This window comes from Burkholderia pyrrocinia (genome assembly GCF_018417535.1).
GTDB lineage: Bacteria > Pseudomonadota > Gammaproteobacteria > Burkholderiales > Burkholderiaceae > Burkholderia > Burkholderia pyrrocinia_E.
Window position 1 is genome coordinate 2,635,780 of record NZ_CP070977.1, and the last position, 115,343, is coordinate 2,751,122.

104 protein-coding genes and 1 tRNA gene (2 of these 105 only partly in view) are annotated in these 115,343 nt (G+C 62.5%); 24 read left to right on the forward strand and 81 right to left on the reverse strand.

Features of this window, described 5'->3' with window-relative positions; translation table 11 throughout:
* The 12 genes from JYG32_RS12230 to JYG32_RS12285 all read right to left on the reverse strand — a co-directional run.
* Positions 1-542: the 5' portion of a DUF3304 domain-containing protein gene (locus JYG32_RS12230; RefSeq protein ID WP_433960853.1), read on the reverse strand. The gene continues 241 nt to the left of window position 1, outside the view; only the first 542 of its 783 coding nucleotides appear in the window; its start codon is at positions 540-542; its stop codon lies off the left edge, out of view.
* Between the two features lie 28 nt (positions 543-570).
* Positions 571-1,620 carry a DUF4123 domain-containing protein gene (locus tag JYG32_RS12235; RefSeq protein WP_213263681.1) on the reverse strand — a complete coding sequence of 350 codons (1,050 nt, stop codon included), beginning with the start codon at positions 1,618-1,620 and terminating at the stop codon, positions 571-573.
* Positions 1,620-4,178, reverse strand: coding sequence for a type VI secretion system Vgr family protein (locus JYG32_RS12240; RefSeq protein ID WP_213263682.1), 2,559 nt, complete (start codon positions 4,176-4,178; stop codon positions 1,620-1,622). Before JYG32_RS12240 ends, JYG32_RS12235 begins: the two co-directional genes overlap by 1 nt.
* A 115-nt stretch (positions 4,179-4,293) precedes the next feature.
* Entirely contained in the window at positions 4,294-5,415 is a 1,122-nt protein-coding gene (tssA, locus tag JYG32_RS12245) for a type VI secretion system protein TssA (RefSeq protein ID WP_213263683.1), read from the reverse strand.
* 67 nt (positions 5,416-5,482) lie between these two features.
* The gene (gene tssH / locus JYG32_RS12250; protein ID WP_213263684.1) at positions 5,483-8,152 is read right to left on the reverse strand and encodes a type VI secretion system ATPase TssH; all 2,670 of its coding nucleotides are present in this window, start codon (positions 8,150-8,152) and stop codon (positions 5,483-5,485) included.
* 43 nt (positions 8,153-8,195) lie between these two features.
* Entirely contained in the window at positions 8,196-9,296 is a 1,101-nt protein-coding gene (tssG, locus tag JYG32_RS12255) for a type VI secretion system baseplate subunit TssG (protein WP_213263685.1), read from the reverse strand.
* On the reverse strand, positions 9,260-11,095 hold the full coding sequence (gene tssF / locus JYG32_RS12260; protein WP_174379403.1) for a type VI secretion system baseplate subunit TssF: 1,836 nt from the start codon (positions 11,093-11,095) through the stop codon (positions 9,260-9,262). The genes tssG and tssF overlap by 37 nt, the downstream gene beginning before the upstream one ends.
* 76 nt (positions 11,096-11,171) lie before the next feature.
* Positions 11,172-11,657, reverse strand: a complete 486-nt coding sequence (tssE, locus tag JYG32_RS12265) for a type VI secretion system baseplate subunit TssE (RefSeq protein WP_006477092.1) — start codon at positions 11,655-11,657, stop codon at positions 11,172-11,174.
* 62 nt (positions 11,658-11,719) lie between these two features.
* Positions 11,720-12,223 (reverse strand): Hcp family type VI secretion system effector, encoded by a 504-nt coding sequence (locus tag JYG32_RS12270; RefSeq protein ID WP_006477093.1) that lies wholly within the window; start codon positions 12,221-12,223, stop codon positions 11,720-11,722.
* A 70-nt stretch (positions 12,224-12,293) separates the two neighbouring features.
* Positions 12,294-13,784: a type VI secretion system contractile sheath large subunit gene (gene tssC / locus JYG32_RS12275; protein ID WP_059236457.1), complete on the reverse strand. Its 1,491-nt coding sequence runs from the start codon at positions 13,782-13,784 to the stop codon at positions 12,294-12,296.
* Between the two features lie 15 nt (positions 13,785-13,799).
* Positions 13,800-14,315, reverse strand: coding sequence for a type VI secretion system contractile sheath small subunit (gene tssB, locus JYG32_RS12280; RefSeq protein WP_069619456.1), 516 nt, complete (start codon positions 14,313-14,315; stop codon positions 13,800-13,802).
* Between the two features lie 32 nt (positions 14,316-14,347).
* On the reverse strand, positions 14,348-14,983 hold the full coding sequence (locus tag JYG32_RS12285; RefSeq protein WP_213263686.1) for a tetratricopeptide repeat protein: 636 nt from the start codon (positions 14,981-14,983) through the stop codon (positions 14,348-14,350).
* A gap of 374 nt (positions 14,984-15,357) precedes the next feature.
* Between JYG32_RS12285 and tssJ the strand changes: the two genes are divergently transcribed.
* From tssJ to icmH, 3 genes are all read left to right on the forward strand, one after another.
* Positions 15,358-15,969: a type VI secretion system lipoprotein TssJ gene (tssJ, locus tag JYG32_RS12290; protein ID WP_213263687.1), complete on the forward strand. Its 612-nt coding sequence runs from the start codon at positions 15,358-15,360 to the stop codon at positions 15,967-15,969.
* A gap of 102 nt (positions 15,970-16,071) precedes the next feature.
* The gene (gene tssK, locus JYG32_RS12295; RefSeq protein WP_174379399.1) at positions 16,072-17,418 is read left to right on the forward strand and encodes a type VI secretion system baseplate subunit TssK; all 1,347 of its coding nucleotides are present in this window, start codon (positions 16,072-16,074) and stop codon (positions 17,416-17,418) included.
* Positions 17,415-18,197 (forward strand): type IVB secretion system protein IcmH/DotU, encoded by a 783-nt coding sequence (icmH, locus tag JYG32_RS12300; RefSeq protein WP_174379398.1) that lies wholly within the window; start codon positions 17,415-17,417, stop codon positions 18,195-18,197. The genes tssK and icmH overlap by 4 nt, the downstream gene beginning before the upstream one ends.
* A gap of 75 nt (positions 18,198-18,272) precedes the next feature.
* Here the strand turns inward: icmH and JYG32_RS12305 are convergent, their stop codons facing one another.
* From JYG32_RS12305 to tssI, 5 genes are all read right to left on the reverse strand, one after another.
* Positions 18,273-18,587 carry a DUF7716 domain-containing protein gene (locus tag JYG32_RS12305; protein ID WP_174379444.1) on the reverse strand — a complete coding sequence of 105 codons (315 nt, stop codon included), beginning with the start codon at positions 18,585-18,587 and terminating at the stop codon, positions 18,273-18,275.
* Positions 18,588-18,753: 166 nt separating this feature from the next.
* A complete protein-coding gene (locus tag JYG32_RS12310) occupies positions 18,754-19,092 on the reverse strand; it encodes a hypothetical protein (protein WP_213263688.1) in 339 nt (112 codons plus the stop codon).
* 71 nt (positions 19,093-19,163) lie between these two features.
* Entirely contained in the window at positions 19,164-19,547 is a 384-nt protein-coding gene (locus JYG32_RS12315) for a DUF2750 domain-containing protein (protein WP_213263689.1), read from the reverse strand.
* Entirely contained in the window at positions 19,547-24,109 is a 4,563-nt protein-coding gene (locus JYG32_RS12320) for an RHS repeat-associated core domain-containing protein (RefSeq protein WP_213263690.1), read from the reverse strand. The genes JYG32_RS12315 and JYG32_RS12320 overlap by 1 nt, the downstream gene beginning before the upstream one ends.
* A gap of 57 nt (positions 24,110-24,166) precedes the next feature.
* Positions 24,167-27,346 carry a type VI secretion system Vgr family protein gene (tssI, locus tag JYG32_RS12325; RefSeq protein WP_213263691.1) on the reverse strand — a complete coding sequence of 1,060 codons (3,180 nt, stop codon included), beginning with the start codon at positions 27,344-27,346 and terminating at the stop codon, positions 24,167-24,169.
* 372 nt (positions 27,347-27,718) lie between these two features.
* On the opposite strand from tssI, the gene JYG32_RS12330 reads away from it, so the two are divergent.
* Positions 27,719-28,519, forward strand: a complete 801-nt coding sequence (locus JYG32_RS12330; protein ID WP_174379394.1) for a transporter substrate-binding domain-containing protein — start codon at positions 27,719-27,721, stop codon at positions 28,517-28,519.
* Between the two features lie 59 nt (positions 28,520-28,578).
* Here the strand turns inward: JYG32_RS12330 and JYG32_RS12335 are convergent, their stop codons facing one another.
* Positions 28,579-28,782, reverse strand: a complete 204-nt coding sequence (locus JYG32_RS12335; protein ID WP_174379393.1) for a hypothetical protein — start codon at positions 28,780-28,782, stop codon at positions 28,579-28,581.
* Between the two features lie 419 nt (positions 28,783-29,201).
* The gene (locus JYG32_RS12340; protein ID WP_213263692.1) at positions 29,202-29,744 is read right to left on the reverse strand and encodes a hypothetical protein; all 543 of its coding nucleotides are present in this window, start codon (positions 29,742-29,744) and stop codon (positions 29,202-29,204) included.
* 472 nt (positions 29,745-30,216) lie between these two features.
* On the opposite strand from JYG32_RS12340, the gene JYG32_RS12345 reads away from it, so the two are divergent.
* From JYG32_RS12345 to JYG32_RS12355, 3 genes are all read left to right on the forward strand, one after another.
* Positions 30,217-31,239 (forward strand): sensor histidine kinase, encoded by a 1,023-nt coding sequence (locus JYG32_RS12345; RefSeq protein ID WP_433960854.1) that lies wholly within the window; start codon positions 30,217-30,219, stop codon positions 31,237-31,239.
* A 1-nt stretch (position 31,240) separates the two neighbouring features.
* Positions 31,241-31,975, forward strand: a complete 735-nt coding sequence (locus JYG32_RS12350) for a LytR/AlgR family response regulator transcription factor (protein WP_213263693.1) — start codon at positions 31,241-31,243, stop codon at positions 31,973-31,975.
* Between the two features lie 302 nt (positions 31,976-32,277).
* Positions 32,278-32,748: a hypothetical protein gene (locus tag JYG32_RS12355; RefSeq protein WP_213263694.1), complete on the forward strand. Its 471-nt coding sequence runs from the start codon at positions 32,278-32,280 to the stop codon at positions 32,746-32,748.
* Between the two features lie 120 nt (positions 32,749-32,868).
* Here the strand turns inward: JYG32_RS12355 and JYG32_RS12360 are convergent, their stop codons facing one another.
* The 5 genes from JYG32_RS12360 to JYG32_RS12380 all read right to left on the reverse strand — a co-directional run bounded on the left by JYG32_RS12360 (position 32,869) and on the right by JYG32_RS12380 (position 40,297).
* On the reverse strand, positions 32,869-33,126 hold the full coding sequence (locus JYG32_RS12360; protein ID WP_083214384.1) for a PAAR domain-containing protein: 258 nt from the start codon (positions 33,124-33,126) through the stop codon (positions 32,869-32,871).
* Positions 33,127-33,140: 14 nt separating this feature from the next.
* Positions 33,141-34,622, reverse strand: coding sequence for a virulence factor (locus tag JYG32_RS12365; protein WP_213263695.1), 1,482 nt, complete (start codon positions 34,620-34,622; stop codon positions 33,141-33,143).
* Positions 34,619-36,802, reverse strand: coding sequence for a T6SS effector phospholipase Tle3 domain-containing protein (locus JYG32_RS12370; RefSeq protein WP_213265423.1), 2,184 nt, complete (start codon positions 36,800-36,802; stop codon positions 34,619-34,621). The genes JYG32_RS12365 and JYG32_RS12370 overlap by 4 nt, the downstream gene beginning before the upstream one ends.
* Positions 36,803-36,947: 145 nt before the next feature.
* Positions 36,948-39,698: a type VI secretion system Vgr family protein gene (locus JYG32_RS12375; protein ID WP_213263696.1), complete on the reverse strand. Its 2,751-nt coding sequence runs from the start codon at positions 39,696-39,698 to the stop codon at positions 36,948-36,950.
* 305 nt (positions 39,699-40,003) lie between these two features.
* Entirely contained in the window at positions 40,004-40,297 is a 294-nt protein-coding gene (locus JYG32_RS12380) for a pyridoxal-phosphate dependent enzyme (protein WP_213265424.1), read from the reverse strand.
* A 632-nt stretch (positions 40,298-40,929) separates the two neighbouring features.
* Between JYG32_RS12380 and JYG32_RS12385 the strand changes: the two genes are divergently transcribed.
* The gene (locus tag JYG32_RS12385; RefSeq protein ID WP_213263697.1) at positions 40,930-42,675 is read left to right on the forward strand and encodes a TIGR04141 family sporadically distributed protein; all 1,746 of its coding nucleotides are present in this window, start codon (positions 40,930-40,932) and stop codon (positions 42,673-42,675) included.
* A gap of 154 nt (positions 42,676-42,829) precedes the next feature.
* Here the strand turns inward: JYG32_RS12385 and JYG32_RS12390 are convergent, their stop codons facing one another.
* Complete coding sequence (locus JYG32_RS12390; protein WP_213263698.1) at positions 42,830-44,293, reverse strand: RES family NAD+ phosphorylase; 1,464 nt, start codon at positions 44,291-44,293, stop codon at positions 42,830-42,832.
* 420 nt (positions 44,294-44,713) lie between these two features.
* Here JYG32_RS12390 and JYG32_RS12395 point away from each other — a divergent pair, with 420 nt between their 5' ends.
* From JYG32_RS12395 to JYG32_RS12405, 3 genes are read left to right on the forward strand one after another with little or no spacing between them, the layout of a single operon-like run.
* Positions 44,714-45,232 (forward strand): PAAR domain-containing protein, encoded by a 519-nt coding sequence (locus tag JYG32_RS12395; protein ID WP_213265425.1) that lies wholly within the window; start codon positions 44,714-44,716, stop codon positions 45,230-45,232.
* Positions 45,229-45,984 (forward strand): VRR-NUC domain-containing protein, encoded by a 756-nt coding sequence (locus JYG32_RS12400; protein ID WP_213263699.1) that lies wholly within the window; start codon positions 45,229-45,231, stop codon positions 45,982-45,984. The genes JYG32_RS12395 and JYG32_RS12400 overlap by 4 nt, the downstream gene beginning before the upstream one ends.
* Before the next feature lie 22 nt (positions 45,985-46,006).
* Positions 46,007-47,221 carry a DUF3396 domain-containing protein gene (locus tag JYG32_RS12405; RefSeq protein WP_213263700.1) on the forward strand — a complete coding sequence of 405 codons (1,215 nt, stop codon included), beginning with the start codon at positions 46,007-46,009 and terminating at the stop codon, positions 47,219-47,221.
* On the opposite strand, the gene JYG32_RS12410 is transcribed toward JYG32_RS12405, so the two are convergent.
* The 9 genes from JYG32_RS12410 to JYG32_RS12450 all read right to left on the reverse strand — a co-directional run bounded on the left by JYG32_RS12410 (position 47,218) and on the right by JYG32_RS12450 (position 59,828).
* Complete coding sequence (locus JYG32_RS12410; protein ID WP_213263701.1) at positions 47,218-48,105, reverse strand: TIR domain-containing protein; 888 nt, start codon at positions 48,103-48,105, stop codon at positions 47,218-47,220. The two genes, JYG32_RS12405 and JYG32_RS12410, sit on opposite strands and share 4 nt — an antisense overlap.
* A complete protein-coding gene (locus JYG32_RS12415) occupies positions 48,090-48,704 on the reverse strand; it encodes a hypothetical protein (RefSeq protein WP_213263702.1) in 615 nt (204 codons plus the stop codon). The genes JYG32_RS12410 and JYG32_RS12415 overlap by 16 nt, the downstream gene beginning before the upstream one ends.
* 12 nt (positions 48,705-48,716) lie before the next feature.
* Positions 48,717-51,404: a S8 family peptidase gene (locus JYG32_RS12420; RefSeq protein WP_213263703.1), complete on the reverse strand. Its 2,688-nt coding sequence runs from the start codon at positions 51,402-51,404 to the stop codon at positions 48,717-48,719.
* An 11-nt stretch (positions 51,405-51,415) separates the two neighbouring features.
* Positions 51,416-52,411, reverse strand: a complete 996-nt coding sequence (locus tag JYG32_RS12425) for an AAA family ATPase (RefSeq protein ID WP_213263704.1) — start codon at positions 52,409-52,411, stop codon at positions 51,416-51,418.
* A gap of 128 nt (positions 52,412-52,539) precedes the next feature.
* Positions 52,540-52,875: a transcriptional regulator gene (locus JYG32_RS12430; protein WP_213263705.1), complete on the reverse strand. Its 336-nt coding sequence runs from the start codon at positions 52,873-52,875 to the stop codon at positions 52,540-52,542.
* Positions 52,876-53,100: 225 nt separating this feature from the next.
* Positions 53,101-56,247, reverse strand: coding sequence for a type I restriction endonuclease subunit R (locus JYG32_RS12435; RefSeq protein ID WP_213263706.1), 3,147 nt, complete (start codon positions 56,245-56,247; stop codon positions 53,101-53,103).
* Positions 56,247-56,987 carry an abortive infection family protein gene (locus JYG32_RS12440; RefSeq protein ID WP_249744629.1) on the reverse strand — a complete coding sequence of 247 codons (741 nt, stop codon included), beginning with the start codon at positions 56,985-56,987 and terminating at the stop codon, positions 56,247-56,249. Before JYG32_RS12440 ends, JYG32_RS12435 begins: the two co-directional genes overlap by 1 nt.
* A 2-nt stretch (positions 56,988-56,989) precedes the next feature.
* On the reverse strand, positions 56,990-58,282 hold the full coding sequence (locus JYG32_RS12445) for a restriction endonuclease subunit S (protein WP_249744536.1): 1,293 nt from the start codon (positions 58,280-58,282) through the stop codon (positions 56,990-56,992).
* Entirely contained in the window at positions 58,272-59,828 is a 1,557-nt protein-coding gene (locus JYG32_RS12450; RefSeq protein ID WP_213263708.1) for a type I restriction-modification system subunit M, read from the reverse strand. The genes JYG32_RS12445 and JYG32_RS12450 overlap by 11 nt, the downstream gene beginning before the upstream one ends.
* A gap of 416 nt (positions 59,829-60,244) precedes the next feature.
* Between JYG32_RS12450 and JYG32_RS12455 the strand changes: the two genes are divergently transcribed.
* From JYG32_RS12455 to JYG32_RS12495, 9 genes are all read left to right on the forward strand, one after another.
* Complete coding sequence (locus JYG32_RS12455) at positions 60,245-60,769, forward strand: glycine zipper family protein (protein WP_249744537.1); 525 nt, start codon at positions 60,245-60,247, stop codon at positions 60,767-60,769.
* Between the two features lie 88 nt (positions 60,770-60,857).
* Positions 60,858-61,826, forward strand: a complete 969-nt coding sequence (locus JYG32_RS12460) for a DUF932 domain-containing protein (RefSeq protein ID WP_213263709.1) — start codon at positions 60,858-60,860, stop codon at positions 61,824-61,826.
* A gap of 68 nt (positions 61,827-61,894) precedes the next feature.
* Positions 61,895-62,890: a YqaJ viral recombinase family protein gene (locus JYG32_RS12465; protein WP_213263710.1), complete on the forward strand. Its 996-nt coding sequence runs from the start codon at positions 61,895-61,897 to the stop codon at positions 62,888-62,890.
* 50 nt (positions 62,891-62,940) lie between these two features.
* Positions 62,941-63,867, forward strand: a complete 927-nt coding sequence (locus JYG32_RS12470; protein WP_213263711.1) for a phage capsid protein — start codon at positions 62,941-62,943, stop codon at positions 63,865-63,867.
* Entirely contained in the window at positions 63,864-64,262 is a 399-nt protein-coding gene (locus JYG32_RS12475; protein ID WP_213263712.1) for a hypothetical protein, read from the forward strand. Before JYG32_RS12470 ends, JYG32_RS12475 begins: the two co-directional genes overlap by 4 nt.
* 85 nt (positions 64,263-64,347) lie before the next feature.
* A complete protein-coding gene (locus JYG32_RS12480; protein WP_249744538.1) occupies positions 64,348-65,496 on the forward strand; it encodes a hypothetical protein in 1,149 nt (382 codons plus the stop codon).
* A gap of 51 nt (positions 65,497-65,547) precedes the next feature.
* Positions 65,548-66,357: a DUF4942 domain-containing protein gene (locus tag JYG32_RS12485; protein ID WP_213263713.1), complete on the forward strand. Its 810-nt coding sequence runs from the start codon at positions 65,548-65,550 to the stop codon at positions 66,355-66,357.
* A 113-nt stretch (positions 66,358-66,470) separates the two neighbouring features.
* Positions 66,471-66,770: a hypothetical protein gene (locus JYG32_RS12490; protein WP_213263714.1), complete on the forward strand. Its 300-nt coding sequence runs from the start codon at positions 66,471-66,473 to the stop codon at positions 66,768-66,770.
* 1 nt (position 66,771) lies between these two features.
* Positions 66,772-67,410: a hypothetical protein gene (locus JYG32_RS12495; protein ID WP_213263715.1), complete on the forward strand. Its 639-nt coding sequence runs from the start codon at positions 66,772-66,774 to the stop codon at positions 67,408-67,410.
* Here JYG32_RS12495 and JYG32_RS12500 read toward each other — a convergent pair.
* Positions 67,388-67,717 (reverse strand): helix-turn-helix domain-containing protein, encoded by a 330-nt coding sequence (locus JYG32_RS12500; protein WP_213263716.1) that lies wholly within the window; start codon positions 67,715-67,717, stop codon positions 67,388-67,390. The two genes, JYG32_RS12495 and JYG32_RS12500, sit on opposite strands and share 23 nt — an antisense overlap.
* Positions 67,718-67,904: 187 nt before the next feature.
* Between JYG32_RS12500 and JYG32_RS12505 the strand changes: the two genes are divergently transcribed.
* Together JYG32_RS12505 and JYG32_RS12510 are read left to right on the forward strand one after the other, a co-directional pair.
* Complete coding sequence (locus JYG32_RS12505; protein WP_213263717.1) at positions 67,905-69,680, forward strand: hypothetical protein; 1,776 nt, start codon at positions 67,905-67,907, stop codon at positions 69,678-69,680.
* A 70-nt stretch (positions 69,681-69,750) separates the two neighbouring features.
* The gene (locus JYG32_RS12510) at positions 69,751-70,404 is read left to right on the forward strand and encodes a hypothetical protein (RefSeq protein ID WP_213263718.1); all 654 of its coding nucleotides are present in this window, start codon (positions 69,751-69,753) and stop codon (positions 70,402-70,404) included.
* A 454-nt stretch (positions 70,405-70,858) separates the two neighbouring features.
* Here JYG32_RS12510 and JYG32_RS12515 read toward each other — a convergent pair whose 3' ends face one another.
* From JYG32_RS12515 to JYG32_RS12535, 5 genes are all read right to left on the reverse strand, one after another.
* On the reverse strand, positions 70,859-72,013 hold the full coding sequence (locus JYG32_RS12515; RefSeq protein ID WP_213263719.1) for a phospholipase D-like domain-containing protein: 1,155 nt from the start codon (positions 72,011-72,013) through the stop codon (positions 70,859-70,861).
* A gap of 249 nt (positions 72,014-72,262) precedes the next feature.
* A complete protein-coding gene (locus JYG32_RS12520) occupies positions 72,263-73,657 on the reverse strand; it encodes a UvrD-helicase domain-containing protein (RefSeq protein ID WP_213263720.1) in 1,395 nt (464 codons plus the stop codon).
* Complete coding sequence (locus JYG32_RS12525) at positions 73,650-75,377, reverse strand: ATP-dependent nuclease (protein ID WP_213263721.1); 1,728 nt, start codon at positions 75,375-75,377, stop codon at positions 73,650-73,652. The genes JYG32_RS12520 and JYG32_RS12525 overlap by 8 nt, the downstream gene beginning before the upstream one ends.
* A gap of 97 nt (positions 75,378-75,474) precedes the next feature.
* Positions 75,475-76,212, reverse strand: a complete 738-nt coding sequence (locus tag JYG32_RS12530) for a helix-turn-helix domain-containing protein (RefSeq protein ID WP_213263722.1) — start codon at positions 76,210-76,212, stop codon at positions 75,475-75,477.
* A complete protein-coding gene (locus JYG32_RS12535; RefSeq protein WP_213263723.1) occupies positions 76,209-76,361 on the reverse strand; it encodes a hypothetical protein in 153 nt (50 codons plus the stop codon). Before JYG32_RS12535 ends, JYG32_RS12530 begins: the two co-directional genes overlap by 4 nt.
* Positions 76,362-77,077: 716 nt before the next feature.
* On the opposite strand from JYG32_RS12535, the gene JYG32_RS12540 reads away from it, so the two are divergent.
* A complete protein-coding gene (locus JYG32_RS12540; protein WP_213263724.1) occupies positions 77,078-77,683 on the forward strand; it encodes a hypothetical protein in 606 nt (201 codons plus the stop codon).
* A 551-nt stretch (positions 77,684-78,234) separates the two neighbouring features.
* Here JYG32_RS12540 and JYG32_RS12545 read toward each other — a convergent pair.
* From JYG32_RS12545 to JYG32_RS12615, 15 genes are all read right to left on the reverse strand, one after another.
* Positions 78,235-80,286 (reverse strand): ATP-binding protein, encoded by a 2,052-nt coding sequence (locus tag JYG32_RS12545; RefSeq protein WP_213263725.1) that lies wholly within the window; start codon positions 80,284-80,286, stop codon positions 78,235-78,237.
* Positions 80,287-80,483: 197 nt separating this feature from the next.
* Complete coding sequence (locus tag JYG32_RS12550; protein ID WP_213263726.1) at positions 80,484-81,728, reverse strand: inovirus-type Gp2 protein; 1,245 nt, start codon at positions 81,726-81,728, stop codon at positions 80,484-80,486.
* 1,006 nt (positions 81,729-82,734) lie between these two features.
* The gene (locus tag JYG32_RS12555) at positions 82,735-83,856 is read right to left on the reverse strand and encodes an inovirus-type Gp2 protein (RefSeq protein WP_213263727.1); all 1,122 of its coding nucleotides are present in this window, start codon (positions 83,854-83,856) and stop codon (positions 82,735-82,737) included.
* A gap of 125 nt (positions 83,857-83,981) precedes the next feature.
* Positions 83,982-85,043, reverse strand: a complete 1,062-nt coding sequence (locus JYG32_RS12560; RefSeq protein WP_213263728.1) for a hypothetical protein — start codon at positions 85,041-85,043, stop codon at positions 83,982-83,984.
* A gap of 157 nt (positions 85,044-85,200) precedes the next feature.
* A complete protein-coding gene (locus JYG32_RS12565; RefSeq protein WP_213263729.1) occupies positions 85,201-86,976 on the reverse strand; it encodes a DUF3987 domain-containing protein in 1,776 nt (591 codons plus the stop codon).
* Positions 86,977-86,987: 11 nt separating this feature from the next.
* Positions 86,988-87,434, reverse strand: a complete 447-nt coding sequence (locus tag JYG32_RS38895) for a helix-turn-helix transcriptional regulator (protein ID WP_226219287.1) — start codon at positions 87,432-87,434, stop codon at positions 86,988-86,990.
* 14 nt (positions 87,435-87,448) lie between these two features.
* A complete protein-coding gene (locus JYG32_RS12575; RefSeq protein ID WP_213263730.1) occupies positions 87,449-88,492 on the reverse strand; it encodes a hypothetical protein in 1,044 nt (347 codons plus the stop codon).
* Between the two features lie 95 nt (positions 88,493-88,587).
* A complete protein-coding gene (locus JYG32_RS12580; RefSeq protein WP_213263731.1) occupies positions 88,588-89,799 on the reverse strand; it encodes a tyrosine-type recombinase/integrase in 1,212 nt (403 codons plus the stop codon).
* Positions 89,800-89,990: 191 nt separating this feature from the next.
* Positions 89,991-90,066: transfer RNA gene (locus JYG32_RS12585), tRNA-Thr, on the reverse strand.
* 19 nt (positions 90,067-90,085) lie between these two features.
* On the reverse strand, positions 90,086-90,607 hold the full coding sequence (locus tag JYG32_RS12590; protein ID WP_174379374.1) for a ClpXP protease specificity-enhancing factor: 522 nt from the start codon (positions 90,605-90,607) through the stop codon (positions 90,086-90,088).
* Between the two features lie 71 nt (positions 90,608-90,678).
* On the reverse strand, positions 90,679-91,290 hold the full coding sequence (locus JYG32_RS12595; RefSeq protein ID WP_006400565.1) for a glutathione S-transferase N-terminal domain-containing protein: 612 nt from the start codon (positions 91,288-91,290) through the stop codon (positions 90,679-90,681).
* A gap of 94 nt (positions 91,291-91,384) precedes the next feature.
* The gene (locus JYG32_RS12600) at positions 91,385-92,143 is read right to left on the reverse strand and encodes a cytochrome c1 (protein WP_174379373.1); all 759 of its coding nucleotides are present in this window, start codon (positions 92,141-92,143) and stop codon (positions 91,385-91,387) included.
* A 21-nt stretch (positions 92,144-92,164) separates the two neighbouring features.
* Complete coding sequence (locus JYG32_RS12605) at positions 92,165-93,547, reverse strand: cytochrome b (RefSeq protein ID WP_213263732.1); 1,383 nt, start codon at positions 93,545-93,547, stop codon at positions 92,165-92,167.
* Positions 93,547-94,167 (reverse strand): ubiquinol-cytochrome c reductase iron-sulfur subunit, encoded by a 621-nt coding sequence (gene petA, locus JYG32_RS12610; RefSeq protein ID WP_213263733.1) that lies wholly within the window; start codon positions 94,165-94,167, stop codon positions 93,547-93,549. Before petA ends, JYG32_RS12605 begins: the two co-directional genes overlap by 1 nt.
* Before the next feature lie 218 nt (positions 94,168-94,385).
* Positions 94,386-95,132, reverse strand: coding sequence for a Nif3-like dinuclear metal center hexameric protein (locus tag JYG32_RS12615; protein WP_174379371.1), 747 nt, complete (start codon positions 95,130-95,132; stop codon positions 94,386-94,388).
* Positions 95,133-95,153: 21 nt separating this feature from the next.
* Between JYG32_RS12615 and JYG32_RS12620 the strand changes: the two genes are divergently transcribed.
* On the forward strand, positions 95,154-96,359 hold the full coding sequence (locus JYG32_RS12620) for a Do family serine endopeptidase (protein ID WP_174379370.1): 1,206 nt from the start codon (positions 95,154-95,156) through the stop codon (positions 96,357-96,359).
* A gap of 205 nt (positions 96,360-96,564) precedes the next feature.
* Here JYG32_RS12620 and tatC read toward each other — a convergent pair whose 3' ends face one another.
* From tatC to thiE, 26 genes are all read right to left on the reverse strand, one after another.
* Complete coding sequence (gene tatC / locus JYG32_RS12625; protein ID WP_213263734.1) at positions 96,565-97,353, reverse strand: twin-arginine translocase subunit TatC; 789 nt, start codon at positions 97,351-97,353, stop codon at positions 96,565-96,567.
* A 41-nt stretch (positions 97,354-97,394) separates the two neighbouring features.
* On the reverse strand, positions 97,395-97,925 hold the full coding sequence (tatB, locus tag JYG32_RS12630; protein ID WP_213263735.1) for a Sec-independent protein translocase protein TatB: 531 nt from the start codon (positions 97,923-97,925) through the stop codon (positions 97,395-97,397).
* A gap of 26 nt (positions 97,926-97,951) precedes the next feature.
* Entirely contained in the window at positions 97,952-98,182 is a 231-nt protein-coding gene (gene tatA, locus JYG32_RS12635; protein WP_124828656.1) for a Sec-independent protein translocase subunit TatA, read from the reverse strand.
* A 93-nt stretch (positions 98,183-98,275) separates the two neighbouring features.
* Positions 98,276-98,641: a histidine triad nucleotide-binding protein gene (locus JYG32_RS12640; protein WP_213263736.1), complete on the reverse strand. Its 366-nt coding sequence runs from the start codon at positions 98,639-98,641 to the stop codon at positions 98,276-98,278.
* 31 nt (positions 98,642-98,672) lie between these two features.
* On the reverse strand, positions 98,673-99,065 hold the full coding sequence (locus JYG32_RS12645) for a DUF4870 family protein (protein ID WP_072443897.1): 393 nt from the start codon (positions 99,063-99,065) through the stop codon (positions 98,673-98,675).
* Between the two features lie 68 nt (positions 99,066-99,133).
* Entirely contained in the window at positions 99,134-99,499 is a 366-nt protein-coding gene (locus tag JYG32_RS12650; RefSeq protein ID WP_006485344.1) for a phosphoribosyl-ATP diphosphatase, read from the reverse strand.
* On the reverse strand, positions 99,496-99,912 hold the full coding sequence (gene hisI / locus JYG32_RS12655) for a phosphoribosyl-AMP cyclohydrolase (protein WP_213263737.1): 417 nt from the start codon (positions 99,910-99,912) through the stop codon (positions 99,496-99,498). The genes JYG32_RS12650 and hisI overlap by 4 nt, the downstream gene beginning before the upstream one ends.
* Positions 99,912-100,685: an imidazole glycerol phosphate synthase subunit HisF gene (gene hisF / locus JYG32_RS12660; RefSeq protein ID WP_047899625.1), complete on the reverse strand. Its 774-nt coding sequence runs from the start codon at positions 100,683-100,685 to the stop codon at positions 99,912-99,914. Before hisF ends, hisI begins: the two co-directional genes overlap by 1 nt.
* A 107-nt stretch (positions 100,686-100,792) precedes the next feature.
* A complete protein-coding gene (gene hisA, locus JYG32_RS12665) occupies positions 100,793-101,548 on the reverse strand; it encodes a 1-(5-phosphoribosyl)-5-[(5-phosphoribosylamino)methylideneamino]imidazole-4-carboxamide isomerase (RefSeq protein WP_043191766.1) in 756 nt (251 codons plus the stop codon).
* Positions 101,549-101,711: 163 nt separating this feature from the next.
* Complete coding sequence (gene hisH, locus JYG32_RS12670) at positions 101,712-102,353, reverse strand: imidazole glycerol phosphate synthase subunit HisH (protein WP_174379366.1); 642 nt, start codon at positions 102,351-102,353, stop codon at positions 101,712-101,714.
* Positions 102,350-102,970: a MarC family protein gene (locus JYG32_RS12675; protein WP_072443888.1), complete on the reverse strand. Its 621-nt coding sequence runs from the start codon at positions 102,968-102,970 to the stop codon at positions 102,350-102,352. The genes hisH and JYG32_RS12675 overlap by 4 nt, the downstream gene beginning before the upstream one ends.
* Before the next feature lie 62 nt (positions 102,971-103,032).
* Positions 103,033-103,620: an imidazoleglycerol-phosphate dehydratase HisB gene (gene hisB / locus JYG32_RS12680; protein WP_011546606.1), complete on the reverse strand. Its 588-nt coding sequence runs from the start codon at positions 103,618-103,620 to the stop codon at positions 103,033-103,035.
* 65 nt (positions 103,621-103,685) lie between these two features.
* Positions 103,686-104,759 (reverse strand): histidinol-phosphate transaminase, encoded by a 1,074-nt coding sequence (gene hisC / locus JYG32_RS12685; RefSeq protein ID WP_213263738.1) that lies wholly within the window; start codon positions 104,757-104,759, stop codon positions 103,686-103,688.
* Between the two features lie 138 nt (positions 104,760-104,897).
* Entirely contained in the window at positions 104,898-106,214 is a 1,317-nt protein-coding gene (hisD, locus tag JYG32_RS12690) for a histidinol dehydrogenase (protein WP_174379364.1), read from the reverse strand.
* A 24-nt stretch (positions 106,215-106,238) separates the two neighbouring features.
* The gene (gene hisG / locus JYG32_RS12695) at positions 106,239-106,892 is read right to left on the reverse strand and encodes an ATP phosphoribosyltransferase (protein WP_174379363.1); all 654 of its coding nucleotides are present in this window, start codon (positions 106,890-106,892) and stop codon (positions 106,239-106,241) included.
* Positions 106,889-108,238: a UDP-N-acetylglucosamine 1-carboxyvinyltransferase gene (murA, locus tag JYG32_RS12700; protein WP_174379362.1), complete on the reverse strand. Its 1,350-nt coding sequence runs from the start codon at positions 108,236-108,238 to the stop codon at positions 106,889-106,891. Before murA ends, hisG begins: the two co-directional genes overlap by 4 nt.
* Positions 108,239-108,252: 14 nt before the next feature.
* Positions 108,253-108,492 (reverse strand): BolA family protein, encoded by a 240-nt coding sequence (locus JYG32_RS12705; protein WP_006477131.1) that lies wholly within the window; start codon positions 108,490-108,492, stop codon positions 108,253-108,255.
* A 55-nt stretch (positions 108,493-108,547) separates the two neighbouring features.
* The gene (locus tag JYG32_RS12710; protein ID WP_249744539.1) at positions 108,548-109,387 is read right to left on the reverse strand and encodes an ABC transporter permease; all 840 of its coding nucleotides are present in this window, start codon (positions 109,385-109,387) and stop codon (positions 108,548-108,550) included.
* Positions 109,384-110,310 (reverse strand): ABC transporter ATP-binding protein, encoded by a 927-nt coding sequence (locus tag JYG32_RS12715; RefSeq protein WP_034189820.1) that lies wholly within the window; start codon positions 110,308-110,310, stop codon positions 109,384-109,386. The genes JYG32_RS12710 and JYG32_RS12715 overlap by 4 nt, the downstream gene beginning before the upstream one ends.
* A 192-nt stretch (positions 110,311-110,502) precedes the next feature.
* Positions 110,503-110,778 carry an STAS domain-containing protein gene (locus JYG32_RS12720; RefSeq protein WP_047899619.1) on the reverse strand — a complete coding sequence of 92 codons (276 nt, stop codon included), beginning with the start codon at positions 110,776-110,778 and terminating at the stop codon, positions 110,503-110,505.
* A complete protein-coding gene (locus JYG32_RS12725; protein ID WP_174379359.1) occupies positions 110,775-111,404 on the reverse strand; it encodes an MlaC/ttg2D family ABC transporter substrate-binding protein in 630 nt (209 codons plus the stop codon). Before JYG32_RS12725 ends, JYG32_RS12720 begins: the two co-directional genes overlap by 4 nt.
* A gap of 111 nt (positions 111,405-111,515) precedes the next feature.
* Positions 111,516-112,436: an MlaA family lipoprotein gene (locus JYG32_RS12730; protein ID WP_213265430.1), complete on the reverse strand. Its 921-nt coding sequence runs from the start codon at positions 112,434-112,436 to the stop codon at positions 111,516-111,518.
* Between the two features lie 31 nt (positions 112,437-112,467).
* Positions 112,468-113,028, reverse strand: a complete 561-nt coding sequence (gene mlaD / locus JYG32_RS12735; protein WP_174379358.1) for an outer membrane lipid asymmetry maintenance protein MlaD — start codon at positions 113,026-113,028, stop codon at positions 112,468-112,470.
* A gap of 24 nt (positions 113,029-113,052) precedes the next feature.
* Positions 113,053-113,820, reverse strand: a complete 768-nt coding sequence (mlaE, locus tag JYG32_RS12740) for a lipid asymmetry maintenance ABC transporter permease subunit MlaE (RefSeq protein WP_213263740.1) — start codon at positions 113,818-113,820, stop codon at positions 113,053-113,055.
* Entirely contained in the window at positions 113,817-114,638 is an 822-nt protein-coding gene (locus JYG32_RS12745; protein ID WP_006477138.1) for an ABC transporter ATP-binding protein, read from the reverse strand. The genes mlaE and JYG32_RS12745 overlap by 4 nt, the downstream gene beginning before the upstream one ends.
* A gap of 84 nt (positions 114,639-114,722) precedes the next feature.
* Positions 114,723-115,343, reverse strand: partial view of a thiamine phosphate synthase gene (gene thiE, locus JYG32_RS12750; RefSeq protein WP_213263741.1) — the 3' portion only. It continues 504 nt past the right edge of the window; 621 of the gene's 1,125 nt are visible here — the last part of the coding sequence; its start codon lies beyond the right edge, outside the window — the gene reads right to left on this strand; its stop codon occupies positions 114,723-114,725.

The window sequence follows — 115,343 nt, forward strand, 5'->3', positions numbered from 1 at the left end:
TCATCGAGATCGGTCAATCGGTATTTCAGCCATGCTGAAGCAATAATGCGAGTGATGCGACGAAACTGCTGGTCCTCCCGTTCGTCGTATCGCTCGCTTAACCACTCCTGATAGTGACTGGACATCCAGCGCGACACATCGATCATCGGAATACGCGACTCATCAAACAGCGCGCCAGGAAACTGGAGCTCGATGTGACGATCCGGATAGAAGTGAACTTCGAGAATTCGATCGCCGACCTTCTCCGGAACCTGCGACGGAGACATCGTAGCCTTTGCCTCGACGTGAAACATTTCCTCATTACCTTTGTGCCACTGGTCAACGTCGACATAGTTCCATTTGACCGTGAACTCGGTACCTTGGAGCTTGTAGCAACAAGTCACTCCCCCTCCGCCACCCGGCAAGCTATTCCCTCCACCCGCCTTGTTTCCGTAAGCATCGCTAATCGTAAATCCATCCAGGTTGTACGGCAGATAGTTGTGAGCGATCACCGAAATCCCGCTATACACCGGCTCCGATTTCCCGCACGCGCTCAAGGCCATCGCAACCAGGCCCACCGCCAGCACCGACCTACGCCACGCCACCGCGCGCCTCCAGCAATTCCCGCTCATGCGCATCGCGAATCGCATCCCACGTCGCATCGTCGATCGCCATCAGCGCCGTATCGACGCCGGTTTCCCCGCGTGACGCCGCTTCGAGGCTCGCCTTGACCGCCGGATGCTCGTCGAACTTCGGCGCGACCTGCATGCCCATCACCACGTAGCACAGCAGCTCCGCTTCGCCGGTGATCCCGTGCCCTGCCGCGCGATCGAGTTGCTCGACAACCTGCTCGTACAGCCCGCCATCGGACAGGTGATCGACCGCCGCCGCCATCGTCTCGCGAAACTTCAGCACGAGCTTGTCCGGATAGCCGAGTTCGATCAACTGCGCATGCTGCTTCTCGCTCAAGCCCTGCACATCGCCTGCCTGCGCGGCCCCGGCAGACGCCGGCGCATCGTTGCGCCACACGACCTCCTCGAGCCGCCGATTGCGATAGCGGATCTCGCCGAACGGCGCAACGAACTGCTGCGCCTGCGTATCGCTCCACACCAGACGGAGCCGTCCGAATACGTGATTGTCGAAGAAGAACAGGTAATACGCGCGACCGTTCGGCAGCGCGTACTTCACATATCTGCGCAGATGCGCGTCGAGCGCATCGAACGACCACGTCGACCACAGCCACGTCACCGCATGCAGATCGACCGCGTCCAGCCACAGCTGGCGCAGCAGCCGATGTTGCTCGCCCTCCTCGTCGTCGAGTGCCTGGCGGTCGAAGGCAATCAGGTACGGTGCGATATCCGTATAAGCGTCGAGACCGGTATCCGTCCAGAGCGACGCGTAGCGCAGGCCGTGCACCGTCACGAGCTGCGTATCCAGCTCCTGATAACCGCGCGTATCGACGATCGCGTACAGTCGCATCGGCCGGCCCGCGGCGGTCTCGCCCCTCAGCGACGCCTTCAGCGCCTCCAGAAATACCGGCCATTCCGGCTCGCGCGGTTTCGGCGCGGCGTCGACGGCCTCGCTCACGTCGACTGCATCGCTCCCGTCGCCCACGTTGCCGATGTTGCTCACGTCACCCATCAATCGGCCTCGACCATCGATTCGCGCCCGCTATGCGCATTCAGCACGCATTGCTTGCACGTGCCGCCCGGCATGGCGGGCAGCGGATACGGCATGCTCGTCGGGCCGCTGAATGCGTGCTGGGCACCCTTGATATCGATCTTCCCTGGCGCGTGAATCTCGATGTTGCCACCCTTGATCCGTACGTACGCGCCGCCCGAGGTCAGCAGGATCTCCTGTTTGGCGGCCACGTCGACGTTCTCGGTCGACGACACGATCTTGACGACCTTCTGCGCGGTCAACTCGATACTGTCCGAATGCGCCTGAATCTCGACCTTGCCCTTGCCCGCGAACAGCTTCATCCCGGCGTTCTGGGCAAACAGGCTGATGCGATCCCGGATACCGGCGACCAACGACTTCCCGCTGGTAATGAACGTACTTTGACCGCTGACGATGTTGGCCTGCTGATCGCCCGATACGTGCACCGACTGCTGCGACGCCAACCCGATCCCCGCCGGACTCGCGAACAACATCACTGGTTCCTTGAACGCATTCGCGCTGCCCGTCCCGCCACCAGCGGTCCTGCCGCCCGACGACGCACCCGCCACGCCGTTCTTCGTGGCGTCGGTGAATTGCTTCAGCGCATCGTGTCCGGTACCGAGGCTTTCGGCCTGATGCATTTCACTGACCTGCGACATCGACTCGAGCAGCCCGTCGGCATTGGCGAGTTGCTGCTGCGCTTCGCTCACATCGAGCGGCTGGCTGTTTGCCTGCTTCGGATGCGTCGTCACGTACAGCCCCTGCCTGGCGCGCACGGCGCCATACGCATCCGTGCGCAGATCGAAACCCGAGCCGAGATACGCGCCGCGCGTGTTGCCGCTCTGTTCGATCAGATAGCCGAGATGCAGCAGCGAATTCGCGCTGCTGCTGAACAGGCGCGCGCGGTTCTGCCCCGTCGCGTCGTCGAGCACCATCTCGTTGTGACCCGATCCCGAATACTCCTTCGAACGAAAGCCCGACAGGATTCCGTCGCTATGCCACTGCGGCTTGGCGGCCCCGTTGTAGACGCGATGCATCACGATCGGCCGGTCGCAATCCCCGCCGATATAGCCGATCATCACCTCCTCGCCGATCCGCGGAATGTGGACGCCGCCGTATCCACCGCCGGTATCCGACTGCACGACGCGCACCCAGCACGACGCGTTTTCGCGACCTTCGCTCTGCCGGTCCCAGACGAACATGACCTTGATCCGGTTCAGTTCGTCCGTATAAACCTCCTCGCCCTTCGGCCCGACGACGACGGCCGTTTCGAGCTGCATCGCGGGTTTCCGGTGCTCGAACGGGCTGCGATACGGCACGGCCGCGCGCTGCGCTTCGACTTCGACGAAATAGAACCCGGCCGAACCGTCGTCATGCCCGACTTCGAATGCGGCCGCCTCACCGTGGCCGGCTTTCGCCTGTGCCAGCCGATCCTGCAGGCTGTGCGGAAAATTCGCTTCGTGGTCCGAGATCGGCAGGTTGTTCTCGATGTACCGCGACACCTTCAATGCCGCGAATTCCCGGTCTTGCGCCGCATCGCGGTCGTGCTCGGGGTGATCCGCCAGCGTGAAGCGCCGCCCGGCGTCGATCCCGCGCACGCCGCCCACGCCGAAGAAGCGCTTCGCGCGCGATTCCCATTCCTCCAGGCGAATCTTCGACAGATGTTCGCCGCGATCCTGGCCCGCGTACGTATACGCGCCGGTGTACTCGTAGATTTCCGTCTGGTTCGGCAGATCGCCCTGGCCGGCTTTCGTCGGCAACGCCGTGCCGTTCGGATTGGCCGCCGAGGACGGCGACTTGTAATCGAACGTGCGTGTGGTGTGCAGCGAACTCTGCAAGGTCCGCGATGCGGCCCATTGCGTCAAGCCGGCGGTTTCGCTCCCCGTTCCCGAGCGGTCGAACCTGACAAGATTCGGCGATAGTTCGTCGACCGCGTGCAGGTCGTCGGTAATGACGAGCGTGTGCGCGCTGCCGTCCTCGCTATGTCGCCAGAAACCGAACAGCCCTTCGTCTTCCATCAGGCGATGCACGAAATTCCAGTCGGTTTCGCTCTGGCGACAGTAGGACCGCGACGGCAGCGGCTTCGACAATGCGAACTGATACCGCCCCTTGGCCTGCGGATGCGCGTCGAACACATCGGCGAGGATCGTATCGACACTCTGGTCCTGCCAGTACCGCATGTCGCTGCGGAACTTGAGGAAGTGCATCCATGACGCGAAAGTCAGCTGATAGCTCGACAGGCTGCCGTCCGCGCCGAGCCTGCGTGCCGTATGGATATAGCCGTTGATCGGCAGATACGACTGATTCGCCTGCTGGATCCACAGCGTCATCGGCTTCGCGATCAGCGTCTTGAGCTCGATGTCGCTCGCGGTGGAAACGAGATCGAGCGTGACGCTGAAATCGCGCCCCAGTTCGGAATGGGTCACGGCCCGACACGGCACGAGTGCATTGTTCGGCAACGACGGAATGTCCGTCTTCAGCAGACGATCCTGCTGAATCAGGCCACCGCGAATCGCCTGTGCGAGTTCGGTCACGTTCATGCGTCATCCGTCTTCTTGTTTACCGCGATCCCGCCTGGGGCCCGCGCTCTCAGGAAACAGCCTTTCTCTCACGGCACCTCGGACACCTCCGAGTAACCTCGGCCCGACACGGTCATTACGACTGCTCGTCCGGCCGCACCCCCAGCAGCTCGCGAATATGCGACAGCGAGCCGTCGTCCTTGACGACGCTCTCGAGCCACTTGTGCAGCGGCATGTCGGCCCATTCGGCGGCCTTGTCGGCGAGGTACGCGACCGGGCTGTGCGGCTCGGTCTGGCGGAAATAACGCGCGACCGCACGCAACTGGTCGACGGCCTGCGCGCGGTTCTGGATGCCGGCGATCATCTGCGTCACCGGAGGACGCGGAGCGGTCTGCGACTGCACGTGAGTCTCCTCGGTCTGAATCGGATTGCCGAACACCGGCTCGATGCGCTCGGGCTGCGCCTGCGGCGCCGACTGCGTGTGCGGCGCGCTGCCCGTATAGCCTTGCTCGCGCGCAAAGCGCTCGGCGAGCCGGTACACGGTCTCGAACGCGTCGCGTGCCTGCCGGAAGCTCGGCGCCGAATCGCCCGCGCGCTCGACGAGCCGCTCCTCGAACGCGTCGAGCGCGAATTCGAATGCCTTCAGGTTCGCCAGCAGCGCCGTGTAGAACGCGATCGACGTCACGCGCCGCGACGCATCGATCTGGTCGATCGACGGCTTGCCGCGCGCGATGTCGTCCGCGTGTTCGGGGTCGCGCTTGATGGACTGCGCGACGTGCTGCGCCACTTCCCAGTCGAGCGTGCTGAACGCGTTCGACGCGCCGTCCGTCATCGGCACCGCGCGCAGCAGCTCGGCCGTGCGGCCGGACAGCCATGCGACGTTGCCGAGCCGGTGCTCGGTGTCGTCGTCCTCGGGCAGCGGGTGCACGGTGTCCCAGAAGTCGCGGCACAGGCCCTCGAGCAGCGCATAGCCTTCGGTGAGGCCGGTGATGCCGTCTTCGAGCGCGAGCGCCTCGGTCAGCCACACGGCGAGCCGCAGGTCTTTCGTGCGCGTGCGCAGCAGCTCGCCCGTATGGTCGACGACGAAGCCCCAGTCGGCCTCCTTGATCTCGGTCACCCATTCGCCCTGGTCGAGCGTCGGATCGTCGTAGCGCCGCGCGTCCTGAATCGCGTCGAATTCGTTCGAAAACAGCAGGTCGTCGCCGCTGGGCGACGCATCGCTGATCGGCGTCAGCAGCTCGGGGAGATTGATCGGCATGGTTCAGTGAATCCGTTGATGCATCAGATGTCGCGCGCGGGGCTCGTTCGACCGCTCGTTCGACCGCTCATTCGACCGTGTAGGCGAATTCGCCGGCCTCGTCCGCGCGCACCGCGATGCGCGCGATGGCCGCGCCGTCGGCGATCCGGCCGAGCACGTGGCCCGCGATCTCCGGCAGCAGCGTGCCGTTCAGGATATGGTCGACGTTGCGGGCACCCGAGTCGACCTCGGTGCAGCGCGCGAGCACCGCATCGACGAGCGATTCGTCCCATTCAAACGCCGCCTTGTGGTTCGCCTCGATCCGGCGACGGATCCGCTCGAGCTTCAGCTCGATGATCTCGGCCAGCACGTCGTCGGAAATCGGGTAGTACGGCACGACCTTCATCCGCCCGAGGAACGCGGGCTTGAAGGTCTTGTACAGCTGCGGGCGCAGCGTCTCGGCGAGCGCGTCCGGATCGGGCAGTTCCTCAGCCGGCTTGTTCAGGCACGCCTGCATCACCGCGGTCGAACCGACGTTCGACGTCAGGATGATCAGCGTGTTGCGGAAATCGATCTCGCGCCCTTCCGCGTCGTCCATCGTGCCCTTGTCGAACACCTGGAAGAACATCTCGAGCACGTCGGGGTGCGCCTTCTCGACCTCGTCGAGCAGCACGACGGAATACGGGTTGCGGCGCACGGCCTCGGTCAGCACGCCGCCCTCGCCGTAGCCGACATAGCCGGGCGGCGAGCCCTTCAGGCCCGACACGCTGTGCGCCTCCTGGTACTCGCTCATGTTGATCGTGACCATCTTGCGCTCGCCGCCGTACAGGATGTCGGCCAGCGCGAGCGCCGTCTCGGTCTTGCCGACGCCCGACGGCCCGACGAACATGAACACGCCGCGCGGCTTGTTCGGATCCTCGAGGTTCGCGGTCGCGGTGCGCACGCGCTGCGCGATCGCGTCGAGCGCGTGGTCCTGACCGATCACGCGCGCGGTGAGCAGCGGCTGCAGGTTCAGCACGGTGTCGATCTCGTCCTTCACCATCCGGCCGAGCGGAATGCCCGTCCACGCGGCGACGATCTCGGCGACGACGTGGCCGTCGACCTGCAGCGGCACCATCAGCTCGCCGCCCTGCAGCGCGTGCAGCGCCGCGACGCGTTCGGCGAGTTTGTCGCGCGTCGCCTGCACGTCGACCGGCGGGCCGTCCTCGGACGGGCCGCGCGCCTTGTCGAGCGTTTCGCGCAATTCGGTGATCTCGGCGACGATCGCGCGCTCGGCTTCATAGCGCGCTTCATCCTTCGCGAGTTGCTCCAGCGCCGTGTCGCGCGCGCCGCACAGCTCGCCGAGCCGCTCGTCGTGCGACGCGCCGCCCGCTGCCTCGCGTTCCAGCGATGCGATTTCCGCGTCGATCCGCTCGATGCGCTTCTTCGTGTCGTCGATCGCGGCCGGCGTCGCGCTGTGTGCGAGCGCGACCTTCGCGCACGCGGTGTCGAGCACGCTGATCGCCTTGTCGGGAAGCTGGCGACCGCTGATGTAGCGGTGCGACAGGCGCACGGCCTCGATGATCGCATCGTCGAGGATCCGCACGTTGAAGTGCTTCTCCATCAGGCCCGACATGCCGCGCAGCATCGCGGCCGCGAGCGGCTCGCTCGGCTCCTCGACCTTCACGACCTGGAAGCGCCGCGCGAGCGCCGCGTCCTTCTCGAAGTACTTCTTGTATTCGCTCCACGTCGTCGCGGCGATCGTGCGCAGCTCGCCGCGCGCGAGCGCCGGCTTCAGCAGGTTCGCCGCATCGTTCTGGCCGGCCTGGCCGCCCGCGCCGATGATCGTGTGCGCCTCGTCGATGAACAGGATGATCGGATGCGCGCTCTTCTTCACCTCGTCGATCACGCTCTTCAGCCGGTTCTCGAACTCGCCCTTCACGCTCGCGCCGGCCTGCAGCAGCCCCATGTCGAGCACGTGCAGCGCGACGCCGGAGAGCGGCGGCGGCACGTCGTCGACCGCGATTCGCAGTGCAAGCCCCTCGACGACCGCGGTTTTACCGACGCCGGCCTCGCCGGTCATGATCGGGTTGTTCTGGCGGCGGCGCATCAAGATATCGATCGCCTGGCGGATCTCGGCTTCGCGGCCGATCACCGGATCGATCTTGCCGTCGCGCGCGCGCTGCGTGAGGTTGGTCGTGTACGTGTCGAGCGCGGGCGTCTTCGACGGGCCGGCCGCGGGCACCGCACCGTCGGCGCCCGGCGCCACGCCGCCGTCGTCGGTATCGGCCTGGCGCGGCTCGGCTTCGCTCGACCCGGCCACGATCTCGTCGAACTTGTGCTTCAGGTCCGTCACGTTCACTTCCGCGAACTGCGACGACATCCGCTGCGCGAACTGCGCGAGATCCGGCGCGGTCAGCAGCGCAAGCAGCAGGTGCCCCGAACGGATGCGGCCGAGCTGCGAATCGAGCGATGCGATCAGCCACGCCTGTTCGAACAGCGCGATCAGGTGCACCGAAAACACCGGCGTGCGCGTATTGCCGGTCTTCAGGCGCGTCAACTCGCGCTCCAGATCGGCGCGCAGCGCATGCGGATCGACGCGGCTCGCGCGCAGCGCGAGCGGCAGGTCGCCCGCCGGCTCCTCGAGCAACGCGAGGAACAGGTGCTCCAGATCGACCTCGTAGTGGCCGCGCGCCAGGCACGCGCTCGCCGCGCGCTCGGCCGCGTGCCGGCACAGCGGGTTCAGTTTCGTGATCAGGGTCTTCAGAGGCGTGCTCATGGCGTCGATCTCAGGTTCGATTGCGTGTTGTTGTCGTTCGGAATCAGTGAATCACGTGCAGTTCGTAGCAGGCGTCCGAGCGATCCTCGATCGCGTCGCGCGTGCAGAGGAATGCGTCCCAGCCGAGCCGCGAGCCCGCGCCGAGCACGCTCGCGCCGACCTCCGTGCGCTTGAGCACCAGCTTCACCTCGTACTCGAGCGTGACGCCGGCGAGCAGCGTCAGCATCCGTTCGAGCGCGACGGCCTGCGCACCGCCGGGCAGGAACGCCTCGTAGTCGCGCTTGGACAGCGGGCCGACGACGATCCGCGCGCGCATGTCGCGCTGCCATACGCGTTCGCCGACGAGCGCCGTCGCGCCAAGCACCGCGTTGACCTCCCCGAGTACGCTCAACTGGTCGGGCGGCACGTCGTACCACTTGCCGACGAACTGGTCGATCTTCACCGGCACGCGGAAATAGTCGGACAGCGTGCGCTGCAGGTAGGCGGCCGACATCGGCCGGTGCCGCGCGGCCAGCGCGTAGCCGGCAACGGCTTCGTCGAGCACGCCGCCCGCACCGGCCGCGAGGCTGTCGCGCACCTCGTCGCTCGGCACGCCCGCGATCGCGAGCAGCAGCGGCAAATAGCGCTCGTCGCGGTCGAGCTCGTAATGGAACGGCAGCCGGTATTTCTTCCACGCCGCATAGAACAGCGCGGTCGCGCGATTCGAGAACACGTCGAAGAACGCGCGCGCCGCGTGGTCGCGCTTCAGGTGCTCGCGCGCGACGATCTGCTCGGTGTAGTGCAGCGGCAGCGCGCCCTGCCCGCCGAGCAGCCCGAAGAATGCGGGCGTCAGCTGGACGTGGCCGAGCTCGCCGGCCGCGAGTGCGGCGCCGCGCTGCTCGCGCGAGTCGAGCGGCGTGCCGCCGTCGTCGAACGAGCGCGCGCCTTCGATCTCGCTCGGCGGAAAGCCGAGCGACAGCGTGTTGCGGAATTCGATGCGTTGCGCGACGACGTCGCCCTGCCGCCATGCGCCGGGCGCATCCGACGCCTGCCGCGCGAACAGCCCTTCGAGCACGCGCACGGCCTGGAAGAACTCGAAGCGGTGCGGCTCGTCGAGCAGTGCGTCGACTACGCCAGGATCGATTCGCCGGTCCGGGGCTTGCATCGGATGATCTCCTCGCCGGTGCGCTTCGACACGACGACTAGTTGAACGAAACTGTTGAGGTGGACATAGAGCCCGAAGAAGCTGTCGAGCACACGCACGAACGACGCGAGGCTCGCCCCGACGAAGTGCTCCTCGTCGATCGTCACGCGCACCTCGATGCCGCGTACGAAGGTCGCGAACGGCTTGCCGGGCAGCCACTGCACGGCGCCGCGCTGCTCGATGCCGGCCAGGCCGTCGATCTGGCGCATCGACACCGCGGTGCGCCGCAGGTCGTACAGCGTCAGCATTTCCTTCAGCGGCGCGAGGCCGTGCGCGACCAGCGACACGTGATTGAGCGCGAGGTGCGACACGAGCCGCCAGTGCGCGGCACGGCCGCGCTCGAAGCGCACGCTCTGCGTCGGGCGGCGCAGCAATGAGATGCCGCTGGTCTGCGCACCGCCTTCCTGGAACAGGTCGCCGCCCTCGAGGCCGAACGCGAGCATCGCCGGCAGGTCGCGGTTCGTGCAGGTGAGGTCGAGGCTCAGCGTGTCGGTCTGCGGCGACGTCGGCTCGAAATCGATGTCGACGATCGAGATCTCGGTTTCGTAACCGGGGCTCTTCTGCGCGACCCAGTCGTTGCGGCGCGCGAACCAGTAGTGACCGATCCGCGCCGATTCGCCGTGATGCAGCGAATAGAACGGCCGGAACTCGATCACCGATTCTTCATGCGCCTGCTGCCTGACGAGCTTCACCGAGTCGATCGAGTACACCTCGTACGCGAACGCGCGCCGCGCCTCGGCGATCACCGGGTAGGACACGGCGCGGTGCGTGATGCGGATCGGCTCGCCGTGTTGGCGGAACAGGTTGACGATCGGCGTGCAGAACAGCCGGAAGTGGCTCGCCGTCAGCAGCTCGAGCAGCCTCGCGACGTGCGAATCGCTGCGCACGTCCTGCAGCACGAGATGCAGCGTCGCGCGCTGGCAGCGGCCCGACGCGCGCGCGATCGCCGCAAGATCGAAATCGACGAAATCGAACTTGTCGGGGAACGCGAAGTATTCGGTGAGCAGGCGATACGCGGGATGCGATTTCGCCGGGTAATCGATCAGCGCGTCGTCTTCGTCGAAGCCGGCCTGCGCGATCGGCAGCTTGCGCAGCGGGGTCCAGCGGCCGTTGCGTTCGGGCTCGACATACGCACCGAGCACGTTGACGAACAGGCAGTCGGTCAGCGCGGCGACGAACGACTGCTCGCCGTGCAGGTGCGCGCGCAGCGTCGGCACCTTCAGCGCGCCGAGATCGAGCTGCGCGGCGAGCGATTCGAACGTGATCGAGATCACGCCCGTCGCGTTCGACGGCAGCACCGTCGCGCTCGGCGCGAGCGCGACCGGCGTGTAACGGGCTTCCGAGATGCGGATCGGCGCGAGCGTCACGTCGTAGGCGGTGCGGAACCGGCACTGCACGCCGCGGATCGGGCGGCTCTTCAGCTCGGTGCCGCGGTCGATCACGACCGGTTCGGTCTGCTGGCCGGGCGACGCCGGCGTGAACTGCGCGATCGAGCACGACGGGAACGGCCGCAGGTAGTGCGGATACAGCACTTCCAGCAGCGCTTCGGTGAATTCGGGGTAGTCGTCGTCGAGCTTCTTGTTGATGCGCGCGCCGAGCAGCGCGAACGACTCGATCATCCGCTCGACGTGCGGATCCTCGCAATGCTCGCCGGACAACGCGAGCCGCGCCGCGATCTTCGGATAGCGTTCGGCGAAATCTCGCGAATAGCGCCGCAAAAACGATAATTCGCGCTCGTAATACGGCAGCAATTCTTCCATCGACGACCCCGAACCTCAATATTTCCTGCCGGACCTGATCAACCACCGGGCGGTCCGGCCCGCTCGGCGGCTTGATTTACTGCATTCTCGCGGCGCGTGCGCGCGTGACCGAATACTGCAGCGTCGACGGCTGCAGCATCGCGTCGAAGCTCACCGGCTCCTCGGCCGGGTGCACGACGAGCAGCGCCTGGATCGCGAAGTAGAGCGCGTTGGTCGCCTGCTCGTTCAGCTCGAACGTCACTTGTACTTGCTGCAGGCGCGGCTCATGGCGCGCGATGGCCTGCTGGATCGACTTGCAGATGAACGCGCGGTCGTAGTGACTCGCGAGGCTCAGCCCCGCGAAATCGTTCAGCCCGTAGGTCAGCACCGATTTCTGGCATTCCGGCAGCGCGGCCAGCTCGTTCTCGGTGTGCGCGATACGGGTGTTGAGGATCGCCTCGACGTCGCGGGCGACCGTGTTCTTGAGCTCGTCCAGCGACAATTGCCGCATCGCTGCCGAGGCCGGCAGGTGCGGTTCGTCGTCGAACAGCTTGTCGAGAAAACTGGGTTCGAATCGTTTCATTGGCCGGCATGCACAGCACAAACGGCAACGGGACGCCGTGCGCCCCGTTGCCGCAACCGACCTTAGACCGCGTAGGTCTTGTCGTTCTTCGTCAGACTCCAGGCGCCCTGCGTGTTGCCGCCCTGGTTGCCGCCGATCTTCTGCTGGGTTTGCTTCCACTGCACGGCCGCGTACTTCAGCGAGAACGTCTCGAGCGGCAGACCTTCCTCGCGGACGCTCGGGGCGATGCTCGAGATGATCACGTACTTGAGCTTGACTTCCAGATACTGCACGCGCTTGCCTTCACCGTCTGCGCGCGAGAAATGGACCGTCACCTCGTCGAACGTGGTGCCGCCCGAAGCGTGCTGGTACAGCAGCGGGCTCGACGAATCGATTTCCTTCGTGAAAATCATGTCGCCGTGCTCGCAACGCGTCATCGTGTGACCGCCAGCGGTCGATGCGGTTGCCGAACGCGGCTGAACGATCGAGTGATCCCACGATTTCAGTTCGATCCAGCCCTGATGGTCTTTGTCCGCGGATTCGCCCTTCACCGCCGGACTACCAAACTGCAAGTGCATATGTAACATGGCCCTTCGACTCCCCAAAGAGGTGGTTTTAACGTCCTACCCAGGCGGCCCGCCCGGGCGATTTACTCGCTTATGAATTTGCCGGTTTGGGCAGATCAGCGACAAGTCGCAGAGAAATCGAGAGTTCGTCGAGCTGAAAGTGCGGACGCAGGAATGCGACCGAACGATACGAGCCCGGCTTGCCCGGAATCTCCGACACTTGTATGGATGCCTCGCGCAGCGGGAATTGCGCTTTCTGTTCCTGCGAGGCGTTATCGTCGAGCAGGACGTACTGCGAAATCCACCGGTTGAGGAAAGTCTCCACGTTCTGCGCCGATGCGAAGCTGCCGATCTTGTCGCGCATCATCGCCTTCAGGTAGTGCGCGACGCGCGATACCGAGAAGATGTACTGAAGCTGGGCGGACAGGACGGCGTTCGCATTCGCGCTGTCGGTGCTGTATTTCTTCGGTTTCTGCACCGACTGCGCAGCGAAGAACGCGGCGTAATCTGAGTTCTTGCAATGGACGAGCGGGATGAAGCCGAGGTCGCTCAGCTCCTTCTCGCGACGATCGGTGATCGCGATTTCGGTCGGGCACTTCAGCGCGACTTCGCCGTCGTCGGTCTTGAACGTGTGGGTCGGCAGATCCTCGACGAGGCCGCCGCCTTCGACGCCGCGGATCGCCGCGCACCAGCCGAAGTCGTCGAACGCGGCCGTCAGGCGTGCAGCGAATGCCCACGACGCGTTGCACCACAGGTACTTGTCGTGATCGGTGCCGTCGACGTCCTCGACGAAGTTGAAGTTTTCCGCGGTCTGGCCGTCCTTTGGATTGAACGGCAGGCGGCCGAGGAAGCGCGGCAGCGTCAGGCCGACGTAGCGCGAATCTTCGGCGTCGCGGAACGACTTCCACTTCGCGTATTCGACGGTATCGAACACCTTGCCGAGATCGCGCGGCTTGCCGAGGTCCGAGAACGACTCGAGGCCGAGCAGCTCGGGCGACGCCGACGCGATGAACGGCGCGTGCGCGGCCGCCGCGACGTGCGACATCTGCTCGATGAAGTACATGTCTTCCGGCTGGCGCGAGATCTCGTAATCGCCGATCAGCGCACCGAACGGCGAGCCGCCGAACGTGCCGAATTCTTCTTCGTAGACCTTCTTGAACAGCGCGCTCTGGTCGAACTCGCTCGCGCCCTTGAAATCGCGCACGAGGTCGCGCTTCGGTGCGTGCAGCGCCTTGATCTTGATCGTCTGGCCCGTATTGCTTTCCTTGACCAGGTAATCCATCCCGCGCCACGTGCTTTCGAGGCGCTGGAATTCCGGCGCGTGCATCACCGCGGAAAGCTGCGTCGAGATCAGGCGGTCGAGTTCCGCGACGCGCGCATCGATCGTGGCCGACAGGTTGTCCGACACGATCACCGTGCCGTCGAGCACCTGGTGCACGAGTTCGCCGATCAGGTCCTTCGCGCGCGCATGCTCGGAATCGGATTTCGCGACCTTGCTCTTCTCGACGATGTCGTCGAGCAGCGAGGTCCCGGCGGCGTATTCCGCGCCGCTGGCTTGGGCCGCAGCCGTTTGCTGGTTCATCTCAACACTCCGTCGTCATTCGCCGTCTTTGTCGCCGCCGGTGCCCTTGGCGAGCTCCTGCAGCTGCTGCGTGTTCTTCAGCACCTCGGACAGCAGGTCCTCGAGCTTGTCGTTGCCGGCGAGCTTGTTGCGCAGGTCGGCGAGCTTCGAGCGCGCCTCGAGCAGGCGGCGCAGCGGCTCGACCTGTTCGACGACGTCGTCCGGGCTGAAATCCGACAGCGAGCGGAACTTCAGGTCGACCGCGAACTTGCCGCCTTCCGGGCTCAGGCGGTTTTCCACCTGGAACGCGGCACGCGGCTCGATCGCCTTCATCACGTCGTCAAAGTTGTCGCGGTCGATATTGACGAACTTGCGGTCGCGCAGCTTCGGCTGCTCGATTTCGGATTGGCCCGCCAGATCGCCGACAACCCCGACGACGAACGGCAGTTCCTTCACCTCGATCGCGTCGCCCTTCTCGACCTCATAGGTCAGCTGGACGCGCGGCGGCCGTATTTTCTGCAAGCTTTTCTGAATGCTTTCTTTCTTGGCCATCGACGGCTCCCAGGTTAGTTGTGGTTTTCGCGTCAGTTGCGCAGCGCGCTGAACGGATCGGCGCCGCCCTTTTGCGGCGTGGCGGGCGGCGTCGGCGCGGTGGTCGCGGCCGCAGCTGCCTCGGTTGCCGGTGCAGCGCCGCCCTTCGGACGATGGACGATCCGGCGCGGCGGGCGCGGCTTCACGGTCTTCGTTTCAGGCGGGAACAGCGCCGATTCGCCCAGCGTGTCGCGCAACTGCTTCGCGAGCGCCTGCGCATCGGACTTCGCGTCGCCCGCGAGCGACGAATCCTGGCGCAACTCGCCGAGCGACTGCGTCGCGATCCGCAGGCCGGCGACGGCCAGCACGCTCTTCGCCTGCCGATCGGTCGCGTCGCGCTGCAGCGCTTCCTGGGCGGCGACGATCGCCTGGCCGTAGTGGTTCTGTGCGAACTGGATTTGCGCGATGCGCGACCACGGCTCCTCGCGCGTCGGGTCCGACTTCGCGAGCTGCTGGTACAGGCCGAGGGCCTTGTCCTGGTCACCCGCCTTCGCAACCGCGTCCGCATCGGCCAGCGACTTGTTGAACACCTCGGCAGTCGGCGGCACGGGAGGCTGGCTCGCACAGCCGGCGATCACGCCGCAAGCCACCACTACCCCAGACATTTTTGCGAAGAGACGGTCTTTCATCGTTATATCCACCGGCGCGTGAGTTTTAAAATCGTTGAGAATCTGGTTCTTTTGCTTTGCAAGAAGCGCGCGGGTATAGTACCGATCAATTTTTCATAATTCAATCGTCGTGTGAAGAGTAATTCCTTTTAAAACCGGGCGCTACCCCCTCCAATGGCCTCTCGCTGCGGGCTCGCAGCGGTTTTTCCTTCGGCTGGAATGCGCAAGTTTTACTGGTCGCGCGACGCGCCGCCCGGGCGGCGGAAAAAATTTCCGGGCGCTTGCCGCGACGCAGGCGTGCTTAATAGTTGAACGGTGCAATGTCGGGCATACGCGGCAAACGCGAAAATACCCGGCAGTTTTGACAGGGATAAAGGCGGCACGCCGGAAACACGATGAGATCGTCCATGATTCGCTACGCGCTGCCGCTGGTTGCCTGCGCCCTTCTGGCCGGATGCGCGGCCGCCCCGCTGCTCGGCTCGGCCGCGAGCGCCGTGTTGCAGGCCGCCGGCGTCGGCAAGCCCGACCTGCCGGACGCGCAGAAGCCGCCGCGCAACCTCGGGATCACGCTCGCTGCCGCGCCGAACCTGAATGCCGCGACCGACAACAAGCCGCTCGCGCTCGTCGTGCGGCTCTACACGCTGAAAGATCCGACGTCGTTCCAGCAGGCGCCGTTCGACGCGTTCACCGATCCGACCAAGGAGAAGGCCGCGCTCGGCGCCGACCTGCTGAATGTGCGCGAAATCACGCTGATTCCGGGCCAGCGCTATACGGCGACCGAGAGAGTCTCGCGCGAAGCTCAGGCATTCGGCATCGTCGCGCTGTTCCGCGATCCCGCACTACAACGATGGAAACTGACGTTCGATCCGGTGAAGTCGGAGAAATCCGGCATAATCATCGGCCTGCATAATTGCGCGATGACGGTCACCGATGGCACCGTCATTGCACCGCAACAGGGTGCGCCTTCACAACCGCTGAATATGCTGTCTTCGGTCTCCTGCGGTTAAGCATGACGCACGAATGTCAATTAACAAGAGTTAACAATTGGCGATTTAATTCGGGCACGAACAAATCGATTACATCGCAACGCCACATTAACCGGATTTGACATGAGTTATTCGGCCAAGGTGCTGTGGGGGGAAGGGCTGTTCCTCCGGCCTCAACACTTTCAGCGACAGGACGCCTACCACGAGGCGCGCCTGTTCGAGTCCATCCAGGCGATCCAGCCGTACAACTGGGGCGTGCGCTCCGTGCGCATCGACCGCGACGCACTCGGCAGCAACGTGCTGCGGGTTGCAGAACTCGCGCTCGTGTTCCCGGACGGCGCGCTGTACGCCGCGCCGCAGGCCGACGAGCTGCCGCCGCCGATCGCGCTGGACACGCTGCCCGACGGCATCAACGAATTCGTGTTCTATCTCGCGCTGCACCCGCTGCGCGAGAACGGCACCAACTACAGCGACGATCCGGCCGCCGGCTTCATGACGCGCTTCGTCAGCGAGCAGACGAGCGTCGCCGACAACTTCACCGACGCCGCCGAAGCCGACATCACGTTCCTGAAGACGCAGGTCAAGCTGATCGCGCACAGCGAGCCGCGCGACCAGTTGCTGTCGGTGCCGCTCGTGCGCGTGCGCCGCACCGCGACGTCCGGTTTCGAGATCGACGACAGCTTCGTGCCGCCGTGCCTCGCGATCGACGCGTCGCCGATCCTGCACCAGCGGCTGCGCCAGCTGGTCGACGCGCTGCAGGCGAAGGTGAACGCGCTGTACGGCTTCCACCGCGAGCCGTCGAAGAACATCATCGAGTTCCGCTCGGGCGACATCGCGTCGTTCTGGCTGCTGCACACCGCGAACGCCGCTTTCGCGACGCTCGCGCACCTGCACCAGCACGCGGCGCTGCATCCGGAGCGGCTGTTCCAGGAACTGCTGCGCCTCGCGGGCCAGCTGATGACGTTCTCGAAGGGCTATACGCTCGCCGATCTCCCCGTGTACCGCCACGACGATCCGGGCCCGAGTTTTGCGCGTCTCGACCTGATGCTGCGCGAACTGCTCGATACCGTGATCTCGACGCGCTACTTCGCGATCACGCTCGACGAGGTGCGTCCGTCGTTCCACCTCGGCCGCCTCGATTCGGGCAAGATCGACGACAAGACCGAGTTCTACCTGGCGGTGTCCGCGGACATGCCGAGCGTCGAGCTCGTCGATGCGGTGCCGGCCCGCTTCAAGGTCGGCGCGCCCGACGACGTCGACAAGCTCGTGCTGTCGGCAATGCCCGGCGTGCGGCTGTCGTACACGCCGCAGGTGCCGCCCGCGATTCCGGTGCGGCCCGGCGCGTGCTACTTCTCGCTCGATTCGCGCGGCGCGCTGTACGAGCGCATGCTGCAGGCCCAGTCCGCGATGATCTACGCACCGACTGGCATCAATGACCTGAAATTCGAACTGATCGCGGTCACATCATGAGCTACGCGCCTTCACTGTTCGGCGACAACGCGCCGGCACCCATGCATACCCCGGCGTCGACGGACGCCGCGTTCCAGGCCCGTTCGCTGCTCGACCTGCTGTACGACGGCTTCTTCATGCTGTTCCTGCTCAAGAACGGCCGCGAGCCGGACAGCGCGAGCGAATTCAGCACGCGGATCCAGGAATTCCTGTCGGATTTCGAGCGCGGCGCGAAGAAGCTGAATATCGCCGCCGAGGATGTGTACGGCGCAAAGTTCGCGTTCTGCGCGGCCATCGACGAGATGGTGCTGTCGTCGCAGTTCAAGATTCGCGCGGACTGGGAGCGCCGGCCGCTGCAGCTCGTGCTGTTCGGCGAGCAGCTCGCGGGCGAAAAGTTCTTCCAGTATCTCGAGGAGTGCCGCGCGCAGGGTGCGGCGCGGCTGCAGTCGCTTGAGGTATTTCATATGTGCCTGCTGCTCGGGTTCCAGGGCAAGTATCTGCTCGAGGGGCCGGAGAAGCTGGCTTACCTGACGGCGCGGCTGGGCGACGAGATCGCGCATATGAAGGGCAAGCGCGCGCCGTTCGCGCCGCATTGGCCGTTGCCGGATCAGATTGCGCACCGGTTGAAGCGCGAGGTGCCGGTTTGGGCGATCGGGACCGTGTTCGCGCTGGTGGCGCTGCTCGGGTTCCTCGGGCTCAACACCTACCTGAAGGACAAGACGCTGCAGGCGCTCGCGCCTTATTCGCAGGTGATCAAGGTGGGCCCGGAGTCGGCTAATTTGACGATTTCGTTGCCGTAAGCAGCGCAGGTTGCTGCATGAAAACAGGACCGCCGGGCGGTCCTTTTTTTGTTTCGGCGCGCTCGTTGCGTGTTGTCAGAAAAGAATGAATGCGTCGTTTTCGACGTAGAACACGAACGCATCGAACAACTGCGCAAGCGTAGGTTCGTCGATCTGGTCATGCGCGTTGATCACGATGTCCTCGATCGTCGCGCTGTCCAAGGTGACCTGCCATCCGGGTTGGATTGCGATCGCGGGTATCGCGTCGTCCGCGCCCTTGGTATCGTCGGAGAATGCGCCCTCGGTATCGGGCGTCCACGGCGTCGGTGGAAGATAAAGCCACCCCGAGAAATCGCCAGGATGTTCGAGGATGTGTTTCAGCGCCACTGCGGTCACGAGGGTTGTCGACATGGGTATTGCGGTTGTAACTGGGGTGAATACGTCGGGGTAGTGGTGAGATCGCGGCGGATAGCCCCCTTCTCCACCGCTGACGGCGTAACAGTCGTCCACGTGCGGTTTGCTGAAGTGCTCGTGTCGACTAGCCGTGATTATGCCAACTCTGTGTCCGCGAGATTGATCAGTCGCTGTTGTCGATGATCTTCGCGGTTGACCTCCTTCGCGATCCAGCGGCCAAATGCGTCATAGAAGTACCGTGACAGACTCTGCCGCAATGTCTCGGCAACAAGTCGTCGTCTCGAACCTCCTTCAAGGCCTGCTCCAAAAAGGGACGTGCCTCCATCGACCGTGACGTTTCAAATAGAAGATCGCCCAAGCACACTAATCCTTGAACGAACGCCAACTGGTCGGGCTCGTGCACGGCATCCACAATCACTTGGCGCAAAGTGGCTTCACCGCGGTCAATAGCCCCTCTATCCAGAAGCATCAGCGCTTTCTGAAATTGTTGACGAGCTGTCACGTTGACATCCTTAATTTAGCAACCTGAACCGTACCGCCCAGCGAAATTCCGTGACGATCTCCTCGACAGCATTACTCGTATTGCTCGAGTTCCCGTCTGATCAACTTATCGAGGTCCATCGGCGGCAGGAGTGTCCCGCGATCACTCGGTGTCGCAAAGACAGCACAAATCCTGTGATCGTTCGCCATCCCTGGTAGCCATCGCCCTAGAAACTCGTCTAGTGCGATTTCCTTTGGATAAAATCCTTGCCATTCATCGGTTGCGCATAGCTTTGCGAACGCCTCTTCGGGCCAGAAAGGCACTACTGTCGCAGTGCCAGCGGAGGCTGTGGCCCATCCCTTGTCGAATAGGCTCCAGACAACTTCGAAGTCGGCGACCTTGCGGACGAAATATTCGCATCGGGACTGCGCATCGAGTCGCAACACGTTCTCTATCTTCTTTGGATGTGCTGTCATCAATAGCCTCCGATTTGGTGCTGAGTCTTATGCAGGTCGGCGTCTTGCAACTCAGAGTGCCTGTAGCAATAACCATCCTTTGCTTCGGTCTCCCGGCCATGAGCGAGTTCCTTACCGGGCGTCCGAGAGTTTCGTGAGTTACCTGGTAGCCGAACTGACGTGCGATTGCCGGTAGCTATGTGCCTCAATTCATTCCGGACCCAACCTCTAACCCAACTCGGTTGCAACGGATCGTCAGCTAGGGCCTTCAATCTTTCCTGCTTGTTTGATCGCCCGTGTGATCCATCACAGCAAAGCGGGCACAAGAGCTTCGACGCAAGGCCAAGCGGGTCCGTCCACGTGACAGGATTTTCCGCATATTGGAAAGCGTTGGTGCCCCCGGCCAGTCCGATCGGATCCTTACTAACAAAGCGGCCCGACGTCGGATCGTAGTACCTGTGCCGGTTGTAGTGCAGCCCCGTCTCCTCATCGACTTGCTGCCCCTGGAATCGCAACGGATTCCTCGGCACGATCCCGGCGGCCTTCGACGACCGCATGATCACTTCCCGCGCTTCACCCCAGGCCTTGTACGAAGCCTCCCACACTACGTCCCCGTCGTCATCCGTCAGCAACTGCGGCGTACCAATCTGGTCACAGTGGTAATAGAACAGCTTGGCCTCTACCCGCCGCTCCGGCACCTTTTGCAGCGGATCGTCCTCCGGCACGTACCGGTCGGTGCTCTTCCATTCCGGCGTCGCAATTCCCCCCACCGGTTCAGCCACGTACTGCGCCAGTGGCACGAACGTCCCCGGTTCATAGATATAGTGCGTGCCACGTTCCCCATCGCTTTCAAATGCGAGCGTGTCTCCATCCCACCCGAATACAGTTCGTTCGCCGTTCACCTCTTTTGCGATTCGACGGCCGAACGCATCATAGAAATAGCGCGATTGGCTCTGCCGCGACGTCTCCGCAACGCGCGCCGCCAACAAACGATTGAACTCGTCCCATTCATATTCGTGCTCCCCCGCCGGAGTATGCTTGCTGGTCAAATTCCCCCGCACGTCGTACTCGAAATGCATCCCGGCATACGCCTTCAGCAGGTTGCCAAGTACCTTCGGTACCTCGACCGGTAGCGTATTTACCGGCCTCACCGGGCTCGATCGCGCGTGCTGTACCGTCTCCTGCCGTGCAGGATCGATAAGGTTGCTCGCCGGATCAAACGCAAACCGCTCCTTTCCTGCCGGGCTGATCGCCTCGATCAATCGTCCGACCGGGTCGTAGCGATAGTCCGCCCCGCCCTTACGGCTATCCTCGATGCGCAACAATTGCCCCGTCGTATCATAGCGATACCGCCGCTCGGACAACGGCGCCGGCGATGTCGTCCGCTGAAGGGTCTGCTGCAACACGCGGCCCGCGAGGTCATACATCGTGTGCTGCCCGACCTTGCTCGACAGCATCCGCACCGTCTCGCGATGAAGGTCATCGCGCTCGAAGTGCACGCGCTCCTCGCCATCCAGCAGCATCCCGTGCACGTGCCCGGAGCCATACATCAGCCAGTCGATCACATGACCATCCGGGCGTACGGTCCGTCGCCGATTGCCAAGTTCATCGTATTCGTGATGCCACACATAGCTGCATCGCTCGCCGAACAGATCGTACGCATGATGTTCGCGCACAAGATTGCCGACCGGATCGAAGAAGAACTGCACACGGCTGTATCGATTCACCGCGTCAATCAGCCGGCCGTTCGGGTCGTAGGCAAATCGCTCCTCGCTCTCCCCCGCGACACGCTTCAGCAGCCGGCCGTTCGCATCGACGTCGATCGACGTCACGCAACCCGCCTCATCAACCGAAACAAGGCTGCCGCTGTCCGGATCGTATTGATAGCGCGTCGACTTGCCGTCGAACCCGACTTCCTCGATCAGCCGCCCAGCCGGATCATAGTGGAACTGGTACGTCGCAAAGTTGGCATCGGTCAGCGCAGTCAGCCTGCCGAGGCGATCGTAGCGATACGCGATCGTCTGGCCCAGCGCGTCTGCGCGGCTCGCGATACGGCCAACGGCGTCGTAGCCGTATCGCGTCGAGCGATTGAGTTGATCGGTATGCCGCAACAGACGGCCTTCGGCATCGTATTGCACCTGCTCGACACCGGCAGGCGAGCGAACTTCGGTGAGCTGCCCGTTCGGGCCGTAGCGATACGCAACCACGCCGCCCGCCGCATCTTTTGTCTCGATCACGCGGCCCGTATCGTCGTAGCGCCACTCCGTCTTTTTCCCGGAGCAGTCCGTGTAGCTTGTGATCTGCCCGGCGTCGTTGTATTCAAGCGTCTTCGAGCCGCCCTTCGCATCGGTAATCTGCGTCGGCAACCCGTTGTCGTTGTATTCGTACTTCGTCGAATGCTCGAGCGGATCGATTTCCTCGACGAGGTTGCCCGCGTCGTCGTACTTGCGCTGCCACACATGCCCGTTCGGATCGACGAGCCGCACCATCTGATCCTTGTCGTCGTACGCCATCTCGACAATGCTGCCGTCCGCCCGTTCATGCCGAACGAGGTTACCGCGCGCATCGTATTCACGGCGTTCAATGCTGCCGTCCTGACGGATATGCAGCACCAGATTGTGATGCGCATCGCGCCGGAACCACTCCTGATTGCCGTCCGGATACACGATCCGGTACACATAGCCGTGAATGTTGAAGTAGTACCGCGTCATCTGACCCAGCGCGTCGGTCACGTAAGTCAGGCGGATGTTGGGATTCCATGCGAGCCGGATGTCGAGGCTGCCGTCATCCGCATATTCGCGGACGCACTTCGCGTCCGCATTGTCGTCGGCGTCCGCGCCTTCCCATTCAAGCATCATTCCGCGACCGGTGCGATCGGTATAGCGCGTCACAAGGTGACGGTGATACTGATAGGTTCGCACATTGCCGTGGCGATCGACCGCGCGCACGAGATCGCCGTTCGCGTCGTATTCGTAGCTCGCCAGCAGGTGGCGCTCGCCGCCCTTCAACACGTGCTCGATCTGTACGATCCGCCCATGCCGGTCGTGCTCGAACGCAAGCACATTGCCGTTCGCATCGATCAGGCGCACAAGGCGATCAAGTGCATCGTAGTCCAGCGTGATCGTGTTTCCGGCGCGATCTTTCTGCATCGCGAGCCGGAACGCGTCGCCGCGACGCTCGTACACATGCAGCACGGCATGGCCGTATGCGATCGTCACCCACGTATCGTCGAGTCGCGACAGCGTCAGGTTCTCCGACAGATCGTCGTGCACAGCCCCCGCCGCGAGCGCGGGATAGTCGATGCTGCGCCCCTCCGCATCGCGATAGATCCACTGACCATTCCTGATGTCGATACGCGTCGTATAGGGCGTGATCCATCGCGCACCGAATTCGCCGTCGTCATACGCAGACAGTCGGGAACGATAGGTACGCTCCCAAACGAGCGGCAGCGCACCCGGCAGGTCGAAATCCACATGCGAGAACGTCTCGTTACCGAACGCGAAATCGATCGATGCCGGCGACGACCCAAGCCCGCATGCCTTGCACGCGCTCTTCCCCGGCCCTTCGGCCGGCGCCTGCCCGTTGGTTTTCTCCAGCCCTTCCTGCTCGCGCGTCTTCTTCGCCTGACTCTTTCCGCTGGCCTTCACATCGGCGCTCTGCTCATGAAGCTTCGCGCGTGCCTTGACGCGCCCGACCGCCTCGATCAGCTGCAACACCAGCCACATCATCTTGCCTTCTTCGCTGCCGGCGAGCGAACGGATCGACGTCGCGATCTTCGGTGCCTCGGTCCGAAGGAATGTCACCGTGCCGCGAAACGGCTCGAGCCAGGCATCGGGCGCGAGCTTCGCCATCGTGCCCGCAGTCTTGTTGGCGACCTTCTTGCCGAGCGCCTTGGTGCCCTCGTACGCGAACTGGATGCCGTCACCGACCCGACTCGGGCTGTACCACGGCCGGTTGTCCGACATCTTATTCGCGAGCTGTTGCTGGCGTTTCAGATTGGCGTTGGCATCGAAGAGCTGCCCGTGCAGCGCCTTGTCCATGCCGGTCGCCAGCGCAATCATAAGCTCCTCGGATTTCGACGCGCATCCGTTGAGCAGCTCGACGAGGCCGGCCTTCAGCTTGTTGAGAAAATCCTCGATCTCGGTCGCGCAGGTCGCGTTGACATGCGTGACCAGCACGGAGATGATCGCCGCGCCGAGATTGTTGCGCGTCATCAGCAATTCGTGACGAACGAGCGCGAGCAGCGGGCGCGCCGACATCCGGAACGGCGCGAGCGTCGGCGGAATCGGAATGATGCCGAGCAGGTTGATCGCGAGGCTCATGTAATCGAGCACTTGACCGCCGCGCTTCTCAACAATTTCGGCAATATCGCCAAGCGCGTCGACCATCGCCATGATGTTGCCGACGATCGGCACGGCACCGGCAAACGTCTTCACGTCCTCGAACGTGATGTGGTTGCCGCTGATCCGGCGCAACCATGCGTCGAAGCGGTTGCCGACTGCGGCGACGTCCTTGGGCGAAACATCACTGAGCCAGGTAACGGCCTGTTCCTTCTCGGCGCCCGGTGGTAGTTGTTGTGCCATGTCGTTTTTCGTTCAAATCGCGATTTAGTTGTTCTTGACGGCTGACGCGCCGCCCTCTCAGGATTTCAGCGGTCCGCCGAACCCGCTCGTCGGCAGCTTCATGCCCGTCACGCCCGCAGCCGACGCCACTGTCGCCGCGCCCTTGCCCGCGATCCCGGAGACACCGGGCAATGCACCCTGCAGCGCTCCGGATGCCGCATTCGCAGCCGGCGCGGCCAGCGCCGCGAGCCCGCCTTGCCGTGCTGCCTGCACCATTCCGGCCACCTGCTTCGCGGCGCTGCCCAGGCTCGAGCCCGCCTGCAACGCTGAGGCCACGCCCGCACCGCCGAGCGCACTCGCCGCAGCCGGCAACGCGGAACTCGCCAGCCCGCCCAGCGCAGCGCCCGCCCCGCCGCCGCTCGCGAGTCCCATGGCAGCCGTCGCCGCGGCAGGCGCCATCCCCTGCAACTGGCTAGCAAGCTGCCCCGTTGCCGCGGACTGCGCAGCCTCGGGCGAAGGCGTGAGGGGCTCGGCCGGCCACTTCGCCTGCTTGAAGTAGTTCGCCGGCTGATCCGACTCGCGCGGGTCCTTCCCGAACTCGACGCGCACCGCGCCGGGCGGCAAGCCGCTCACGACCGTATGGCCGCTATTGTCGAGCGCGCCCTTCTTCAGTACCGCTCCGTTCACGTCTTTCACCGTGAACAACCCGCCCTTGACCGCCTCGCCGTTCACGTACTTGTGCAACAACTCCAACTGCCCCGGCTGATCCGGCCGCGGACTCGGCAGCGGATACCCCATGCTCGCCGGCCCCGCGAACGTATGCGACGCCCCCTTCACATCCACCGCACCCGGCGTATGAATCTCGATGTTCCCGCCCTGGATCCGGATATACCCACCGCCGCTCGTCAGCAGAATTCCCTGATCGGCCGCGATCTCGATCCGGTCAGTCGCCGACACGATCTTCACCGCCTTCTGCGCAGTCACCTCGACGTTGTCCGACTGCGCCTGGATCTCGACCTTGCCCTTGCCCGCGAACAGCTTCATCCCCGCGTTCTGCGCGAACAGGCTCAGCTTCTGCCCGATGCTCGCCAGCAGCGACTTGCCTGCCGCAACATGCACGCTCTGCCCGCTCGCGACGTTCACATGATCGTTCGCGACCACGTGCACCGACTGCTGCGTCGACATCCCGATTCCCGACGGGCTGCCGAACAGCATCACCGGTTCCTTGAACGCGTTCGCGTTGCCGGTGCCGCCGCCGGCCGTGCGCCCGCCGGACGCGCTACCCGATGCGCTGTCCTGCGTCGCGTCGGTGAACGCACGCATCGTGTCCTGCGCGTCCTTCAGGCTTTCCGCCTGATGCTGCTCGCTCACGCCCGACAGGGCCTCGATAAGGCTCTCGCCCGTCACGAGCTGCTGCTGCGCTTCCTTCACGTCGAGCGGCTGGCTGTTCGCCGACTTCGGATGCGTGGTCACGTACAGGCCCTGGCTCGCCCGCACCGCGCCATACGCATCCGAGCGCAAGTCGAACCCGCTGCCGAGATACGAGCCGCGCGAATTGCCGCTCTGGTCGATGATGTAGCCGAGATGCAGCAGGCTGTTCGCGCTGCTGCTCATTAATTGGACGCGGTTCTGCCCGGTCGCGTCGTCCATCACGAGCTGGTTGTAGCCGCCGCCCGAATACTCTTTCGACCGATATCCGGACAGGATCCCGTCGGTATGCCACTGCGGCTGGTTCGCGCCGTTGTACACGCGCCCGACCGCAAGCGGCCGGTCGCAGTCGCCGCCGACGTAGTCGATCAGCACTTCCTCGCCGATGCGCGGCACGTGCACGCCGCCGTAGCCGCCCCCCGTATCCGACTGCACGACGCGCACCCAGCACGACGCGTTCTCGTTGCCCGGATTCAGGCGGTCCCACACGAACTGCACGCGAATCCGGTTCAACGCGTCGGTATAGACTTCCTCGCCCTGCGGCCCGACAACGATCGCCGTCTCGAGGTGCATCTCCGGCTTGCGATGCTCGAACGGGCTGCGATACGGCACGCTCGCGCGTTGCGCTTCGACTTCGACGAGATAAAAGCCGGCCGACCCATCATCGTGCGGCACGCGAAACGCGGGATCGGCGCCGTAACCTTCCTGTGCCTGCGTCAATGCCTCGCGCAGGCTGTATGGAAAGTCCGCGCTGTCGATCGCGACGGGCAGGTTGTTCTCGATCCACCACACCACCGCTATCGCGGCGAATTCGCGCTGATCGGCGGGATCGAGATCGTGCTCGGGATGGTCGGCCAGCGTGAAGCGTCGGCCCGCATCGATCGCGCGCACGCCGCCCGCGCCATGGAAGCGCTTTGCCTGCGACTCCCATTCCTCCATCCTGACCTTCGTCAGATGGTCGCCGCGCGTCTGGTCCAGATACGTATAAGCGCCCGTGTACTCGTAGACTTCGAGCTGGTCGGGCAACTCGCCCTGGCCGCCCATCGTCGGCAACGACGTGCCTTTCGGGTTCGCCGGCTGCGAAGGATTCTTGTAGTCGAACGTGCGCGTCGATCGCGTGACGCTCTGCAGCGTACGCGTGCCCGACCATTGCGTGAACGCGTCGGCCTCGCTGGCCGCGCCGCCGTGATAGAAGCGCACGGCCTCCGGCGACAACGGCGCGAACGCCTGAAGGTTGTCGGTGATCACGAGCGTATGCGACTTCCCGTCGTCGGCCTGCTGCCATGCACAGTAGAGCCCTTCGTTCTCCATGAGCCGATGCACGAAATGCCAGTCGGTGTCGTGTTGGCGCGTGTACGAACGGTTCGGCAGCGGCTTCGACAGCGCGAAGCGAAAATGGCCCTGCGCCTGCGGATGCTTGTTCAGCACGTCGGAGATGATCTGGTCGACGGTCGTGTCGCTCCAGAGCCGCTGATCGCGGCGGAACTTCAGGAAATGCGTGAAATCGGCGAACACAAGCTGATAGGTCGTAAGCCCGCCGTCGGCACCCAGCCGGCGCGCGGTATGCACGTACCCGTTGATCGGTCGGTAGCTGCGATCGCCCTGCTGGATCCACAACGTGACGGGCTGCGCGATCAGCCTTTTTAGTTCCAGATCGCTGTCCGTCGACAACACGTCGAGCGTGAACTCGTACGCGCGCCCGATGCGCGAACGGCCGACCGCCCGCTGCACGGTCAGGACATTGGCCCCCAACGGCGTATCGAGCTTCAGCAGCCGGTCCTGCTGAAGCAACCCGCCGCGCAGTGCGGCAATTGTGTTCTGCATGTTCATGGCAACGGCCTTTTCTTCTTTTGACGCGCCCTCGGATGGCGCGAGCACTGGACTTCGCTCGCGCGATTTTACAGACGAATTACGGCACGAACCCGAAATATGACCTGATTTAAAAGAGCATTTCAGGTGCAATCGGAAAATGTCCGAGCGGGACCGCTCACCGAATTGCTCGCCCTCAGCCGGATCGATCCCTGTCCACGCCACCGGAACTCTGCCGCCTTCCCCCGCATGAAATCGATCGCAATCAGGGCCAATTCGACTTTCGGCGCGGCGCGGTTGCGAGTAGTGTCTACGTGCCCGTGTTGCGGCCCACCGGGCCCGGCCGGCGCCCGGCGCTCGCCACAACACCATACTGAACACTGGAGATCTGAGATGAAACGTTCGAAGTTCCTGCTGTCAGGCCTGCTGCTCGCGTCGGCCCTCGGCTTCACGGCCGTCGCCGCGCACGCGGACGACCTGCTCGATTCCGTGAAGAAAGCCGGCGTGCTGCGCGTCGGCCTCGAAGGCACGTATCCGCCGTTCAACTCGCGCGGCACGTCGGGCCAGCTCGAGGGTTTCGACGTCGACATCGCGAACGCGGTCGCCGGCAAGCTCGGAGTGAAGACGCAATTCATCCCGACCGAATGGAGCGGCATCATCGCGGGCCTGCAGGCCGGCAAGTTCGACGTGATCGTCAACCAGGTCACGATCACGCCGCAGCGCAAGGAAGCGCTCGACTTCAGCCAGCCGTACACGTACTCGGCCGCGCAATTGATCCAGCGCAAGGACGACACCCGCAACTTCAAGTCGCTCGACGATTTCAAGGGCAAGAAGCTCGGCGTGACGCTCGGCACCAACTACGACCAGATGGCGCGCACCGTGCCGGGCATCGAGGTGCAGACGTATCCGGGCGCGCCTGAGAAGCTGCGCGACCTCGCCGCGGGCCGGATCGAGGCGACGCTCGACGATCGCCTGATGCTGCCGTACATGATCAAGACGTCGAACCTGCCGCTGCGCGCGGGCGCGGTGCTGAACGGCGGCAAGCAGGAAATGGCGATCCCGTTCCGCAAGGGCAACCCGAAGTTCGAGAAGGCGATCAACGACGCGCTGGCTTCGCTGCAAAAGGACGGCACGCTGAAGAAGATCTCGATGCACTGGTTCGGCAGCGACGTGACGGTGCCGGTCGCGCAGTAAGCGGCTCGGCGTTTCAACGCGTCACGCCCTTTGCCTCGATGAAGGCGTGACGCTTCCTCTCAGGCCGCTTCGTCGAAGCGCGCCAGCAGCATCTGGCCGATCGGCGTCAGCGCCGGGCGCGCCGCCACCGTGCTCATGCGCACCTGCGTATCGACGACCAGCCGCTTTTCGACCAGCACGGCGAAGGCCGGATTCGATTGATCGACGCTGTCCGGCGTACGTGCAATGCGCAGCAGCATCGAGAATTCATGCGGACTCAGCATGGTCCTGTCTCCTGATCGTCCGCGATCCGGTTCGAATCGGCGTCGATCCTGTTTTCGAATGAAATGGTGGGATGCATGAACGGTGCGCCACCGGGAGCGAGATCCCGGTGGCCCGCCTGCGACGCGGGCACGTCGTCGGAAGCAGGTTGCGCACGCCCCGGTTCCGGCGATGGCGCCGCGACGGGAACGTGCAACCTTATGGGCGCATCGTGACGCGACCGTGACAGCAAAACGGGGGCACAACATCGCGCGTCACACGCGCGTTCGGCTCGATGCCGATCCGGTTGCCGATGATGAACTGCCTCGCGTTCGTGGCCGCCAGCCGCCCGCTTTCCCGCTTTCCCGCTTTCCCGCTTTCCCGCTTTCCCGCTTTCCCGCTTTCCCGCTTTCCCGCTTTCCCGCTCTCCGTTTCGCGCCCGTCAGCGCGGATCGATCGAATACGGGATGCCGCTACGCGCCGATTCACCCGCATGGCGCATGCAGCGCACGACCACGTTCACCGCACGACCGAGCGGCATCCCGACGAGTACGCCCCACACCGCGAACGACAGCATCACGAAGCCGCTCGCCGCCGCCCACGGCTCGCGTGCGGCGACCGCATAATGCATGCAGGTTTCGGCGACGAAGGTCAGCATCAGCGTGACGAGCAGGCTCGCATCGCCGGGCAGGCGCACGCGCATGCCCGACGGCGTCGCACGGTACGCGAGCCGCCAGCGGCTCGCATGCAGCCAGCCCAGCGCCGCGCCGGTCAGGACAGCAGCCAGCGCGATCGCATTCACGTCGATGCCGGCGTTCGGAAAGCGTCCGTTCAGGCTGACGATGCCGAGCATCCCGAACGCGACGGGCGAGATCAGCGGTCGTGCCGCCGGCACCTCGCGCGGAAAACAGCGTTTGATGCCGATGTAGAGCAGCACGCAGAACATCACGTACACGTAAGGCTTCAGGTGAAAGAGCGCGGACATGGTCGGAGTCGCCTGATCGGAGTGGACACGGTTACACCGTACTGCCCGGTCCGTTCCGGCGGCGCGGCTTGCGACGGGAAGCAGGAATTCGCGGACGAATCGCGCATCGTGGCGACGGTCGTTCGGCAAGCCGGGAAGATTCGCGCATCATCGAATCCGGCAGCCGACAACATCTGAAAGGCCCCGCTTCGACGACTGATCGGCGTTTCGTGCGCGGCGCGAAACCGGCGCCGCCCGATGTCCTTCCGCAACGCGTTCCACTACACTCGTGACGGAAACCGGCCAACCGTCGGCGACCGATGCACTTCGTCGAAGCCGTGTGCCGTTCGTCGCAACTCGCGCACGGTCGGCGCATCCGGCGGTAAGGTCAGGCCATACGCGCATCACGCACCCACCCTCACCCGACATCATGCGAGCCACGCCCGACACTTCGCCGATTCCGCCGCCGCCTGCCGGCCGCGCGCCGCGATGGCTGCGCGATCCGATGGCGCTGCTCGGGTTTGCGTGCTTCAACTCGGTCGTCGGCCTGGGCTTCTGGGTCATCCATTTCGACGAACCTGTTGTCCCCTATCTCGTCGTCGCCAACGCCATCGGCTTCTGCGCGCTGCTGTTGAGTATTGCCGCCAACCGGCTGCTGCCACGCGTATCGGGGCTCGCGCTGAAGGCCGTCGTGATCGCGCCGGTCAGCGTCTTCGCCGGTTTCGAGATCGCGGCGGCAATCGTCGGCGGGAAGGTGCCGCATGTGTTCGGTGCGGCACGGATCGTCACGTGGGACAACTACGGGCCGTCGTTCCTCGTGTCGGCCACCCTGTTCGTGTGCGTGTCGCTGTTCCTGCAGTCCATGCGCATGCGCGCGACGCTCGAAACCGAGCGCCGCGAGGCCGCCGAAGCGCGCCAGGCCGAGACGGCCGCACGCCTGGCGCTGCTGCAGGCTCAGATCGAGCCGCATTTCCTGTTCAATACGCTCGCGAACGTGCAGAGCCTGATCGAGCGCGATCCGGCGCGCGCAACGACGATGCTCGACAGCCTGAACCGTTACCTGCGTGCGAGCCTCCGACGCACGCGCAATGCGACGTCGACGCTCGGCGAGGAGCTCGAACTCGTCGAGGCATTGCTGAAAATCGCGTCGATCCGGCTCGACGAGCGGCTGTCGTATGCGATCGACGTGCCGGCGGATCTGCACACGTTGCCGTTCTCGCCGCTGCTGCTGCAGCCGCTCGTCGAGAATGCGTTGCTGCACGGGATCGAGCCGTCGATCGACGGCGGCGTGATCGTCGTTCGCGGAAGGATGCGAGGCGACATGCTCGAATTGAATGTGATCGACACCGGCGTCGGTCTCGGCAACGGCGACACGCGCCTGCATGGCGGCGTCGGGCTCGTCAACGTCGCTGCGCGCATCAGGACGCTGCATGGCGAGCGCGGCCGCGTCACCGTCGACACGAATGCCGGCGCCGCGCATGGCGTCACCGCCACCCTGCTGATTCCGATCGACTGACATGCCGACCGCCCTTATCGCCGACGATGAACCGAACCTGTCCGCATCGCTCGCGCAGCGGCTGCGACAACTCTGGTCAGAACTGCAGATCGTCGCGATGCCGCGAAACGGCATCGAAACGCTGGCCGCGTTGAATGCGTCGCCGCGCCCGGACATCGCGTTTCTCGACATCCGGATGCCTGGCATCGACGGGTTGAAGCTCGCTGCGCTGGTGCCCGACGTGCATGTGGTGTTCGTCACGGCCTACGACGAATATGCGGTCGACGCGTTCGATCGCGCGGCGGTCGACTACCTGCTGAAACCGGTGACGGACGAACGGCTGTTGCGCTGTATCGCGAAGCTTCAGCGTGGCGGGCCGGCCGTCGCGCACGCCGATGCGCTCGCGCAGGCGGCGCAATCGCGAGACGCCGCGCCGATCCGCTGGCTGACCGTGGGCGTCAAGGATGCGACGCGACTCGTATCGGTCGACGACGTGCTGTATTTCCAGGCATCGGACAAGTACACGGAAGTCGTCACGGCCGGCGATCGGCTCGTGATTCGCACGCCGCTGAAGGAGCTGATGCAGCGGCTCGATCCGGAGCGGTTCGCGCAGGTGCACCGCGGCGTGATCGTCGCGTATGCGGCGATCGATCGCGTCGAGCGGGACCTGCTGGGACGGTTGCGGATTCGCGTGCGCGGGCAGCGGGAAATGCTGCCGGTCAGTCGCGCGTATGCGGGGTTGTTCAGGCAGATGTGATCGATGTTTGCTTGCGGCCCGCGCAACAGGATGACGGTCCGACAGAGAGTGGATGACACGTTGGCAAACCGCATCGCATTCGACACAATGACGCGAACACGTTGCGCTCGACTGCATCGCATCGATGCCGACACGACACTCCCCCGACAAGCTGGTCATGAAAACAATACGTGGAATCGCAACATGCGTGGTTGCAGCGCTCGTGAGCGGCTGCGTCGCTCCCACCTAATCTCATCGGCGAGGGCACCGCGGGCATCGCACCGACAAAAGCGGACGCGATCCTGATCGTCGTGGACGGCAAAATGTTCGACGCGCCGGCATTCGGCAGCGAAGGTCGCGCCTATCTCGCCGGACTGGGCGAAGGCGTCCGGGACGCGCTGGCCGGTGTGCCGACGAAAGTCGTCGAACTGGACGTGATGAAGTTCGTGAATCCGGTACCGTCGGCACTGCAGGCGATGCGACCGAGTCACACGATCCGCCTGTTCACGGAGTCCGACATGGTGCGTTACGGCACGCCCATCAGCGCGACGTGGCAGATGGAGGTGTCGAACGTGACGTCAGCCACCGTCCCGGCGACCAACGACAAGCCGGCCGGTACCCGTTACACGATCAAGCCGATCTACAGGGCGCGCGCCGATGGGGAGAAGTGTCTCGATTCGGACAGTCTCGCGAAGAAATGCGGCGCGGCGATGGGGGAGATGTTCGGCGATACGTTGCGTGCGGCGCATGTGATGCAGATCGGGGCGGGGACGCCCGCTCAACCGGCCGACTGAAAACCGGCCTGGAAACGACGAAGGGCTACGCAAGCATCGCGTAGCCCTTCGTTGGACAGCGTGGCGGGTACCAGCCTCGAACCCTTCGTCACCGCAGCGCGATTGTCCGGACAGTACGAGTTACGAGCGCCCTGACGTCGGCAACGAAGAAATCAGAACGGCGCCGCATGACGTCTTGTGGCCTTCAAATGCCGCATGCGCACCCTCGATGTCGAACTGCCCATCCCCCTCGACGACAACGCACGGACCATGTAGCGGACACGTGCAGCGGTCACCGACACGCGCAGGCGCGCGCCCCATGACATCGCTGTTTGCCGCGCCCGTCTCGACATAGCCACCGTGACTATGGACGTCGCCCACTCGAATGATCCCTCGCATGGTCGGCCATCCGATCAGTAGGAATAGCCCTGCATGCCGTAGTCCGTGTCGTGACGACGGCCCCACCACGGCAGATAGGCGTTGTTCTCGCCCCGCGCGCGGAACCAGTCCTTGTCCGGATCGATCGGCGTGATTTTCGACGGCGGCACGATCACTACGGCCGTCGGGTGCTGCGCATCCGTCGTCCCCGCCACCAGCACCTTCTCGCCAAGGTGATTCGCGCGCCCGATCGCCAGCACGACGTCTGTCAACGCCGTACCCGCTCCCATCGGGCCCAGCAACGCCGGTGTATTGAACGTCTGCTTGCTGAAGTTGTAGTCCGGCAGCACTTCGGTCAACGTCTGCGACAGTGCACCGATCCGTTCCGACGCCGCTTCGCCGCCGCGCCCAGCGTCATGCACCACGAAATTCAACGACGGCACTGTCACGCCCGCGTTGCGGGCAGCACTGTCGATGGCGGCTTTCCATGCCTGCACCGTGCGCGTGGTGCCGGCCTTCGCCTCGAAGTCCCTGACGTTGCCCGTCGCCGCGCGACCGATCCATGCAAGCGGCTCACGCTCCGTCTTGAAATTCGGCCCGACCAGAAACAGCACCACCATGTTCTCGTTGATCTGCGCGTCCTTCGGCGGGAAGCTCGGCGCGTCCCAGTTCATGACCCATGCGCTCTTGTCCGGGTTCGCCTGCAGGTAATCCAGCGCGCGGTTCAGCGACGTGAAACCGGCGTTCGCTCCGCCTTGGTTGACGTGGACGTCGGGGGGGGTATCACGGCTCCAGAGATCTTTGGCTGAGGAATTTCCAATCTCATAGTTGTCGACGAATTCGCCTTGGAAGTATGTCTTCGCCTCCACAGGATCAAGTCGCTCCGGGATGGCGAACTCGACACGCATTCCAGCCAGTTCACGCCAGTCACTCCTACTCTTTGACTTGACCGTATAGAAATATTTGGCGTTCATCACATAGCGATCACCGAACAGGCCAAGCAATTTACTGACGTATTTGTGATAAAAGCCTTTGAACGTCTCAGTTCCTTGATTGCCATAGGCCACCCCTGCGACCGATTGAAGTGTCGTAAACGACTTCGGATCCGTACGGACCATGTCGTCGTTTTTGTTGGGTTTTACAAGCCCCATGGTCCACAAAACCTGCCATTCCGTTGGGTAGTCGCGCCGCTGCAACGGGTTCAGCCATTCCAGTCCGACCACCTGCGCTACGAACGGCGCGGCACTTTCGCCCGCATTCAGCACAGCGGCATCTTTCTGCTTCAGGGTAGCCGCTTGCGCGGGCGTCACCGTCATGATGGTCGACGCCACAAACGTCAGAATCGCTACCAAGGACGGCACTATCAACAGTCGCTTCATCCAATCTCCCGCGCTCAATTCACCAAGAGGCGTATGCCCGGCGAAAACACTCAAGCTGCACATGATACCCATCGTGACAATCAACACCACGATGGCAACAACCAATCTACGGGGCAAGGTTGAGATCAGTTGGCTCATACCCCCCCCCCGATTTTCAGGTAAAGCTCATTTTCACGCTCATCGACGATCTTCTCCGGACGCTTGGCCTCACTATCTTTATCTGCGACCCATTCGGACAGGAACTTTTTCTCCAACTTCCCCAACTCGAAGTACTTAGAATACTTGTGGCTTGGATGATCATCCGCCATCGCACTCCCAAATCGCCAATCCGCTTCGATCCGCAATTCGGTCAAATCCTTGGGCGACAAGTAGCACAACCCGATTGCCACGTCGTACGCCAATGCTTTCTGCGCATGGTCCGGGTTCGTCATCGTGGTCGAATGATTGGTCGGGTTGTTTAGCTTGCCGGCGTCGAGAATCTCCACCACCTGCTCGTTGTGCCACTCCTGGTAGCCTTCCGGCGCGTCGCTCTTGCCATCCTCGCCGATCACGTTGCCGTTCTCGTCCACCCACGCCTTGCGACCATCACGACGTGCACGCATTCGCAGGATCGCGTGATCTTCGTAACGCTGCGAAGCTTCACTATTGACATCACCTTTGGCAACATCGTCGGGCGACTGCGATTGGTAAGTATCGTAGGGATCATCGGATTTCTTGTCCGCCTTCTCGGCGTTCCGAGCCGCAGCGGGCGTATCGTAACCCTCGTTGAAATCGCTCTCGGCGTTACCATCCTTCACCAGGATCGGATTATGCGGATCATTACTTCGGAACGTCTGCGGCGCGAACGGCTCGTCGAGTGCTGGCGCGTTTGCGGTCACCGTCCAGTATTTCGGAGGATCCGCATTGACGGGAAACATCTTGAAACTCGATGTCACCAGCGTCACCAGGTAGAAAACCGGTGCGGAAGCCGTGGTGAAGAGCTTGGCGATCGGATTCTCGTTTCCGCTCCACGCGCGGACCAGACCAAATTTTGCCGGCGGGGAAGGCGGAAACCAGAAACCGGGTTTCGTGCCCTCCTTGCCGTGACGCCAGTCATTTTCCCAATAGCGATAGTCGCCGACTTCACCCACCTTCCAGTGCGTCGCAAACACCCGTTGCGTCAGCACGCCTTCCGCACCGATATCTATCAGTTCCTTCGACGGCTCTTTCTTGTCGTCGTCGATATACCCGAGCCCGCGCCATCCTATTCCCTGAACCGTCACGGCGGAGATTACCTGGTCGTGAGGGCAGCAATACAGCGTCACGCGACCATGGGTGTAGCCGTTCAAGCCGTGTGACTTCCGATCGGCATCGGCCGAATACGGTTTGCCTTTCTCCGATGTCCGGCAATTGCCCATCTCTCTATCGAGCTTGTCCGCGGGCATTTCGAACGCAGAGCGGGCCCGAATGATGTCGAGAAACGCGCGTAGCGTCTTTGTGCGGGCCTCATAAGTCTCGCGGCCACGCCGGTGTTTGGAATCCTTGATATCCCGTTGAGCCCACGTATCCATTCCCGTGTCGGTATTGGCGAGGCTATAGGGAGGATTCGCCAGCACATAGGCGTCGGCGACGCAGCGCCCCGTGTTGCCCCAGCGGTCGGTCACCGCCTCCAACTGGTCGCCGAAGAACGCCGCCGTCAAACCGACCATGTTCCCCTGACTGTGGCATACGATCGTGATCGGCACGTTCGCCTGCTTCTTGCGAATCGATTCCACCAGTTTGGCCAGTCGCAGCGCGGCGAGCACGCCGTAAGTACGGGGCGGGGTCCGGTACAGGGGGCGCGTCGTCGGATTCAGTGCCTGGACAGAAATCCACCCGAAGATCCGGTCGTCGAGCCCCTCGTGCCACAGATCCGGCAAGCTCGAACAGCCGTTCGCAAACGGGCCGCCGCCCCAGTAGTTCTTCTCGTTCAGAAAAATCTTGTCCCCGTATTCCTTCAACTCTTCCTTATTGGCCTTGTAGCCCCAACGGAAATGGATCACCGGAGAAAACGAAGGATCGGGCTTAATATAATTTCCAGCCCACAGCTTGGGATTCAGGAATCCGTCCGGTGTCAGACTATCCGTATATTGAACGGGACTCATCTGACCGCCGATCACGCCACTATGATTCAACTGATCATCGAGCCGCGCGAGCCGCCGGTTCAACCCCTTGCACAGACCCTCTTCCGCACCCTTGTACCATTCCCCCTCCGAGTTCACGCCGTGCACGAAAATGATCACGCCAGGCAGCGGCGGCTGCTTCACGCAAATCAGTTCGTTTTGCATATCGAAGAGCATCGGCCCCTGGCCTTCGCCGATCACGATACTTGGCGGTTCGCTCGCGCTTGCCGCAGGATTGCCACCCGCAGCCTGCGGCGCGCTGGGCGACGAGGGACCCAGCGGATTCAGAAATGAATCGGTCATGCGTTACTCCCCGGAATGCTCAGATATTTTTCTTGATGAATTGCACGGTCAGTTGCTCGAACTGGTTGCCGTTGATTGGCGGCAGCTTGCCTGCCTCATCGGTTTTCTGGCCCAGCAAGTCGCCGGACACCTTCCTGACCTCGGCATCGAATCCCGGTGCGGGCTGCCCATCCGTCGCCCGAACCAGCTTCGGCACACGCCCGAGCGGCGAGTGGCTGAACGTCGGCAATTCGCCGCTCATGCTGGCGGGGCCCTGCCACGAGTGGCCGGCCGACTTCACCGTGAACGTTCCGGGGCAGCCCAATTCGATATTCGCCCCGTCAAGCTTCAGGTAAGCTCCACCGGACGTCATCAGCACGACCTGGTCCTTGCCTAGCACCGACGCCTTGCCGCCCGCCGCCGTCACCTGGAAATTCTTCGCGGAATCGATCTGCGTATCGTCGTTCTGACTTTGCATCAGCAACTTGCCTTGATTGGCGATCGTCGTGATGCCCGCGCTTTGAGCAAACAGCCACAGCCCGTTGCCGGCCTGCATGTTCAGCTTCTGGCCGCTCGTGAATTGCAGATGGTTGGCGGCAACCTGATCGATGTTCTCGCCCGCGTAGGTCACGTGCGTTTTCGGCGTGATGTTCAACGAACCGGCCTGCGCACCGAATGCCATCAGCGCCTGCGAAGCACCGTTGCCACTGGTTCCCGGCCCCCAGTCCTTGAACGCGGCGGAGAGCGTCGACTGCCCCGCCGTGTCGGTCGCTTGCCCGCCGTGCTGCCCTGCATAATCGCCAAGCGATTTGAACAGATCCGTGCACTGCTGGAGCAACTGGATCAGTTCGTCACGATCGAGCTGGCCGCCGCTCGCCTGGGTACGCGCGTAGGTCGTCAACAGCATCCCCTGCGCGGCGCGCAATGCCGCAGCGGCATCGGTCCGAAGTTCCGCGCCCTGGCCACGATCGGCGCCTTGCCCGTTATCGCGCGGCTGGGTCAGATACCCGAGATTCAACTGGGAATGAGCATGCTCGGACGCCAACTGCGCACTGATTTGCTTCGGCGTATCGTCGAGTCGAAGCTGGTTATACCGTTGCCCGCTGATCTCTTTCGTCTTGATGCCGGTCAGGTAGCGGTTACCGGGCAGACTGCCGGTATGACTGAATGACGCAGGCATGTTGGCGCCGTTCGGCAAGACCCCGAGGATGATCAGGCGATCGGGATCGCCGCCCAGGCAGCCCAACAGCACTTCTGTATTGACGCGCGGCAGAATGGTCTGGCCGAAGGTCGGCCCCGCCAGGCTCGATGCGACACGGATCGGTGCGCTGTCACCCAGGTTCCCGTTCGTTCCCGCACCTTGCGCATGTTGGTGATCCGCCGAGTCCTGGCCCAGGATCATCACGTACACGCAGCCGGTCTCGTCGCAAGTGACTTCGTCCGATCCGCTCCCGACCACGCGCCCCGTGATCAACGGCGTGAGCGGCAAATCGATCTTCGTGTCATAGATCGGCGTCAGCGGCGTGCCTCGCGGCACACACGTGAACTGGTTCTCGTAGCGCGTATCCTGATCGGCCGGATCCTGGTTGCCCGTCACCGGCGGCTGCTCGAGCGAGTGACTGGTCGAGAACAACATCTGCGCCCGTTCGCTCAGTTCCTTCGGCAAGTTGTTCCACACGTTGTGATGCAGCGACGTGAGCACGAACTGTCGCTGCTCGGCGGGCCGTGCATTCCAGTCCGAATCACCCGTGATCGTCACCCAGGTGCCGATCTGGAGATCGCGAATGCCACTCTTGCCGTCGTAACGGACCGCGTGCGCTTCGCGCGCCAGAATCCGGTCTTCGGTGATCCGGTCGAGATCCGCCCACGAGTCCGCCACGTGCGGACTCTCGATCACGATATCGGTCAGCAACTGGGCCAGGTCGTTGCCGGCTTCTCCCTGGTCGAGGCCTGCCGGTCGGCTCGATTGGTCCACGTTCGCCTTCCGGTAATCCCATGTCGGCCGGCTTGCTTCGCCCGAGATCAGTTCCTGGCGCATGGTCAGCACCGTGATCGTGTCGCGCTCTTCGGTGCCCGCATCGCGCGGATGCAGCCGCACCGTACCCGACGGCCCCTCGGACAACTTGTGCGGATCGTCGCAGAACACCATCGTGTGCACGGGCGGCTCGCCGTCATTCGGCTGGCCGCTCGCCCGCCCGGGACGGACGAACATCGTGATGCCGTCGCGGCGCAAGAGTCGCGACACGAAGCGGGCATCCGACTCGTTGACCTGGCGCATGTACGAACGCTTCGGATACCGGGATAGATTCAGTCCCGACAGATCAAACTCGAATGCACGGGCGAGCGTCTGGCTACGCTGCCGCCATTCGTTAAGCACGACGTTGAGCACGTCGATCACGTTCACGTTGCGGAAAATACGGGAATTGGTGCGCTTGTGGAGCAGATTCACCGCATCGGTCACGGTGAATTGGTAAATCGTGAGTTCACCATCGGATCGTCCGACCTGAACCGCGCTGATGATTGCGTTGATCGCGTGCTTGCCGCCGCGATCGGTAACCAGCCCGACCGATACGGGTGTACCGATAAACAGCTTGGGCGAGAGGTTTCCGTTTTGCGAAACGCAAGTCAGGCGGCCATCGATGCCGGTCATCATGCTTTCGCGAATACTCACATGCTGCAAGGCGAGCTGCGCGCCCAGGTCTTTTTGTGAAGCACCCCAGTTCAGTGTCACGGGGCGCCGATTCGTATCAATCCCCGATACGAAATTGCGGAACGCTTCTCGGATATTCACGACGGTCTCTCAGTTTGATTCGTTATGGCACCCGGACTTCCGGTGCGCTGTCGCTGTTTCGCGCGATTTTATCAAATTGTCATAAAAACAAGTTTGCCGCTTCCCGAAATTGACAATATTCCACAGAGCGCTGGCTCTAATGCACAAGACGGCCGGCGATACACCCGCAAATCGATTCTGGAATCAGACGATGCACATCGGCGGCAACGGCAAGTTACGTTGTGTCTATTTTCAAACCTTCACCAAGGGTTGCTTCGAGAGATACGCGCTCGGGAAAATGACGTCTCGCACAGCTAAATGCCCGATCAATAGGCGGGGTTGCCCTTCGACACCACCGCGACGAACGGATTGCTCTTCACGCCGCCGATGATCGCCAGGCCGGTACCGATGTTGCCCAACGTCAGTTCGACGACGGTCTGGCCCGGTCGTAACGCGCCGCTGCGTTCGGCTTTGTCGATAATGCCCTGCGCCGCGCGATCCTTCTTGGAGAATCCGCGGTTCAGGTAGCCGAGTTTCGCGAGAATGGTGCCTTCGAGGCCGTGCGCTTTCGTCAGCCGGTCGAGACGAACGAATGGTGTCGCGCCGATTGCGTCGACGATGAATCAAGCACTTTGCTCATGATGGCCTCCTGATCCGGAAGTGCATTAATCGTGAGCGACGTACTGCAGCCAGCGTGTCGAAGCGACGCTTGTAGGTTCTTGCGATGGAGATTCGCTCGACGTATCGGTCGATGTCGAAACGGTAAGCTGTGTGCTGCATGTCGCGGCCCGGGACGCACGACAATCCCCCCGGCCGGAAAAAGCGAACGCTGAAACGACGAAGGGCCGGGAGAAAAAATCTCCCGGCCCTTCATTCAATATGGTGCGGCTGCAGGAATGGAATTCATCCAGCACAACCTCGCCACACAATGCTTCCGGTAATTCGCCGATTTCTACGTGCCCCCAAATGTGCCCCCAATTCTTGGGAACACTTTGGTTCGGTTGCCCGCCCGACTTCAACGCTCTCTAACGGAAACGTGCGCAGCTGACGTCGACATCTGGCGACTGGACATCATTCTAGCGTACCGGACGGCGCTGGACGGGCGAACTCGCATAGGTCTGCAACCCGCAGCGTAACGGCATGGCGGCGGCATATCGCGGAACGTATTGGCGCACAATGCGCGCAACTTGTTGACGATTCCCCCTCATTCGGAGCACTGTTTCGAAACTCCGTATCGCGCCCACTCGGCGTGATGCTGGGAGAAAAGAAAATGCTTGCGGGGGCGATGATGAGAGAGCATCAAGCCAGGCGGGAACACCTTACGATATATCTCGTCAAGGATGCGAAGCTGACAGATGAGCAGATCGTCAAAACCGATCGGGCAAAGTCGCCGTACGGTCTGAAAATCAGCGAAGGAGTCGCTCGCCTTTACGCCAAGAAGACTTCGCGCCCGAAATTGCCCGACTGGGCTCCATTTCTCGTTCTCAACCAAGACGTGCCGCCCGACCTTTTCGAAGGTACCCGGTCCGAGGGGGCCGTCCTGCTAGTCCAGCATGCCGGCGCGCTTTTTGCGCTGTCGTTCGGGATGGGACATCACCTCATAAACCTGGATCTGGTCGAGCGCGACTTCGGATTGCGCGTAACGCTAAATTCGATCGATCCACTAAAGCTGCGCAGCCTCGACAAAGCGAGCCACGAAGTCAATCCGCTACATATACGGAGCCAGAGCGCGCGAGACGCCGACATATTCGATTTGAACATCGATCCAGAGCTCGACATGGTCCACGCAGTCACCGGAACATCAGAGGTCGCACTCTTTGGCGAACACATCAGCGGCCGCGACGCGTTGACAATCAACCCACCCGCGACTCTCGACGACCTCCCGAAGATTCTGGCCGAGGCGCTCGCCCGCCGGAACAAGCCTCTGCCCGAGCGATTCGCTTGGATCGACAATGTCCATCGAGTCCGCGATTCGACGATGATCGAATGTCTTGACGACGCGCTCACCGACGCCTTGCGATCAGATCCCCGGCCTGAAAACCTTTGGCTAGGAGAGCCTGAGATCGTGGACTGGGAAACGCAGATTGGCTACTCGTTCGACCAGCGATCGAGGACGGCGCGCCACCGTACACTGCAAATCGACCAGTTACTCGAGTACATCGCCGGGCACGGAGAAAAGCCGAGCGCGGCGCTCCTGCGGTCCATCTCGGTGCACGTAAACGACGCGAATTACCAGTCGATCAAGAGTTGGACCGCCTACCGGTGCCTATATGCGGAGCTTCCGATGGATAAGGAGACGTTCATTCTACGCAACGGCCTATGGTTCGAAGTCAGCAGGAAGTTCGTCGACGAAATCGACACCTACTTCAAGCGGCTCGACGCCGAGCTAGCGAAGATGCCTGTTTACCAACATGCCAACGAGGGCTTATACAACGAGAGCGTCGCAAAAGAGAATGCTGGATATGACCTGCTGGACAAAAAAAACATCTCGTTCGGCAACGCCTACGACAAGATCGAATTTTGCGATCTCGTGCGCGATGGTCGCGACCTGATCCACGTGAAGTTGTACCGAAGCTCAGCGACGCTCAGCCACCTCTTCGCCCAGGGGAGCGTTTCGGCGGAGACGTTCATGCGCCATGAAGAGTTTCGGGTCAAGCTCAATGAAAAGCTCCCCACCAGTATCAGGCTCGGCAACCCTCTCACGCGCCCAAAGGCCGAGAACTATCGGATCGTCTATGCCATCGCGACTACAAAGGAGCTTCCGAAGGACCTGCCGTTCTTTTCAAAAATTACCCTCAAGAACGCAATAATCGGGTTGAACGGGCTCGGCTTTCAAGTCGTGCTTGCGCGCATCGACATCCATCCTGACTTCCTGAAAACCGCAAACTACAAGCCTGCCCGCAATTCGACGGGATCAGCGAGGTCGGCAGCAACGCGGGGACACACAGCACAGCGGCGCGACATTCAAACTCCACCCTCACCTCCGCCTGCCACATAAATTTCGGTTCCCCGCGGATTTGCGGGGCGATGACTGCCGCACCCCACACCGGCCTTTCGGCGTCGCTTGAGCGAACCGGCGTTTGTGGGATTACTGCTGTCTTTGGAAACCGCGTGAGGTAACTGGTGCGCAGATTGCGAACGTAGTGCAGCGGCTAGAATTTGGGTTCCCGCTTCTCAAAGCGGTGGCGGTGAACCTGGAAAGGCGTAGTGCGCACCTCAACCGAGTTCACGTGATGGATCTTCACCGAATCGCATTCGACCTCGAGCGCCGGTTCGCGGAAATCGTCGTCCCAGCGCGATGGCCTAGCAGGATGGGTGGACAGCATCTCCATAATGTCTTGGTCAGGCGCCGACTGTGTCGGCGTCTGTTGTGGTGGCACCTTTTCCAGCACCGAATAATCGATTTCCCATCCGTCATCACTCCAGTGCCCGACGTTGACCATAATCTCAGCGTCTCTCGGCAGCGAGGCGTCCGCCACCTTGGCGGCGTGATGAAGTAGGACGATATTGCGCCCCGCATCCGTTTGGGCTGAAGGAAAGACGATCCCGTCGAGGCGCGGCTCGTTCACGGTTGCTAAGAAGTCGGCAACTGCCTGCGTCGGCAAATAGTCAAACGCTTCATCGTCAGGCATTACGGGCCGGGCCATCCAAATTCCTAGGGTCCGCAGAAATGCGGCCCGCTCGAGTCGGCGTTTCAGGGTGGCGTCGAAGATGCTGCCCATGACGTGTGCGTCCTTAAGAGCCGTCAAGTCGAGCAAACGCAAGGGCCGGGTAATGCGGAACTTCGCGACGGCGACTCTACTTCCGACAGGTGCGCGGACTTCCGCGATCGCCACGCTCGCGTCGGTCGCGCCGTAAAAAACTGAGATCCCCTGAGCGTTCATTCTCCCGGCGCGCGCCACATTGGGCGGCGGCGAGCCGAGATTGCTGTCCGGGCGGCGCAGAGCTTCTTCAAGCGCACTGTCGGCCTGGAACACTCGGGCGCGATAGAGATGATTGAGTGAGGTCTCTGGTCCAGCGTCGACGACTAGGGGACGAGCGTCCCGCGCTTTTAGCTCGTCAATGCCGCCAAAGACTTGAGCGAGGTGGTCAGCAGCTGCGAGGCTGAAGAACCGCGCTTGAGTCTTTAGCGAATGTACAAAGGAAAACCACTCCTCTTGCCAACCGCGATCATCGGGTCCCCTTTCCGCGTAGTACGAACCCGATGAGAACTCCGATTCCTCGCCCATAGCGTCCTTGTCAAAGTCGCCGTAGCGCTCCTCAAGGATTGTAAGAACGTCCTCCGCAGCCTCCTGAGGAATTTGCGCGGCGTCGGCAATCGCATCGAGCACCGGGAAACCATCGCGATCCCAAATATAGTCCGATTCTTTGTCGGCCAGCATGCGCTCCTGCCACCAGTTCGGTTGGTCCGACGTGCGGATGTAGTGCTCCTCGAACGCCGTTTCGATGCGCTCTGCGAGGTCGTCGATGGTGAGGGACGGCGCTGTGTCACCGCAGTAGTCGCATGCACCCTCGTCGGCGGATTGCTCGATCTCGGTAGAGAGATAGTCTTCGCCGACGCACACATGGCAGATGCGTTTGGTGGTCAAGTCGTCATCATTGTCGGTGTCGGACATGGATCGCGATTCTTGCTTATTGCATGCCGCCTACGTCGGGGATGAGTGACTATTCGCCGCCGAGAACCGTGATCGCGCGGGGGCTCAATCGCGACGCTATCCATCAATGTATCAGCAGCGCGTTCTGCTCGGCAACGATTCACGAGGCAATCCTCAAGCTGCATCGCCAAGAGTTCGCGTTGACAGCTAGAACCAGTAGCGGTCAATTCTGTCCGGTTCACCGTCAAGGCGGCGCAGCCATCCCTTCCTTGACGCCGTGCGTCGTACCGTTCCAGCGCCTTCGATCGCTCCCCAGAATCTCGCTGAACCTGTAGCGACCGCAGAGGCAGCATGCGAAAACTGCAAATGTTGACAGGGTGGTCTTGGGAAAACCCGCTGTGCTACATTCCTCCGACAAAAAAAAGAGAGAGGGCATGCAATATGGGTTTTGCGTTCATTCGCGAGGGCGACACGACCTCGCACGGCGGTCGCGTGCTTGCGTGTTCGCCGGAGAATAAGTCAGACGGCGTCGCCCTCGCGCTCTTGGGTGACAAGGTGTCGTGTCCCAAGTGTGGCGGGATCTATCCGATCGTCGGGGTCAAGAATCTCGGCGTGACGTTCGACGGTCGGCCCGTCGCCTCCGAAGGCGACACGACAGCATGTGGGGCCACGCTCATCGCCTCGCAGAACAATACAACGGCCGAACCAACTAGCGGTGGTTCGATAGGCGGCGGGAAAAGCGTCCTATCCGAGACGAACCCGCAAACGCCTTATCGCGGGCGCTTTCAGGTGCTCGATGACATCACGCGCAAGCCCGTCGCGGGACACCCATACACGGTCAGGTCGTCGGATGGTCGCGTGATCCAAGGCAAGACGGACGGGAACGGGTTCACAGAATGGCTTGAGGGGCATGACGCTTCGTCGCTGATGTTCAGCCATCCCGGGAGCGAGGGAGCATGAGCGACTACGGTCCGGGCTCCATGACTGGTGGGGTCTCGCCTAAAGGTCAAACGACCCCCGTAGGCGTCAGCGGTCGTTTGTCGAAAAAAGATCGCATGGTTCTTTGCCAGGTGCTTTGCAAGTGCAAAAAGATCGGCGTTGCGACTCGTAACGGCCGAATACAGCGCCAACGATGCGTTCAGCAACGGTTGGACTTCGCGAACGAGATTTCGCAGATGGAAACCGGCGCGCCGACCGAGTACAAACCTGAACAGACCTACAACATGAAAGCGGTACCTCCGGAGCCGGTGACGGACCCGGATGATCCGCTACGTCCGCATTCTGACATCCACCAGTGGATCAACGACTACTGGCCCGGCGGCCGCAAGAAGTACAAAGCGGGCCAAGGCAATCTTCGCCGGCCGGATGTTGTGGTCGTCAACGACCCCACGCAGCCGCCTGTCCAGGCAAACATTAAAATGGTGGTTGAATACAAGTTCCCACCGGACGATTTCTCTCGCGATCAGCGGCAGGACTACATCGAAATAGCGGGCTCACAATCGAAGTTCGTGAGACTTGGTCCTGCGGAGTGCGGATGCGGTGACGACGACCAGAACGGTCAAGAATCAACCCAGCGTCAGTCGAAGTCATCGACGTCCGACCTGGACGACCTTGCCGGCCAAAGTGGCGGAAACGGCGGCAGTTCGCTCCCCGGAGGCGGCAGTCTTCCGCTGCCGCCTCCGGGAAGGCTCCCTCCTGGCATATTGCCTTGACGGCGTGATGGAACGATGAGACATGAATGAAGAGCAGATGAAAGCCTGGGTCGCCGATCCGAATCGCGCAGACACACTGCCGTTCGGCTTCTACGAGCCAGCCTATCGCAAGGGAATCACCGGCGCGGCGCTCGTGGTGCGCGGCGTTGTCTACTTTCGCAACGGTCACACGCCTGCCGTGCGCGCTGCACTCGTGAAGTGTTTCGCGCAGTACAACGCGACGATCACCGAATACGCCCAAGCGCTGGCCCGTGCGCTCGGGGAAAAGCCGCAGAAGGATGGCCCGCTGCGCTGGTTCTATTCGGAAGGCGAGCAGCCTATGCCGATCGACAAGGCTCCAGGACTGGACACCCTGGCGACGACAGTGCCCGCGGACGAGGCGTTGGCCGTGCAAATGACGAGCGCCGACCACAAGCTTGCGACGGGTTTCTACGATTTCGGCGTGTTCACGGTAGCCGATTGGAAAGCTACTCTCTCCGGCAATCTGGACGTGCTTGACTTCACCTTCCCCCGTGCTTTCCTCGAGCACCGGCCGGGGGTGTTCCAGGCGTTGTTTGCTGCGTTCTGTGAAGTCCTCCCGACGGTATACGGGCACGCCGGTTTTGGGGTGAACCTGCCACCAATGGAGCAAGAAGCAAACGAGGCGACGGAGTATTTCTTCGCTCGTCGGTACGGCCCCGGAATCGACGTTGGCGATCCGATGGGTTATAGCACGGTAAGATTGGCCGGCAAGATCAAAACCGTGGATTGGATCGTTGCCCTGAATGCGGACCTCGTACGCGCGGCCGGAGGACCGACCTCATGGACGTTGCCTCCCGACTGGTTCGTTCGTCAACCGTTGGGCACTGATGGTTTGATCATCCAAGCAGGTGCCGCGCCCCAATCCGGCATTTCGGACGGACTTGGCAAGTCGCCGCTGCCGCCGCCAGCGTACGTCCTGCTCAACGCAGCGCTGCGCCCGATCATCGCCGAGGACATGGACATTCTCCAGCGCGGAACGCTCGACAGTACCGCCCCGCTACTGAACACCACGGTGGCAACCGAAGCTTGGCTGAAGCGCTTCGACCTGCCGCCCGACCAGGTGACCGAACAATGGCGCGAGCTGCACAAAACGCCGACGGTCGGTAGCAGCAAAGCGGCGGTCGCCGCCAACCTCTTGCGGCTTCGGAAGGCCATGGGACTGCCCGAGCCCGTGCCGTCGAACGGGTTCGGATACGACGGTGGCTCGCCGGGCTAACGAACGTTTAGAGCAACACAGAAACGGGGCCGCAAGGCCCCGTTGTCATGTGCGCGTTGGCCGCTCCGAGCCTGCCACCTGAGCACCGACTGGTCAGGTGGTACGGCTTCCCCCTCGGCCCTTGCAGCGGTAGTGTGACGGGCAATGCTCGCATGAGCACGCCGTACCATCAGTCGTTCGCCGACACGTCCCGCGTCGGGAACTGGCCGGCAGTCCCTATCCTTGTAGCCGATGATCTGCACGATCGGCACTGCCTCCTCGCGCGCAATCGCTACTTCTTGCAAGACACCTCTTGCTCGGTATGTCTGTGTACCGGTAATTACGAGAACGATCTCGGCCCGCCGAATAGCCGATCTCGCCTTGTTAACCCAGTCTCGTTCGGGCGCGGCCTCCTTGAGCGAATGATCAAAGATGTCGAACGGAGAATCCGGCAGTCGCGCTTGCCCAATGATGAAGTCCTTTAGCACTCGATCATGGTCGAAATCGAAACTCACAAAAACGCGCTCCTTCACTGCGGCCCCTCCCTTGATTGCCTTCCTGACTTGCGTTCCCGCAAACGCGCCTGCGATAACGCCGCCGAAGCCAGGTGCAATTGCGTTCCCCGCAATGCCGCCGAGCAACATCGCTAGTGCTGAACTCGGCGAAAGTTTGCCGTTGTGGGCCGCGCAATAGTCCTCACCACTCAACGCCTGGTTGAGGCATCTTCGTCCTTTCGTTGTCTGCGCAGCACATCTCGTCATTGGCCAATCCTTTCCACGCACTGCCGCGCGCGCGACAGCCGACACTGCTCTTAGTTTGTTACCGTGGCACTTCCAGTTTGCAGCAAAGGCTTTAGCCAAAGCGATCTGATGGATCGCGCCGGCGGACATCAGATCGCTGTCCAACCAAGCGTAGCCTCGATCCGTTTACGATACGGTGTGACCACTTGGCGCGGCGCCCTTCTGACATACTCCTCGGCACGGTCGCGCTCTTCGCCCGACAAGCCGGACAGGTAATTTACGACTTCGTTCATGACAGGCTTGCGCTCCTCATCGTCGAACTTCGGGGGTAACGCCGTCCAGACCACGCCATCGACATTCTTTAGCTTGGTCCAATCGCGCAGGTCCAGCATGATCTCCGGCAATTGCCCGTGTCCGACTTGCCAAGATCCGACCAACCTGTCGCGACTCCTCTCAGGGATACCTTCCCTCGCGCCGAGCACGTGACGAGCCGCCGCCATGTCGGCAACGTCCATGATCACCCATAGCGAGCGAACGGTCGGCGTGTCCCGATCCAGAACAAACGTGATCCGGCCGTCCCCGGACTGACGCGCAAGCTCCACCTGAACGAGCGGTCCGTCCTCGAACCAGCGGGACCGGATAGGCAAGTCACCCCAGTTCCAAACCAGTGATCCCCAACCCAGGCATACGAAAGTCGCCACCGTTATCTCCCCTTGACGTGGTCGCTCACGCCCATCAATCAAAGCTGATGTCAGGCGCGCCATGCGATCCCGTCTCTACACCTCGCCCTCGGACACCTCAAGTTGAACTTCCTGCTCGATTTCACCCGCTTCAGTTTGTAGCTCAGCAATTGCCGCGCGAAGCGGCTCATACAGCTCTATCCTGCCGCCCACCGCCTCAAACGTTACCGCTAGAGCATATCGCGCAACCGAATCTGGATCGTGACTCCAGCCCTGATGGCCGACAACCGCAATGCAAAAATGATCTGGCAACGTATTTGATTGAACAACTGCCCAATCTTTCTGGACGGTGCCACTACTTCGCTTAAAGTCCCTAACGAAACCAAATTGCGGCTTCTCATTGAGCGTCCAAGGCAACGACGTGCCGGGCAACGGCTCCCCATCATTTACCGCGTCCTTCATAGCCCGCACGCGGAAATCGTTTAGCCCCTCACCAAGATGACTGGTCTTCCAGTCAACCCAAGTAGATAAGTATCGGCGAAGGTGTCGTCGCGTACGCCTCGGCTGTGCAACGTAAGACAAAGTTACGTCGATGCGAATATCGAACTCGTCGGCCTGTTGACGTAACTCGGGAGGAATCGGCACTTGGTAAATGTGGCATTCCGCCGCATGAATTGCAGTCTCACCGCTGGTAATCAGCGTCGTGCGATGGTCCGTGTTCGAAGTTGCACGACCTTCGTCTGGTATCCCGTACCCCAAGCATCGTAAAGTCCGAGATGCTGCGGCGAGAAGATCATCCTTTTGAGTTCGCGTCATTTCAACCGCAGAATTGCGCAGTCGCGTCAGGATGCTTTCGGCCCATTCAGGCCATTTCGCCGATTGCACAACGAGTGCGCGATAGAGCAGTGCTGGCTCGGCCGGCAACACACTTTGTATCTTCGCAGCAATCCGCGCGACTTTCGGGGCCGCGTACGAAGTGCCAGCATCGTCACGGTCGAACGCTGGGCCCGGCGCGTACAACGTTGACCGAACTAAACTTGGGCAAGCATTCGCGACTCGTCCCCCTCCCTGGACATCGGGTGGATTATTGTTCGTCCGAACGGCATCGCCACCGTAAGCGACCACTTCGGGTTTGATCACACTCCAGATGCCCGGCCCCGTCCGTGAAAACGCCGACGGGTCGCCCGTTTGCGTCGCGAACGTCCTCCATGCGCCGGACTCCGCAACGTCATAGGCGACGGAGCCGACCGTTAACGCCTGCAGGCTCTGGCCAGGATTGGCGATGCGAGCAGCACTCTCATAGAGGTACTGGGGATACTCCCTGCCCGCAGTCAGGTGATCCGCGATCCCAATGAACGGGGCGGTACCCTGAATTGGCAAATTCCCTGCGCTTTGGACGATCAGCACATCGCGCTCGTTGCAAAGCTGATCTATCTCTGCCGCCCACGATGACATATACCGCGTGCGACAGTAGCCTCGCGCGTTAATGGAATGATTGAAAATCCTAGTTTGTCTCGGCCCGTCGTTGAAGCGCTCGATTGCGGCTCTCAGCGCTTCGGGCGGAAACAGTTCGACCGGCATTTGGTTCTGTGCATCGAGAACCCGTGCATTCTGAATCCAAAACGGCAACTGAGGAGCCCCAGCGTTCGGAACGTCTTCGCCGTATAGAACGGCGCCCGCCACACGCGTCCCGTGTCCGCCCGGTGCAACCTCGTCCTGAACGGCACTCGTCGGCGCCGTCGGTAGAAAACAGTGAGACGTGTTTTGGTCGACGGCAGGTTGGAGAAACGTGTGGCCTTCCTGTATCCCACTATCAATAACGCAAACAGTAGGGGCTGCTGCATGAGGCGAGATAGGCATGACCTGCACAGCGGCGGCTGCCGCTTGGGCGGCACCCGCTTGGGGAAGGACGATGTCTTCGGGCTCGATAACCTCGAAGATATATGGGTAATTCAAGACGAAGTCCTTGAGCCCCTTTCCAACTATTCTCAGCCTTACTGTGAAACTGTCGGGCAAGACACCGGCGTCGAATGGCGCACCATCGATGTTGTGCAGGATTTCACCTTGGTAGAACGCCTTCAAACGTTCGATCTGGTTCTCACGCTCGATCTTCAGTACTTCCCATGCGTCATACGCTTCATTGCGCGCCCTTGCCCACTCCAGTTCCTTTGCTGCCCAGCTTGCGTCAGTGTCCCGTCTGCCGCGCGTTGGCGGTGAAGGAATTTCTTGGGTTCCCGCACAGGCAATACCCACGTCTACAATGAAAATTTGTTCGTCCGCGATGTTGTCCCATTCAGCGTATAGGCGTTCGGACAAAATGCGGTTCAACCGGTCCGCTTGCGTCGGATCGTCGAACAACTGGTGAATGCTTGCGATGGTGGCAGATCCATGCACCGCGACTGCAAAGCCATCGATCATCGCCAAGAAAAGGGCTGCATCTATATCTTCCGATGCAACGATGACATAGCCCTCCTCTTGCTCGGCAACAATCTCGAAAGAGAACTTCTCCCGCAGTACGTCAAGATCGAGCCCAGTATCGACTTTGAGCAAAATTGGGATACCGGTCGGCAGAACGGGGAGCCCTTGTGCGTCTCTCTCAGTTCGTCGCTCCCGCCAATTTTCCGACAGCGACTGGGCAGCTCCACGGAGGTGCGCACCATGTGCTTGCCGAGCGTTCTTGTTGGCTAGAGTCTGGGGATTGGTCTTCCCGCCACCGGATAATCGGGCCCTGCCGTGATAGCGAAGGAGTAGCGGCAGATGTTCAAAGTTATGTTGTTCAGGCATCCGTCATACCCTTACGCGGCGTCGTGCCGCTGCAACTCATCGATAGCCTGAACGAGCATCGCCTGCGACAGCGTATGGTCTCCGACGAGCACGGCAGCTTTAGCAGCATCCTGCGCTGCCTTAACTACCATTGCAGCAGACGACCCATTTAGCTTGGTAGCCAGTTGATCCCATCGCATCGGCTGCTCCGTCCGGACAGTCGACAACGTCATGCGAAGCAGCTTCTCGATTTCAGTTGGCCCGGGCAACGGGATAGAGAAAACATCATCGAATCGGCGAAAGAGGGCAGGGTCCAATGCAGACTCGAGGTTTGTCGTCGCTACGAGAAGACCCGGTGCATCGTATTCTTCCATCAACTGCAGCAGTGAGTTGACTATCCGCGACACTTCACCAATGTCCTTCGAGTTCGTCCGAGAGCGGGCGATGAAATCACACTCGTCCAAAAGCAGAACGCATGGCTTCTCCTTCGCCGCACCGAAGATGGTTCGAAGATTCTGGGCTGACTCTCCGAAGAACGACGAGATGAGAACGTCGAATCGGACTTTCATCAATGGCAAACCCGTGTTCCAAGCTAACCTCTTCGCCCCCAGAGACTTGCCACAACCCGGTGGGCCATACAGCAGCACTGTTTTTCTTGGCTTCAGACCAAACGTTCGCAAGCGATCCCGGGCCGCATATTCCGCTTCAATTCTCGAAAAACGCTGCTCGACTGAATCGGGTAGCACCATGTGGTGTTCAAGGTGCTCGGTTGGGATCAGAGTCGCTAGGTTCTCCCCATACCTGCGGCTAAGGGGTAGCTCTTTCAGCGTACGATCAACGTCCGGAACGGAAGGTGCTGCCGGCCGCTTGGCCTTGGGCTGTTTGAGGATTGCTTCAAGCTGAGCGGCCAAACGCACATGCCCGGTCTTGCGCTCCGACTCGACAATCTTTCCCGCAAGGCGCTCGAGATCGCTCTGTGAGCCGTCTGCGATGGCTCGTACTACTCTTTTCAGAATTTCGGCATTCATGCGATTTCACCCTCTATCAGCGAACTATCCGCGTCGCGAGCAGCACGCCGATAGTCAAAGATTCGATTTCGTCGCGGCCCACACGCGGCGCCTGCGACTGACTGCAGCCTACGGTTCGCTTGCATAGATCAGGTACGCCCGCCGCGTCGAGTTGTAACGTTTAGCGTTAGACCGGCATGACGTTGTAGATGGCTGATGACGGTGAACAAATTCCTCGCTTGCGGATTACCCGATGGACCAAACATCCGAATCAAGCTCTTAGGGGAAGCCCCTGTCGCGGCACCGAGTCTTTCAAACCCCACCGTCGCCTTGATGTAGTCACGCAGCATGGCCTTGCCGGCGTCCACGTCGCCAGCCAGCATCGTTTCGACACCTTGCTTGAACAGGTCGTTACCGAACTTTGGATCAGCAAGCACCCGCGCCTGGATGGTCTCTTTAAACGTTCGTGTCAGAGCCATTGCCATACCACCCCTATGTAGCCGACACCGCTCTATGGAAGCGGGCGCAGTTGCTCTTTCATGGTAGCGCTTATGTTACCAGCTTTCTTGGCGACCGCTTATCACCTTATCGCCCTCCGACACCGCGTTCGTGAGCTGGATCTGCCTCAGAATCTGGTAGTCGATAGCACGCCGCAGCGTGATGTGGAACGCCTCCAAATTTGCATTGATCCCGAGATGGACGTGTTGTTCTCAACGCGAAACCGACCACCCCGACGACAACGCCTCGGCCTGTTGCAGCACCGTCTGCACGGCAGAGTCTTGCAGGTCAGGTGGATAGCCGTACTTCCGCAGGATGCGCTTTACCAATACCCGCATCCGGGCTCGTGCGGAGTCACGATGAGCCCAATCCACCGATACGTTTTCCCTGAGACTCACCAAAAGCTCGTGAGCGATCAACCGAAGCTTGTCGTCACCCATCATCTGCACTGCATTGTCATTCTCGGCCAGTGCGTCGTAGAAAGCGATCTCTTCATCAGACAGCCCCGACTCCTCTCCCCGCTGACGGGCAGCCCGGATGTCCTTGGCCAGTTGGATCAGCTCCTGCAGCACTTCAACTGTGGTGATGGCGTTGGCGTGGTAGCGGGCCACGGCGTCCTCCAGACGTTCAGAGAAGGCCTTGGTCTGCACCACGTTGGCCTTGCTGCGCGAGCGGATGCCGTCGTTGATTAGCTTTCGCAAGGCTTCCAGTGCAAGATTCTTCTTCTCCATCTGCTGAACTTCGGCAAGGAACTCATCGGAGAGGATGGAGATGTCCGGGCTCTTGATTCCCGCGGCAGCCAGAATGTCTACGATCTCGGTCGACACCACGGCACGGCTCACAATCTGCTGGATCGCCAATTCACGTTCTTGCTCGGTGACACCAGAGCCTGTAACACTCTTCACTAGCGCAGCACGAATCGCCTGGAAGAAGCCGACCTCCTCTCGGATTTGTCGGGCCTCGTCGGAGGCAGACGCCAGAGCGAACGCTTTGGACAGAGCCAGCACGGCGTCTTGGTATCGGCGATGTGCGTTCTTCTTGCCTTCTTTGGTTTTCTCTTTCGCTGCCAGTTCCTGTTGCAGATCGAGAATCCATTCGATGGCTCCCGCCATCATCGCGAGGCGATCCTGAGGTGTTCCGCTCATCGCGGAAACGTAATCGAAGCCGTGATACATATCCCGCACGACCTCGTATTTCTCCATCATCACGGCGATAGCCTGTGCTTCGTCAACACCGGTGTTTTCCTGGTCGTTCTTCGAGTACTGCTGGAGAGCCGACTTGAGATTCTGAGCAATGCCAATGTAGTCAACAATCAGGCCTGCAGGCTTGTCTCGGAATACGCGGTTCACGCGCGCAATCGCCTGCATCAGGCCATGCCCTTGCATCGGCTTATCCACATACATCGTGTGCATGCAGGGCGCATCAAAGCCGGTGAGCCACATATCCCGAACAATCACCAGCTTGAGCGGGTCTTTCGGATCGCGGGCACGCTTGGCCAAAAGATCGCGCCGGGCCTTATTGCCAATGTGTTGTTGCCAGTCCTGCGGATCGCTCGCTGCCCCCGTCATCACAATCTTGACTGAACCAGCGTTGTCATCGGCGCTGTGCCAGTTGGGGCGCAGCTTGACAATCTCATCGTACAGCTTCACGCAAATGCGGCGGCTCATGCACACCACCATCGCCTTGCCATCCAGAGCAGCCGCGCGATCTTCGAAGTGGCCGACCATGTCCTTGGCAACCAGGGCGAGACGCTTGTCGCTGCCCACCAAGGCTTCGACCGTTGACCACTTCTTCTTGAAGCGTTCTTGATCGGCTTCGGATTGCTCCTCGGTCAGTTCGTCAACATCGGCATCAATCTTCGGCTTCTCGTCCTCGTCGAGTTCGATGCGCGCAAGTCGAGACTCGTAGTAGATCGGCACTGTTGCGCCGTCCTCGACCGCCCGACTGATGTCGTAGACATCGATGTAGTTGCCGAACACGGCTGGCGTGTTGACGTCGTCAGCTTCAATCGGCGTTCCGGTGAAACCGATAAATGACGCGTTGGGCAGTGCGTCGCGAAGGTACTTGGCGAATCCATAGGAGATCTCGCCCGTCTTGGCCTCCATCTTCGCGCGGAAACCGTACTGGCTCCGGTGCGCCTCGTCGGCAATGACGACTACGTTGCGGCGGTCTGTGAGCTTCGGGTACTCGCTCTCTCCGGTTTCGGGGGCGAACTTCTGAATCGTCGTGAACACCACGCCACCAGATGCCCGGCTCAACACCCTTTGCAAGTCTTCGCGACTCTCGGCCTGCACCGGTGTTTGCCGAATCAGATCGCGGCACATTGAGAAGGTCGAGAAGAGCTGGTCGTCAAGGTCATTTCGGTCGGTCAGAACCACCAGCGTCGGGTTGGCCATTTCCCGGTGTTTGACTAGCTGGCCGGCATAGAACGCCATCAAGAGACTCTTGCCTGAGCCTTGGGTGTGCCAGATGACACCGACCCGTTGATTACCCTCCGGGGAGGATGCAGCCAAGGTGCTGCTGACCGCGTGCCGCACCGCGTGGAACTGATGGTAGCCCGCGATAATCTTGACCAAGCCTGAACCGGTTTCGCCGAAGACCGTGAAGTGCCATAACAGGTCGAGCAGGCGACGATGCTCAAACACGCCTTCAATCAACGTTGAAAGTTCCGGCGCCCCCTTTGGGGCAACATCCTTACCGTCCGTGGTACGCCAAGGCATGAATCGCTCCAAGTCGGCTGAAAGCGAGCCAACACGGGCAACGATCCCGTCCGAGGTTACCAACAGCGCGTTAGTGCGGAACAGTGCCGGGATCTGCTTCTTGTACGTCTGAAGCTGGTTGAACGCCCCAACCAGCGTTGCGTTGCCGTTCCCGGGCGCCTTTAACTCGATCACGCCGAGCGGCAGGCCGTTCACGAACACGACGACATCAGGACGTCGGTTGTATTGACCGGCAATGACGACGAATTGGCTCACGGCTAGCCAGTCGTTCCGCTCCGGGTGCTCGAAATCGATAAGTGCGACCTTGCCTGCAGTCAGCGTGCCATCGTCAGCATAGTACTCAACGTCCACGCCCTCAGTCATCAGTCTGTGGATGCGACGGTTTTCTTCAAGCAGCGAGGGCAGCTCGGACTGCATCACTTTGCGAATAGCATCCTGCCTAGCTTCAAGCGGCAGGCTCGGGTTGAGACGCGCGACCGCCTCCTCGAACCGCTTTTTGAGCAAAACCTCATCGTGGCTCTCGCGCTCGGGGCGATGACCATCGGGGCCAATGTCCTCCTCACGCTCGATGCTGTAGTCGAGCGTGCGCAGTTGATCAAGCAACGCTTGCTCTACGGCGGCCTCCGACAGAAATGCCATTACTGTTCTCCTTGTTGTTCGATCGGCTCCTCGACCGGAGCCGCTGCCCCGCGTGCAGCATTCAGAGCCTCGACGTAGGCATCCCGATCCAATTGGTACAGTAGCCGGCTCACTTCGATTTTGAGCGGCAGGTCGTCGCCCGCCGGAAGCAGAAAACGCAAGGTCGGCGAATCGTCGTCCTCGGAATCCACAGCCAAACCGACATGCGCGTCGATTAGCGCGTTATCAGCCGCAAATCGCTCCCATGGCTCGCGAGAGCTGATCGGATCAAGTTGCGCGTTCAAATAGGACTGGTGCAGGAAGGCAACAACCGCGTCCGCCGCCAACACCGCCGCGCGGCGGTGATAGATGGTCAAAACTTGGATAAACCCATCTTTCCCATGGCTCAATGGTCCGCCGTCATTTCGAAGGACACGGAGGGACTCTGCCAATCCGTTGTGATGCTTGATAAGGTCTGCAAATTTCCTATGCCGGATGTCGCCAAGCTTCAAGACCCGCGTTGCGGCCGAAACCCATTCAGTTATAGGCGCATCGTCTTTTTGTGGTTTTAGTGGCGACGTTCGATCGTCAAGCTCATCGATAATTACTCGGCAAACGCACTCCACCATTCCCTTCGCGGCGTCGATAGACGCATCGCTCCCACTTTCTAAGCTTGCTTGTAGCGCCTCGAATGTGTGCTGAAGCATTGTTGCACTACGCCAATGTGTGCAGGCCTCGCGAATGCCGGGACACCAGTCCATACTCACGTTGCAGCTCCAATGATTTGTTCGGCGTTCTTCACCCGAAGCGCGCCCGAGATCAACATAGGAAGCAGGTTATCGCGCATTTTCGCAAGATTTACCGAGGTCTCGGAATTAGATTTGATTCCATCGAACAAGGACGAAACAATGCTTGCGAACGCGGCCCACAATTTATCGTCCTCCAACGGGGCAGCAAGCTGGTAAGCGGCAACCGCGTCACCCTGAGCGCGCTGGCGTCCCGACGTACCAGTCATGCTCCGGATAGCATGTTCCCGGAAGGCCTCGTTCCGCGCCAACAAGTACGCAAACGCCGCAGGCACAGGCCCCTGTGGCCGCATCACGATGTATTCCGTCGATCCCCAACCGACGACATCATCGGGAAGACACTGGATAAACGCTGTTTTGCCGTTCTCTAGACAAGGCGTAATTCGCGCCAACAACGTGTCGCCGTTACGGAAGCGCATTCCACTCCCGTAAGGTCGCATGACATAGGGATCAGGCCAGCTTCCTTGGGTTGGAAGCGAAGCCATGTCGAGGTAAGGCGCGACTTCGCCCTTTCGCAAGAGCTCGGTGGGATTAAACTCAATGAGCTCGCTCGCCTGCAACAGCCTCCAGCCTTCCGGCAATTCGTTGACGTCCATCCGTTCCGGGAACAAGTCCCAGATTTCGCGCGGTAGATATGGGCTACGGCCTTGCTGCTTCGCGCGCACGGGACCAAAATCGACGAACCAGTCCTTGAACAAGGCGCGGCCCATCGCCTCCAGCGTCTCATTCCTCTCGCCGTTGAGTTTGATCTTGTCGTCCAGGCTGCCAAGTATCTTGGCAATGGCGCGTTGTTCAACAAGTGGGGGCAAACGGGTCGCGTATCTCTCTACTGCGGATGAGGGGACACGCTGCCTTCCCGACGTACCTTCCATGTGACCGATCGCATGGCGTCGAAAATCGGGAGATCGAACGAGGTAATAGCCAAACAAGTTATCCGTCTGATTTTCCTTTCCACTGAGCACGATATATTCCGTAGACCCGTGAGCCACGACCCCTTCCGGAAGTTCGGAAATATAAGCGGTCTTGCCATTCTCAAGACACGGGGTTATTCGAGCGATCAAGGTATCGCCGTTCTGAAAACGCGTACCCGACCCAGTGAACTCACGAGTTTCAATTCGCTCAACGGACCTCGCGTGAACAGGTAAAGCGTCCATTGGAATGAAGGGTGCCACACGTCCTCGTTTAATCAGGCGCGACGGATTGACGTCAAAAGCATCACCTATCGTCGTTTCTCGCCATTCACTGACCATACCCAAGCTCCGTCAGATTTTTTTCGATGGCATCATCCACGCGTTGCGCCTCTAACTGCTGTGTACGCCATTGTGTTGAGAGCCTTCGCATCGCTTCGTCGAACGGCTCGCCGTCATCCGCCTGTGCCTCTGAGCCGACATACCGCCCTGGCGTCAGCACATGGCCGTGCTTGCGAATCTCATCCAAGCCCGCGGATTTGCAAAAACCCGGCACGTCGGCGTATTCACCTGCTTCTTTCTCACCACGCCATGCGTGGTAGGCATCAGCGATTCTCTTGATGTCATCGTCGTTGAGTTCGCGCCGTGTGCGGTCAATCAACACGCCCAGCTTACGCGCATCAATGAAGAGCACTTCGCCGCGCCGATCGCGAAGCCGACCACCTGGATTTTTATTGCGAGCGAGAAACCAAAGGCAGGCCGGGATTTGAGTCGAATAGAAGAGTTGACCGGGCAATGCCACCATGCAATCGACCGCGTCCGCCTCAATCATGGCCCTGCGAATCTCGCCTTCACCGGATTGGTTTGACGACATTGAGCCGTTGGCGAGCACCACCCCGGCTGTGCCGTTGGGTGCGAGGTGGTGGAAGATGTGCTGCAGCCAGGCGTAATTGGCGTTGCCCACTGGCGGTGCGCCGAATTTCCAACGAACGTCTTCTCGCAGCCGATCGCCGCCCCAGTCGGAGATATTGAAAGGCGGATTTGCGAGGATGAAGTCGGCCTTGAGGTCGCGCAGCTCGTCTTTATGAAAGCTGCCCTCGTTGTTCCAGCGGATGTCGGAGTCAATGCCACGTACCGCCAGATTCATCTTGGCCAGTCGCCACGTCGTGTAGTTTGATTCCTGGCCATAAATAGCGATGTCGCCAATGCGTCCGCCGTGCTCCTGCACGAACTTCTCCGATTGCACGAACATTCCACCCGATCCGCAGCACGGGTCATACACCCGGCCTGAGTATGGTTCGAGCATCTCGACCAGCACACGCACCACCGACCGTGGGGTGTAGAACTCGCCCCCACGCTTGCCTTCGGCACCAGCAAATTGCCCTAGGAAATACTCGTATACGCGCCCAAGAATGTCCCTTGAACGGTCGCCCTCTTCATTAAGAGCGATTCCGGATACCAGGTCGATCAGCTCGCCGAGCATCACCTTGTTCAGCGCGGGCCGGGCGTAGTCCTTTGGCAGTACGCCTTTGAGTGACTCATTGTCCTTCTCGATGGCTCGCATTGCGTCGTCGATCAAAGTGCCGATGGTAGGCAGCTTGGCACTGACCTGAAGGTGTTCCCAGCGAGCCTCCTTGGGTACCCAGAACACGTTGTCCGCGAGGTATTCGTCTTTGTCCTCGGCAGCCAGCTTGTCTTCCGCCAGCAAGGCTTTGTGCTTAGCCGTAAAGGCGTCCGAGATGTACTTCAGGAAAATGAGCCCAAGCGCGACGTGCTTGTAGTCAGACGGCTCCATGTTGCCGCGTAGCTTATCGGCAGCCTTGAACAGCTCAGCCTCGAAACCGAGATTGGCACCGTTGCCGCTCTTTGTATTTCCACCATTGACCATATTGGTTCTAATCCTTCATTCGTTCTTCGGTCGTGCCGCGTCAAATGCCGCCACATCTCTTCCGCCAGGTCCCAGTGCAACCACTCGCTGTTGAGCTCGTAGTGCGCGACGTCGCACCAGATCGCACTCGAATTGTCGGTTCCAAGTCACATTTGTCTCATTTTATCGCCAGCGAGCGGCAAACCAGCCAGCGTGCTGCCTAGATCCAAGAAAAATTTGGACACATATCACCATCCTGAGCCCGGCCAGCCACGGCCGCTCCGTCTGGGCAATCCCGCACGGACGAACCTGCCTCAGGAGGTCAGTGATGCTCCCCATTTCCCCTCTCGATTTTCTCATCGCGTTCGCACTCGCATTCCTCGGCGGTGCGCTGGTGGCCGCGTGCCACTGCCGGCACGTCGGCAAGGTTAGGCGCGATGCTTTTGCTCGTGCATGCGAGGCCCCCGTCCATGCGTGAGCGCCCTCCGTGCTTTCCGTATGACGACGAGAGCGAAGACGATGACCCGGCGTGGCAGTCGGCGCTGAATCGGCTTCGTTTCGTGCATCAGCCGTCAGAGCCTGACGAAGACAAAGGCGAATCGCCGCGCTTTCGACCCGGCAAGGGGGATCTGGTCTGGCCGTGTCCGTCGTGCGAGTCGTTCCGCACCGAGCAACGGCACATTGCAAGGCGCATCTGCAGCGCCGTCGGTGCGGCGGCAGGCGCCACGAGCGGCGCGGCTGCTGTGCTGTCCGGCGCGGAGACCGGTGCGGCCATCGGCGCGCTCGGCGGTCCTGCGGGTGCCGTGTGCGGCAGTGTTGCGGGGGCCATCCTCGCCGGACTTGTCGCGGGAGCCGCGGGCTGCGCCACGGGCGCTGCCTTCGGCGAAGCGCTAGACCTGAAAGTGCTCGACAACTGGCGGTGTCTGGCCTGCGGACGGGTCTTCACCGTCCGTCGCGGCTGACGTTCCGCGACTGCGGCCCCTCATCTTGTTTCGTCCAGCCCGGCCTCGTGCCGGGTTTTATGCCTTCTTTTTCACAGGGAGTTTCAAAGTGCATCTCGTTCAAACCATGGCATACGTAGGAGAACAACCCTGGCACGGCCTCGGCAACAAGCTCACGCCCCGGCAACCGCTCGAAGTTTGGGCGCGAGCCGCTGGCATGGACTGGCAAATCGAGGAGGCTGAAGTCCGCTACGTCGCCGCTCGCGACAAAGCCCTCGGTTCCATTCACGCATTCCCCGAGCAGAAGGTTTTATATCGCTCGGACAGTAAGGCGCCCCTGTCCGTCGTGTCCGCCCGTTATCAGGTCGTCCAGCCATCCGAAATTCTGGAGTTCTACCGGGATCTGACGGAAGTCGGCGGTTTCGAGCTCGAAACCGCTGGCGTGCTCAAGGAAGGCCGCAAGCTGTGGGCTCTTGCGCGCACCGGCCAGAGCGCGACGCTCAAGGGTAAAGACCAGGTCAACGGATATTTGCTGCTCGCCACCGCATGCGACGGCACGCTCGCGACCACCGCACAGCACACAGCGGTTCGCGTCGTGTGCAACAACACGATGCAGATCGCGCTGAGCAACTCGACGGGCGCGGTGAAGGTTGGTCACCGCTCGCAGTTCGATGCGCAGGCCGTGAAAAGACAATTGGGTCTCGCGATCTCGAGCTGGGATGCGTTCATGGTCCGCATGAAGGCCCTGTCCGAGCGCAAGGTGTCCGACGCGGCGGCGGAGAAATTCTTGCGGCGTGTGCTTACGTATCCGACCGCCAATTCAACCGGTCGCGATGCACTCGCCGTCAACGAGCGTGCAATCAAGGCCGTCGCTCAGCTCTATGCCGGACGCGGGAAAGGTGCCGATCTGGCATCCGCTTCGGGAACCGCCTGGGGCTTATTGAACGCTGTAACGGAGTACGTGGACCACCACCGACGCTCGCGCAGCGACGACCATCGGCGCGATGCCGCGTGGTTCGGCTCGGGCGCCACACTCAAAGGCCGGGCGTGGGATGAAGCGCTCAAGCTCGTTGTGTAGTTCCCGCTCCCTTTCGTCCTCGGCCCGGTCAGGTTCGCCTGCCGGGCCGATTTGTTTCTGGAGGCTGTATGAGTGTCATTCCATCCAGTCGCGTCCGCATGCAACGGCCGGCATTGAAGCTCGTCAAGACGCAGGAACTGAGTCGGGACGACTGGCTCGCGGTGCGACGGACCGGCATCGGCGGTTCGGATGCCGCCGCGGCCGTGGGACTGAATCCCTACATGAGTCCGCTGGAGTTGTGGCTCGACAAGACCGGCCGGGCCGACGGCCTGCCCGGCCCCAATCCGGACGATACGACGTCGCCCACGTATTGGGGGACGCTGCTGGAACCGATCGTTGCGGCGTCATACACAAAGCAGACCGGCAACAAGGTCCGGCGCGTCAACGCCGTCCTACGGCACCCGACGATCCCGTTCATGCTCGCGAACCTCGATCGTGAAATCGTCGGGGCGCGGGACGTGCAGATTCTGGAGTGCAAGACGGCGGGCGAATTCGGCGCGCGGCTCTGGCGCAACGGCGTGCCCGAATACGTCGAGTTGCAGGTGCAGCACCAGTTGGCGGTCACGGGCAAGACGGCGGCACACGTCGCCGTGCTGCTCTGCGGACAAGCGCTGGAAGTGTTTCGAATCGAGCGAGACGAGCGATTGATCGCTCGACTAGTCGAACTCGAGGCTCGCTTCTGGCGGTTCGTGGAGGCCGACACGCCACCGCCCGCGGATGGCTCCGGGTCGGCGGATCGCGCGCTGCGCCATCTGTATCCGGGCCATGGTGGCCAGGTCGATTTCACAGGGGACGTGCGACTGTCGTCAACTTTTGCCGATCTGGTCGCCGTGCGGGCCGAGATTGAGGCGCGGCAAACCGTCGAAGCGCAGCTCAAGCAGACGATCCAGCAAGCAATGGGCAACGCCACGCGCGCCGTGTTCGAAACCGGCGAAGTGTCATTCAAGCGCAGCAAGGATTCGTCCACCGTGGATGTGAAGCGACTCATCGCCGACCACCCGGAGTACGAGACCCGGTACACAGTGCCCAAGCCCGGTTCGCGCCGCTTTCTCGTGTCTTTCTGATTCCGTTCCCCGCTCCCTCTTCCTTTTCACCTCCCATTCAGAGGACTACCATGCTCAAGGGACTTTCCGTCACTCCCCCAGTTGTCGGGCGTATCAGTATCGGCCGTGTGGTCGAGAAGAACGGCAAACGCGTGCCTTCTGCCGACGACCAGTTCACCCTCACAACGCAGGTGCAGCAGCGCGGTGAATGGTTGTTGCATCCGCTCGACGGGCAGTTGCGCAAGGCCACGACCGGCAAGCTGCGCGCGATCCCCGTGCGCATGCTCTTCAACGATCCTGACCTGAACCTGCGTGCCGACTATTCGCTGTTCGACCGCGACACGGGACGCCCTGTATGCGTTGGCAACGGCGAAACATGCCGGCGAGTCGGTGTGGACGGCAACGGCATCGAAACCCTGCCGTGTCCATCGCCGGATAGCTGTGCCTTCGGCAAGCAGGGCGGCTGCAAGCCCTACGCGCGGCTGAACGTCATCATCGGCGACGAGGATGAACTGGGCTCGTTCATCTTGCGCACCACCTCGTATAACTCGATCCGCACGCTCGCCGCGCGTCTTCACTACTTCAGTGCGGTATCGGGCAACCTGCTCGCCTGCCTGCCGCTCACCCTCCGGCTCAGGGGCAAGAGCACCACCCAGAGCTACCGGTCGGCGATCTACTATGTGGATCTGTCCATACGCGATGGGAGCACGCTCGAACAGGCGTTGATGGAAGCGAGAGAGCTGGACGCGCGCCGCCGCGCGGCTGGCTTCGATCAGGCCGCGCTCGACGCCGCCGCACGTGCGGGGTTCGCCAATGGCGCGTTCGAGGACAGTCCCGACGAGCGCGCCGCCGTGACGGAGGAATTTTTTCCCGAGCAGACATCGAGCGGATCGGACAGCCGCTATTCGGTCGAAACGGATACACGAGAAACGACGCCTCCGTCGCTGCGCGACAAGCTCGAGCGGAAAGCGGCATTGCTCGGTGGGAAGGCGGCATGAGCGCCGACACCTGCGAGCCATTCGTCTGCCGGGACGGACGGCTGCTCCCTCGCTACCACGACGCCCAGACCGATCTCGCGCCCGGCCTGTACCTGGGTCTGTTTCACGGACGCAATGCCGTCGACGAGATCACAGAAGATTGGGGATTCGACGGGCCGGTCATCGGACCGCTCGAATTCGTCCACACGACGTACGCGGCCGAGATCAAGCTGCGCTTTGTCGAGCGCCACGTCACGCCGCGATATTTCCCCGGAACGGGGCTCGTCGCCGATGTTGCAACCGGCGACCTAGTTCCCTGCGCCGAGGCCGTCCTGAGCGTCGCGGACGATCTGCTCGTCTTCGACGGCCGGTATTTCGGCGACTGGTCGGTGTTCGTGCATGGCGTCCGAACATAGCCAACGCTTCCCTCTCCTTCCGTCCCTCTCGCTTTCCCGACACTCACCGGACGCTCCCCCAACGCGTCCCGGAGACATTTTGCCTATGGAAAACACCATCAACATGGAAACCCGCTTCCGCCTGCTGCGGCCACCCGGCGCCGGCGTCTTCTGGCTCGCGACGGTCGCGACCGCCACCTCGCTCAGCCTGTCCATCCTGGCTGGCTGGCAGCGCGGGGGCACGCTGCCCGAGCGAGTCGTCTGGGTCGCGATCGGCATCGTGCTCGTCGTCAGCGCGCACCTGCTACCGGTGCTGATCCGCGAGTCATCCTTCGTCGTGCGCGGCGTGGGGAGCATGCTGTGGGTCGCATGCATGGTGACCGCGGGCTACGGGCACCTCACGTTCTTCCTCTTCGCCCAGCAGCACGCGGGAGAGCGACGGGCGTCAGTCGTCGCGGTCACGCTTCCCACCCCGGTCCGCAGTCTAACGGTCGTGATGTCCGATCGTGCAACCGTCGTCCGACAACTCGCGTGGCTCGACGCACGGCGTTGTTTCCGTGACTGCGCCGGACGCGATGTGCGCCGCGTGACGCTCGCCGCAAGACTCGATGCGCTGAACGCCGAAGCCGATGATATCCGCCGCCAGCAGGCAACGGACGATCGCGTCACGGTGCAGCGCGGCGTGTTACTCGCCGATCCGGTCACGTCGCGACTCGCGGCGCTACTCGGCATATCGGCGTCGCGTGTCGACCTGCTGTCGGGACTGGTATTCGCAGCTGTACTGGAATGCACCGCCTGCCTGCTTTGGACCATCGTGCTTCGGCCGTCTTCGCTACCGGCAGCCGCCGCGGTCGTGGCTGACACAACGTCGACGGCTGTCGCTCCGCCCCAGGAGCCCCGCGAAGACGCGACTCATGTGACTCTGCCCGCAGTCACGCCGATCGCGAATGTGACTACCGTGACTCGCCCCGCAGTCACGGCGGTCGCCGCGAGTCACGCCGACGGGACCGTTAGTAGCGAAGCGCTGTCGGAGAGTCGCGCCGTCATGGAGAACTGTCGTACGCCCCGTGACGATCCCATTACGTCGTTACCGGACGGTACTCCGCCCGGTGGCGAGGTCGCGGAGCTCGCCAAGGCCATCGCGGCCGGTCAGGTACGCCCGACTGTTGCCGGAATCCGGACGTATCTCGGCTGCTCTCAGGCGCGGGCGGCAGCGCTACGCCGCCAGCTCGTCGAACACACCACAACGGCATAGACGCCGGGCCTCGCGCCCGGCTTTTTCTTTTCTCCACAACCACGGAGCGGTATGGACACGACCACCGATCTCGTCAAGAGTCTCAGCATCGCCAATCTCGCCAACCAGCGCGTCGCCGTCGTCGAACGCGTCCGTCGCGCGCTCGATCTGCTCTATGAAGCCGAACAGCTCGCAAGGGCAGCACATCTCGGCTTTCCGCGGCTCGTGCTCGACGACAGCTACGCCTGTCGCGGCAGGCCGACCGTTACCGGAGAATACGCGAAACGCGACGAAGCTGAAGGCGCCATGGCGCGCGTAATCGATGTGCGCGGCTGGAACTACCTGCTGTCCGAATCGGGCCTGCGCACCTTCATGGACGCGCGCGCCCGTGAACAGTGGGACCGGCAGCTCGCCGATGGCGACGTGCCCGAACTGACCGCCGCCAACATCGAAGCCACGTTCACGCAGCTCTACGGTACGCGCGGCGACATGTTCGAACGCGGGGTGCTGCAGTGCTTCCGGCGGCTATCGTGGGACTACCGGAGCAATCAGCCATTCAAGTTCGGCAAGCGAATCATCGTCACGTATCTGCTCAGTTCCGGCTCCCCGAATCACAGGGTCACCGACGAACTGGACGATCTGATCCGAGTGTTCTGCATACTGGACGGCAAGCCCGAGCCGGACCACCGGCACGGCGCCTATGTCCTTGTCTCGGACGCGCGGCAGGCACGACGGACCGAAGCCGAGCATGTCTACTTCCATCTGCGCTGGTTCAAGAATGGCAACGGCCACTTGACCTTCAAACGGCCCGATCTGGTCGAGAAAATGAATCAGATCCTCGCCAAGCACTACCCGAACGCGCTCGCCTCCAAAGCACGGTAGTCCCCCCTCGTCATCCGACGCGTCCCGCGTCTGGCATTCCCCCCTGTTCTTGCGACCTCGCATCCGGCTCTGCCGGAGGCTCGTGCTCGCCCATTTTCCCGGAGACCTTCATCGTGAACCCGCTTTCGTCTCGTAACGCCGGCCCGCGCTTCAGGCTCGGCCGCATTCTCGCCACGCCTGCCGCAGTAGAAGTTCTCGCCGACGCGAAAACCTCGATCGTCGATTTGTTGAGTCGTCATGTTCGCGGGGACTTCGGCGACTTGGCCGAATCCGATCGCCAACAAAACGAGATCGCGGTTGAGACCGAGCAACGGATTCTGTCCAGCTACGTCCTGCCTGGCGGGCAAACCGTTTGGGTGATTACGGAGTGGGACCGCTCCGCCACGACGTTCCTGCTACCGGACGATTACTGACATGCTGATCCAGAAATTTCATCCCGGCATCGAGCTCGGCCAGCAGTTGGCGATCGCCGGGTGTGGGACACCGCTCTTCAGCCGGCAGGGACATTGGGACGGCGGCAGCACCCTGCATTGCGTCGCGATGGGGCTTGCCCTGCTCGACAAGCTCACCGATCCGGTCGGGCTTCCGTATCACGCGAGCGGTAACGAGCGCACGGTATGGGATCACGCCTGGCCTCACTACCTGCACGGACTGACGCTTTCGGAACTCGCGACCTTCGTCGCCGAGCTGAACCTGGGCGTGCAGCCGGTCATCCGCTCGGGATCGGCGTCCGACGTGCTGCACTTCGTTGCGGGCGAACTCTCGCTCGGGCGACCAGTCATCGTCGGTTGGCGGCAGCGACGGCCGGTCAGGTGGCATGCAGCACTGGCGGTCGGCATCGAAGGGCGACAGGAACGGCGCACTTTCACGCCGCATGCGCTGTTGCTGGCCGATCCGGCCGGCCGCGAACCCGGCATGGCCGGATACAACGCCCGGCTCGACGTTCACGGACCGGGGTCAGTGCGCTACCGCTCCTCCTGTTCCCAACTGGCCGTTACCTTCGGCGGCGCGGTGTCGATGCGGCCTCGGGTTAGCGCAACCGTTGACGCTTGATCTCCGGTGGCGTCGCCGCGTTCGCGCGCCGTTCGCCGGTAGGCTTGAGCGACACGCCTTCCAGCGGCGCGAAGAGCTCCGCGAGCGTCACGTTCAACGCATAGCAGATGTTCGCCAGCGTCTCGACGGACGGATTGGCGATGCCGCGCTCAATCGCCGAAATATAGGTGCGATCGACGTGCGCCTCGAAGGCGAGCGTCTCCTGCGATTTCTCCGCTTCATGCCGGCATTGCTTGATCCGCTTGCCGAGGGCAATCGAGATCGGGGCCGGCGGGGCGGGGGGCGGGGTTGAGCGCTTGGCAGTCATGGCGTGCAGGATGCCCCCACGTAGACTGATTCTCGACGTTGTAAACTCCTCAATTACAGTAGTGTTTACTCTTCATTTTTTTCAATCTGAGCCGATATAGCGGTTCGAGGGCGTGCAGCCTAGGCCGGCTCGCGCTCGACTTTGTCGAGTAAACACAACAATCACCCTTTGAAAGGAACCACGAAGAATGAACAACAAACGTCCTACCCGGGGAATTCGAATCCCGCTCTGCATGTCCCTCGGATCGCTCACCCTACTCGCTGCGTGCGGCGGGGGTGGCGGTGGCTCCTCCTCGGGGGCCACGACCACGTCGACCTCACAGCTATCGGGTAAGGCGATCGACGGGTACCTCTCGGGTGCGACCGTCTGCTTCGACAACGGCCAAGGTGCGTGCGACACGAGCCAGCCGTCGACTACGACCGATGCCAACGGCAATTACATGCTCAAGGTGTCGGGCGACATGACTGGCAAGCAGCTCAACGTGCTCGTCACCTCGAACACGACTGACGGCGGCAACAAGTTCACGAGCACCTTCACGATGTCGGCGGTCGTCTCCGGCACCACGCAGAACGTGACACCGCTCACGACAATGGTCGTCTCACAGATGAAGGCGGGCAAGACGCAGGCGGATGCGACCACAGCCGTGCAGAACCTCGTCGGCAGCAGCGTCGACCCGAACGCCGATTATGTCGCTAACGGCGATACCGGCACGGCGGCAGTCACCGCCCGCATGGTCAGCCACATGACGGCGCTCGCCGGTCAGGGGCCGATCTCGTGGTCGCAGGTGCAGGCGACAATGAATGCGTACGGGGCGAAGGGCAGCGTCAACGGCGTGGAACAATCCGACGTCGATGCACAACTCGCCAACCCGGCGTACAGCTCGCCGGTCGACGCGTCGACGGCGCTCGCCAATCCGCTCTATACGGTCGACGGCGATCTTTCCCAGTTCATCGTCGGGAGCAGCATTTCGGCGGCGCTCTCTCCGGTTCGCGAGGATTTCACGCTCTCCGGCTCCACGCTTTCAATCACCCAGGAGGTGCAAAGCAACGGCAGTTGGTCGGCGGCGTCGCCGGTCGGCAGCTACGACGCGGGTTTCAGTGGTTCCTGGGTGTCCAATGACGCTGGCGTTGGTGCTTACCTCATGAAAGCGGACGGCACATGGACGAGCTGGCTGACGGCCGCGCAGTTGCATCCGTCGTACAGCCTATCCACGGTCGGCTCCAAGCTCATTGGCACCGATCCGAACACGGGGGACGCGGTCACGGTCGCCTATCGGACGATCGATGTCGGCGGCCAGCCGCTCTCGAGCGCGCTGCAGATCGACTACCGCAATCCGGTGCGCGGAGCCATGACGGGCACGTTTCCCTCCGGGACGACCGCCTACCTTGCCACAACCGCCTACGCGAACGATCGGCTGATGCTCGTCAATCAGGGGCTCGGCATGCCTTGGATCAACGGCGCGGACGTGAACTCGTCGACGATCGTCAATGGCTCGGTCCTCTACACCCTCGGCGATCCGAACACGACCTACACAACGGTGCAACAGGCCGTTGGAACGCAGACCGACATCGCCGGTGGTTGCTTACTGCTCAGCATCCAGGCAGGCGGTGTCGCCCAAGTTGTCGAAAGCGGGAAGTCGGGCTGCAACTACAGCAATGAACCGCTGTCGTTTCCGGTTACGGGTAGCTGGTCGGCCTATTCGCGCAATCCTAACGTCATTACCGTCAGTCTGCCGAAGTCAATCGGTGCGCCGACCGTGCCGATCGATGACGGGATTAAGAACGTGATCAATGCAGGGGGCTCACTCGTTGTCGGCCTGATGAACGGCAAGCTGATGGGCGGGTTCATGCTGCCCGCCAGTGCGCCGGTCACGGTGGCGCAGTTCCCCTCGTCCGTCACCGACACCATCGCGGCGTCGATGCGCGCGGCGGCATTTAGCCTTGGCATTCAACAGAACCCGTAAGAACGCCCGTCCCCGTGTTCGCTCCCGCAGGGCTTCCCTCGGGAACAATTTCTTTTTCCATTCAATCACCATGAAATCCTCTCCCTTCTCCACTACCGTCCTTCTACTCGCCATCGCCACCGCGCTTTCCGCGTGCTCGAACGGGCCATCCGAGAGCGACGCCAAAGCCGCAGTCCAGGCAGCCCTCGGCGGCTGCGAGTACCTTTCGATCGACCACTTCGAGAAAGTCAACGGTACGCCGCAGGGCGACGGTCACTATCTCGTCGACGTGAAGTACACGGTCGCGATGAAGCCGACGCCCGAAATCAAGGCATATGCCAGCGAGAAGTACGCGCAGGAGGTCGACAACCTGAAGAAGCAACTCGCGCATGGTCATGAAGTCGAGAACGCCTGGAAAGCTGATGAACAAGCTTGGATGCAGGCGAATCCCGGGCAGGATGCCGCCACGTATGAAGTAGCCCATCAGGACAGTTGGGCCGACTACCAGAAGGTCATGCCACTGCTGCTCAGTGGTGACCAACTCGTGAACAATGCACCGCGAGCGGCCAAGGCTGCAATGGGGCGCGCCATGCGGCAAACGTGTCCGAACGTCAGCGCAACGCTGCTCGATAACTTTTTCAACGGAAACGAATCCGTCGAGCAGTACGCCGAGGGACTGGAAGAGACGTTCACCGGCAAAATTGCGATGACGAAAACGGACAACGGCTGGCAAGAGGATCGCTGAGTCGGCGCTCCTCGAAAGTTCACGGGGTACCCCCTCGCAGGAAAAAACCCGCATAGTGAGGCGCGCCGTAAGGTGCGCCTCTACCGCGCTGCACTTCCTTTTTTTTGGATCGTGCTGGCAAAGGCTGGATGTACAGCGCAGCACCGATTCCGGCATAGCCCTCGGATTCGCCGGAACCTCTTTTGCCGACCGGACCGCCGGTCGGCATTTTTCCCAAACATCAAGCCGACACTACGCTTTGGAAGCCATCACATCATCGGCGCCATTCGGCCGCGCACGGCGTTTCGCTTCCTTCATAGCTGAATCGGTTTCCTTCGCTATGGCGAGAAAAACCTACTCGGAATGTCTTGCTATGTCATTCTCGATCGCCCGATGATTTTCCAGTAGCGAATGGCAGGCGACGAAGCGCATCGGGGCGAAAACAAAGTCCCGCAGTCAATCTTCTCGACGCAATTCACGCATTGGGGTTGTACTCGGATGATGCCCAGATCAAGAGATCGAGCTCGGCGAGATTCTTTGCCGGATAGTTCGGGTTGGCGCGCAAGGCCATGCGCAACTTCTTGGCAAGGTCGACATACCTCGCACCCTCGCTAGATCCGCGTGGCGCAGTGAAGCGGTTCTTCACAAGGAACTGTTGAACCGGATCATTTAGCACCGGATACTCATTGGGGAAGCGCAAGCACAGCATTTCCGATAGGAACGCCTTGCGTGCGGAATTTCCGCGGGTGGCGAGATAATCCAGTTGAGCTCTTACCACGTCGTCGCGATGGCGCTTTTCCGCACCCAGAATGGCGACGAATGAAGCGGCGAGTTCCTGAAAATCTGCGTGCTTGCCCTTTCGTTCCCATCCTTTGCCCTGCAGTCGGTTCCCGATCTCCATACTCCAATGTTTCGGCAGTTCCTCGAAGAACTGAGGGCTGGTGATTCTTGCGCTGGCCGCGCGCCGAAACAACTGCATAAGCCCGTTGCGTCGCTTGTCGTAGGCCGCAAGTTGCTTTCTCCGAACTCGGAGCCTATCCGCCGTGTTCGAAGGCCGGGGCAGCTTGAACGTGACGACCGGCGACTTTCCCTGCCGAGCGTGTGTGCGCTTGCCGCCAGGGCCTCCCGGCTTGCGCTCGGCCTCCACATACTGATCCAGCCAGTCCTCAGAGACGGGAACCGAACGCTCCTCGATCCAGTCGATCCACGCCTTAGCTTCCTCGAAGGCCTTCTGCGAAATGGGAACCATGACATTGGCTTCCACGTTGCCGTCGAAGGCGGCTCGGCTCATGTTGGAGGACCCGATGAGCATGAAGGCTTGCCCCCTGGCATTGCGCCATATAACCGCTTTCGGGTGGAAACCGGTTATCTCGTCGGCGACCAGAAAGTCTGCCTTCCGAGAAGCCGGGAGCCATTTAAGGACATCCAGGCAGGCGTTCTTACGGGTGATGCCGAAGTCCTTTCCGATGATGAAGCGGAACCGTTCACAGGTCGGTGTCAGCTTGACTTCTCGATCCCACTCCGTCAGATAGGCAGACACGACGTAGAGTTCCACCGCGTCCTTGAATGCAGTCCGATAGTGCTTCCCAAGCCCGCTGCGCTGTTCGCTCGTGTGCAGAACGATTTCCATCGTTATCCCGGTTGTTGTGAAATGCGACTACGCTCCACTTTGGCCGCCGAGCCAATGCTCGTACCGACTCCGCACCTCTGGTTTGAGCGCCAGTTATATAGCGATTGCTGCCGTTCTTGGCCACCGCGTGAACGTACGCCCTTAGCCACACTGCGGCCGTCCAAGAACCCTGTCGATCGAGGCGCGAACAGCAGCCTTCAAGGTCGTGCGCAAGGCGTCCCCGGTGGTCCGACCTAGACAGCGTCCCTCTCACAGATCGGGCCGTGGGAATTGAACATACCGATCCCGTGCGGTGATAGTCAGGCTCTGCGTCGCTCGCGAGATTGCGACGTAGAAGAGCTTCGCCTGCGCGTAGTCCTCGTTGCCGAAGTGCGAGGCGTCGGGGATCAGCACGTGATCGAATTCCAGGCCCTTGAGCAGCAGGGGCGTCGAAATTGTCCGCCGCTGCAGGGAGCGGCCTGCTGCACTCACGCGCTGTCGGATCTTCAGCACCGCTTCGGCGAGAGTGGCCGCCCGATCGGCAGCCAGCTCGCCCAGCGCGCGCTCGGCATCGCGCCACAGCTCGCCCCGGAACAACCGCCAGCGCGGGTGGCGACGCGCGAGCCGCATGAACTCGCGAGCCGCTTCGGCACAGTCAGCGCCTCCCAGTTGTCGGGCGGCGGCTTTCATGTCGTCGATGACCTGCGCCTGCTCGGGCGGCAACTCCTCGTTGGCCTGCTTCTCGCGCTTGTGGAAGCAATCTGTGCTCAAGGCCAGGACGGTGTCTAGACGTTGTTGTGCGCCTGCGCTGCCATCCCAGCCGGAAGCGAAGCTCGTCAGCCGCCTGGCGGCGACCTCCTCGATGGACTGGTACATGCCGCGCGTGGCGCGGGCCAGGTTGTCACACATGCCCCGACGGCAGTGGATCGCAGCGGTTGTTCCCTCGCGATCCTCGATGCCGTCGAAGAACGCGCCCATGTCGAAGGCTTCGTCAGCGTGCCGAAACGTGACCGGGCCGGAGTCCAGATCGATGCGCTCGCCAAGGATGAGGCGTCGGCGCGTCTCCGCGATCCATGCACCAAGGGCGGGGTTCTTCTTCTGCCAGCGGCGCGGCTCCTCCAGTTCGAGCGCGAGCGGGAAGGTCGGATAAACATCGCGCTGCCAGCGAAGCCGGGCGTTCGCGAATTCGAAGATGCCCTGCATCGGATCGCCGAATACGATCGTAGGAACGATCTCTGAGAGCGCGATGGCTAGCGCATGCTGGCCGGGATCGCAGTCCTGATACTCATCAATCAGGATGCGGTCATACGAGGACCGCACCACGTCGCGGACCGCCGAGACCTTCAGCACGTTTAGGGCGTTCTGCCGCAGCGCGCTCCATTCGGCCCCGGTGGGCATCCCCGCGGGCGGGTGGCCGCGCTTGGGGAAGGCGCGCACATAGCGCATGCACCATCCGTCGATGGTGTCTACGTTTGCCGCGCCTGCCGGTATGTTGAGTCGCTTCAGCCTGCCGCGCAACGCATTTACGCCAGCATGCGTATGCGTGAGGATCAGAGTGCGTATGCCCAGCGCCGCCGTCTTCGCGATGGCCTCGGTCTTTCCGTGGCCCGCCGGTGCGATCAGTGAGCCGACGGTAAGCCCGGCGAGGATGCGAGCCTCAGGCATAGAGCCACGCCTCCAGCGCTCGTACGCACTTCGAGAAAGCCGACGCGGGCGCTTGCTCGACAATCTCCCATGCGATGGGCGCGATGGCGCGGCCCGAGTGCAGCTCCTTGAACCAGTTTTTCTTCGACGCGATCCCCGCCAGGGTTGCACGAAGGGCAGCCCCATTAGCGGTGACAAGCAGTTCCCACGAGTTAAAGGCAAGGCTCGTCGTCTCAGGCGTCAGCTCCGCATCCCTGGCCATCAGGGTTGCCGCGACCGACTCTTCGGACTTCTCCGCGCGCGCGTAGTCGAGCAGCGCCTGCACCTGCGCGTCGCTGGCGGCCGTGAACAGCGCCGTCTCCGTATCCGTCGTGCCGTCGTACTGGAAGACCACGACGCCGGCGGCGGCAATATCGCGCGTCTCGTCTGGCGTCAGCGGACGGTCGGAGTCCCGATACAGAGCGACGGGGTAGCCTAGCGTCGCAAGCGCTACCGCCAGTTGCGGAGCTTGCGTTCCTTCGCCATCTGCAAAAGCGACGCCGCGCTGTTCGACGGGGACGCCCCCGTTGCGCGCGCAGAAAGGGGCGCGGAAGCCAAGCAGCAGACCCACCTCCGTCACGCCCTCGCAGATGAGGATGCGGCGCGCGAACAGGGCGCGCGGCGTCTTCTTCATCAACTTCGCGAAGGCAGAGAGGATCGAAGGTGCCTGGAACTCGGTCCGCTTGCTGGCCCTGTCGCGACGCCCGACATAGAGGTTGCGCGCCTCGATCTCGCCGATGGCGACATCGGAGTGCGTGGTCATGAGAAGCTGCCCCACCGGCTTCTTCTCCGTCGCAGCGGTCGCCTGCGCCTCCTTTAAGCGTGCAATCGCCCCGATCACACGGTGCGGTTCAAGGCCGTGCTCGATCTCGTCGATCAGGACGACGGCACCTTCCGTGATGGCCGAGCGCTGGATTGCCAGCGTCGCCAGACGCCGGGTTCCCAAGCCTGCGAGGCGCAAGGGGACGCCGCCGTCATGGAGTGCGATCGAACTGGTTGAGAACCCGCCCCGCAGCAGTTCCAGACCGGGGCCGTACTTGTCCTGCACGTAAGCGCCGAGGGCAGAGGCCTGCGTCTGCGCCGCTTTCGCGGCATCCGCGAGTGCCGTCACCTTGTCGAGCTTCGCGCTGCTGCGCGCCGTGCGGTAGGCATCGGCCAAGTTGCGAGCGGCGTCGTCCGCGTCACCCGTCAGTTTGGCGAGCACTGAGCCCTGGCCCCAGGTTAGGTGCCGGGCGTCGTCGCCTGCCAGTCGCACCAGGCCGAACAGGGCACGGTCCCTGTTCGAGAGCGTGCGCGGGTTGGTGGCAGAGTCGCGCACTAGCTCCCACACTGGTTCCATCGTGGCATCCACCGTCAGGCGCACGGTGAGCACAGGTTCATCTCCGTCTTCCGGCTCGTCGTTCAGCGTTCCCGTTGCCGACCAGCCGCTGATATACAGGCCGAAGCGCTCGTCGGACTTCAGCGCCTTCGAGAGCTCTCCGACCGTGACCTCGACACAGATTGGCGTCGCCGTATCTCCATCGAGGAAATCGACTTCGCTGAAGGCGAGCCAGCGCGAGGACAGGGCCGCCTCGATAGCATCGAGGACCGTAGATTTGCCGGTATCGCCCACGCCGATGAGGCAGCACAGCGGCGACTGCGGTTTCCAGTCAAGAGCGCCGATCCCGCGAAAGTTGCTGATCTTCAGTTGTCTTACCTGCATCCCATACTCCGTCCTGCCTGCCGTGCGCACCGTATTTCCTTCGCCTTTCGGCGAAACGAAGCTCCCGCAGGAACCCTTCTCGTTGCTGACGCTGCCGCTAGGTGGCAGCGGCGACCGGTAATACCGCCGTGGCGGCGACCGCGCCGTCCAGGGTGCCGCTCTTCTGCTGCACCAGCGCCGGATAGCCCGTCAGGTAGTACTTGTTCGGCTCGTTCTTCGTCAAGATGTGGTTGTGGTCACGGTTGATGCCGACCAGCAGCCCTGTGCCGATTAGCAGACTGATCGCCTTGCGGATGTCCCGCTCAGAGATGCCGGTCCGCTCGAAGATGGTCTCATACGACGCCATCGAGAAATAGTTGTGGTTGCTGCGGATCGCCGCGAAGTACAGGTAAAGCTTCATCGCGTGCAGTTCGTGCTTCGAGCGCATCGTGAAATGCGCGAACGGCTTGATCACGTTGCCCGCCACGATCGCGTGGCAAGGCAGCTTGAAGAAGCGGTGCTCCTCCGGCCAATTGATCTTGTAGCGGCGCTTCTGATGCGATCCCTCGGGTGCAATCAGGCCGAGCGCGACCAGACGCTGCAGCCCCGCTGAGATCAGCGCGCGCGACAAGCCGGTCGCTTCGCGGAGATCAACGTACGTCCCTTCGGCGATCGCCACGTACCGCCCCTGCTCGTCGAGCCATGCCGTCGCCATGAAGTTGAGCGCGACAAGCAGCATCAACGCCGCCGTTTCGCCTGCAGGCTTCGCACCGTCAGCGGTGCTCCATTTCATCTGCGGCAGCGCCGCCAGCACCGGTGCGGAGGGCAGCCGGTGCCATTGCGAGGATCGGATCACTTCCGGCCTCCCTTCTTCGACGTCACGTAAAGCGCGTACCCGGCGACCCCAAGCGCCATGACAGGCACTAGCGCGGTGAAGAGCTGAACCAACGACGGCGTATTCGCCGACAACCAATCCAGGCAGAAGAGCAGCAACTCATTGTTCATCTGGTCCGTCCTTTCTGACGTTGAGCCGATGGACCAGAATTTATTGATTCTTGAGCGTCATATCTAGAAATCGGTGCGTCGGCTGTGGGCTAGAATATCTGCAAATCTCTTATACAACAATGGCTTACGATTACCACTAGTCGTTCACGGGACGGCGAGCTTAGTTCACGGAAGCGGCCACCCTGCGCGCCCGTGAACTGAAGTCACTCTCGGGCGGCGAATGCGACCTTCTTTGCTAGTGCTCGCGAGCTTCATTGGAAGGACAGCCGCCAGTCTAAGACTGGTCGCCCGTTCCATCGCACCGAACGACCGTTGACCGCCACGCCCGCCCCGGCGTGCCGGGCCACGCTCCGGCTCCAGCCCGGCGTCCGAGAGGCGAAGATCGTTAAGGGTTGTTCGATGCCAGCGTACATTCGTCCCACAGCCACGGCAGAAATCGACCCGAAGCGGTCCAACGATGCCGCACATCGGCATCGGCGGGTGTCGAACCAGGAGCGGCCCACGCATTTCAAGGCAACTCCATTTGACACCCTCAACGCAACTGCTCGATTTCGCTGGCAGGGAGACTGAAGCCCTCATCGAGCCATCCAGTGACCCCACCGGTCGACCAGTCGCGCAGTATCCGTCTGCCCGAATCTAGTGTCGCGTAACTCGCCCTCCCCAACCGGCAGAGGCGTTATAAACTTTCGGCCAATCTAATACGGGGAGTATCGGGGATGGCATTACCAACGCAGTGGTTTGCAAACAGAGGCCAGATGATCCAGACGGCGTCGGCCGCCATGCCGCTACTGGGAGCGCTCGGCACGGGTTACGCGAAATCGCCAGTGTGGTTGACGGCAGGGCTCGTCGGTGTGGCAGTAGGCGCGGGTGTGGCACTTCTGGCGACGCGGCGGGCAACGGCGGCGGCCGCCGCGCAATCGCTCCCGACACCGTTGAGTGCACTGACGCTGATGAGTCACGATTTCGTGGCAGACGATCGTGAGCAGATCCATTACAAGCGCAAACTCTATCTGCAGTTTCAGAACATGGGGACGCAGGGCCTCGTCATTGGTCCAGAGACAACGTGGAAGCACGGGGACATGCACGTCAAGACGACCCGGGAGCATGTCTGGCAGCTTGAGGGTCCCAATGGGTTCCGTAACGAAGACTGGTCTGCCGAGGCGGTCGCGGTGATTGTCCCACCTGGCAAGCGCGTTCGCACGTGGGTAGGTCTCCCGCTTCGGGCCACCAAGCGCGAAGTCGACGCATACGTAAGCGAGCATCGCGCCGGGGCGCTTGTCACGCAGGTTGCCTGGGAGAACCGTGCTGATCTAGCAATCTGAACGACAAGCATTGTGTGTGCAAGTTCGGCCGATCGCGGCGTTTCGCGTTTTCGCATACGAAAGTCAGTTGCGCTATACGGGTCCAGCGGCGCTGGCCGATCGATCACGATTCATTTAACGAGGGACCACAACAACGATGAAGCTGGTTCCCCGGGTTGTCCTGCTAACCGTAGTCGTCGCGGCGAACCGGGCGTTGCTGCTGCGCACGAGGGGGGCGGCGCTTCAGGTGACGTAGGGCTCAATAAATCTGTCACCGACCGCTACACGGCCCGGCGCGGCAAAGCGAAATTGCGGTAACTGCATTCCAAAAGACAGCTTGTGTGGCTAATTTCCGTTAGTGATGCAGTTCGATTTCCGGGCAAGTCGCCGAATGCACCTCGAGGAGGATGACCGATCACACGCAAAGCGACAGGCGCAACCCTTGCCGGTCGTTCGAATAAGCCTAGAATCTGCGTCGGTCCAGTCGATTCGTGGTGCATGCAGGTCGCCGCGTCGTCCAGAACTGCCAGCCTCAACCGCTCTCGGCGCCCTGCCGATACACGTCGCTAACGTCAGCTCGTCGGCAACCCAAGTTTGTCGAAAAACGCACGGTTGCGCTCTCGCGCCGCATTGAGAAGGCGGTCAAAGGAAATGACCTCGATGTAGGCCTTGAAGTTGTCGTTATAGCCGAAGTAGCCCTGCCTGTCGCTCGTAACCCGAAGCCCCAGGAGCTTGCAACGACGCTCAACCGACGGCGTGAGATCGCAGATCGCGTAGCAAAACCCTGGAATCTCATCAGACCCGGGGATGGGCCGACCGCTTGCAGTCATGGCGCCCCCCGTTCGAATGCGGTCAAGATAGCCTAGGGCCTGCTCGACCGGGTCCTTTTCATCACCGGCAGCAGCATCGTTGCGCATGGGTCGCTTGATCTCGACGATGACAATAGAGGCTAAGGGCAACCTGTTGCCGTCGGACACAAGGATCGGCTGATCGAACACATTCAGCAGGCAGAGATCTGGCTCCTTGCCCGATGCAGAGCCGGTTATCGGCATTGAAGACAGCGGTTTGTCGGATGCGAGAAAATCATGAAACGCCAACCTCTCATCAATCAGCCAGAGGTTGCAACTATCCAGCTGCACCTCGTTTGATGTCTTTCTCATCGGCATGATGAGCTCGTGAATCAGTTCCTCCTTCGAGTATTTGCCGTCCGCCCCGCGCTCAATCGCCTTTTCAAGAATGTCCAGGATCACCTTCCTGTGGAACACGTAATTCGCAAGATCGGATTTTTTGATGTCGTCGGCCTTTTCGAGATACGCGGTGAGCCTCTCGAAGTAGTCGGCGACCGACTCCTCCTTGCTGAAGTTCATCATTGCGTGACCCTCCGCGAGCAGACTGCCCTCAATCTCGGACAGTTGCCGGTGCAGCAGAAGATCCAGGTCCTTATCTGAAATCTCGGGGTCGACGGTAAGCTTGTCCGCGGCAATGCGACCGAGAATGGGCCGGTAACGCGGAGCTCTAAGCGAAACAAATTTTTCAACGCGCTCTCGCCCCGCCTTCCGGCTCTCATGCAAGTATTCGCACAGAAAGTCCTGGGATGAAGCGAGCACCGCGCTGCGAATGTCGGCAAGGCTGAGTTCGGTGTCCGAGAACAGATCGTCGCTAATCTCTTCTATGTCGAATCCAAAGCGTTCGGGACGAACGTTCTGGTCAAGAAATGGCGCGGTCACATAGCACGCGTAGACGAAATCGCCGTCGTCATCCTTGACCCGTCCATGGAGACCCGGAATCTTCCCGACAATGCTTTCATCTTCAACGACACGCCCAGCGGCGCACCACGCAATGAAGGGCTGTTTGGGGGAGGTGGCCTTGAGCTTCAGATGTGTAAGCTCAAGCGGTTGCCCCTTCACGGTGACAGTCTGCCGCCTTGCAGAGGAGTACATGCACTCTTCGTAAACATCGTCGAGGTCAATGGTCTCCTGGTCATCCTTCACCTTTATCTTTGGAGCGCCGCCGTCGCGAACGAAGTACCAAAGACAATGCTCGAAAAGTGCGTTTGCTATCGTCCGGCAGTTCTTCGCCGAGCGTTCGCGATACATCTGCCTGAATCCATCCAGGTGCACCGACGTTCTATACTGTTCTCGCTTCGGGCTGTCCGACAGCGTCAGCTTGTCGACTCCCTGCGCCGCGGTGAAAGTGAAAGCCCGACGTTTGAACGCACCATCGGCGTCCCGGAAGTCGCTCGAAACGTGTACCGTCTCAAATGCCTTTAACCACAGGAGACGTCCAACACCCCGGCAACCGTCACTGGCCTTGTAGTCGGAATCCAGCGTTTCGAACGATTCCAGATTCCGGTCGTCAAATCCCACCCCATTGTCAATCACCCGAAATCCGGTGATGTATTCGAGTGGCGGCGCTCCGCGTTTTCCCTTACCGCTCTCCAGGTTCAACGAGGCCTGAGGCAGGCGCACAATTTCGACAGTGATCTCACCGAGCGAGGGCTCTTTGCCTAGTGCGGCTATCCCCTGAATGGAATTGACCACGGCCTCGAACAGTGGCAACAGGCCATGGCTGCGAGGCAAAGGCGTGTTACGCAACCTACCCCTGAGATAGGTATTCATGCTCATAGGCGGAATCGTTCCAGTATTGTGAATGGCATTTTGACGCAACTGCTATCCATTCTAGCAAGCACCGCCGTCTACATCGCGCATCATGCGCTACCAGAAGCGACCTCGTTTCGGTGCGATACGCTGAGAGGCACCATGCTCACAGACCGTTCCCATCAGGCGGGTCAAGCCACGCCGTCGTGTTCCGGTCCCTGCATCTAAGGCCGTAGCGACAGCGGCCGCTCTGGTTTGGTGCGCTTGCGCCCACTCCGCGTAGAGGCGATCTTCGGCGGCTGACTCTTCCAGAACGCGTGATGACCGTCAGGCTTCGTCATCCGGACGTAGAAGTCGACCTTCGTCAGATACGCAGCCACGACCGTCTCCAAGACTGCCCGCTTCTCCGAGTCGTAGTACTTGACTGAGCCGATGCCCGACTCCTTGTACGTCGCCGCGTTGCAGTTATACGCGCCGCCCTTGCCTTCCGTGATGTGCTTCTTCCAGTATTCGCCGATGAGCTTCGAGATCGTCGACGCCTCACGCACCACATCGCCGTTCAGCAAAACCATAACGTGATAGTGGTAGGTCTTGTCCAGACCGTACTCGAGCTTCAGCGCGTAGCCCCGGTAGGCTCCTTTCGGCAGCCGACGCTTGAGAAAGCGGATAAGCGCAACGCGATGACGCCGGACGTCCGCGTACGAGACAGCCTGCTCGCCCGATAGCGCGGGATCGCAATAGTACCGGGCATAACCCAGATCGATCCGAAGCACCAGCAAGTGATGGCAGGCAGCAAAGTTAGCCCGAATCAGCGAGACGAGCGAATCGTAGTTCTCTTTCGCCGGCTTCTCGAAGGACCAGATCGCCTGCTTGAACGACGAGTTGCGCCCCACCCTCCGGATCATCTCGACAGCATTACCCAGACGATCGAAAAAGTCTTCCGGCTCCCCATCCACCAGCAGCGTCTGCCGGCGCGCATAGTCGCTCAGCACTCGGTCCGACCGTGGGTCGACGTACACCGCGTCTCGATCAACAACGTCACGCATGGCTGCCTGACGGAACAATCGGAAGTACGGGTTGAAGTCCTCGATCGGGTACAGGTCGGTGATGCGGTCAACGTCCATTCGGAGACAGCTAAGAAACGCTTCCCCCAGCTTCGTCGCCTTGACCATCACCTGCGGCAGATATTCCGCGATCCCCAGCACATATCGCCTCGGGACCAGCTCGAACAGCACGTCGTTGGATTCGATGATCTCCTTCACACAGTCCGTAATACGAGCTGCGTCACCGGCGACGCTGTCGCTCGTATCAAGCACTGGCACTATGTTGTTGTCCTGCAGCTCGAATCGGATCGTCCTGCATTGCAACGCCCGCGAGGCTTCTCCTCTCGCTAGTTCTTCCAGCTTCGCATCGAAGCCGTCATTGATCGTTTGAGTCACGGTTCTGATCCAATCGAAATCAAGGTTCATGATCGAGCTATCTACTGCGTCGATCCGTTCAACGAGCGTGCTTCCGTGAGCACGCCTTCCCTATCATTCGGAACAGAGGTAAGAAGTTACCGAGACTGAACGGACGGACATTCGATCACGAGAATCGATGCCCTTGCTGCATCGATCTCTATCGAGCAATCGATAGCATGACCATCACCGGACAGACTACATGACCAATCCGAATGTGTACCTTCTTCCTCTGTAATCTCGTAGATGATTATCTAGAAATACATAACTACAAGAATACAAATCAAATACATAGCAAATACATAACAACGTCTGATCCGGAATTCCGGGTGTCAGTCGTGCACAGCATTCACGCGATAGCCGAATGCCTCGCTCCCCAGAGAGCGGTGATTCTTTCTCCCAGATGGCAGGTCAAGTTAGCGGAACGGACGCTCTCGGCCGCCGAGTTTCCGACAGTCCACTAACGCGCGTGTGAGCACGTCATCACGTCGGCGAACACATCACCGACGCGAAGGCCGTTCGCGCCAGTTTGCCAAGCGCCAGAACGCAACCGAACGCCCTCGCCCCCTGAACATGCTGCCGTTGATAGTCCGACTCGGTAGATCTTGACAATCTCTCGGGCCGGTAGATACATGGAAGCTCGGCGCCGGGCCGCAACGCCCGATGAGCCCGTGTGTGCGGGCTAGTCAGAGCACGACAAACGCGAAAAAAAAGCCCCTACGAAATGTGCGATCTCCTTACCGGACAGGGGGTTCGTGAAACACCAGATCTTGGCGAAATTGCCAGCACTGCCCACAAAAAGCGAGCCGATTTGTGGAGCCCGAAGGACCCGCGCCTGCACGTGTCGTTCGTGAAGCGGGCACATGGAGAAGGTAGTCTGGGGAATTTTTACGCGAGGTACATATGGACTGGGCGCGGCGATCGAACGTCCAAACGCAGCCCACAAATGGAAAGCGGGACACGACGCCTGAGCATCATGTCCCGCCTGGTGTGGCCAGCCTGGTGACCGAGATTGAAGCTACGAGGTCAAATCGGAAGTGGCTTGCAGATCGTCGACCAGATCCGCTTTGGTCATCCCAGCGCATTTACCGCCGAGGATCAACGAATCCGACGTTCGCGTCCCCCGGTTGCGTTTGATGCACAAATATTGATCCTTATATGCGAAGTAACGGATGACCGATTCAACGAAGGCATCTAACTTTTTTCGGTTCTCTTTCAAGTCGATCATGCCCGTACCAAGCTTGAAGAATCTGGCCTCATTAAGCAAATTCGTAAGGCCTGCATTCCTGGGCACAATCGATTTCCAGAGATCGTCAACGAGTTCCTCGCATTCCCACGTCCCGTACACGCTCTCGCCATCGAACATGAAAACCCAGCGGAAATAATGTCCTCTGGTCTCGCTCCAATCGAGCTTCCAGATCGCGCCGATCAGATTTTTCCTGATCGCCGCTCTCCCTCGCAGGCGATTCATGAACGTGGCGTGGTGATCCCTCGCCAGGTCGGCGGTCACCTTGTCTGCCCAGTCGGCGTGATAGAAGACATCCATGCACACGACGAAGATCCGGGAGCGTTTCGCGAAGCAGCGTTTCACAACCGCCATCATGCTGTTGAAAGCCCGCGTCGACCGGAAGGTGTTCGCGATGTCCAGCTTGTCGAGCCTGCGCGCTTCGGCCTCGGCCCGCATCATCTCGATCAGCTCGTTGTACGACTCCCATAGGAACTGCTTGCCGTCCGGCGTGCGGCTGGCGGGATGCGCGGCGAAATACTGCGCGCCGTACTGGCCGACTGGGTGTCGCGCGCACACATCGAAGAAAAGCTGAACCTTCGGGCGAACGCGATAGCGATCAAGTATCTCTCCACGATCACCGCCGATGACCTTGCCCATCTGGAAGTTTTCGTCGTTGAAGAAGCGCCCCACGCCGTTTTCGATCAGTTCGACGATGCGGCCATAGCTGTCCAACTTGCTCGTGAAGCCCGACTCGTTGAGCAGCAGGACTTCCGTCACGGCCGTTTCGATCTCGCCCAACCGATGAGCGACGCGGCTCGCCTTATGCAACCGCTCGCTCCCGGCGCTCCCAGCAACGTCGTACTGGTCATGAACGACACGTGTCAGAAAATGGCGTGCAGCGGCCAAAGCCATGGACGCTCTCCGTGGAAGACGGAACCGAACGTTCCCGTGCGTCACATACTTCGCATCTGGTGCGACGCCCGGGAACTGTTGCGCCGGAATAGCCGTCTCGAATCTATTGCCCATGTCCGCCCCCGTCACTTGTTGTCGACGCCAGGCCGGACCGCGTAACGACGCCCGATGAGGAACGCAACGGACTTGCCAACTTCCCACGCGCGCGCGGCCATCTTCAGAGCTGTGGCCAGATCTTCGTTGAGAGGCATCTCACACCCTGTTTTTGCCCTCGTGCCTGCGCCGGCGCGCGCTCCCGAAGGCAGCGGATCTGCTGCAACGGCGGGAGCGGCGGTAACAGAATGGTCACTGCGTGCATCAGGGGCGCTGGGAGCCACGCGCCTTTCGCCCGCGAACACCAGTGCCCAGAACAGCCCGGGCAGCAATTCGAGCATCACCGCCGGCAGATGTGCCCGAAACAGGCCAATGCTCGCCGCGCTCCAACCGAACAGCGCCGCAGCCTGTAACCCGACCGGATCGGCACGACGCACCTCGCGCAGCGCCCGCGCGTCGTCAGCCTGCCTTGCCGCGCGATCTTCTCGCGCTTCGCGGCGCTTGGCTTCATCGGCCTCGACCTCGAGCGCTGTCAGCTGAGCCTCTAGTGCGTGCTGGCGAGCATCGCGCCACCGGCATACACCGGGCGAACAGCGTGCGACCTTCGCGCTTTCGAGTTTTGCGGTCACGGCGGCTTCGTCCTGTGCAATGACCGTGAGACTGCGTCCCGGCGAGGCGTCCACGCGCTCCGTCGCGCCCGGCACGTTGACTGCCATCGCGCGAGCATCACCAGCGTCTTGCTGCGCAAGCGCGAAAAAAGTCGCCTGCCCGAGTAGCGCATACGAGAGACATCCGATCCACGCTCCCAGAATTGCGGCGCGGCGCATGCCATCGAAACGGACGCCAAGCGCGGGCAGCACGTGCGAACTCGAAACGATCAGGACGCCCGTCGCCGCCATCACGAGTCGATCACGCACGCCGCGACCGCTTTCCCAGCCGGCGCAGGCGGCAATGAAGACGCCCAGGAACGTCGAGCCGACGGCGAACGCCAACATGAGGTACCACTGCATGGGCGACGGGTTGGTGGCAACGGTGCCCCTGGCAGAGATGAAGGCCGGCATGCGAGCCGGCGAATTGAAGAACTGGAATTTCATTTGTCGATCCTTTCGTGCGCAAACCGCACGATTACGGAATATTCACGGCGCACCCTGCCTCGCGCATACCAAAGATCGGCATGCGCAGCAGGTTCGCGGGTAAAGAGAAGAACCGGGGCATATTGCCCACGGGCTACCCCGTGGGCGCTTGGCTGATTCAGGAGGGACGGTTCATCGAGCTGAAGCGGTGCTGGTCGAGATCGAGCACAGTGTCAAGGCCCTCCTGACGAACCGTGACCCAGCCCCACGCCACCAGCACCTTCAGGGCGCCGTTGACGCGTGCTCGGCTCAGCCCGAAATTCTTCGCCTTGGAATGCAGCGTGCTGAGCTTGATTTCGAAGGGCTTGGCCTCGCCCTTCTCCATCTGCTGGTCAACGTAGCCGCACAGCGCGTGGAACAATGCTTTGGCATCAATCTCTTCAGCGGGCACCTCGCGCGCCATCGCCACGGTGTGCCCCATCTGGTCGATCAGGAATCGGCCGACCGTGATCGCGTCCTGCATGGTGCCGACCGACAGCGACCACACCTCACCGCGCCACAGGTGCAACAGGCCAGCAATCACGTAGAACGTCTGACGCACCCGCATCATGAGGAACGCATCCATGACCAGAAGCTGATTCCGGGCGAAGCGCTGGTTGCACCATTCGCTGCACGCGGCCTCCATGATCGCCACGGCATCCGGCGACACCGTGATCGGCGGCGGCACGAAATCGCCGGACAACAGTTCGCGCACCGATGCCGCGCCCATCGCCCGAACCTGGGCGTCGAACGCCGCCAGGCAGTCCGGGTCGGACGGCTTCTGCCGCACACCGCGATCATGCTGCGGCAGATCGCCCAAGATCAGGAAATTGCCCAGCGCCGCCGCACCGTCAGCGCCCGCTGCGGCCACGTCGCGTACAAACACTCCGGGGGTCGTCGCGGCGAAGATGCCGAGCTGCACCCGGCCGGGCGCATGCGGGGACAGCAACCGGCCGCTGCCTGCCGCGGTCATCGCTTCCCCATGCCTGATCAGCGCCTTGATCACCGACGCACCGGAGTAAAGTGCGCTGGCGACCGGCCACTGCGTCGTGATCGCCTTATGCACGGTGGACACGGCGACGTTCAGGAAAACGAGCTTCGGCTTGGCAGGTTGCACTGCGCGAGCGTCCTCTTCCAGCAGTACCTGGCTTTCAGCGCTCAGGTGCGCCACTTCGTCGTCGGCTCCCTGAAGCAGCACGATCTGGCTTTCGACTGCCGCGACCTTGAGCGACCAGACACGGTAATCGGCCTCGAAGCTCGACGGCGGCGTCGCCACCAGCGCGTTCAGCGCTTTGCACAAGGCCTTTGCCGTGTCGGGATCATCTTCCAGCTCGGCCTGCACGACTGAGATTTGCAGCGACTCCTTGCGCTGGTTCCACGCGATCAATTCGGTCTGGTGATCCGGGTAGTCGTCCGCTTTCGGCTCGCGGGCTTCGAGTTCGCGGCGTTGCGCGAGCAGCGCGTGCAGACGAACCATCTTGCGCGCCGCGACCTTGATCGCGGCGTCGATCTGCCTGCGCTGTTCGAGACGCAACTGACCTGCCGCCTTGAACATCGCCTGCTTTTCGATTGCGGCGGGAGCGGTTTCGATCTCGATCGCTGTCAGATCCGCAGCCAGCGCCTGCATGGTGATCGGCCCGGTGGCGGCCGGCCCGATCAGCACGCAGTTCAGCGTGAGCGGAATGCGGTTACCGCCCTCGTCTTCGACATGGCGGGCGCCCTGGTTCGCGACGCTGAGCTTGAAGAACATCTGCGCAATGGCCTGAGCCACGGTCAGCTGGTACTTGTTGCACTGCGCGAGCACAACGTCGCTCAGCTCCGGACCGAGAACGTTGAGCCCCGTCGTGTCGCTCAACGAGGCCTGAGCCAACACGGCGGGCTGCGCGGACATGCCGGGGTTAGGGAAATGCAGCATGACCGGCCCCCTTACTTGCACGCGCGCGACGCGATCCAGGCATCGACGGTCACCGAATCGAAGCCCGTCGTACGCTCGGTCAGCTTGATTTTCTTGGGGAAGCTCGGGTCGGTTGCGATGAGCATATACACGGTCGAGCGCGAGAGGCCGATGCGCTCGACCAGTTCCTTCACACGGATGATCCGACGGACCGTGTCCGGCGAGCGAGTCGAATCGACCGTTTCGGCACACGTACTGCGATACGCCGAAAGCGGCTGCGGCAAACTGCCGATCTGGGTCTTGAACTGCATGAAAAATCTCCGTCGAGAGGTGGCGAACGACGCATTGGTCGTCGCCCACCGAATTACGGCTTGCGCCGCGGGGACGGAGATTTCACGGCCGGAACACCTGTTCCGGTCAAAGGTCTGTTGAAGAGCATTGTCCAGCAACGTCTGCCGGAGTCCGAAGCGGAACAGCAACGTCCGAAGCGGAACTACTTCTTCTTGGCCGGAACAGGAAATGGACTCGCAGGCTGCCCCCTTTCCTTGTGGTATTGACGAATTTTCCTGCGAACGAGACCGTCGCTTACTCCGAAGTGTTCAGCCGTACGCTTGGTGCGAGCCTTGCCCACAAGTTGCTCGCGGTATTCATATACATCCGTAGGATCAAGGCCCTCCTCCCTCGCCTTATCCTTGGAGGATCGGCTATCTTGCGACGGCACCTTTTCAGGAATGGCGCTCGGCACATCTGATCGAGGGCTAGCAAGAACTGCTGTCTGCGTTGAAGCACCTTCGTCGGGTCGGCTCCGAATCGGCACCATGTCGTGCCACTGCTTTAGATAGTCGAGCACCATCTGACGCGGGATGAACGTCCCCGCAACCAGCAGCTTTGCCCGACTATGGTCGGAGTTGAACGCCGCGAAACGCTGCTCGATGAAATCGTCGCGCAGTTCCTGCTGGCATTTCAGCGACAAATCTTCAAGCCGCCCCCGCTCCGCGTCAGGATCGAATACAGAGAGTAATTCCGGCTCCCAGCCGGCTCGATCTGGATGAGCACGATAGGCATTCAAAAATGCCTCACGAGCTTCGAGGGTCACGGGAGCCTGCAATTGCGGCAGATCAGGCAACAGCCGGACAAGAAGTGCCCGGTCTTCGTCCGTCAGCTTGTAGGGTAACGACATCGCCCCTTGGTCAACCCCAGCCTCCGCGAACAAATCAACGGCATTGGACAGCTCATCGATAATCAGTAACCCCGATGGTCTACCAGATTGAATTAGGCGAGGATCAACGCCCGATTGGCCCACTGGCGTATACCTCTGCCGGAACTTAACCGAGACGGACTCTGCCTCGCTATCGACCGTGATCGATCCTGTCTGCCCAACCACCGCCTTCGGCGTTAATTGGATTTTCATGACTTTGCCGACAATGCAAGCAATCCCGGTCAGCCCTTGTTTCGTCAATCTCGCCAACGTGATCGCACGTGCCAAGCGGGTGCATTCGATGAGCTCGCCATCAGGCAAGTCCACTTGCAAAGGCATATTGTCCTCATTTTGATCAAGCCACGTTGAGCGCGGCACCAGTACATTACTCTTCGTTCATCTATTCGCAGAAATTCGGCGGTAAGCCACCGGCACTATGCAGCACCCGTCTGGACGATTTCTGCCCCTACCTTGAGTTTGTCCAGATAGTCAGCCCACTTCTGCATCATCGCCCTCCGCTCCTTGATGAACTTCGTGCGGTTATATGCCTTGCCGAGCGTGTCGGGCACGGCATGAGCAAGCTGATGCTCGATGACTTCGGGCTTTTGTTCCAGTTCCTCGTGAAGAATCGTCCGCGCCATCGCCCGAAAGCCGTGGCCGGTGATTTCGGTCCGCGTGTCGTAGCCCAAACGGCGCAGAGCCGCATTGACTGCGGCATCGCTCATCGGGCGCTGAGCCGAACGCGCCCCCGGAAAGACGTAACGGCCGTTTCCGGTCAGCGCATGAAGGTCCCGCAGAATCTGAACGGCTTGTGTTGCGAGCGGAACCAGATGCTCGGTCTTCGTCTTCGTGACAAGGTATCGCCATTCGCCCTTATCAAGATCGAACTGAGCCCATTCGGCCTTGCGCAGTTCGCCGGGTCGAGTGAACAACATGGGCGCAAGCTTGAGCGCGCATAGAACAGGAAACGTGCCGGAAAACCCGTCGAATGCCCGAAGCATGGCGCCGACCTTAGCGGGCTCGGTAATCGAAGCGAAGTGCGTGGTCTGCGCCGGTGGAATGGCATTGACCAAATCACGAGCCGGGTCAAACTTACAGTAGCCTTCCTTGATTCCATAGCGGAATGCGCGACTGATCTCGCCACGGACCTTGTGAGCCGTGAAACGAGCACCACGGCTGTCGATCCGCTTAAGGACAGTCAGAACTTCAGGGGCATCGATTTCCGCTACCGGCCGCTTGCCGATCCAAGGGAAAACATCCTTCTCGAAGCGGGCCTTGGTCTTCGCCATCGACCCAGCCGTAACGTACGGCTTGAGTTCATCCATCCAGCCAAGCGCAACTGCCTCGAAGGAATTGGTCGCTGCCAGACGTACCGCCCGCTTATCGGCTTTCTTGGCTTCGCCTGGATCAATGTCTGCCGCAAGCTTCTTCCGCGCGTCGTCGCGCTTCTCGCGCGCAGCGGCCAACGAAACATCCGGATAGACGCCCAGCGCGAGCCGCTTTTCCTTGCCGGCGAAGCGATATTTGAGCCGCCAGTATTTCCCGCCCGAGGGCGCGACCTCCAAGTACATGCCGCCCCCATCAGCAAGGCGGTACGGCTTTTCACGGGGCGTCGCTTTACGGACTGCGATGTCGGTCAATGGCATGGGGCACCTTACAACCCGAGGGGGCATTTTTCTCGGGGGCACTTATCAAACGCCAAGATTCCCCCGGAGGTGCCCCCACATGCCCCCGGATTCAGACGGGCATCGCTGGACAACGCTGGAATAAAAAAACCCGTGAAGCCTTATGCTATCACGGGTTTCTGGATTTCCGAGGATTCCCTCGGATGGGTATTTGGTGCCGGCTGCAGGACTCGAACCCGCCACCTGATGATTACAAATCAACTGCTCTACCAGATGAGCTAAGCCGGCGTAAGCGCGAGATTCTACCTCATTTCACGATCTTGAGGCGAGGTCTGCTGCCGCCTTTCGAGCCGTCGCCGTCGGTTTTCGGCGGTTCGTCGGCGCCTTCGGACGGTTCCTCGTTCGCGCCGCTGCCGGCGACCGGCGCCAGCGTGGCCGGAGACTCGTCGCGCTGCACATCATCCGCCTGCGCAGCTTCATCGTCGAACGCGCCCGAATCCTCGCCTTCGCCCGCGACCGCATCGACCTGGAACGCCATCCCCTGCCCGTTCTCGCGCGCATAGATCGCAAGCACGTTGGCAACCGGAATCTCGATCTTGTGCGCCTTGCCGGAGAACCGGGCAGTGAACTCGATCCACTCGTTGCCCATCTGCAACTGGCTCGTCGCCTCGAAGCTGATGTTGAGCACGATCTCGCCGTCACGCACGAACTGACGCGGCACGCGCGTCGAGTTGTCGACCCTCACCGCGATATGCGGCGTGTAACCGTTATCGGTGCACCACTCGTACAACGCGCGCAGCAGATAAGGCTTCGTTGAAATCTCTTGCATCACAATCCTCGAACCCGGAGCGGGCGCGCGGCACGCCGCGCCGCCCTCTCCGTCTTGCCTTCATTGCATCATCAACGACGCATGACCTTTTCGGACGGCGTCAGTGCTTCGATATAGGCCGGACGGCTGAAGATCCGTTCGGCGTACTTCATCAGCGGCGCAGCATTCTTCGACAGCTCGATGCCGTAGTGATCCAGACGCCACAGCAGCGGCGCGATCGCGACGTCGAGCATCGAGAACTCCTCGCCGAGCATGTACTTGTTCTTCACGAAGATCGGCGCGAGCTGCGTCAGGCGATCGCGGATCGCGAGGCGTGCCTTCTCGTGATTCTTCTCCGCTGCCTTGCCCTTCTCGTTCTCGAGCGTGCTGACGTGAACGAACAGTTCCTTCTCGAAGTTGAGCAGGAACAGGCGCGCACGTGCGCGCTGCACGGGGTCGGCCGGCATCAGTTGCGGATGCGGGAAGCGCTCGTCGATGTACTCGTTGATGATGTTCGATTCGTACAGGATCAGGTCGCGCTCGACCAGGATCGGCACCTGACCGTACGGGTTCATCACCGAAATGTCTTCCGGCTTGTTGAACAGGTCGACGTCACGGATTTCGAAGTCCATGCCCTTCTCGAACAGCACCAGCCGGCAACGCTGGGAGAACGGGCAAGTTGTGCCGGAATACAGAACCATCATATTTGCGTTTCCTCAAAAAAGCCGAGGGCCGGCACGCGGCGAAACCCCTTTCACGGGTTCCGCCTTGCGCCGGCCCCACGCCGGTCAGGCGTGTTTACTTGATATCTTTCCAGTACGCGGCATTGAGCCGCCAGGCCAGGAAAGTCAGGACACCGAGAAAGATCAGCACCCACACGCCGAGGCGCTTGCGGGTATGCTGGGCCGGCTCGGACATCCATGTCATATAGGCCACCAAGTCGGCAACCGCAGCATCATAGTCCGGTGACGACAACGTCCCCGGCGTGACCTGCTGGAAGCCGACGAGCGTGTGGGCCTTCTCGCCCGTCTCCTCGTCCGTCTTGTCTTCGAATTTGGCGATGCGCTGCCCCTGCAGCTGCCACAACACATGGGGCATGCCGACGTTCTCGAACACCGCGTTGTTCCAGCCGGACGGCCGCGTATCGTCGCGGTAGAAACTCCGCAGATACGTATACAGCCAGTCGCGGCCGCGCGCGCGCTCCTCGACCGACAGGTCGGGCGGCGAGGTGCCGAGCCAGTTCTTCGCGTCCTCGGGCCGCATCGCGACGGACATCGTGCTCCCGACCTTGTCGGTCGTGAACAGGAGATTCGTTTCGATCTCCTTCTGGGATATGCCCAGATCCGTCAGACGGTTGTAGCGCATCAGGTCCGCGCTGTGGCAGTTCAGGCAATAGTTTACAAACAATTGCGCGCCGTGCTGAAGCGAAACCAGATTTTCCGTGTTATCGGGCGCCCGGTCGAGCGGAAAATTACCTTCCGCCCGCACGGCCGGCGCCACCAGCAGCGCACACGCGGTCGCCCCGATCAGCGCGAGTGTCGAAAGCAGTTTCTTCATGTCGTTCTCTCCTCGCTCACGTTAATGGGGCTTGAAGCGCACCCGCTCCGGCGGCTGCTTGAACGTGCCAAGCTGCGTCCAGACGGGCATGCCGAGGAAGAACGCGAAGTAGATCAGCGCACAGGCCTGCGCGATCAGCGTCGCAACCGGCGATGGCGGCCGCGTGCCGAGGAACGCGAGGGTCAGGAACGCCGCTACGAAGATCCCGAGGAACACCTTGTGGAACAGCGGCCGGTAGCGGATCGACTTCACCGGGCTACGGTCGAGCCACGGCAGGAAGAACAGCGTGATCACCGCCGAGCCCATCACGACGACCCCCCAGAACTTCGACTCCGTCAGGTACATGAACACGACGATCGCCGCGGCCAGCACCGGCAGCCCGGCTTTCCACTTGCCGCGAGCGCGGATCAGCGCGAGCACGCCGAGCAGTGCGATCACGATCATCAGCACGATCTTGAACGGGTCGGTGGTCGCACGCAGCATCGCGTAGAACGCGGTGAAGTACCAGACTGGCGCAATCTCGGGCGGCGTCTGCAACGGGTTCGCCGGAACGAAGTTGTTCGCCTCGAGGAAGTAGCCGCCCATCTCCGGCGAGAAGAACACGATCAGCGCGAACACCATCAGGAACACGCACACGCCGAAGAAATCGTGCACCGAGTAGTACGGATGGAACGGGATGCCGTCGAGCGGAATGCCGTTCTCGTCCTTCTTCGCCTTGATCTCGATACCGTCCGGGTTATTTGACCCCACTTCGTGCAGCGCGACGAGGTGCGCGATCACGAGGCCGATCAGCACGAGCGGAATCGCGATCACGTGGAACGCGAAGAAGCGGTTCAGCGTGACGTCGGACACGACGTAGTCGCCGCGAATCCACAGCGACAGGTCCGGACCGACGAACGGGATCGCCGAGAACAGGTTCACGATCACCTGCGCGCCCCAGAACGACATCTGGCCCCACGGCAGCAGGTAGCCGAAGAACGCCTCGGCCATCAGGCACAGGAAGATCGCGCAGCCGAAGATCCACACGAGCTCGCGCGGCTTGCGGTACGACCCGTACAGCAGCCCGCGGAACATGTGCAGGTAGACGACCACGAAGAACATCGATGCACCGGTCGAGTGCAGGTAGCGGATCAGCCAGCCCCACGGCACCTCGCGCATGATGTACTCGACCGACGCGAACGCGAGCGTCGAGTCGGGCTTGTAGTTCATCGTCAGGAAGATGCCCGTGACGATCTGGTTGACGAGCACGAGCAGCGCGAGGGAGCCGAAGAAGTACCAGAAGTTGAAGTTCTTCGGCGCGTAGTACTCGGAAACGTGCTTCTTCCACGTGGACGTGAGCGGGAAGCGCTGGTCGATCCAGCCGGAGACACCTGTCGTGGAGACTTCTTTGTTGTCGGCAGCCATCACGCTTCTCCTTTCTCGTCCTTGCCGATCACGAGGGTCGTCGCCGACGTGAACATGTAGGGCGGGATGTCGAGATTCTGAGGCGCCGGCTTGTTCTTGAACACACGGCCGGCGAGGTCGTAGGTCGAACCGTGGCACGGGCACAGGAAACCGCCCGGCCAGTCGTCCGGCAGGTTCGGCTGCGGACCCGGCGTGAAGCGTTGGCTAGGCGTGCAGCCGAGGTGCGTACACACGGCCATCACGACGAGAATGTTCTTGCGATCGGTCCGCGAGCGATATTCGTTGGCGCAATACGCGGGCAACGGCATCGAATACGGGGACGTCGTGGTCGGATCGGCCACTTCCTTGTCGGCCTTGACCACGTCGGCCAGCATCGAATCCGTGCGATTCAGGATCCAGACGGGTTTGCCGCGCCACGGCACGGTGACCATCTCGCCGGGCTTCAGGCTGCTGATGTCGACTTCGACAGGTGCACCGGCCGCTTTCGCTTTCGCGGACGGCGCAAGCGACGCCGCGAAAGGTATGACGGTGGCTACGCCTCCCACGCCACCTGCTACGGATGTCGCAATCAGCCAGGTACGGCGGCCGCTGTCGACGCGTTTCTCTTCCTTGTCTCGCATCACACGCCCCACTTCTGAGTTGGATTTTCCGTCACGACTTTCCATTCCGCCGCTAGTTTGCTCGAATGGAGTCGCCATTTACAAGGCCCGGAGATGAAAATCCCTTCGAAGTGATTGATAGTTAAGGGTTATCCCCCACTATCGGAGCGATTAAATCATTGTTCTTTTAAGCGTTCGCTACATTTCGGAATTTCGATGCGCTGCCGCAAATCCGGCGTTCAGACCGGATTATGAATATCGATAAAAAGGTGTTCGAGATCGAATTCTTCGGACAAGTGGGCGCCAAGCGCCTGGATTCCGTAACGTTCGGTCGCATGGTGCCCTGCCGCAACGAACGCGACACCGCTCTCGGCGGCCGTGTGCGTCACGTATTCGGACACCTCGCCCGTCAGGTACACGTCCGCGCCGGCGTCGATCGCCGCGTCGAAATAGCTCTGCGCGGCGCCCGTGCACCACGCGATGCGGCGCAACTGCATGTCCGGATCGCCGAGTACGAGCGGCGTGCGGCCGAGCGTGCGCTCGACCTTCGCGACGAAGTGCTCGAGCGTGACGGGCATCGGCAGCGTCGCCATCCAGCCGAGGTCGCCGTCGCCGAAACGCTGCTCGCCGATCAGCCCGAGCTTCTCGCCGAGCTGCGCGTTGTTGCCGAATTCGGGATGCGCATCGAGCGGCAGGTGAAACGCGAACAGGTTCAGGTCGTTCGCGAGCAGCAGCTTCAGTCGCTGGTACTTGCGGCCCGTGATCTGCGGCGCCTCGTTGCGCCAGAAATAGCCATGATGAACGAGCACGGCATCTGCCCCCCATTCGAGCGCGGCTTCGAGGAACGCGAGCGACGCCGTCACGCCGGTGGCGATCTTCTCGATCTTGCGGCGCCCCTCGACCTGGAGGCCGTTCGGGCAATAGTCCTTGAAGCGAGCGGTTTCAAGGGTATTGTTCAAGTACAATTCAAGTTCGATCCGATCCATATAAACCTCTAATCTATTCAGATGCTTAGACGCTTCTGGCTGTTCTTCGCGCAGGCGGTTACCGTGCTGCTCGCGCTGATGTTCATTGTCGTGACGCTCAAGCCGCAATGGCTGCAACGGCAAGGACAGCTCGGCAAGCAGCTCGCCACGCCGATCGTTGCGCTGCGGGAAGTCGCGCCGGGCATCGGCGGCGCACCGGCGACCACGTCGTACGCCGAAGCCGCGCAGAAGGCGATGCCGGCCGTCGTCAACGTATTCTCCAGCAAGGACGGCTCGCTGCCGCCCGACCCGCGCGCGAAAGATCCGCTGTTCCGCTACTTCTTCGGCGACCGCAACGCCCGCAAGCGGCAGGACGAACCGGCAGCCAACCTTGGCTCGGGCGTTATCGTGAGCCCTGAAGGTTACATTCTAACGAACCAGCACGTCGTGGACGGCGCCGACCAGATCGAGGTCGCGCTCGCCGACGGGCGCACGGCCACCGCGAAGGTGATCGGCAGCGATCCCGAGACCGATCTCGCCGTGCTGAAGATCAACATGACGAACCTGCCGACGATCACGCTCGGCCGCTCCGACCAGTCGCGGGTCGGCGACGTCGTGCTCGCGATCGGCAACCCGTTCGGCGTCGGCCAGACGGTCACGATGGGGATCATCAGCGCGCTCGGCCGCAACCACCTCGGCATCAACACGTTCGAGAACTTCATCCAGACCGATGCGCCGATCAACCCCGGCAACTCGGGCGGCGCGCTGGTCGACGTGAACGGCAACCTGCTCGGCATCAACACGGCGATCTACTCGCGCTCGGGCGGCTCGCTCGGCATCGGCTTCGCGATTCCGGTATCGACCGCGCGCACCGTGCTCGAAAGCATCATCACGACGGGCTCGGTCACGCGCGGCTGGATCGGCGTCGAGCCGCAGGACGTCACGCCGGAGATCGCCGAATCGTTCGGGCTCCAGCAGAAATCGGGCGCGATCGTCGCGGGCGTGCTGCAGGGCGGCCCCGCCGACAAGGCCGGCATCAAGCCGGGCGACATCCTGGTCACGGTCAACGGCGAGGACATCACCGACACGACGAAGCTGCTGAACGTCGTCGCGCAGATCAAGCCGGGCACGCCGACCAAGGTGCACGTCGTACGCAAGAGCAAGGAGTTCGACGTGAGCGTCGTGATCGGCAAGCGCCCGCCGCCGCCGAAGCAGACGCTCGACGAACAGGACAGCGATACCGAATGACGCTCGGCGGTCGGCGCGCCACTACGCGCCGGCCGCGAACGGCAATGCAAAAGGGCAGCCAGCGGCTGCCCTTTTGCATTGCATCGAAGATCCTGTTGCCGAGGACGCGGCCTCAACGCCCGCTTTCCGGCTCCCGACGCCATCCGGCCACATCAGGCATGGACGGAGAAGAAGACGACCCACAGCGCCGCCCGCCGCACCCTCGTCAACTCGCGGCTTCGCCGTTCTCCGCCTCGCCCTCTTCGGCCGGCTTCTTCGGTACGAAGAACCGCGCGGCCAGGATCCCGGCCTCGTACAGCACGATCAGCGGCAACGCGAGCATCAGTTGCGAGAACACGTCCGGCGGCGTGACGACCGCGGCGACGACGAACGCGCCGACAATCACGTACGGCCGGATCTCCTTCAGCTTCTTCACCGTCAGCACGCCCATCCGGACGAGCAGCACGACGACGATCGGCACCTCGAACGTGACCCCGAACGCGATGAACATCCCGAGCACGAAGCTCAGGTAGTTGTCGATGTCGGTCGTCATCTCGGCGCCGAGCGGCGCGTTGTAGTGCGCCATCACGCGGAAGATCGTCGGGAACACGAGGAAGTATGCGAACGCCATCCCGCACAGGAACAGGACGTAGCTGCTGCCGACAAGCGGCACGACGAGCTTCTTCTCGTGCTGGTACAGCCCCGGCGCGACGAACGCCCAGATCTGGTACAGCACGATCGGCAGCGCGATCACGAGCGCGACGAGCATCGTGACCTTCATCGGCACGAAGAACGAGCCCGTGACGTCGGTGACGATCATCTTGCCGTCCTTCGGCAGGTTCTGCATCAGCGGCCGCGCGAGCAGCTTGAAGATGTCGGGCGCCCAGTAGACGAGCCCGAGGAACACGACGATCACGGCCAGCCCCGCGCGAATGATGCGATCGCGAAGCTCGACGAGATGGGAAATGAAGGTTTCTTCCGGGGCGTCGCCCGGGTTCTGCTGGGGGTCGCTCACACCGGCCCTCGGTAGGATTGACGAGCGAGCATGCGCTCGACTCAGAAGAAGCGCGTCGGCCGGCGCAGGCTGGCCGGCTGGTGGCGCGCGACACGCGCGGCACCCGACTGCACGTGCGTGCGGCGGGTCGTCGCGCGCTTGTACCAGACAGGCGTCGCCGCCTGCTTGACACGCCAGTTGCGGCGCTTCTGCGCGAGCGCGGCGGTACTGCCGCGCCACGACGGCGCCGCGGGCGTGTCGGAGCCGTAAGACCCGGCGTCGCCGGAAGCGCCGTCAACACCGACGACCGCGGAATGCCACGTGTCGTTCAGTTCCTTCTCGTGCTCGCGCAGGTTGTCGTGAATCGTCGTCTCGACATTACGCGCGGCCGATTCGAAATCGGTCTTCATCGTCCGCAGCGCGTCGAGTTCGATTTCGCGCGAGACCTCGGCCTTCACGTCGTTGATGTACCGCTGCGCGCGGCCGAACAGTGCGCCTGCCGTACGCGCGACGCGCGGCAGGCGCTCGGGGCCGAGCACCACGAGCGCGACGACGCCGATCAGCGCCATCTTCGAAAGACCGAGATCCAGCATCGCGAGTGCCTGTCAGCGTGCCGGCGTTACGCCTTGTTCGAATCGGAACGCGTCGTTTCCTTCGCGTCGACGTCGACCGAGCCCGAGCGCGGCAGTTGCTGCGCGTCCGCCGGCGTTTCGCCTTCCTTCATGCCGTCCTTGAAACCCTTCACGGCGCTGCCGAGATCGTTGCCGATGTTGCGCAGCTTCTTCGTACCGAAAACCAGCGCGACGATCAGCAGCACGATCAGCCAGTGCCAAATGCTCAATCCACCCATGATGAAACCTCTCCTCAACCACGCCGCTGCGCGGCGCAAATCGCCGGCGACGCGCCGGCTTCGACTATCGATGCGGGGAAACGCCCCGCGCCGTCAACCCATCCGGTGCCAGGGGCGCGGGCCGGCCAGGATATGCGCGTGCAGGTGGTAGACCTCCTGCCCGCCGCCGGGGCCCGTGTTGATCACCGTGCGAAAACCGCTTTCGCCGCCCGTGTACGCGACGCCGAGTTGATCGGCGAGACGCGCGACGAGCAGCATCAGCCGGCCGAGCATCGGCGCATCGCCGTCGCTCACCGCCGACAGCGTCGGCAAGTGCCGGCGCGGAATCACGAGCACGTGCGTCTCGGCCGCCGGGCGGATGTCGCGGAACGCGACGAATTCGTCGTCCTCGTGCACCTTCGTGCTCGGGATCTCGCCCGCCGCGATCTTGCAGAACAGGCAATTCGGATCGTGACTCATGTTGCTCCTGCAAACGCCCGCGCGCGGCCGGTCAGAACCACGCCTGCGGATCGAGCGTCTTGTTGTCGTTCAGGTACAGCCAACCCTTGATGATACGGTACAGCGTCCAGATCCATGTGACAAACATCACTGCAAATCCGACCACGACGAACATCAGCGCGAACCCGATCACGTAGGCGATCAGCGCGCGCCAGAACGTTCGGATCTGCCACTCGAAGTGATCGGCGTACGGCGTACCGGCCACGTCGCCGCGCTTCACGTAGTTGATGATGATCGCGATGATGCCCGTGACGCCGCCCGTCAGCCAATGAAACGCGTAAAGGCCATAAAGCACGTGAGTCAGCGTGCGCAACCCGTTCAGGCGTTCGGCGTCCGCGGCCCCCGGCACCGACGGCGGCGGAAACTGGCTTGGCGTATCGGTCATGATGCTACCCCCGTTAGATGACAATTCTTACAGCTTACCGCACTGTGGCCGTCCCGCGACAATGCCTGTCACCCGCCGTTTTCCTCGCGCTCGCGACGCTTGCGCAGCGCCTTCTCCTCGATGCCCGACAATCCTTCACGGCGCTCGAGCTCGGCGATCACGTCGGCCGGGCTCAGGTCGAAGTGCGACAGCATCACGAGGCAGTGGAACCACAGGTCGGCCACCTCGCCGACGAGCGCGGTCGGCGCGCCGCCCTGACGCACGTCCTTCGCGGCCAGCACGACTTCCGTCGCCTCTTCGCCGATTTTCTTCAGCACCGCGTCGTCGCCCTTGTGGAACAGGCGCGATACGTACGATTGATCGGGATCGCCGCCCTTGCGGCTATCGATCACGGCCGCGAGGCGCAGCAGCGTGTCTTCGGTCGATTGCGTCATTTGTAGATGTGTTCGGGATCTTTCAGCACCGGTTCGACCGCGACCCAGTCGCCGTTGTCGACGGTGCCCTCGAATTTCTGGAAGAAGCACGAATGCCGGCCGGTGTGGCACGCGATGCCCGACACCTGCTCGACCTTCAGGAGCACGACGTCCTCGTCGCAGTCGAGCCGCACCTCGTGTACGTGCTGCACGTGGCCCGACTCCTCGCCCTTGAACCACAGGCGCTTGCGCGAGCGCGAATAGTAGACCGCGCGCTGCGTCTCGATCGTCTTCGCCAGTGCCTCGCGGTTCATCCACGCGAACATCAGCACGTCGTTCGTCGATGCTTCCTGCGCGATCACCGGCACGAGGCCGTTGTCGTCCCAGCGGACCTTGTCGAGCCACGCGGGCAGGGATTTCGTTTCCGTATTCATCACAGCCTCACCGGGATACCCTGATCGGCCATGAAGCGCTTCGCCTCGCCAACCGTGTGCTCGCCGTAGTGGAAAATGCTCGCGGCCAGTACCGCGTCGGCGCGGCCGTCCTTGATTCCGTCCGCGAGGTGCTGCAGCGAGCCGACGCCGCCCGACGCGATCACCGGCACCGGCACCGCGTCCGATACGCCGCGCGTCAGCGCGAGGTCGAAGCCCGACTTCGTGCCGTCGCGGTCCATGCTCGTGAGCAGGATCTCGCCCGCGCCGAGCTCGGCCATCTTGCGCGCCCACTCGATCGCGTCGAGGCCCGTGCCCTTGCGGCCGCCGTGCGTGAACACTTCCCAGCGCGGCGTCTCGCCGTCGGCCGACACGCGCTTCGCGTCGATCGCGACGACGATGCACTGCGAGCCGTACTTGTCGGCCGCGTCGCGCACCAGTTGCGGGTTCGCGACCGCCGACGAATTCATGCTGACCTTGTCCGCGCCCGCGTTCAGCAGGCGCCGCACGTCCTCGACGGCGCGCACGCCGCCGCCGACGGTCAGCGGAATGAAGACCTGCGACGCGACCGCTTCGATGATCGGCAGGATCAGGTCGCGCTGGTCGGACGTCGCGGTGATGTCGAGGAACGTCAGTTCGTCGGCGCCCTGGTCGTCGTAGCGACGGGCGATTTCGACGGGGTCGCCCGCGTCGCGCAGCTCGACGAAGTTGACGCCCTTGACGACACGCCCGGCGGTCACGTCCAGGCAGGGGATGATGCGTTTAGCTAGAGCCATGATGTTGCGCCAAATGCCGCGCTGGGACGGCCGGTTGCGGAAGCCTCGCGCGAGGCTTCCGGTCGGGGCCGCCTGCGGGCGGCCCCCGGCGAACGGGACAACCGCGCTTACGCGTTGTCGAGTTCGCCGTTCAGTTCGTCCGCGCGCTTTTGCGCGGCCGCGAAATCGAGATCGCCGGAGTAGATCGCACGGCCGCAGATCACGCCTTCGACGCCGTGCTCTTCCACTTCGCACAGATTCTCGATGTCCGTGAGGTTCGACAGGCCGCCGCTCGCGATCACCGGGATGCCGACCGCCTGCGCAAGCTTCACGGTCGCCTCGATGTTGATGCCCTGCAGCATCCCGTCGCGGCCGATGTCCGTGTAGACGATCGATTCGACGCCGTAGTCCTCGAACTTCTGCGCGAGATCGATCACTTCGTGGCCCGTCAGCTTGCTCCAGCCGTCGGTCGCGACCTTGCCGTCCTTCGCGTCCAGCCCGACGATGATGCTGCCGGCAAACGCGGTGCACGCGTCCTGCAGGAAGCCCGGGTCCTTCACGGCCGCCGTGCCGATGATCACGTAGGACAGGCCGGCGTCGAGGTACTTCTCGATCGTCTCGAGGCTGCGGATGCCGCCGCCGAGCTGTACGGGGATTTCGTCGCCGACTTCGTCGAGGATCGCTTCGATCGCCTCGAGATTCTTCGGCTTGCCGGCGAACGCGCCGTTCAGGTCGACCAGATGGAGCCGCCGGGCGCCGAGATCGACCCACTTGCGGGCCATCGCCGCCGGGTCCTCGGAGAAAATCGTGGCCTGGTCCATATCGCCCTGTTTGAGGCGCACACACTGACCGTCTTTGAGATCGATGGCCGGAATCAGCAACATAGCAATCGGGTATCGTCGTGGAAGAAGAAAAGAATCCGGCGCGTACCGGCCAATCCGGTACCGCGCCGTCTCGCTAGTTTAGTACAACTCTTTCGGCGCTTTGGCGCGCGAGCCCCGCAAGACGGGCCTCTCCGGCCCGCCGATTGTGGCACGTATGCGACGTTCACGGTTTCCAGTGTACGAAGTTGCGATACAGACGCAACCCGACCTCCGCGCTTTTCTCGGGGTGGAATTGGGTCGCGAAGAGGTTATCCCGCGCGACCGCGGACGTAAACGGCGCGCCGTATGCCGTTTCCCCGACCGTATGCGCCGGGTTGTCCGGCATCACGTAATAGCTGTGCACGAAGTAGAAATACGCGTCGTCGGGCACGCCGTCCCACAGCGGGTGCGGCTGCGACTGGCGCACGCGGTTCCAGCCCATCTGCGGCACCTTGAAGCGCGAGCCGTCGTCCTGCAGCCGGCCGTCGAGCTCGAAACGCACGACCTTGCCGGGCAACAGGCCGAGGCCCTTCGTGTCGCCTTCGGCGCTCCAGTCGAACAGCATCTGCTCGCCGACGCACACGCCGAGCAGCGGCTTCGTGCGCGACGCCTCGATCACGGCCTCCTGGAGGCCCGATTCGCCGAGGCAGCGCATGCAGTCGGGCATCGCACCCTGGCCGGGCAGCACGACGCGGTCGGCCGCGCGAATCGCGGCCGGCGTGTCGACGATCGCCACGTCGGCGTCCGGTTCGGCCTTCTTGAGCGCCTGCGCGACCGAGCGCAGGTTGCCCATCCCATAATCCACAATCGCAATCGAAGTTTTCATCTCAGTGCAGGCAGTAGCGCCCTCAGTCCATTGACGATGAATTCCACCGCCAGCGCCGACAGCATCAGACCCATCAGCCGCGTGGCGATGTTGATGCCCGTGCGGCCGATCCAGTTCGCGATCGGCTCGGCGAGCCGCATCGCGACGAAACACAGCAAAGCCAGGACCGCGCCGATCGCGACCAGCCCGGCCCGCTCATACCAGTGACGCGAGTTCGCCGCATAGATGATCACCGTGCTGATCGAGCCGGGGCCCGTGAGCAGCGGAATCGCCAGCGGCACGACCGCGATGTTGTCCTTCAACTCGGCCTCGTGGCGCTCCTCCGGCGTCGATCGCGTGTTGCCGATCTGCGCGTTCAGCATGTTGATCGCCATCAGCAGCATGATGATCCCGCCGCCCACTTCGAGCGAGCCGACCGAAATGCCGAAGAAGTCGATGATCTGCTGCCCGAGCAGCGTCGTCACCGTCATCACGCAGAACACCGACACCGACGCGATCCGGATCGTGCGGCGCCGCTCGATGTCCGTCTGCTGCGCCGTCAGGCTCAGGAAAAACGGCACCGCGCCGATCGGGTTGATCAGCGCAAGCAGCGAAATGAACGATTTGAGCAGGTCCATCGCAAGCCGGCGCCGCGCACCGAAGCCGTGAGGTTGTCCTTAGCGTCCGTCCGTTCGGAAGTTCAGAGGCTGCCTTTCGTCGACGGAATCTGCCCCGCCGCACGCTCGTCCAGCTCCACCGCCGCGCGCAGCGCACGGCCGAACGCCTTGAACACCGTCTCGAGCTGATGGTGCGCGTTGATCCCGCGCAGGTTGTCGATGTGCAGCGTGACGCCCGCGTGGTTCACGAAACCGCGGAAGAATTCGATCGACAGGTCGACATCGAACGTGCCGATCCGCGCACGCGTGAACGGCACGTGGAATTCGAGGCCCGGCCGGCCCGAGAAGTCGATCACGACGCGCGACAGCGCCTCGTCGAGCGGCACGTACGAATGGCCGTAGCGGCGGATGCCCTTGCGGTCGCCGATCGCCTTCGCGACGGCCTGCCCGAGCGTGATGCCGACATCCTCGACCGTGTGGTGGTCGTCGATATGCGTGTCGCCGTGCGCTTCGACCTCGAGATCGACCAGACCGTGTCGCGCGATCTGGTCGAGCATATGGTCGAGAAACGGCACGCCGGTGGCCAGCTTCTGCCGGCCGGTGCCGTCGAGATCGAGCTTCACACGGATCTGCGTTTCGCTGGTATTGCGAACGACTTCCGCCACACGCATGGCAATTCCTTGATCGAGTCTGATGTAAATGGGGATTGATCGTCGCGCGCCGCCGCGCCCTGGGCTCAACCGGGCAGCGCGAGTTTCAAAGCGGCCAGCAGGCGGGCGTTTTCGTCGGGAGAACCGACGGTCAGCCGCACGCATTCGGCCAGTAACGGATGCATTTTACTCACGTTTTTGACCAGCACCCGCTCGGTGAGCAGCGCGTCGAACACGGCAGCCGCATCCGGCACCCGCACCAGCAGGAAATTGCCGGCGCTCGGGAACACCGTCGCGCCCGGCAGCGCGGCCACGGCCTGCGCGAGGCGCGCGCGTTCCGCGCGCAGTTCGGCCGCCTGCGCGTCGAGCACGTCGAGGTGGTCGAGCAGGAAATCGGCGGTCGCCTGGGTCAGCACGTTGATGTTGTACGGCGGGCGCACCTTGTCGAATTCGGTCAGCCACGCGTGCCGCCCGACGAGATAGCCGAGACGGATGCCCGCGAGGCCGAGCTTCGACACCGTGCGCATCACGACGACGTTGTCGAACTCGGCGGCGCGCGGCAGCCACGAGCGCTCCGCGAACGGCTGGTACGCCTCGTCGATCACGATCAGGCTGTGCCGCGCGGCCGCGACGATCCGCTCGACGTCGGCATCGTCGTACAGCGTGCCGGTCGGGTTGTTCGGGTAGGCGAGATAGACGATCGCCGGCCGGTGCTCGGCGATCGCCGCGAGCATCGCGTCGACGTCGAGCGTCAGGTCGGCCTTCAGCGGCACGCCGACGAATTCGAGCTGCGCGAGCTTCGCGGACAGTTCATACATCACGAAGCCCGGCACCGGCGCGAGCACCTTCGCGCCAGGTTGCGCGCATGCGATCGAGATCATGCTGATGATTTCGTCCGACCCGTTGCCGAGCAGCACGTCGCATGCGGCCGGCACGCCCATCGCATGGCGTATCTTGTCGAGCAGCGCGGCCGGGCGCGGCGCCGGGTAGCGGTTCAGCGCGACCTGCGCGAGCCGCTCGCCGAGCGCCGCGGCGAGCGGTTCGGGCAGCGGATACGGGTTCTCCATCGCATCGAGCTTCACGAACCCGCTCGCGTCCGGCACCGGGTAGCTCGTCATCGCGAGCACGTCGCGGCGAATGATGTCTTGTGGCGTTGTCATGGTCTCAAGCCGGCGTGCGTCGCGCCGGCATCAAATGGTCGGCAAGGCGGCGGCTGCCGCCCTGCGCTGCGTCTCCTCGGCCGGGGCCCGGTGCCGGCCGCCGCAGCGCCCGCCCCGGCCCCGCGCAGAACGCGCGGGTCACCCCTTCATCCGGAACTCGGCGCTCTTCGCGTGCGCATGCAGCCCCTCGCCGTACGCGAGCTCGGATGCGATCTCGCCGAGCGTCTGTGCGCCTTCGGCGCTGACTTCGATCAGGCTCGAGCGCTTGATGAAGTCGTACACGCCGAGCGGCGACGAGAAACGCGCGGTGCGCGACGTCGGCAGCACGTGGTTCGGGCCCGCGCAGTAGTCGCCGAGGCTCTCGCTCGTGTAGCGGCCGAGGAAGATCGCGCCCGCGTGGCGGATCTGCTTGCCCCATTGCTGCGGCTCCAGCGCCGAGATTTCGAGGTGCTCGGGCGCGATGTCGTTCGCGATCCGGCATGCCTCGGCCATGTCGCGCACCTTGATCAGCGCACCGCGGCCTTCGAGCGACGCGCGGATCACGTCCTGGCGCGGCATCGACGGCAGCAGCTCGTTGATCGCCTTCTCGACGCGCTCGAGGAACGCGGCGTCCGGGCACAGCAGGATCGACTGCGCGAGTTCGTCGTGCTCCGCCTGCGAGAACAGGTCCATCGCGACCCAGTTCGGATCGGTCGTGCCGTCGCACAGCACGAGGATCTCCGACGGCCCTGCGATCATGTCGATGCCGACCGTGCCGAAGACGCGGCGCTTCGCCGACGCGACGTACGCATTGCCGGGCCCGCAAATCTTGTCGACGGGCGGCACCGTCGCCGTGCCGTACGCAAGTGCGCCGACCGCCTGCGCGCCGCCGATCGTGAACACGCGATCGACGCCGCCGAGCAGCGCCGCGGCGAGCACGAGGTCGTTCTTCACGCCGTCCGGCGTCGGCACGACCATCACGATCTCGCCGACACCCGCGACGCGCGCGGGAATCGAGTTCATCAGCACCGACGACGGATATGCGGCCTTGCCGCCCGGCACGTACAGGCCGACGCGGTCGAGCGGCGTGACCTTCTGGCCGAGCACCGTGCCGTCGCTTTCCGTGTACTGCCAGCTATGCGTGCCGCACTCGATCTTCTGCTTCTCGTGGTACGCGCGCACGCGCGCCGCGGCCGCTTCCAGCGCCGCGCGCGCCTTCGGCGCGAGGCCGTCGAGCGCCGTCTGCAGCGCTTCCTGCGGCAGTTCCAGCGCGGCGACGCTGTCCGCGCTCAGCCGGTCGAAACGGTTCGTGTACTCGAGCACCGCGGCGTCGCCGCGCGACTTCACGTCGGCGAGGATCTGCGCGACCGATTGCTCGATCGCTTCGTCTTCGCTCGCCTCGAACGCGAGCACCGCGCGCAGTGCGGCGCCGAAGCCTTCGTTCGTCGAATCCAGCTTGCGGATGGTGATGGCCATGGGAGTTCCGTTACGGTGATGCGCTCAACCGCCATTCTGCGACGCGCGTTCGAACGCGTCGAGGATCGGCTTGAGCGCCGCGCGCTTCAACTTCAGCGCAGCCTGGTTCACGACGAGGCGCGACGAGATCGCCATGATCTCCTCGACCTCGACCAGATTGTTCGCCTTCAGCGTGCCGCCCGAGCTGACGAGGTCGACGATCGCGTCGGCCAGGCCGACCAGCGGCGCGAGTTCCATCGAGCCGTACAGCTTGATCAGGTCGACGTGCACGCCCTTCGCGGCAAAGTGCTCGCGCGCGGTTTCGACGTACTTCGTCGCGACCCGCAGGCGCGCGCCCTGGCGCACCGCGTTCGCGTAGTCGAAGCCGGCCGGCACGGCCACCGACATCCGGCAGCGCGCAATGTTCAGATCGATCGGCTGGTACAGGCCCGAGCCGCCGTGCTCGACCAGCACGTCCTTGCCGGCCACGCCGAAATCGGCCGCGCCGTATTCGACATAGGTCGGCACGTCGCTCGCGCGCACGATGATCACCCGCAGGTTCGGGTCGGTCGTCGGCAGGATCAGCTTGCGCGACGTTTCCGGATCCTCGGCCACCTGCACGCCGGCTGCGGCGAGCAACGGCAGGGTTTCCTCGAAAATCCGGCCCTTCGACAGGGCGAGGGTCAGCTGCGCGCTCATGCTTGGCTCCCGGAGAGGCGGCGCACGTTCGCGCCGACGGCGGTCAGTTTGGCTTCCATGCGGTCGTAGCCGCGGTCCAGGTGATAGATGCGGTCGACGAGTGTTTCGCCGTCGGCACGCAGCCCGGCGATCACGAGGCTCGCCGACGCACGCAGATCCGTTGCCATCACGTTCGCGCCCGACAGCTTCTCGACGCCCGTCACGAGCGCCGTGTTGCCGTCGATCGTGATGTTCGCGCCGAGCCGGTTCAGCTCCTGCACGTGCATGAAGCGGTTTTCGAAAATCGTTTCGACGACCTGCGCGGTGCCCGTCGCGACCGTATTGAGGGCCATGAACTGCGCCTGCATGTCGGTCGGGAACGCCGGGTATTCCGACGTGCGGATCGTTACCGCCGACGGCCGGCGGTCCATCTTCACGCGCAGCCAGCTATCGCCTTCCTCGATCGACACGCCGGCTTCGCGCAGCTTGTCGATCACCGCGTCGAGGATGTGCGGGCGCACGCCCGTCAGCATCACGTCGCCGCCCGCCGCCGCGACCGCGCACAGGAACGTGCCGGCCTCGATGCGGTCGGGGATGACCGAATGGCGCGCGCCGTGCAGCCGCTCGACGCCCTGGATCACGAGGCGATCGGTGCCGATGCCGTCGATTTTCGCGCCCATCTCGACCAGCAAGTGCGCGAGATCGCTCACTTCCGGTTCGCGGGCCGCGTTCTCGATCACCGTCTCGCCGTCCGCGAGCGTCGCGGCCATCAGCAGGTTTTCCGTCCCCGTCACCGTGATCATGTCGGTCACGATGCGCGCGCCCTTCAGGCGCTTCGCGCGCGCTTCGATGAAGCCGTGCTCGATGCTGATCTCGGCGCCCATCGCCTGCAGGCCCTTGATGTGCTGGTCGACCGGACGCGCGCCAATCGCGCAGCCGCCCGGCAGCGACACCTTCGCCTCGCCGAAGCGTGCGAGCAGCGGCCCGAGCACGAGGATCGACGCGCGCATCGTCTTCACGAGCTCGTACGGCGCCACGAGGTTGTCGACGCGCGACGCGTCGAGCTGCACGCGGCAGCCGTCGGTCTCGCTCTTCACGCCCATCTGGTTCAGCACCTTCAGCGTGGTGCGTACGTCCTTGAGGTTCGGCACGTTGTCGAGATCGACCGGATCGGCGGTGAGCAGCCCCGCGCACAGGATCGGCAGCGCGGCGTTCTTCGCGCCCGACACGACGATCTCGCCGGACAGGCGGCGGCCGCCTTCGATCGCGAGCTTGTCCATCCCATGTCCGTGCGATTCCCCGTTGGCGGCCGGGTGTGCCGTGGCGACGCTCTGGACGGCGTCGCGCTCGTTGACGGTGACTTGCACTCAGTGATTTCCGGTTATGCGTTCTGCCATTCGGCGGGCGTCAGCGTCTTCATGCTGAGCGCGTGAATTTCCTGCTTCATGCGATCGCCGAGCGCCGCATAGACGAGCTGGTGCCGCTGGATCGGCCGCTTGCCTTCGAAGGCCGCCGACACGATCGTCGCGAAGAAATGCTGGCCGTCGCCTTCGACTTCCAGATGCGTGCAGGCGAGACCGCCGGCGATGTATTGCTTGACCTGTTCGGGAGTCGGCAACATGGTGTAAGGCTCCTGTCGGCGCGCGCCGCCCCGGGGCGGCCGCTGCCTGTCGATATCAATGACGCAGTTTGTAGCCGGTCGCGAGCAGCCGCATCGCGATCATCGCGAGCAGCACGAAGAAACCGGCAACGATCGCGAGGCTCGCGAACGGGTTGATGTCGGACGCGCCGAAGAACCCGAAACGGAAGCCGTCGATCATGTAGAAAAACGGATTGAGACGCGAGATCTCGCGCCACACGGGCGGCAGCGAGTGCGTCGAATAGAACACACCGGACAGGAACGTCAGCGGCATGATCAGGAAGTTCTGGAACGCGGCTAGCTGGTCGAACTTCTCGGCCCAGATTCCGGCGATCAGGCCGAGCGTGCCGAGGATCGCCGAACCGAGCAGCGCGAACGCAATGATGAACAGCGGCGCCGCGAAGTGCATCGGGATAAACCAGATCGTCACGACGAACACGCCCGTGCCGACCGCGAGCCCGCGCACGACGGACGCGAGCACGTACGCGCCGAAGATGTCGCGGTACGACAGCGGCGGCAGCAGCATGAACACGAGGTTGCCGGTGATCTTCGACTGGATCAGCGACGACGAGCTGTTCGCGAACGCGTTCTGCAGCACGCTCATCATCACGAGGCCCGGCACGAGAAAGCTCACGTACTCGACGCCCGGATACACCTCGACGCGGCCCGACAGCGCGTGGCCGAAGATCGTCAGATACAGCAGCGCCGTCACGACGGGCGCGAGCACCGTCTGGAACGACACCTTCCAGAAGCGCAGCAGTTCCTTGTAGAGCAGCGTTTGAAAACCGCTTCCCGGCACTCGCCGGGCCGCCCCAAGAGTGCCGGGCGCCCCCTCGGGGGGCAGCGAACGCAGAGAGCGTGGGAGTTCTTGTTTCATGCCAAACCCTCGATCACCTCGGCCCCGTTCATCACCTGGACGAACACATCCTCGAGGTCGGCCTTGCGGACCTCGATCTCGTCGAACGTGCAGCCCGCGGCGCGGCACTGCGCGAGGATGCGTTCGACATCGTCGTAGCTCGTAAGGCGCAGCAGGTGCTCGCCCGGCGCGCGTGCGGCCGGATCGGTCTCCAGCCCGCGCAGCTCGGCCGGCAGCGCGCCGGTCGCCAGGCGCAGATAAAGCTGCAGCCCGGCGAAGCGGCGCAGCAGCGCGTCGGTGCGGTCGAGCGCGACCACTTCGCCACGACGCAGCATCGCGATGCGGTCGCACAGCGACTCGGCTTCCTCGAGGTAATGGGTGGTCAGCACGATCGTGTGACCCTCGCGATTCAGGCGCGAGATGAATTTCCACAGCGTCTGGCGCAACTCGACGTCGACGCCGGCGGTCGGCTCGTCGAGCACGATCACGGGCGGCCGGTGCACGAGCGCCTGCGCAACCAGCACGCGGCGCTTCATCCCGCCCGACAGCGCGCGCATGTTCGCGTCGGCCTTCTCGGTGAGGTCGAGATTGGCCATCACTTCATCGATCCAGTCGTCGTTGCGCCGCAGCCCGAAATAGCCGGACTGGATCCGCAGCGTCTCGCGAACGGTGAAGAACGGGTCGAAAACGAGTTCCTGCGGCACGACGCCGAGTGCGCGACGCGCACCACGGAAGTCCTTGACGACGTCGTGGCCGCGCACCGAGATACTGCCTTCGTCGGCCCGGGCGAGCCCGGCGAGGATACTGATGAGCGTGGTCTTGCCTGCGCCGTTGGGGCCGAGCAGACCGAAAAACTCGCCTTCCTCGACCGACAGGCTGACGCCCTTGAGCGCCTGAAGCGACTTGTAGCGCTTCTTGACGTGACGGATTTCTATGGCTGACATGACTGTGCGCGACGCAATGGCCGCGACGCCTATTCTGTGCTTGCTGCGAAAGAAAATGGGGGCCGCACGCCGATTGGCTGCCCCGCAAAACGCTTGATTATAGGGCAAACCGGCTGGTGGAGCCGACGCAGAAGGCGCGCGGCCTGAAGCTTGCGCACGCTGGCTGGCGCGGCAGGCTCCGGTCGGACAGGGTCAATGTCGCCCGGTGCCGTCGATGAGCGCGTCGACGCCGTAGGCGCGCGCGAGGCTGGCAAGCTTCGGAGGAAGATTGAGGATGTCGAGGGTCGCGCCGCGCGATTTGGCGGCGCGTTGCCATGCGAGCAGCACGGCGAGCGCGGACGAGTCGAACTGCGTCAGCGCCGCGCAATCGACGGCGGTCGCCCCCGCGTCGACGCGCGCAAGACCGTCCGCGAGCGCGGACTTCGCGCTCGCGACGGTCAGCGAGGAGCCGGCTTCGAAGCCGCTCACGACGCCTGCTTGCCGGCGGCAAGTTGCTGGTTGCGCTGCGTCAGGAACTGGATCAGGCCGTCCACGCCGCTTTGCTGGATCTTCTCGTTGAACTGCTGCTGGTACGTCTGGATCAGCCACGCACCGAGCACGTTCAGGTCATACACCCTCCAGCCGTTCGCCGACTTGTACAGGCGGTAATCGATCTGGACCGGCTGGCCGTTGTTCATCGCGACCGTCTTGACCACGACATCGGTATCGGCCGGATCCGCACGGAACGGCGGGTACTGGATCTGCTGGTCCGGCTTCAGTTGCGCGAGCGCACCCGAATACGTGCGGATCAGCAGCAGCTTGAACTGCTCCTGAACCTGCTGCTGCTGCTCGGCCGTCGCCGTGCGCCAGTTGCGGCCCATCGCGAGCTGCGTGGTGCGGCGGAAATCGGTGTACGGCAGGATGTCCTTGTTGACGATCGTAATGATGCGGTTGGTGTCGCCCTGCTTGATCGTCTGCGCCTTGACTTCGTCGAGCACCTGCTGCGTCGCCGTCTTGATCAGCGCCTGCGGGTTCGACTGGTCGACTTGCGCGTGAGCTGCGCTGCCGAACGAGAACAGCGCCGCGAAAACCGGGATCAGGAACAGTTTTTTCATCATAGTGGCCTGCATGAATGAGTCGATGCGGAGGTTGGAGCAGGTAGCTTACGCGCAAGTTCGCCTACGCTACCGACTGAATCGTTTCTGGCTGTAACGAATGTAATTCCGTCAGTGCAGCCGGATGCTCGGGAAGCGGAACCCGCCCGGCGACGGCGGCGCCACCTGCATCGGCGGCACGCTCGTTTCGCTGGCCGGGTTCGGCGAAACGGCCGTGCCCGACGCCGGCGCGGCAACCGCCGCGCCCGATGCACCCGCCGTACCGGCTGCCGCCGGTGCCGCGCCGTCGTCCGGCAGGTCGTACTTCGGCAGCGCGTCGTTGCTCGCCGTCGAGCCGGCTTCGCCGCGCGCGTTGTCGATCAGCATCTGGCGGCGCTGCAGGTACGCGTTGCGCACGAACGAATACTTGTCGAGCGCCGCGGCATTCAGCACGTCGCCCGCGCCGAGCAGGTTCGCGCGCGTATTGACGAGGTTCACGCCGAACAGGCCATAGCCCACGCCGTCCGGCTTCACATAGGTCAGAGGATTGCCGACGTAGTCGACGCCGAGGCCGGCCGTGTCGCGCAGCGTGCTCGGGCCGAGCAGCGGCAGCACGAGATACGGGCCCGACGGCATGCCGTAGCGGCCCATCGTGATCCCGAAGTCGGCCGTGTGCTTCGGCAGCTTCGCGATCGTCGCGACGTCGAACAGGCCGCCGACGCCGAACACCGTGTTGATCACGACGCGCATCAGGTCGCCGACGCCGTCCGCGATCCGCAACTGCACGATGTTGTTCGCCGCGATGTAGACGTCGCCGATGTTCGAGAAGAAGTTCGTCACGCTGTCGCGCACCGGCTGCGGCACCACGTACTGGTAGCCCTGCGCGACCGGCTTCAGCGCGTACGTGTCGACGGTGTCGTTGAACTTGTACATCGTCCGGTTGAAGCCTTCGAGCGGATCGCCCTTGGTCGGCGTCTGCACGGTCGCGCAGCCGCTCAACGCGGCGACTGCCGCCACCGCGAGCGCGGCGTGCCTGATGCGGATCGTCTGCATGGTCATTACCCTCTTGTATGCTCTCGTGTGGTTATTGGGCTGCCGAACCGGACGCGGCGGCCACGGCGGACGCCGGCGCCGCCACCGCTGCGGGCGCGGCCGACGCGCCGGATGCCGGCTTCGCGCCGCCCGCATCGGCGGCCTTGCTGTACAGGAACTGGCCGATCAGGTTCTCGAGCACGATCGCCGACTGCGTCATCGTGATCGTATCGCCCGCCTTCAGCATTTCCGTGTCGCCGCCCGGATCGAGACCGATATATTGCTCGCCCAGCAGGCCCGACGTCAGGATCTTCGCCGACGAATCCTTCGGGAACGGGTACTGGCCGTCGACATCGATCGTCACGAGCGCCTGGTAGGTGTTCGTATCGAAGCCGATCGACTTCACGCGGCCGACCACGACGCCGGCACTCTTCACGGCCGCGCGCGGCTTCAACCCGCCGATATTGTCGAATTTCATCTTCACCGCATAGGTCGGCTGAAACGACAGCGAGCTCATGTTGCCGACCTTCAGCGCCAGGAACAGCACCGCAAGGAAGCCCACCACCACGAACAGGCCGACCCAGAAGTCGAGAGCAGTCTTTTTCATCGTCATCCCAAAATATGGCTTGGCTGAGGCTTAGCTGAACATCAGCGCGGTCAGCAGGAAATCGAGGCCGAGTACGGCGAGCGACGCGAACACGACCGTCTTGGTGGTCGCGCGCGACACGCCTTCGGGCGTGGGCTTCGCTTCATACCCCTGAAACAGCGCAATGAAGGTCACGGCGAACCCGAACACGATGCTCTTCAGCACGCCGTTGCCGACGTCGGCCCAGACCTGGACCCCGCCCTGCATCTGCGACCAGAACGCGCCCGGATCGACGCCGATCAGCACGACGCCCACGATATAGCCGCCGAGCACGCCGACCGCACTGAAAATCGCGGCCAGCAGCGGCATCGTGATGATCCCGGCCCACATGCGCGGCGCGATCACCGTCTTGATCGGGTCGACCGCCATCATCTCGAGCGCGGTGAGCTGCTCGCCGGCCTTCATCAGGCCGATCTCGGCCGTGAGCGACGTGCCCGCGCGCCCCGCGAACAGCAGCGCGGTGACGACGGGCCCAAGCTCGCGCACGAGCGACAGCGCGACCAGCAGGCCGAGCGCCTGCTCGGAACCGTAGCGGTTCAGCGTGTAATACCCCTGCAGGCCGAGCACGAAGCCGACGAACAGCCCCGACACGGCAATGATCACGAACGAATAGTTGCCGAGGAAGTGGATCTGCTTCGTGACAAGCCGCGGCCGGCGCAGCAGCGGGAAGAATTCCAGCACGAGGCGCACGAACAGGCGCGTGCCGTAGCCCGCGCGCACGAGGCCGCCGATGACGTAACGTCCGATCGCGCTGATCATGCGCGCCCTCCGCCGAGCCCGAAATCCGCTGCGAGCGGCGGGCTCGTGTAATGAAATTTGAACGGGCCGTCCGGCGCGCCGTCGATGAACTGCCGCACGCTCGGGTCGGTCGACGCGCGCAGCTCGTCGGGCGTGCCCTGCGCGAGCACGCCGCCATTGGCCAGAAAATACACGTAGTCGGCGATCGCGAACGATTCCGGCACGTCGTGCGTGACGAGGATCGACGTCGCGCCGAGCGCCTGGTTCAGCGTGCGGATCAGGTTCGCGGTGATGCCGAGCGAGATCGGATCGAGGCCCGCGAACGGCTCGTCGTACATGATGAGCTGCGGATCGAGCGCGATCGCGCGCGCCAGCGCGATGCGGCGCGCCATCCCGCCCGACACCTCGGACGGCATCAGGTCGCGCGCGCCGCGCAGGCCGACCGCGTTGAGCTTCATCAGCACGAGGTCGCGGATCAGGTCTTCGGGCAGGTCGGTGTGCTCGCGCAGCGCGAACGCGACGTTCTCGAACACCGACATGTCGGTGAACAACGCGCCGAACTGGAACAGCATGCCCATCTTGCGGCGCAGCGCATACAGGCCGTCACGCGTTTGCGCGCCGACATCGGCGCCGTCGAACAGCACCTGGCCGCGGCGCGCACGCACGAGGCCGCCGATCAGGCGCAGCACGGTCGTCTTGCCGCAACCCGACCCGCCCATGACCGCGACGACCTGCCCGCGCCCGAAGCGCAGGTTCAGGTTGGACAGGACGAGGCGGTCGCCGTAGCCAAAGTCGACGTCGCGAAGTTCCAGCAGGGTCTCGGTAGGAGTGGGGCTCACGGAGCTGGCAGTCCTTATACGCAGAACGCCGAATTATAGGGCCTGCATTGGAATGATGTCGTGACGCCTTTCCGGGCCTTGCGGTCAATGATTGTCAAATTGCCCGGGAAAACATTGCTGCAGCGCAATAAGCGCAGCCCGATAGTCGGCCGCGGCCGTGACCGCACTGACCACCGCGACGCTGCCAACCCCCGTCGCCAGTACGTCCGGCAGCGCGTCGAGCCCGACCCCGCCGATCGCGACGAGCGGCGCCCGCGCGCCCGCGAAGCGCGCGTAGCGGGCGATCCGTGCGAGGCCCTGCGGCGGCGCAGCGACGGCCTTGGTCGCGGTCGCGTACACGGGGCCGAGCGCGAGATAGCTCGGGCGCTCGTGCAGCGCCCGCAACATTTCGTAATACCCATGGCTCGACAGCCCGAGCCGCAGGCCCGCGCGCGCGATCGCGGCCAGATCGGCCGTTTCGAGATCCTCCTGGCCCAGATGAACGCCGTACGCGCCTTCATCTGCAGCGATTTGCCAGTGATCGTTGATGAACACGCGCGCATCGGGATAGCGGCGCCCGGCCGCGACCGCACGCGCGATTTCCCGGCGCAACGCGTCCGGCGTCGCGCCTTTCACGCGCAGTTGTACGGTCCGCACGCCGCAATCGAGCACGCGCTCGACCCATTCGGCATCCGGCACGACCGGGTAGAGGCCGAGCTGCGCGGG

Bases quoted from the DNA above. Each gene is read 5' to 3' on its own strand.
- JYG32_RS12595 (WP_006400565.1), bottom strand. From the start codon at position 91,290: ATGATGGTTCTGTATTCCGGCACAACTTGCCCGTTCTCCCAGCGTTGC.
- JYG32_RS12600 (WP_174379373.1), bottom strand. From the start codon at position 92,143: ATGAAGAAACTGCTTTCGACACTCGCGCTGATCGGGGCGACCGCGTGT.
- JYG32_RS12270 (WP_006477093.1), bottom strand. From the start codon at position 12,223: ATGTTACATATGCACTTGCAGTTTGGTAGTCCGGCGGTGAAGGGCGAA.
- mlaD (WP_174379358.1), bottom strand. From the start codon at position 113,028: ATGACGATGAAAAAGACTGCTCTCGACTTCTGGGTCGGCCTGTTCGTG.
- mlaE (WP_213263740.1), bottom strand. From the start codon at position 113,820: ATGATCAGCGCGATCGGACGTTACGTCATCGGCGGCCTCGTGCGCGCG.
- hisA (WP_043191766.1), bottom strand. From the start codon at position 101,548: ATGTTGCTGATTCCGGCCATCGATCTCAAAGACGGTCAGTGTGTGCGC.
- JYG32_RS12365 (WP_213263695.1), bottom strand. From the start codon at position 34,622: ATGAGCCAACTGATCTCAACCTTGCCCCGTAGATTGGTTGTTGCCATC.
- JYG32_RS12505 (WP_213263717.1), top strand. From the start codon at position 67,905: ATGAACAACAAACGTCCTACCCGGGGAATTCGAATCCCGCTCTGCATG.
- JYG32_RS12350 (WP_213263693.1), top strand. From the start codon at position 31,241: ATGCCGACCGCCCTTATCGCCGACGATGAACCGAACCTGTCCGCATCG.
- tssG (WP_213263685.1), bottom strand. From the start codon at position 9,296: ATGCAAGCCCCGGACCGGCGAATCGATCCTGGCGTAGTCGACGCACTG.
- hisH (WP_174379366.1), bottom strand. From the start codon at position 102,353: ATGAAAACTTCGATTGCGATTGTGGATTATGGGATGGGCAACCTGCGC.
- tssF (WP_174379403.1), bottom strand. From the start codon at position 11,095: ATGGAAGAATTGCTGCCGTATTACGAGCGCGAATTATCGTTTTTGCGG.
- hisF (WP_047899625.1), bottom strand. From the start codon at position 100,685: ATGGCTCTAGCTAAACGCATCATCCCCTGCCTGGACGTGACCGCCGGG.
- JYG32_RS12415 (WP_213263702.1), bottom strand. From the start codon at position 48,704: ATGGCGCGCCTGACATCAGCTTTGATTGATGGGCGTGAGCGACCACGT.
- JYG32_RS12385 (WP_213263697.1), top strand. From the start codon at position 40,930: ATGCTGGGAGAAAAGAAAATGCTTGCGGGGGCGATGATGAGAGAGCAT.
- JYG32_RS12605 (WP_213263732.1), bottom strand. From the start codon at position 93,547: ATGGCTGCCGACAACAAAGAAGTCTCCACGACAGGTGTCTCCGGCTGG.
- JYG32_RS12405 (WP_213263700.1), top strand. From the start codon at position 46,007: ATGAATGAAGAGCAGATGAAAGCCTGGGTCGCCGATCCGAATCGCGCA.
- JYG32_RS12555 (WP_213263727.1), bottom strand. From the start codon at position 83,856: ATGGCTTTGGCCGCTGCACGCCATTTTCTGACACGTGTCGTTCATGAC.
- tatA (WP_124828656.1), bottom strand. From the start codon at position 98,182: ATGGGTGGATTGAGCATTTGGCACTGGCTGATCGTGCTGCTGATCGTC.
- JYG32_RS12330 (WP_174379394.1), top strand. From the start codon at position 27,719: ATGAAACGTTCGAAGTTCCTGCTGTCAGGCCTGCTGCTCGCGTCGGCC.
- JYG32_RS12475 (WP_213263712.1), top strand. From the start codon at position 63,864: ATGAGCGCCGACACCTGCGAGCCATTCGTCTGCCGGGACGGACGGCTG.
- JYG32_RS12315 (WP_213263689.1), bottom strand. From the start codon at position 19,547: ATGACAGCACATCCAAAGAAGATAGAGAACGTGTTGCGACTCGATGCG.
- JYG32_RS12675 (WP_072443888.1), bottom strand. From the start codon at position 102,970: ATGGACCTGCTCAAATCGTTCATTTCGCTGCTTGCGCTGATCAACCCG.
- JYG32_RS12515 (WP_213263719.1), bottom strand. From the start codon at position 72,013: ATGGAAATCGTTCTGCACACGAGCGAACAGCGCAGCGGGCTTGGGAAG.
- JYG32_RS12235 (WP_213263681.1), bottom strand. From the start codon at position 1,620: ATGGGTGACGTGAGCAACATCGGCAACGTGGGCGACGGGAGCGATGCA.
- JYG32_RS12445 (WP_249744536.1), bottom strand. From the start codon at position 58,282: ATGGTCAGTGAATGGCGAGAAACGACGATAGGTGATGCTTTTGACGTC.
- JYG32_RS12575 (WP_213263730.1), bottom strand. From the start codon at position 88,492: ATGCCTTTGCAAGTGGACTTGCCTGATGGCGAGCTCATCGAATGCACC.
- JYG32_RS12645 (WP_072443897.1), bottom strand. From the start codon at position 99,065: ATGACCGATACGCCAAGCCAGTTTCCGCCGCCGTCGGTGCCGGGGGCC.
- tatB (WP_213263735.1), bottom strand. From the start codon at position 97,925: ATGCTGGATCTCGGTCTTTCGAAGATGGCGCTGATCGGCGTCGTCGCG.
- JYG32_RS12435 (WP_213263706.1), bottom strand. From the start codon at position 56,247: ATGGCATTTCTGTCGGAGGCCGCCGTAGAGCAAGCGTTGCTTGATCAA.
- tssH (WP_213263684.1), bottom strand. From the start codon at position 8,152: ATGAGCACGCCTCTGAAGACCCTGATCACGAAACTGAACCCGCTGTGC.
- tssB (WP_069619456.1), bottom strand. From the start codon at position 14,315: ATGGCCAAGAAAGAAAGCATTCAGAAAAGCTTGCAGAAAATACGGCCG.
- JYG32_RS12455 (WP_249744537.1), top strand. From the start codon at position 60,245: ATGCTTTTGCTCGTGCATGCGAGGCCCCCGTCCATGCGTGAGCGCCCT.
- JYG32_RS12545 (WP_213263725.1), bottom strand. From the start codon at position 80,286: ATGAGCATGAATACCTATCTCAGGGGTAGGTTGCGTAACACGCCTTTG.
- JYG32_RS12725 (WP_174379359.1), bottom strand. From the start codon at position 111,404: ATGAAAAAACTGTTCCTGATCCCGGTTTTCGCGGCGCTGTTCTCGTTC.
- hisG (WP_174379363.1), bottom strand. From the start codon at position 106,892: ATGAGCGCGCAGCTGACCCTCGCCCTGTCGAAGGGCCGGATTTTCGAG.
- JYG32_RS12430 (WP_213263705.1), bottom strand. From the start codon at position 52,875: ATGGCAATGGCTCTGACACGAACGTTTAAAGAGACCATCCAGGCGCGG.
- JYG32_RS12705 (WP_006477131.1), bottom strand. From the start codon at position 108,492: ATGTTGCCGACTCCCGAACAGGTCAAGCAATACATCGCCGGCGGTCTC.
- JYG32_RS12580 (WP_213263731.1), bottom strand. From the start codon at position 89,799: ATGCCATTGACCGACATCGCAGTCCGTAAAGCGACGCCCCGTGAAAAG.
- tssA (WP_213263683.1), bottom strand. From the start codon at position 5,415: ATGCCGATCAATCTCCCCGAGCTGCTGACGCCGATCAGCGATGCGTCG.
- JYG32_RS12640 (WP_213263736.1), bottom strand. From the start codon at position 98,641: ATGAGTCACGATCCGAATTGCCTGTTCTGCAAGATCGCGGCGGGCGAG.
- JYG32_RS12560 (WP_213263728.1), bottom strand. From the start codon at position 85,043: ATGAAATTCCAGTTCTTCAATTCGCCGGCTCGCATGCCGGCCTTCATC.
- JYG32_RS12540 (WP_213263724.1), top strand. From the start codon at position 77,078: ATGGCATTACCAACGCAGTGGTTTGCAAACAGAGGCCAGATGATCCAG.
- JYG32_RS12525 (WP_213263721.1), bottom strand. From the start codon at position 75,377: ATGCAGGTAAGACAACTGAAGATCAGCAACTTTCGCGGGATCGGCGCT.
- JYG32_RS12715 (WP_034189820.1), bottom strand. From the start codon at position 110,310: ATGTCAGCCATAGAAATCCGTCACGTCAAGAAGCGCTACAAGTCGCTT.
- JYG32_RS12510 (WP_213263718.1), top strand. From the start codon at position 69,751: ATGAAATCCTCTCCCTTCTCCACTACCGTCCTTCTACTCGCCATCGCC.
- tssK (WP_174379399.1), top strand. From the start codon at position 16,072: ATGAGTTATTCGGCCAAGGTGCTGTGGGGGGAAGGGCTGTTCCTCCGG.
- JYG32_RS12650 (WP_006485344.1), bottom strand. From the start codon at position 99,499: ATGACGCAATCGACCGAAGACACGCTGCTGCGCCTCGCGGCCGTGATC.
- JYG32_RS12495 (WP_213263715.1), top strand. From the start codon at position 66,772: ATGCTGATCCAGAAATTTCATCCCGGCATCGAGCTCGGCCAGCAGTTG.
- hisC (WP_213263738.1), bottom strand. From the start codon at position 104,759: ATGACAACGCCACAAGACATCATTCGCCGCGACGTGCTCGCGATGACG.
- tssC (WP_059236457.1), bottom strand. From the start codon at position 13,784: ATGAACCAGCAAACGGCTGCGGCCCAAGCCAGCGGCGCGGAATACGCC.
- tssE (WP_006477092.1), bottom strand. From the start codon at position 11,657: ATGAAACGATTCGAACCCAGTTTTCTCGACAAGCTGTTCGACGACGAA.
- petA (WP_213263733.1), bottom strand. From the start codon at position 94,167: ATGCGAGACAAGGAAGAGAAACGCGTCGACAGCGGCCGCCGTACCTGG.
- JYG32_RS12535 (WP_213263723.1), bottom strand. From the start codon at position 76,361: ATGAACAATGAGTTGCTGCTCTTCTGCCTGGATTGGTTGTCGGCGAAT.
- JYG32_RS12500 (WP_213263716.1), bottom strand. From the start codon at position 67,717: ATGACTGCCAAGCGCTCAACCCCGCCCCCCGCCCCGCCGGCCCCGATC.
- JYG32_RS12285 (WP_213263686.1), bottom strand. From the start codon at position 14,983: ATGAAAGACCGTCTCTTCGCAAAAATGTCTGGGGTAGTGGTGGCTTGC.
- JYG32_RS12620 (WP_174379370.1), top strand. From the start codon at position 95,154: ATGCTTAGACGCTTCTGGCTGTTCTTCGCGCAGGCGGTTACCGTGCTG.
- JYG32_RS12400 (WP_213263699.1), top strand. From the start codon at position 45,229: ATGAGCGACTACGGTCCGGGCTCCATGACTGGTGGGGTCTCGCCTAAA.
- JYG32_RS12240 (WP_213263682.1), bottom strand. From the start codon at position 4,178: ATGAACGTGACCGAACTCGCACAGGCGATTCGCGGTGGCCTGATTCAG.
- JYG32_RS12615 (WP_174379371.1), bottom strand. From the start codon at position 95,132: ATGGATCGGATCGAACTTGAATTGTACTTGAACAATACCCTTGAAACC.
- JYG32_RS12485 (WP_213263713.1), top strand. From the start codon at position 65,548: ATGGACACGACCACCGATCTCGTCAAGAGTCTCAGCATCGCCAATCTC.
- JYG32_RS12730 (WP_213265430.1), bottom strand. From the start codon at position 112,436: ATGCAGACGATCCGCATCAGGCACGCCGCGCTCGCGGTGGCGGCAGTC.
- hisI (WP_213263737.1), bottom strand. From the start codon at position 99,912: ATGAATACGGAAACGAAATCCCTGCCCGCGTGGCTCGACAAGGTCCGC.
- hisD (WP_174379364.1), bottom strand. From the start codon at position 106,214: ATGGCCATCACCATCCGCAAGCTGGATTCGACGAACGAAGGCTTCGGC.
- JYG32_RS12395 (WP_213265425.1), top strand. From the start codon at position 44,714: ATGGGTTTTGCGTTCATTCGCGAGGGCGACACGACCTCGCACGGCGGT.
- JYG32_RS12550 (WP_213263726.1), bottom strand. From the start codon at position 81,728: ATGAACCTTGATTTCGATTGGATCAGAACCGTGACTCAAACGATCAAT.
- hisB (WP_011546606.1), bottom strand. From the start codon at position 103,620: ATGCGTGTGGCGGAAGTCGTTCGCAATACCAGCGAAACGCAGATCCGT.
- JYG32_RS12320 (WP_213263690.1), bottom strand. From the start codon at position 24,109: ATGGCACAACAACTACCACCGGGCGCCGAGAAGGAACAGGCCGTTACC.
- JYG32_RS12590 (WP_174379374.1), bottom strand. From the start codon at position 90,607: ATGCAAGAGATTTCAACGAAGCCTTATCTGCTGCGCGCGTTGTACGAG.
- JYG32_RS12425 (WP_213263704.1), bottom strand. From the start codon at position 52,411: ATGAATGCCGAAATTCTGAAAAGAGTAGTACGAGCCATCGCAGACGGC.
- JYG32_RS12465 (WP_213263710.1), top strand. From the start codon at position 61,895: ATGAGTGTCATTCCATCCAGTCGCGTCCGCATGCAACGGCCGGCATTG.
- JYG32_RS12335 (WP_174379393.1), bottom strand. From the start codon at position 28,782: ATGCTGAGTCCGCATGAATTCTCGATGCTGCTGCGCATTGCACGTACG.
- JYG32_RS12355 (WP_213263694.1), top strand. From the start codon at position 32,278: ATGTTCGACGCGCCGGCATTCGGCAGCGAAGGTCGCGCCTATCTCGCC.
- JYG32_RS12390 (WP_213263698.1), bottom strand. From the start codon at position 44,293: ATGTCCGACACCGACAATGATGACGACTTGACCACCAAACGCATCTGC.
- JYG32_RS12420 (WP_213263703.1), bottom strand. From the start codon at position 51,404: ATGCCTGAACAACATAACTTTGAACATCTGCCGCTACTCCTTCGCTAT.
- JYG32_RS12340 (WP_213263692.1), bottom strand. From the start codon at position 29,744: ATGTCCGCGCTCTTTCACCTGAAGCCTTACGTGTACGTGATGTTCTGC.
- icmH (WP_174379398.1), top strand. From the start codon at position 17,415: ATGAGCTACGCGCCTTCACTGTTCGGCGACAACGCGCCGGCACCCATG.
- JYG32_RS12305 (WP_174379444.1), bottom strand. From the start codon at position 18,587: ATGTCGACAACCCTCGTGACCGCAGTGGCGCTGAAACACATCCTCGAA.
- tssI (WP_213263691.1), bottom strand. From the start codon at position 27,346: ATGAACATGCAGAACACAATTGCCGCACTGCGCGGCGGGTTGCTTCAG.
- JYG32_RS12450 (WP_213263708.1), bottom strand. From the start codon at position 59,828: ATGGTCAATGGTGGAAATACAAAGAGCGGCAACGGTGCCAATCTCGGT.
- JYG32_RS12710 (WP_249744539.1), bottom strand. From the start codon at position 109,387: ATGAAACAAGAACTCCCACGCTCTCTGCGTTCGCTGCCCCCCGAGGGG.
- JYG32_RS12480 (WP_249744538.1), top strand. From the start codon at position 64,348: ATGGAAAACACCATCAACATGGAAACCCGCTTCCGCCTGCTGCGGCCA.
- JYG32_RS12440 (WP_249744629.1), bottom strand. From the start codon at position 56,987: ATGGACTGGTGTCCCGGCATTCGCGAGGCCTGCACACATTGGCGTAGT.
- JYG32_RS12520 (WP_213263720.1), bottom strand. From the start codon at position 73,657: ATGCCTGAGGCTCGCATCCTCGCCGGGCTTACCGTCGGCTCACTGATC.
- JYG32_RS12565 (WP_213263729.1), bottom strand. From the start codon at position 86,976: ATGCTGCATTTCCCTAACCCCGGCATGTCCGCGCAGCCCGCCGTGTTG.
- JYG32_RS12470 (WP_213263711.1), top strand. From the start codon at position 62,941: ATGCTCAAGGGACTTTCCGTCACTCCCCCAGTTGTCGGGCGTATCAGT.
- tssJ (WP_213263687.1), top strand. From the start codon at position 15,358: ATGAGATCGTCCATGATTCGCTACGCGCTGCCGCTGGTTGCCTGCGCC.
- JYG32_RS12360 (WP_083214384.1), bottom strand. From the start codon at position 33,126: ATGCGAGGGATCATTCGAGTGGGCGACGTCCATAGTCACGGTGGCTAT.
- JYG32_RS12370 (WP_213265423.1), bottom strand. From the start codon at position 36,802: ATGCTCTTCGATATGCAAAACGAACTGATTTGCGTGAAGCAGCCGCCG.